This is a genomic window from Cellulomonas sp. Y8, from assembly GCF_008033115.1.
GTDB lineage: Bacteria > Actinomycetota > Actinomycetes > Actinomycetales > Cellulomonadaceae > Cellulomonas.
This window is the reverse complement of the sequence record NZ_CP041203.1, coordinates 287,089-402,431: the sequence shown is the minus strand read 5'-3', so window position 1 is coordinate 402,431 and position 115,343 is coordinate 287,089. Positions and strand designations below refer to the sequence as shown.

The window sequence follows — 115,343 nt, the reverse complement described above, 5'->3', positions numbered from 1 at the left end:
GCAGCGACTGGTCCAGGGACGCGAGCAGGTACTTCCGGGAGCCGAACTCGCCGTACGGGCCGGGCCACTGCCGGTAGCCGGCCTTGGTCGCGATGAGCAGCTCGTCGCGGTGCGGCGCCAGGTCGGTCGCCAGCAGCCGCCCGACGCTCTCCTCGGCGGCACCGGGCGGGGGCCCGTAGTTGTTCGCGAGGTCGAGGTGCACGACGCCGGCGTCGAACGCGGCCAGCACGAGCGCGCGCTGGTCGGCGTACGGCGTCGCGTCGCCGAAGTTCTGCCAGAGCCCCAGGGTCGCCGCGGGCAGGTCCAGGCCGGAGCGGCCGGCGCGGCGCAGGGGGAGTCGGTCGTGGCGGGCGTCGTCGGCGAGGTGCACGTGCCCGACGCTAGCGCGTGGGCCGGGCACCCCGCCGGGCGGCGGGTCGGGCGGTCAGTCGACGACGCGCAGCCGGATCGTCTCCGGGCGGGCGCGCAGCGCCGCGACCACCGCGGGCTCCACCGCGACGGCGTCGGTCACCACGTAGCCGACCTCGCCGCGGGTGGCGAGGAGCTGGCCCTCGATGTTCGCGCCGTGCTCCGCCAGCGTGTTGTTGACCGCGGCGAGCACGCCGGGGACGTTGCGGTGCAGGTAGGTGAGCCGGTGCACGCCCGGGCGGGCCTCCAGCGTGAGGTTCGGCAGGTTGACGCTGAGCATCGTCGTGCCGGTGTGCATGAAGTCGCGGAGCTTGTTCGACACGAACTGGCCGATCGCCTCCTGCGCCTCCTCGGTCGACCCGCCGGTGTGCGGGGTGAGGATGACGTTCGGCAGGCCGCGCAGCTCCGACTCGAACGGGTCGCCCTTGCGCTTCGGCTCGACGGGGAACACGTCGACGGCCGCGCCGGCCACGTGCCCGGCGAGCACCGCGTCGCGCAGCGCGGCGTAGTCGACGACGAAGCCCCTCGACAGGTTGAGGAAGATCGCGCCCTCGCGCATCCGCGCGAACTGCTTGGCGCCGAACAGGCCGGCGTTGCCGCTGCGGCCGTCGACGTGCAGCGTGACGATGTCCGCGACGTCCAGCAGCTCGTCGAGCGTCTCGGCGCGGCGCGCGTTGCCCAGCGCGAGCTTCTCGGCGGTGTCGTAGAAGACGACCGACATCCCGAGGTTCTCCGCGAGCACCGACAGCTGGGTGCCGATGTTGCCGTAGCCGACGATGCCGAGCGTGCGGCCGCGGACCTCGTGCGAGCCGTCGGCCGACTTGTTCCAGACGCCTTCGTGCATCGACTTGTCGAGCACCGTGAGCCGGCGGGTCAGCGCGATGATGTCGGCCAGCGCGATCTCGACCACCGAGCGGGTGTTCGAGAACGGGGCGTTGAACACCGCGACGCCGCGGGAGGCCGCCGCGTGCAGGTCGATCTGGTTGGTGCCGATGCAGTAGGCGCCGACCGCGACCAGGTCGGGCGCGGCGTCGAGCACGGCCTCGGTGACGTTGGTCTTGGACCGGATGCCCAGCAGGTGCACGCCCTGCAGCGCCTCGATCAGCTCGGACTCGTCGAGCGCGCCGGAGCGCGTGACGACCTCGTAGCCGGCCGCTTCCATGATGGTGCGGGCCTGAGGGTGCAGGTTCTCGAGGAGCAGGGCGCGTAGCACGGGCCTATGGTGCGCCTCCCGCGTCGCGGTTCCAAGCCGGTCCCGGTCCTCGGACACCCGTGCCCCGCGGTCAGCCCGCGTCCGGCTGCTCCCAGCCCGCGGGCAGCGGCCGGCTGTGCACGACCCGCAGCGCCTGCGTCGGCCGGGTCATCGCGACGTACAGGTCGCCCGCCCCGCCCTTGAGCACGTCCGCCGGCTCGACCAGGACGACCGCGTCGAACTCCAGGCCCTTGCTCTGCGTCGGGGTCATCAGCGTCAGCGGGGCGTCCAGGTCGGGCGACCCGGCGCGCGTGGACCCCGCCTCCGGCAGCACCCGCGCCAGCGCGGGCAGCGCCTCGGGCGCCGCGATGACCGCCACCCGCCCGGCGCCGCTGGCGTCGCGGACCGCGTCGAGCGCGGCCGCGGCGTGCCGGGCGACCGCGTCGGGGACCGCGGCCGCGTCGACCAGGTCGGTGCGCAGCGCGTCGTCGACGTCGCGGGCCGAGGTCGTCGGCGTGAGCGGCAGCCCGGCCGCGCGGCCGACGCGCTCGGCGGCGCGGGCCACCGAGGCAGGCGTCCGGTAGTTGACGGTGAGCTCGGCGAGCCGCCAGCCGCCCGCGAGGATGCGGTCGAACGTCGCCGCCCAGTCCCGGGTGCCCGCGGCGGTCGACGTCTGCGCGACGTCGCCGACGACGGTGAGCGACCGGGTCGGCACCCGGCGGAGCACCATCCGCCACGCCATGGGGGAGAGCTCCTGCGCCTCGTCGACCACGACGTGCCCGTACGTCCAGGTGCGGTCGGCGGCGGCGCGCTCCGCGGTGGTGAGCGCCGGGCCGGTCGCGGCGAACCGGTCCGCGAGCAGCTCGGCCGACACGAGCCCGGTGCCGGACTGCTCCAGCACCTGGCGGGCGTAGTCGAGCTCCTGGGCGCGCTGCGCGGCGTCGTGCTTCGCCTGCGCGCGAGCGGCCTGGTCGTCCTCGCCCAGCAGCTCCGCCGCCTCGTCGAGCAGCGGGACGTCCGCCTCGGTCCACGGGGCGTCGGCGTCCCGGAGCAGGGCGGCGCGCTCGTGCGCGGACAGCTCCGGCGCCGCGGCGTCCAGGCGGGCGGGCTTCGACAGCAGTCCCGAGATCAGGCCCTGCGGGGTGAGCGGCATCCACGCGAGGTTGAGCGCGATCCGGATCTCCCGGGTCGTGCGCAGCTCCTCGAGGATCTCGCCGCGCTCGTCCGGCGCGACCGACCAGCCGAGCTGGCTGACGTACTGCTCCGCGAGCCGGCCCAGCATGTCGCGCACGAACGTCACCCGCGCCTGGTTGTGCGGCCGGTGCCCGCGGCGGGCGTGGTTGATCGCACCCCGCACGTCGGACGGCTTCACGACGATCCGGTGGCCGTCGATCGTCACCACCGTGGGCTGCTGCGGGGCGCGCTGCCGCTGCCGCACGGCGCGCTCGACGATCTTCCGCCACACCGGGCGGCCCTTGATCTCGGCGACGACGTCGTCCTCGGTGCCCGTCGCGACGATCCCGGGGAACAGCTCGCCGACCGTGGTCGACACGACGCCGGTCTCACCGAGGGAGGGGAGCACCTGGTCGATGTACCGCAGAAAGGTCCGGCTGGGCCCGAGCAGCAGCACGCCCGAGCGCTCCAGCACGCGGCGGTGCGCGTAGAGCAGGTAGGCGGCGCGGTGCAGGGCCACGGCCGTCTTGCCGGTGCCCGGGCCGCCCTGGACGACGAGCGCGCCCGCGAGGTCGGCGCGGATGATCGCGTCCTGCTCCGCCTGGATCGTCGCGACGATGTCGCCCATCCGGCCGGTGCGCCGCGCGGCCAGCGCCGCCAGCAGCGCGCCCTCGCCGGACAGCGCGCCCAGCCGGGCCGCGGCCTCCTCGTCGGCGAGCACGTCGAGGTCGATGACCTCGTCCTCCAGGCCGGTGACGCGGCGGCCGCGGGTCACCAGGTGCCGGCGCTGCACGACGCCGTCGGGGTTCGCCGAGGTCGCCCGGTAGAACGACTGCGCCGCGGGCGCGCGCCAGTCCGTGAGGATCGACGCGTGCTCGTCGTCGTTCAGGCCGATGCGGCCGATGTACCGGCGGCCGCCGTCGGACAGGTCCAGCCGGCCGAACGCCAGCCGGTCCTCGACGGCCTCCAGGCGCGCGAGGCGGTCCTCGTAGAGCGTCGCGAACGCGTCCCGCTCGGAGCGGTTCTGCGGCGAGCCCGACGGGCCGACGCGGCGGACCTCCGCCAGCCGCTCGCGGGTGGCCGCCCGCAGCTCGTCCAGCCGCGCGTACAGGCCGTCGACGACCTCCTGCTCGGCCGCCAGCTGCGCCTCGATCCCGGTCACGCGTGCTCCCGTCGGTCGTCCCCGTGGCGCCCGGACCCCCGGGTGGCGCCACCGTCCTGCGCCGCGCCCGGCCGGCGTCGACACGGGGTCGGGCGGCCGGAGCGGCCGTCCATTCTCCACCATTCCGGGTGGGTCGTGTGACGGCCGACCGGGTGGCGGTCGCGGGGGGCCCTGCCAGCGCGAAGATCGTCCGGCCGGTCGGGAAGAGGCGGGGCGCCCGCGGTGTTGTGACCCTCAGGACGCCGCCCCCCGGGCGGCGCACGGACTGACCCCCAGGGAGGACCCCATGCTGGACCCGAGCGAGATCTACGCCGTCGACCCGGCGGTCGCCGCCGAGGTCGAGGCGCGGACCGCGGGCGGCAGCGGGCCGGTGCTCGTGCACGCCGTGCGCGGCTTCGTGGACGCCGGCGGCGCCGGGCGGCTGTCGGCCGAGCACCTGACCGAGCAGCTCCCGACGGAGCGCCTGGCGACCTTCGACGTCGACCAGCTCCTCGACTACCGCTCGCGCCGCCCCACCGCGACGTTCGAGGGCGACCACTGGGGCGAGTACGACGAGCCCGAGCTCGCCGTCGACCTGGTGAAGGACGCCTCCGGGGTGCCGTTCTTGCTGCTGCACGGCGTCGAGCCGGACGTGCAGTGGGAGCGGTTCGCCGCCGCGGTGCGCCAGATCGTCGAGCGGTTCGACGTGCCGCTGACCGTGGGCCTGCACGGCATCCCCATGGGCATCCCGCACACCCGGCCCCTGTCGGTGACGGCGCACGCCAACCGGCCCGAGCTGGTCGCGGACTACACGTCGTGGTTCGGCACGGTGCAGGTCCCCGCCTCCGCGGGCACGCTGCTGGAGATCCGGCTCGGCCAGTCCGGGCACGACGCCATGGGCTTCGCGGTGCACGTCCCGCACTACCTCGCGCAGTCGCCGTTCCCGCAGGCGTCGATCACGGGCCTGGAGCACGTGCAGCGCGCCGCCGGCCTCGAGCTCGATCTCGGGGCGCTGACCGAGGCCGCGTCCGAGACGATGCTGGAGGTCGAGCGCCAGGTCGAGGACCAGCCCGAGGTGCAGACCGTGGTGCACGCGCTCGAGCAGCAGTACGACGCGTTCGCCCGCAACATCGGGCGGCCGAGCCTGCTCGCGGAGACCGCGGAGCTGCCGACCGCCGACGAGCTGGGCGCGGAGTTCGAGCGGTTCCTCGCGCAGCAGGGCGACGAGAAGGGGCCGAACCCGGGGTACTGATCCCCGGGGGCCGGTCCCCGGGTGCGACCGGCGACTCGTCGGGGTCGCACGCACCGGACCGGCAGAATGGCTCCACGTGACCTCCGACCGCCGCGCCCTGCTCGTCTGGTCCGTCGCGGTCGGCGCGTACGTCGTCGCGATCATGAACCGGTCGTCGCTGGGCGTCGCCACGCTCGAGGTGACCGACCTGTTCGGCGTCTCGTCCGCCCTGCTGGCGACGATGGCCGTCGCGCAGCTGGTCGTCTACGCGCTGCTGCAGGTGCCGGTCGGCGTCCTGCTCGACCGGTACGGGCCGCGGGTGCTGGTCGCGTCGGGCGCGGCCGGGATGGCGCTCGGGCAGACGGTGCTGGCGCTCGCGCCCTCGGCGGGCTGGGTGCTGGCCGGGCGGCGGGTGCTCGTCGGCGCGGGTGACGCGCTGACGTTCGTCTCGGTGGTGCGGCTCGTGCCCGCGTGGTTCGCCGCCCGGCGCGTGCCCGTGATGACGCAGCTCACCGGGAGCCTCGGGCAGCTGGGGCAGGTGCTGTCGGCGGTGCCCGTCGTCGCGCTGCTGCACGCCGAGGGCTGGCGGACGACCTTCCTGTCCGTCGCGGCCGTGGGCGTGGTGGCGACGATCGCGGTGGTGGCGGTCGTGCGGGACGCGCCCGGCGGAGGCCGACGTGCCCGCCGCGGCGCTCGCGGGCCCGGACGCTCCCGCGGGGGAGACGGCGGAGCCGGACGTCGCGGCGGGCCTCGCCGCGGGCGCCGCGCTGGCGCCCTCGCCGTGGTGGCGGGTCGGCCTGCTGCGCCGGCGGTGGCGGCCCGCGCGGGCCCGGGCGCCGCGGGAGCCCGGTGCGCTGCGCGCGGTGCTGCGCGACCCCGGAGCACGGCTGGCGTTCTGGATGCACTTCTCGGGCCAGTTCAGCAACCACGTGGTCGTGCTGCTGTGGGGGTTCGCGTTCTTCGTCGAGGGGCAGGGGCGCGCCCCGGGCGAGGCGAGCGCGCTGCTGACGCTCAACGTGGTCGCCGCGGTGGTCGCCGGACCGGTGATCGGCGTCGTCGTGGGCCGGCACCCGCGCGCGCGGATGCCCCTGGCGCTCGGCACGTCGGCGGCGATCGGCCTGGCGTGGCTGTCGGTCACCCTGCCGACCGCGCCCGTCCCCTACGCGGTGCTGTGCGTGTTCGTGGTCGTCGTGGCGGTCGGCGGTCCGACATCCCTGGTCGCGTTCGACGTGGCGCGGTCCTGCACCCCGCCGCGGCGGCTGGGCACCGCCACCGGGTTCGTCAACACCGGCGGGTTCGTCGGGGCGCTCGCGACGATGCTGGTCGTGGGCATCGTGCTGGACGCGGCGTCGGGGGGCGCCGACGCCGGCGCGCGGGACCTCGACGCGTTCCGGTCGGCGTTCGCGTGGGTGGCGGTGCCGTGGGTGCTGGGCGTCGCCGCGATGCTCCTCGGCCGGCGGGGTGCGCGCCGCGCGCACCCCGGGCTCGCGGTCTGAACCCCTCCCGACCGGTCGGTCGGGGTGGTCGTCCTGTGATCGGCTCGTGACCGGATCGTTGTGATCCACGCCCCATCGGGCCTTGAAGAACCGTGGCGTCGCGATGACCTGCGTGAGAGGATCGCCGTGTTGCAGTGACGTACTGACGCTTGACCGGCGCCGGTCGGGCCCCCTGTCGGGGACGCCCGCGCGGCACCTTCCAGCCATCCGGCTGGTCCACCCGGTGCAGGACGCGGGATAGGCATTGCGGCACGGTCCGGGGAGTTCCCGGCACCGTCACCGGATGGACAGAAGGACAAGAACATGGCACAGGGTGCTGTCAAGTGGTTCAACGCCGAGAAGGGCTACGGCTTCATCGCCCAGGACGGCGGCGGCGCCGACGTCTTCGTGCACTACTCGGCCATCGACTCCCAGGGCTACCGCTCGCTCGAGGAGGGCCAGCGCGTCGAGTTCGAGATCACCCAGGGCCCGAAGGGCCCGCAGGCGGAGAAGGTCCGCCCGCTCTGATCTGACTCCGGCCGCCCCCCGCGGGCAGTCCGCACGACCGAGGCCGCATCCCCTCCGGGGGGTGCGGCCTCGGTCGCGTCCGGGGTCAGGCGCCCGGGTCGGGCTCCGCGAGGTCCGGCTCCAGCTCGGGCGCGGCGTCGCGCAGCGGAGCGGCGCGCCCGACGAAGGCCGCGAGCTCCTCGTCGACCAGCAGCCGCGCGGGCACCGGCAGCGACCGCAGGTCCCGCGCCAGCGCGGCGTCCGCGAGCAGCGCGGGGTCGTCCGTGCCGACGAGCACGAGGTTCCCGTACCGCCGGCCCCGCAGCACCGCGGGCTCGGCGACGACCCCGACGTGCCGGAACACCGCGCGGAGCGTCGCCGCTTCCGCGCGGGCCAGCGCGAGCGGCGGGCGGTCGGCGCAGTTCGCCAGGTAGACGCCGCCGGGGCGCAGCACCCGCGCGACGTCCCGCGCGAACTCCTCGGTCGTCACGTGCGCCGGCGTGCGGTCACCGGCGAACACGTCCCGCACCACCGCGTCCGCGCTAGCGCCGGCGAGCGTGCCGAGCTCCGCGCGCGCCTCGCCGGCCCGCAGGCGCAGGGCGGGGGACCGGGGCAGGTCGAACCAGTCGCGGACCAGGGCCACGAGGACCGGGTCGAGGTCGACCGCGACCTGCCGGGCGCCGGGGAACCGCGCGTGCGCCCACCGCGCCATCGCGCAGCCGGCGGCGCCGAGGTGCACGGCGCGGAACGGGCCGCCCGCCGTCGGGAGGTGGTCCAGGACCGCCGCCATCTGCTGCATGTACTCGAAGTCGAGGCGCTCCGGGTCGGCCAGGTCGAGGTGCGAGCTCGGCACGCCGTTCACCAGGAGGGTCACGGCGTCCGGGTCGTCGGGGGAGCGCTGCACCTCGGCGGTGCCGGTGGCGATGGGGACCGGGCCGTCGGGCCACGGCTGCCCGGGTGCGGCGGAGCCGCCGCGCCCGCCGCGTGTCGGTGGTCGGTGGGACTCTGGGTCCGGCCGAGAGGCTCTGGTGGCCCTGTCCGACCTGCTGGATCGGCCGGACCGGCCACGGGACGCCATCCGCCCACCGTACGGGTTGACGCGTTCGAACAGGTGTTCGATACTGGGGTTGTCGAGAGAGGGAGGTGCGCGATGCCGGTCAAGACCCTTCGTGCCCTGCGGAGTGCCGCGCCCGGGCTGTCGGGCCGCACGGCAGAGCTGCTGCAGCGCGCGGACGCGGAGCTCGTCGCCGCGCAGTTCTCCTCGGAGCCCTGGGAGCAGTTCACGCACGCGCACCTCGCCGCCCTCCGGGCCGGCGCCGCGGTGCTCGCCGAGCGGCAGCCGCTGTCGGCGCGCCGCGGGCCGCGCACGGTGTGGGAGCTGCTCGACCGGGTCGCCCCGGAGATGGGGCGCTGGTCCGCCTACTTCGCCGCGGGCGCGGGCCTGCGTGCAGCCGTCGACGCCGGACGGTTCGACGCGGTGTCCGCGGATCGCGCCGAGCAGGTGCTCTGCCACGCGGAGGACTTCCTGGACCTGGTCCGGGCCGAGCTGGAGAGCGCTGCGGTCGAGGTCGAGGCGGCGCGCGCCGGATGAGCCGGGGCCCGCGGTCGCAGGACGCGAAGCGCGACTGGGGCACCGAGGAGGACGGGTGCTCGATCCTGCACGTCGACATGGACGCGTTCTTCGCCTCCGTGGAGCTCGCGCGGCGGCCGCACCTGCGGGGCAAGCCGGTGATCGTCGGCGGCTCCGAGCGGTCGGTCGTGCTCGCCGCGACGTACGAGGCGCGCGCGTTCGGGGTGCACTCGGCGATGCCGATGGCGGTGGCCCTGCGCCGGTGCCCGCAGGCGATCGTCGTCCCGCCGGACCACGCCGCCTACACCGAGGTGTCGCGCAGCGTCATGCAGGTGCTGCACGACGTGACCTCGATCGTCGAGCAGGTCAGCGTCGACGAGGCGTTCCTGGACGTGAGCGGGGCGCGCCGCCGGCTCGGCAGCCCGACCCGGATCGCCGCGCTCATCCGCGAGCGGGTGCAGGCGCGGCACGGCATCACGTGCTCCGTCGGCATCGGGGCCACCAAGTTCGTGGCCAAGCTCGCGTCCGGGCACGCCAAGCCGGACGGCGTGCTGCTCGTGCCCAAGGCCGCGACCGTCGACTTCCTGCGGGTGCTGCCGGTCGGCGCGCTGTGGGGCGTGGGCGAGCGGACGGCCGCGGCGCTCGAGCGCTGGGGCATCCGCACCGTGGCCGAGCTCGCCGACAGCGACGTGGCCGTGGTGCAGCGCGCGGTCGGCAAGGTCGCCGGCGCGCACCTGCACGACCTCTCCTGGGGGCGGGACCCCCGCCCCGTGACCCCGGGCCGCGAGGAGAAGAGCATCGGCGCGGAGGAGACGTTCGCCGTCGACGTCCGGGACATGCGGGTCGTGGAGAGCAAGGCGCTCGAGCTCGCCGACCGGTGCGCGGGGCGGCTGCGGGCGCAGCGGCTCGTCGCCCGGACCGTCGCCGTGAAGATCCGCACCTCGGACTTCCGGACGCTCAGCCGGTCCCGGACGCTGGCCCAGCCGACCGACGTGGGGCGCGAGCTCTACCTCGTGGCGCGCGACCTCCTCGCCGCCGCGGACCTCGGCGGGCTCCCGGTGCGGCTGGTCGGCGTCCGCGCGGAGGGCCTGATGCCGGCCGCGGACGTCATCCGGCAGCCCACGCTCGACGAGGTGACCGGGTCCGACCCGGACGCCCGGCGCGAGGCCGAGCGGGTGATGGACCTCGTGCGTGCCCGGTTCGGACGGGCCGCGATCGGCGCCGGGACGCCCACCGTGGGGCGGTCCGCGCGCGAGGTGTCGGCAGGGTCACCCGCCGCGGGGGAGCGCTCGACTTCCGACTTCGCCACCGGCCATCTATCCTGAGGTGAAGAAGTCCCGACGGCGGAGCACGGGGGTTGGAATGCCTCTCTCCGAGTACGAACAACGTGTACTGGAGCAGATGGAGCGTCAGCTCACGTCTGATGATCCCCGGCTCGCGAACACGCTGACATCGCGTGGGCGAAAGCCGGTCCTGCGGTACGTCCTGGGCGGCATCGGTGCCGTCGTAGGGCTGCTGCTCCTGGTGGTGGGCGCTGCGGCGTCCGAGGTGTGGCTCGGCGTGCTGGGCTTCGTCGTCATGTTCGCCTCCGTCGCGATCGCGTTCACGCGCCCGCGTCGCGGTGGCGGGCCGGTCGGCGTCGTCCGGGCCGACGGCAGCACCGCACCGCGCCCTGCGGCCCCCAAGGCCAAGAAGGGCTTCATGTCCCGGATGGAGGACCGCTGGGACAAGCGGCGCGACCAGGGTCGATGACGACCCCGTTCACGTCCGCCTGACCCACCGGCGTCGACGCACCCGGGCCCGCTCCGCGAGGGGCGGGCCCGCGGCGCGCCGCCACACGCGGTCCGCTCGTGCACGGTCCGCTCGTGGGCGGTTTTCTCGCGCGCGGTCCGCTCGTGGGCGGTTTTCTCGCGCGCGGTCTTCTCGCGCGCGGTCCGCTCGTGGGCGGTTTTCTCGCGCGCGATCCGCTCGTGGGCGGTTCTCTCGCGCGCGATCCGCTCGCGCGCGGGAGCGCCCGCGTCGTCTCCGCCGCGCTCCGGGCGCTCACGGCAGCCACCGAACGCGCCGCCGGGTGCACGTCGCGCGCCGCTCCCGACGCTCAGGACGCGCTCGCCCGCGACGCCGTCGGCCGCGAGATCGGTGCTCCGGCCCGAGATCGGTGCGTTGAACCACCGATCTCGCGGCAAACCGCCGATCTCGGCGGGGCGGGCGGGCCGATCTCGGCGGGGCGGGCCGGTCTCGGGCGTTGGCGCGGCCGGCTCGGACGCGGCACGGGAGCGCCGGAGGCGCGGGGCGGGTGGAGGTGCGGGCCAGGCGCGGCGCGGGTGTGCGGATGTCGGCGCGGCGCGGGCCTGGAGCGGCGCGGGTGTGCGGATGTCGGCGCGGCGCGGGCCTGGAGCGGCGCGGGTGCGCGGGTGGCGGCGCGGGGCGCGAGGGCGGGTGCTCGCTCGCCTCAGGCCTCGGCCGGGCGCGTGCCCGCGGCGGGTCGGTCGCCCGCAGCGCGGGTGCTCACGTCGGTCAGCACGGCCGCGACCCACGCCTGGAGCTCCTCCGGGTCGTCGTCCACCGGGTCGGGGGCGTAGCGCTCGCGCTCCAGCGCGGCCGCCAGCGCCACCAGCGCGCGGTCGGCCTCCGGGCCGAGCGGGCGGCTGCGGCGCGCCTGGACCTGGGACCGGATCGCCGCGACCGCCTGCCGCGGCGTGCGGGAGTCGGACCACGTGATGCCCGCGCGCCGGAGCCGGTCGCGGAGCCGGCGCCAGGCGACCTCGGGCGCGAGTCGGAGCGCGGGCCGGCGACGTCGGCGCACCGCCAGCACGGCGGCGAGGGCGGTCGCCACGACCAGCAGGGCGACCACCGCGATCAGCGGACCCCGGGTGCGCGGGTTCGCGACCACGCCCGGCAGCCCGCCCTGGTCCTGCGGGGCGGCGGTGGTGGCGGCGGCGCTCGGGGTGCTCGTGGTCTGCGGGGCGCCGGCGGTGGGGGCGGTCGTCGGGGCGGCGGCGCTGAACGGGTTGCTCCAGGACGGCGGCGGGCCGGTCTGCACCGCGGGGGTCGGCTCGAACCGGACCCAGCCCGTGCCGGGGAAGTACAGCTCGGGCCAGGCGTGCGCGTCCGCGCCGGTGACCCGGTAGGTGCGGTCGGTGCCGAGCTCGCCGGGCAGGAAGCCGACCCCGAGCCGCGCCGGGATGCCGAGGGTGCGCGCGAGGACCGTCATCGAGGTCGCGAACTGGACGCAGTACCCGCGGCGGCTCTGCAGGAAGTCCCACACGGCGTCGTCGCTGTCGCCCGGCTCGATCGAGGTGTCGTACCGGAACTGGGTGCCGTCCCGGAAGTAGGTCTGCAGGGCGAGCGCCTGGTCGTAGGGGGTGGCCGCGTCGTCGGTGAGCTCGACGGCGAGGGCGCGCAGGTCGTCGCCGTGCTCGGTCTCGGGGACCTCGAGGTAGGTCTGGACGTCCTCCGGTACGTCGCCGGTCGCGGCGCGCAGCAGGTCCGGGCTGAGGTCGGGGACCTCGACGAGCATCTCGTAGCCGCTGCCCGCCTCGGTGCGGCTCCGGCTGACCACCTCGTCCCGGGCGGCGTCGTAGGTCCACGGCCCGTCGATCTGCACCGTGCGCGGGAACGTGCTGACGGGCAGGCGCTGCTCGCGGAGGGCGCCGATCCGGACCTGGACGTCGGTGAGGGTGCCGCGGCCGCCGTCCGGAGCCGCGCCGACCAGCGACGGGTCGGAGGCGAGCAGCCCGTCGGGGTCCCACTCGGCCAGGTCGTCGGCGGGCTCGCGCTGCCAGGACCGGCCGTCGAAGTCGCGCAGGGTGAACGACCGCAGCGGCCCGACCAGCGACGCGGTGGCGGCAGGCCCCTCGGCCTCGTCGTCGACGCGCTCGACGGTGTAGCTGAGCACGACCTGCGACGACTGGTCGCGGAGGCTCTCGCGCAGGTCGAGGTCGTCGGCGAGCCGGACCGGGCCGACCGCGCCGGTCCCGACGTCCGGCAGGTCGACCCACGACCACGCGGGCACGGCGGACACCGCCGGGCCGGCGGCGAGCGTCACGGCGACGAGCCCCGCGGCGCCGGCCAGCACGACGCCGGCGCGCCGTCCGGTGCGGTCGCGCGACACCGGCGGCTGCGCGAGCGCCAGCAGCAGCAGGTAGCAGAACCCGGTCGCGGCGAGCGCCCAGGTGCTGCCGGGGAAGCCGAGGACGACGGCCGGGGTCCACATGGCGACGTAGGCGATGCCGGTGAGCGCGGGCATGCCGCACCCGACGGCGAGCAGGTCGGCCGCGAGGAAGACCAGGACCGCCGCGGCGACGAGGATGAGCTCGACGGGCGGCCACACCGCCATCGGCACGACCGAGGTCTCGATGAGCTGGGCCGCCTGCTGCAGGAGCTGGCCGGTGTGCTGGATCGTGCCGGGCCCGACCAGGAGCGGGTTGCCGCCCGGGGGCGTGGCGTAGAAGGCCAGCAGCGCGTACGCGGCGACCACGAGCCCGACGAGCGACGGCAGCCAGGTGGAGCGGGTGAGGCTTCGGGTGCCGCCCACGACGAGCGCGGCGCCGGCGACGGCGAGCACCGCGTGCAGCACCCAGGTGCCGCCGGCGAGCAGCCCGGACAGCGAACCGAGCGCGGTGCAGGTCGCGACGGCGGTCAGCGCGGTGGCGGCGGGGGAGCGCCACCCGCGACGCAGGGCCGCGCCGCCGCTCACGCCGCACCGCCCGTGAGCCGCCACCAGGTGGCCTCGAGGTCGGCTCCGGGCTCGGCCTGCACGACGCGCCACCCGGCGCGGCGCAGCTGGCGGGCCGTCGCGGTCGCCCTCTCGTCGTCGTCCGCCCCGCGGACGAGCGCCCAGCCCGGGCGGGTCTGGCTCACCCCGGCGAGCGCGGCGCGGCCGGCGGGGCCCTGCGGGCCGAGCACGGCGATCACCAGCCCGGAGCCGCCGTCCGCGTCGTCGAGCCCGCGGATCTCCGCGAGCAGCGCGGCCTCCGCGGCTGCGGCGTCGGGCTGCCCGGTCAGGTCGACGGTCGAGTCCAGCAGCTGCTGGCGGCCGGGCGCCTCGAGCCGGGCGGCGTGCGGGTCGTCGGCGGCGGTGCCGGTCAGCAGGTGGGTGGGGTGGCCGGCGGCGTGGGTCGCGAGCGCGACCGAGGCGGCCAGGGAGATGCACCACTCGAGAGCCTCGCCGGGCGCGGGCTGGTCGAGCAGCACGGTGACCGGGCGCATGCCGGCCCGCTCGTCGGACCGGACGACCAGCTCGCCGCGGCGGGCGCTGCTCGGCCAGTGCACGCGCCGCAGGTCGTCGCCGACCCGGTAGTCGCGGAGCGCGGCGTCGTCGGGGGCCGGCGACCGGGCGCCGACGACGGACCGCTCGGGCTCCGCGACCAGCAGCTCCCGCGGGACCGGCAGGTCGACGACCGAGGGCCACACGGTGACGGTCTCGCGCGCGCCGAGGGTGGCGCGGACCCGGGCGACGCCGAACGGGTCGGTGCGGGTCACGACGAGCGGGCCGAGCGCCCACCGGCCGCGGCGGGTCGCCTGCACGGGGTAGCGCAGCCGGACGGCGCGGGGCTCGCGCGCGACCGTGGCGCGCAGCGGCCGGCCGCCGGACAGCTCGACGGCGGCCTGCTCGCGCAGCTGGAGGTCGGTGAGCCGCGCCCGGGACGCGCCGCGCGCGAGCCCCACCTCCACCTGCACGTCGGCGGTGCGGCCGACGTGCACCGGGTCGGGCTGGACGGTGCGCCGGGTGCGCAGGCCCTGGCCGCGGCCGGGGTCGACGACGCCGACCGCGAGCATCCCGAGCACCACCAGCAGCACCGGGAGCGTGCCGATCGTCAGCAGGTCCGTCGACCCGAAGGCGGTGCCGGTCGCGCCCACGGCCAGGCCGAGGACCACGAGGCCCACGCCGCGTCGGGTCGGGCGCAGGCGCATCAGCCCGCCGCGGTCCGGTCGCGCACCGCGGTGCGGGCCGGCGCGGGGACGGCCACGCGGGCGACGAGGTCGCCGATCACGTCCTGGCCGCTGCGCCCGGACAGCCGGGACTCGGCGCTGAGGATGACGCGGTGCGCCAGCACCGGCTCGGCGAGCTGCTGCACGTCGTCGGGGAGCACGTGGTCCCGGCCGTCGACCGCGGCGAGGCCCTTGGCCGCGCGGAGCAGCTGGATCGCCGCGCGCGGGGAGGCGCCGAGCCGCAGGGCCGGGTCGTCGCGGGTGCCGGAGACGAGGTCGACCACGTACTGCTTCACCGCGGGCGAGGCGTACAGGTGCCGGGTGGCGTCGATGAGGCGGGTGACCTGGTCGGCGTCGGTGACCGGCGTGACGTGCGCCAGCGGGTCCGAGGTCTCCTGGGTGTCGAGCATGGCGAGCTCGGCCTCGGCGCTCGGGTAGCCGACGGTGAGCCGGGCCATGAACCGGTCGCGCTGCGCCTCGGGCAGCGGGTAGGTGCCCTCCATCTCGACCGGGTTCTGCGTCGCGACGACGAGGAACGGCCGGGGGAGCGGGTACGAGGTGCCGTCGACGGTGACCTGCGCCTCCTGCATGGACTCCAGCAGCGCCGACTGGGTCTTGGGCGAGGCGCGGTTGATCTCGTCGCCGATCACGATGTTCGAGAACACCGGGCCGGGCCGGAACTCGAACTCCTGGGTCGCGGCGCGGTAGATCGTGACGCCGGTCAGGTCGCTCGGCAGCAGGTCGGGCGTGAACTGCACGCGGCCGACGGTGCAGTCGATCGTGCGGGCCAGCGCCTTGGCCAGCGTCGTCTTGCCGACGCCGGGGACGTCCTCGAGCAGCAGGTGCCCCTCGGCGAGCAGGACCGCGACGGCGGTGCGGACCAGCTCCGGGCGGCCGGTGACGACGCGGGCGATGCTCCCGCGCATCCGGTCCGTCACGGTGATGAGCTCGTCCATCGCGGACGCGCCGGGCACTGCTACGGGCATGGGGACCCCCTCGGTCGACTGGGGGAAGCCTAAGCGGCGCCGACCCCGGGCGGGAGGTGAACGTGCACCCGGACTCCCCACTTCCCCCCACCCGGACCACCCCGGGGCCCTCCACCTTCCTCCCCGGACCGGGGTGCCTGTCGCGTCCCGCCGGTCGTACACGCTCGCTGACCTGCGAAGACGGCACACCCGGGCCAGCGAGGCCGCGCTCGCCGGGACGGCCGGCGCGACCCGCCGGGGCCCGCCCCGCCCCCTCGACCCTCCACCTCGCTCCACCTGCGCTGACCTGCGGCGACGCAAGAACTTCACCCGCCTGCCGCGAACTCCTCCCGAGCGGGTGGAGCGAAGTGGAGTACCGTGGAGCCATCGGGTGCCGAGGGGTGCCTGTGCGCGCGGTCCGGGGGAGGTGGACGACGTGGGGTTCGAGCAGGCGCTGGCCGGGCTCGGCTCTTCCGTGCCCTTCCTCGGGACGCACACCCCGAAGCTGGACGAGAAGGGGCGGCTGATCCTCCCGGCCAAGTTCCGCCCCCAGCTCGCCCAGGGTCTGGTCATGACCCGGGGCCAGGACCGCTGCCTGTTCCTGCTGCCGCTCGACGAGTTCGCGCGGATGCACGACAAGCTGCGCCAGGCCCCCGTGACCAGCAAGCAGGCCCGCGACTACCTCCGCGTGTTCCTGTCGGGCGCCTCGGACGAGACGCCCGACAAGCAGGGACGCATCTCGATCCCCCCGATGCTGCGCTCCTACGCGGGGCTCGACCGGGACGTCGCCGTGATCGGCGCCGGCACCCGGGTCGAGGTCTGGGACCTGCAGGCGTGGGAGACGTACCTGGCGGAGCAGGAGGCCGGGTACGCCGAGACGGCGGAGGAGGTCTTCCCCGGCGCCTTCTGACCCGCACGACGCCGCACCACCCAGCACCACCCGCACCACCCAGCACCACCGCCCGGCGAGACCTCCCCCCGGCAGCTCTGACGCACTTCCCCGGCGTCAGAGGGCCGGTGGGGGATCTGGTCGGACGGCGGAGGGGCCGCCCGACCACCCCCGTGCCCCACGAAGCACCACCCGCACCACCCACCCGCACCACCCACCCGCACCACGCAGCCGCACCACCCGGAGGAAGGAGACCCCCGTGCCCGACGCGCCCGAGCTGCCCGACCAGCCCGCCCGCCCGGAGCGCGACGCCGCCTCCCGCCACCTCCCGGTGCTGCTGCAGCGCTGCATCGACCTGCTCGCCCCCGCCCTGGCGGAGCCCGGCTCGGTCCTGGTCGACGCGACGCTCGGCATGGGCGGCCACACCGAGGGCGTGCTGTCCGCGCTGCCGCACGTGCGGGTGGTCGGCATCGACCGCGACCCGCAGGCGCTGCGGCTGGCCTCGGCGCGGCTCGCGCCGTTCGGCGACCGGTTCACCCCGGTGCACGCGGTCTACGACGAGATCCCCGAGGTCGTCGAGCGCCTGGGCCTGCCCGGCGTGCAGGGCGTGCTGATGGACCTCGGCGTGTCCTCGCTGCAGCTCGACGAGGCCGAGCGCGGCTTCGCGTACGCGCAGGACGCGCCGCTGGACATGCGGATGGACCCGACGCGCGGCCGCACGGCCGCCGAGGTACTCAACACCTACGACGAGGCCGACCTCGTCCGGGTGCTGCGCGAGTACGGCGAGGAGCGGTTCGCCGGCCGGATCGCCCGCCGCATCGTGCAGGCTCGGGAGAAGGCCCCGCTGGAGCGGACCGCCGAGCTGGTCGACCTGGTCCGGGCGGGCATCCCCGCCGCGGCCCGGCAGACCGGCGGCAACCCGGCCAAGCGCACCTTCCAGGCGCTGCGGATCGAGGTGAACGACGAGCTGGCGGTGCTGGCCCGCGCGATCCCGGCGGCCGTCGAGTCGCTGGTGGTCGGCGGCCGGATCGTCGTGGAGGCGTATCAGTCGCTCGAGGACCGCCTGGTCAAGCGCGCGTTCGCCGCCGGTGCCGAGATCAGCGCCCCGCCCGGGCTCCCGGTGGTCCCGGACACGCACGCGCCGTACCTGCGGCTGCTCACCCGCGGCGCGGAGGAGGCGGACGCCGCCGAGCTCGCCCGCAACCCGCGCTCGCAGTCCGTGCGGCTGCGCGCCGCCGAGCGGCTGCGCCCCACCCCCGAGCACCTGCGCCCCACCCCGGGCGACGCCGGCAGTACCGGCGGTCCGGGCGCCCGCCGCCCGGACCGCAGCCGCAGCCCCCGCACGCCCCGCACCCCGAACGGACCGAGGAGAACCGCATGAGCGCCGAGCAGGTCGTCCGCGCACCGCGCGTCCGCCCCCGCCCGTCCGACGCGCCCCGGTCCGCCCCGGAGCGGCCGCGGCTCCGGCTGGTCCGGCCCCCGGCGCAGGCGCGCACGCACGTGCCGTTCGTCGTCACCTGCATGGCGATCCTGGCCGGCGCGCTGCTCGCGGCGCTGCTGCTGAACACGCAGCTCGCCGCCGGTGCGTACGAGCAGCGCTCGATGGACGTCGAGCTCGCCCAGCTGGCGCGCGACGAGCAGTCGCTGTCCGCCGAGCTGGACGCGAACAAGGCACCCGCGAAGCTCGCCGAGGCCGCCACCGGCCTCGGCATGGTGCCGGCCGGGTCGACCGGCTGGCTGCGGCTGGCGGACGGGACGGTGCAGGGCGACGTCGGGGCCGGGCAGTGAGCACGCCCACCACCCGGCGCACCGCCGCGCCCGCCCGCCCGGTCCGGACCCCCGCCCGGCGCCCGGCGACCGGGGTCCCGACCCAGCGCGGCCCCCGCGGCCCGTGGACGCCCCGCCCGGGCGGCCCGAGCGTCGCGATGCTCGACCGCCGCCGCACGGTGCTGGTCGTGGTCGTCGCGCTGCTGCTCACCGTGTTCTCCGGTCGGCTGCTCTGGCTGCAGGGCGTCGGCGGCGACGCGATCGCGGCGGAGGCGCTGACCAGCCGGCTGACCACGGCCCAGCTCGTGGCGGCGCGCGGCACGATCACCGACAGCGAGGGCGAGGTGCTCGCCACCTCGGTCGACCGCTACGACATCGTGGTCAACCAGCGCCTCGTGAAGACCTGGTCGACGACGGAGGACGGCACCACCTACTCGGGCGCGGCCGGCGCCGCGCAGCTGATGGCCCCGATCCTCGGCGTGAACGCGGCCGAGCTGGGCGCGACGCTGGACGGCGACGCCGGCTACAAGTACGTCGCGAAGAACGTGCTGCCCGAGGTGTGGCAGGCGGTCCGCGAGCTGCGGATCAACGGCATCACGTCCGAGCAGGTGGCCGAGCGCGTCTACCCGAACGGCAACCTGGCGGGCAACCTGCTGGGCTGGGTCAACTCCGAGGGGAGCGGCGCCCAGGGCCTGGAGGCGACGCTCGACGCCGACCTGTCGGGCACGCCCGGGGAGACGACGTACGAGCGGGGCCGCGGAGGCCAGCAGATCCCGGGCGGGTTCGAGGAGTCGACCGCCGCGACCGACGGCCGCAGCGTGCAGCTGACGATCAACTCGGACATCCAGTGGAAGGCCCAGCAGGCGATCGAGCAGCAGGTCGCGAAGACCGGCTCGGACTCCGGCACGATCGTGATGAGCGCGATCAAGACCGGCGAGGTGCTCGCGATGGCCGAGTCCCGCACGGTCGACCCGAACGACCCCGGCGCGGACGACACGCTGTGGGGCGGGTCGAGCGCGGTGTCCGACGTGTTCGAGCCCGGCTCGACCGCGAAGATCATCACGATGGCCGCGGCGATCGAGACCGGCATCACCGACCCGCTCGAGCAGTACACGGTCCCGTACAACTACACGACGGCCAACGGGCAGACGTTCAAGGACTCGCACGAGCACGCCGGGATGCAGCTGACGACGACCGGCATCCTCGCCGAGTCCTCGAACACCGGCACCGTGATGATCGGGCAGGACCTGCCCGAGCAGGTGCGCCACGACTACCTGGCGAAGTTCGGCTTCGGCCAGAAGACGGGCATCGAGCTGCCGGCCGAGCAGGCGGGCCGGCTGTGGGACGCGGACAAGTGGGACGGCCGCACCAAGTACGCCGTCCTGTTCGGCCAGGGCCTGTCGGTGACCGCGCTGCAGGCGACGGACGTGTTCGCGACGATCGCCAACGGCGGCGTCCGGGTCACCCCGCACCTGGTCAAGGGCTGGACCGAGCCCGACGGCACGTTCACCCCGTCGCAGGCCGCCGAGACGACCCAGGTGGTCTCGCCCGAGACCGCCCAGACGGTGCTCACCATGATGGAGAGCGCGGTCGACGAGGGCACGGGCTCGGCGGCGGCGATCCCGGGCTACCGGGTGGCCGGCAAGACCGGCACCGCCCAGGCCTGGGCCGCCGACGGCACCCAGGGCATCACCGCGTCGTTCATCGGCGTCGCCCCCGCGGACGACCCGGCGATCGCCGTCAGCGTGATCCTGCACAACCCGCGGACGTCCGAGTGGGGCGGCACCGTCGCCGCGCCCGTGTTCTCCGACGTGGCCGGCTACGCGCTGACCGAGCTCGGCATCGCCCCCAGCGGGACGCAGCCGCAGCTCTTCCCGACCACGTGGTGAGCACCGTGCGCGCCACCAGCACCGTCGCGCCCGCGCCCGCCCGCCCGGCCGGCCCGGTCGCGGGCGTCCGCGGCCCGCGCGGTAGATTCTCCCTATGACGTCCCCGCAGGGCCGGCTGCGGCCGGAGCACCCCCACAGCCGCCGGGTCGCCGACCTCGCCGACGCGTTCGGGCTCGTCAGGGCCGGTGCCGCGCTGCCGGCGGAGCTCGCGACATCGGGGGTCACCGTGGCGAGCGGCGACGCCCTCCCGGGCGACCTGTTCGTCGCCGTGCCCGGCGCGCACACCCACGGCGCGACCCACGCGGCGCAGGCCGCGGCCGCCGGCGCCGTGGCGGTCGTCACGGACCGGGCCGGTGCCGAGGTGCTGGCCGCGTCCGCGGACGACGCCGTGCGCGCGCTGCCGGTGCTGGTGACCGACGACCCGCGCGCGATCGCCGGCGTCCTGGCCGCCGAGCTGCACGACCACCCGGGCCGCCGCCTGACCACCGTCGGCGTCACGGGCACCAACGGCAAGACCACGACCATGTACTTCGTCGAGGCCGCGCTGCGCCGGCAGCACGAGCGGACGATCGTCATGGGCACGGTCGAGCTGAAGATCGGCGACGAGGCCGTCGAGAGCCCCCGCACCACGGTCGAGGCGCCGGTCGTGCAGTCGATCCTGTCCCGCGGTCTGGAGCTCGGCGCGACCGCCGCCGCCATGGAGGTGTCCTCGCACGCGCTCGCGCTCGGCCGGATGAACGGCCTGGAGCTCGACGTCGCGGGGTTCACGAACCTGCAGCGCGACCACCTGGACTTCCACGGCGACATGGAGGGCTACTTCCGCGCGAAGGCGCAGCTGTTCCGCGCCGGACACGCGCGCCGCGGCGTCGTGGTGGTCGACGACGAGTGGGGCCGCCGGCTGGCCGACCAGGCCGAGATCCCCGTCGACACCGTCGCGACGCACGTCGGCGCCCCGGAGGGGGAGACGGCCGACTGGGCCGTGACCGAGGCCGACGTCGGCCTGGACGGCGTGGGCTCGACCTTCACGCTGCGCGGCCCGGACGGCGCGGGGCACCGCGCCGCGAGCCCGCTGCCGGGGCTGGTCAACGTGTCGAACGCCGCGCTGGCGATCGTGCTCGCGCACCGCGCCGGCGTGCCGCTGGACGTCGCGATCGACGCCGTCGGCACCGCCTCGGGCGTGCCCGGCCGGATGGAGCGCGTGATCGAGCGCCGCGGCGGCGCGAGCCCGCGTCCGCTGTGCCTGGTCGACTACGCGCACACCCCGGACGCGCTGGTCCTGGCGCTGGAGGCCGTGCGGCCGATCACGCCCGGACGGCTCGTCATCGTCTTCGGGTCGGACGGCGACCGCGACCGCGGCAAGCGGGCCCCTCATGGGGCGGATCGCCGCCCGCCTCGCGGACGTGCTGGTCGTGACCGACGAGAACCCGCGCTCGGAGGACCCCGCGTCCATCCGGGCCGCCATCCTGGACGGGGTGCGCGAGGAGCGCCCCGCGCTGGCCGACGTGCACGAGGCCGTCAGCCGCACCCAGGCCATCCACGACGCCCTCGACCTCGCGACGGAGCTGGACACCATCATCATCACGGGCAAGGGACACGAGCCGACCCAGGAGATCGCCGGGGTCTTCCACCGGTACAACGACCGCGACGTGCTGCGGGCGGCGGACGCCGCCCTGACGGCGCGCGAGGCGCAGGAGCAGACCGCGTGATCGCGATGACGGCGGCCGAGGTGGCCGCAGCGACCGGGCGGGCGCCTGCACCCCGAGGACCTGGACCCGGCCACGGTCGTGACCGGCCCGGTCGTGGTCGACTCCCGCCAGGTCGAGCCCGGCTCGCTGTTCGTGGCGCTGCCCGGCGAGCACGCGGACGGCCACGACTTCGCGGCCGCCGCGGTGCGCTCGGGCGCGACCCTGGTGCTCGGCTCCCGCCCGGTGACGCAGGACGGCCCCGACGACGGCGGCCCGACGGCGCTGCCGGTGGTCGTGGTCGACGACGTCGAGAAGGCGCTCGGCGACCTGGCCCGCGTGGTGCTCGAGCGGCTGCGCGAGGCGGCGGTCGAGCCCGGCGGCACGGACCTGCGGGTCATCGGCGTCACCGGCTCGGTCGGCAAGACCACCACCAAGGACCTGCTGGCGCAGCTGTGCGCCGCGGCGGGCCCGACGGTCGCCCCGGAGAAGTCGTTCAACAACGAGATCGGCCTGCCGCTCACGGTGCTGCGCGCCGACGAGCGGACCCGGTTCCTCGTGCTCGAGATGGGCGCCTCCGGGATCGGGCACCTGACCTACCTGACGGACATCGCGCCGCCCGACGTCGCGGTGGTGCTGGTCGTCGGCCACGCGCACCTCGAGGGCTTCGGCGGGATCGAGGCCGTGGCGCGCGCCAAGGCCGAGCTCGTCGCCGGGCTGGCCCCGGACGGCGTCGCGGTGCTGAACGCGGACGACCCGCGGGTGCTCGCGATGGCGAGCCAGGCGCCGGCGGCCGTCGCCACCTTCGGCACGACCACGGGCGCCGACGTGCGCGCGGTGGGCCTGCGGGTGGACCGCGCCGGGCGCGCCGGCTTCACGCTGGACGCCGGGCGGGTGCCGCCGGTCGAGGGCGACGGCTCGCGGGAGACCGCCGAGGTCACCCTGCGGCTGGTGGGGGAGCACCACGTGCACAACGCGCTGGGCGCGGCGGCGGCCGCGCTGGCCGTCGGGCTGCCGCTCGCGGACGTCGCGGCCGGCCTGTCCGCCGCGGACGCGATCAGCCCGCACCGGATGCACGTGGTCGACCGCCCCGACGGGATCACGGTCATCGACGACTCCTACAACGCCAACCCCGACTCGATGCGGGCCGCCCTGCGCGCGCTCGCCGTCGTCGCGGGGCGCGAGCGCCGGTCGGTGGCCGTGCTCGGCGAGATGATGGAGCTCGGCGAGGACGCGCGCCGCGAGCACGAGGCGATCGGCCTCCAGGTGGTCCGGCTGAACGTCGGCCTGACCGTCGTGGTCGGGTCCGGCGCGCTCGGCATCTTCGCCGGGGCGCAGCGCGAGGGCTCCTGGGGCGACGAGGTGGTCATGGTCGACGACGTCGAGGCGGCGACCGCGTTCCTCGAGCGCGAGCTGCGCGCGGGTGACGTGGTGCTGCTCAAGGCGTCGAACGGCGCCGGTCTGTGGCGCCTGGGAGACCTGCTGACGGACACGGGGGTGCGGGCATGATCTCCGTCCTCGTCGCCGGCGGCGTCGCGATGGTCGTCGCGCTGCTCGCCACCCCGCTGTTCATCAACTTCCTGGTCACCAAGCAGTACGGCCAGTTCATCCGCCAGGACGGCCCGACCGCGCACTACACCAAGCGCGGCACGCCGACGATGGGCGGCGTGGTCATCATCGGGGCCACGCTGATCGGCTTCGGCGTCGCGGCCCTGGTCACCGGGAACCTGCCGAGCGCGTCCGCGCTGCTCGTGCTGTTCCTCATGACCGGCCTGGGGGTCGTCGGCTTCCTCGACGACTACATCAAGATCTCCCGGCAGCGCAGCCTCGGGCTGTCCGCCCGGTGGAAGATCGTCGGCCAGGGCTTCGTCGGCATCACGTTCGCGGTGCTGGCGCTTCAGTTCCCCGACGCCACGCTGCGCACGCCGGCGTCCACCAGCATCTCGTTCATCCGGGACACCGGCCTGGACCTGGCGTTCGCCGGGGCCACGATCGGCGCGATCCTGTTCGTGATCTGGGCGAACTTCCTCATCACCGCCTGGTCGAACGCCGTGAACCTCACGGACGGGCTCGACGGACTGGCCACCGGGTCGTCGCTGATCGTGTTCGGCGCGTACGTCATCGTGTGCGTCTGGCAGTTCAACCAGCGCTGCGGGCTCGCGGAGAATCTCAAGTGCTACGCCACCCGCGACCCGCTGGACATGGCCGTGGTCGCCGCGGCCGTCACGGGCGCGTGCTTCGGCTTCCTGTGGTGGAACGCCAGCCCGGCCAAGATCTTCATGGGCGACACCGGGTCGCTCGCCCTCGGCGGCGCGCTCGCCGGCATCTCGATCGTGACCCGCACCGAGGTGCTGGCCGCGATCATCGGCGGCCTGTTCGTCATCATCGTGCTGTCGGACGTCATCCAGATCGGCTTCTTCAAGATGACCGGCAAGCGGGTGTTCAAGATGGCCCCGCTGCACCACCACTTCGAGCTGTCGGGGTGGGGCGAGGTCACGATCGTCATCCGGTTCTGGTTGATCGCCGGGCTGTTCGTCTCGCTGGGCATCGGGATCTTCTACGCGGAGTGGGTGACGGGCTGACCGTGGCTGCCGACCTGAGTGGGGCCGAGGGTCTGGGCCGGGCGCGGGTCGTCGTCGCGGGGCTCGGCGTGTCCGGGCGCGCCGCGCGCGACGTGCTCGCCGGCCTCGGCGCGCGGGTGACGACCGTCGACGACCGGGCGGAGGACGCCGACGTCCGCGACGTCGCCGCGTTCCTCGCGGGCGACGGGCTCGCGGGGGTCGACGTGGTCGTCGCCTCGCCCGGCTGGCCGCCGGCGCACCCGCTGCTCGCCGCCGCCCGCGCGGCCGGCGTGCCGGTGTGGAGCGAGGTCGAGCTGGCCTGGCGGCTGCGCGTCGACCGGGACACCGGTGACGGCCCGGCGCCCTGGCTGGCCGTCACGGGCACGAACGGCAAGACCACGACGGTCGAGATGCTCGCGTCCGTCCTGCAGGCGGCGGGGCGGCGCACCGCCGCGGTCGGCAACGTCGGCACCCCCGTGGTCCTGGCGGCGACCGACCCGGCTCTGGACGTGCTGGCGGTCGAGCTGTCGTCGTTTCAGCTGCACCACACCGAGTCGATGGCCGCGCAGGCGGCCGCGGTGCTCAACGTCGCCGCCGACCACCTCGACTGGCACGGCTCCCTGGACGCGTACGCGGCGGACAAGGGCCGGATCTACTCCGGCGTCGAGGTCGCCTGCGTGTACAACGCGGCCGACCGCACGACCGAGGACCTCGTGCGCGAGGCCGAGGTCGCCGACGGCGCGGTGGCCGTCGGGTTCACGCTCGGCTCGCCCGGGGTCGGGCAGGTCGGGCTGGTCGACCGGATGCTCGTCGACCGCGGGTTCGCGACGCTGCGCCACACGCACGCGGCCGAGCTCGCGACGTTCGACGACCTGGCGCACCTGGCGGGCCCGGACGGGCTGGCGCCGCACGTGGTGCAGAACGCCCTGGCCGCCGCGGCGCTGGCGCTCGCGCACGGCGTGCCGCCCGAGGCCGTCGGCGCGGGCCTGCGCGCCTACGCGCCCGGGGCACACCGCATCGCCACCGTCGCCGAGGTCGACGGGGTCCGGTACGTCGACGACTCCAAGGCCACCAACGCGCACGCCGCGGCCGCCTCGCTCGCCTCGTTCGCCGAGGGCAGCGTCGTGTGGGTCGCCGGCGGCCTCGCCAAGGGCGCGACGTTCGACGAGCTCGTCGCCCGCCGCGCCGACCGGCTGCACGCCGTCGTGCTCATCGGGGTGGACGCCGCCCCGCTCGCCGACGCGCTCGCCCGACACGCGCCGCAGGTCCCCGTCGTCCGCGTGGATCCCGGTGACACTGGGTCCGTGATGTCCCGCGCCGTGACCGAGGCCCGCCGCCTGGCGGAGACCCGGGCCGCGGCCGGCACCACGGTCCTGCTCGCACCCGCGTCCGCCTCGATGGACCAGTTCGCCTCGTACGCCGCCCGCGGCGAGGCGTTCGCCGCCGAGGTGCGCGCCCTGCACCCGAGGGGGTGACCCCGGCGCCGATGGCACAGACGACGGACGCCCCGGCCCCGCGCGCCGCCGAGCGGCGCCCCTCCCGCCTCGGGCAGTGGAACAGCGCGGTGACGAGCTACTACCTGCTCGTCGGCGCCAGCCTGCTGCTGCTCGTCCTCGGGCTGGTCATGGTGCTGTCGTCGTCGTCCGTGGACTCGCTGGCGTCGGGCAAGTCCCCGTACACCGTGTTCCTCGGGCAGGCGCAGTACGCGATGATCGGTCTGCCGCTCATGTGGCTCGCCTCGCGCATCCGGCCCGCCACGTACAAGAGGCTCGCGTGGCCGCTGCTCGGCCTGGGTGTCGTCGCCCAGCTGCTGGTCTTCTCCCCGCTGGGCCGGAGCAAGGGCGGCAACCAGGGCTGGATCTACCTGCCGGGGTTCTCGGCCCAGCCGTCCGAGGCGCTCAAGCTCGCCCTGGTGGTGTGGCTCGGGATGATCCTCGTCCGGAAGCAGCCGATGTTCGACGACTGGAAGCACGCCGCGGTCCCGGCGATCCCGATCGCCGGCGGTGCGATCGGCCTGGTGCTGCTCGGGCACGACCTCGGCACGGCGATGATCATGATCCTGCTCGTGGCGGGTGCGCTGTTCGTCGCCGGTGTGCCGATGCGGATCTTCGCCGGCGCCGGCGTGCTCGCGGGCGCCGTGGTCGCGGCCCTGGCGATCGGCAGCACGAACCGGGTCGGCCGCATCCTCAACTTCTTCAGCGGCACGTGCGACGTCACCGCCGGCTGCTACCAGACCAAGCACGGCCTGCAGGCGCTCGCCACCGGCGGCTGGTTCGGGCTCGGCCTGGGCCAGAGCCGGGAGAAGTGGTCGTACCTGCCCGAGGCGCACAACGACTTCATCTTCGCGATCATCGGCGAGGAGCTGGGCCTGATCGGCACGCTCCTGGTGCTCGCGCTGTTCGGCGTGCTGGCGTTCGCGATGTTCCGGGTGATCGCCCGGCACCGCGACCCGTTCGCCCAGATCGTCACCGGCGGTGTCGCGGCGTGGATCATCGGCCAGGCGCTGGTGAACATGGGCGTGGTCGTCGGCCTGCTGCCGGTCATCGGCGTGCCGCTGCCGCTGGTGTCCGCGGGCGGCTCGGCCCTGATCACCACGCTGGTCGCGCTCGGCGTCGTCATCTCGTTCGCCCGCACCGAGCCGGGCGCCGCGGAGGCGCTCGCCGCGCGGCCCAGCGTGGTCCGCCGGTCGCTCGCCGTGATCGGCCGGACCCGTGCCTGACCGCCGCCGCGCCGCCGGGACCCGGCACCGCGCGCGCCCCACCCCGACCTGAGCGGCCACCGCCGCGCCCGACCCGCCTGCCCGTGACCCCGGAGGACACCGTGACCGCACCCGACGCCCCCACCGGCCCGGCGGAGGGCGCCGAGCCCCGTCCGCGCGCGGTCCTGCTCGCCGGCGGGGGCACGGCCGGGCACGTGAACCCGCTGCTCGCCGTGGCGGAGGAGCTGCGCGCCCGCGACCCCGAGCTGCGGGTCGCCGCCCTGGGCACCGCCGAGGGGCTCGAGGCGCGGCTGGTGCCGGAGCGCGGGCTCGAGATGTTCGTGGTCCCGAAGGTGCCGCTGCCGCGGCGGCCCACCGTCGACTGGGTGCGGCTGCCCCGGCTGCTGCGCGAGGCGGTGGACGCCGCGGGCGCCGCGATCGACGAGCTCGGCGCGGGCGCCGTCGTCGGCTTCGGTGGCTACGTGTCCACGCCCGCCTACCTCGCCGCCCGGTCGCGGGGCGTGCCGGTCGTCGTGCACGAGCAGAACGCCCGCGCGGGGCTCGCCAACCGGCTGGGCGCCCGGCGCGCCGTCGCCGTCGCCGTGACGTTCCCGGGGACCCGGCTGCCGCGCGCCCGGGTCACCGGCCTGCCGCTGCGCCCGGAGATCGTGGACCTGCTGGCGGAGCGCGCGGCGGACGCGGGTGCGACCCGGCGGCGCGCGGCGGCGGAGCTGGGCTTCGACCCCGAGCGGGTCACGCTGCTGGTCACGGGCGGCTCGCTGGGCGCGCTGTCGGTGAACCGCGCGGTCGCCGCGCAGGCCCGCGCGATCCTCGCCACCGGCGCGGAGGTGCTGCACCTCACCGGGGCGGGCAAGGCCGAGGACGTCCGCTCCGCGGTCCGCGGGGTCCCCGGCGCCGAGCGGTACCACGTGCGCGAGTACCTGGCCGAGATGGAGCAGGCGCTGGCGGTCGCCGACCTGGTGGTCTGCCGGTCCGGCGCCGGCACGGTGAGCGAGCTCGCCGCGCTCGGCATCCCCGCGGTGTACGTACCGCTCCCGGTCGGCAACGGCGAGCAGCGGCTCAACGCCCAGCCGGTCGTCGCCGAGGGCGGCGGCGTGCTGGTGGCGGACGAGGCGCTGACGGGGGAGTGGATCGCCGCGCACCTGCTGCCGCTGCTCGCGCCCGAGGCCGCCGGCCGGCGCCGCGAGATGGGCGAGGCGGCCGCGCGGGTCGGCGTGCCGGACGCGGCCGGGCGGGTGGCCGACCTCGTCGAGGACGCGCTGGCCGAGGGCGAGCGGCTCGCGGCGGAGCGGGCCGAGGCGGAGCGCGCGGCGGCCGAGCGGGCCGCGGCGCAGGAGACCGAGCGGGCCGAGCGCGCGGAGCAGGACCGGCTCGCCGCCGAGCGGGCCGAGGCCGAGCGGGTCGCGGCGGAGGCGGCCGGTGCGGAGGCGGACGGGGCGGCCCTCGACGTGCCCGGAGACGACGACGTGGCCGGGCGTGCCGGCGCGGTGCCCGCGTCGCCGCCGCTGACGGTGGCGACCCCGGTCGTCGCGGCGGCGGGCTCCGGCGACCCCCCCGCGCGGGACGCCGCCGCGCCCGTCGGCGCGCTGGCGGACCTCGGCCGGGTGCACCTGGTCGGCGTCGGCGGCGCCGGCATGTCCGCGGTCGCCGGCCTGCTGGCCGCGCGCGGCCTGACCGTGTCGGGCTCCGACGCGAAGGAGGGGCCCGCGCTGGACGGCCTGCGCGCCGCGGGCGTCACCGTGCACGTCGGCCACGACGCCGCGCACGTCGAGGACGTCGACTCGGTCGTCCTGTCGAGCGCCATCCGCGAGACCAACCCGGAGCTGGCCCGGGCGCGGGAGCGCGGCCTGCCGGTGCTGCACCGCTCCGAGGCGCTGGCCGCGCTCATGGCCGGCCGCATCGGCATCGCGGTCGCCGGCGCGCACGGCAAGACGACGACGTCCGCGATGGTCGCCACGGCGCTGACCGCGGCGGGGCGCGCGGACGAGGTGCTCGACCCGTCGTACGCGATCGGCGGGACCGTGCTGACCCCCGAGGGCGCGACCCCGGGCTACCGCACCGGCGCCGGCGAGGCGTTCGTGGCCGAGGCCGACGAGTCGGACGGCTCGTTCCTGGCCTACGCGCCCGCGGTCGCGATCGTGACCAACGTCGAGCCCGACCACCTGGACCACTACGGCACCACCGAGGCGTTCGAGGCCGCGTTCGCGGCGTTCGCCGACCGGGTGCTCGACGGCGGCGCGCTGGTCGCGTGCCTCGACGACCCGGGCGCGGCGCGCCTGGTGGCCGAGGTCGGCGAGCGGCTGACCCGGCGCGGCGTCCGCGTGCTCACCTACGGCACGGACGCCTCGATCGGGGAGCTCGGGCCGGACCTCGTCGTCGGCCCCGTCGTCGCCGCGGGCGGCACCTGGCGCACGACGCTGACCTCGCGGACGGCCGAGGTGCCCGGCGCCGACCTCGCGCTCGCCGTCCCCGGCGAGCACAACGCCGCCAACGCCGCCGCCGCCTACCTCGCGGCCTGGGCCGTGGGCGCCGACCCCGCCGCCGTCGCCGCGGGGCTGGGGGAGTTCCGCGGCACGGGCCGCCGGTTCGAGGACCGGGGCACCGCCGCGGGCGTGCGGGTCGTCGACGACTACGCCCACCACCCGACGGAGGTCGCGGCGCTGCTGCGGACCGCGCGGGGCGTCGCCGGCGACGGCGCGGTGCACGTGCTGTTCCAGCCGCACCTGTACTCGCGCACCCGGACGTTCGCGACCGAGTTCGGCGCGGCGCTCGACCTCGCGGACACCGTCGTCGTGACCGACGTCTACGCGGCCCGCGAGGACCCGGACCCCGAGGTGTCGGGCGACACGATCGTGCAGCGGGTGCCCACGCCCGGACGCGCGCGGTTCGTCGCCGACCGGCACGAGGCCGCACGGGCCGTGGCCGCGGCGGCCGCGCCCGGCGACCTGGTGCTGACCGTGGGCGCCGGCGACGTGACCGAGCTGGGCCCGGTCGTGCTGGCGGCGCTGGCGGGCGCGGGCACCGGCGAGTCCGACGCCGCCCCGGCCGGCGACGACGCCGAGGCCGGCGCGGTCGGCGACGGCACCCCCGGCACCGCCCCGGAGGCGGAGCAGGCGTGACGCCCCCGCAGCGCCCGCGTCCGCCGCATCCGCCGCGCCCCGCGGCGCCGCGGCCGGCCCCGGCACGCCGTCCTGCGCCCCGGACCACCCCGGACGACCGCGACGGGACCGCCCCCACGGCGGCGGTCCCGGCGGCCGGGCGCCCGGCGACCCCGCGCACGGACGGCCGCCCGGCGGTGCCGCGCGCGACCGGCGCCCGGACCAGCACCCCCGGTGCCGGAACCCCCGGTGCCGGCACCCCCCGGACGGCGGAGACGCCGGCGGCCGCTGCGGCTCCCGGCGGCGGGCGCACCTCCGGCTCCGCCGCGCTCGCCCCGCGCACCGGCGCGTTCCCCGTGCGCCCCCCGGTGGTGAGCCAGGGGTCGGCCGCACGCTTCGCCGAGCGCGCCCGTGCCCGGCGCCGGCTGGCCTGGCGGCAGATCCTCATCGCCGCGGGCTCGGTCGTCGTGGTCGGTGCCCTCGCCTGGCTGCTCCTGCTGTCCCCGGCGCTCGCCCTCGACGCCGAGCAGGTGCGGGTCACCGGCGCGGGGACCGTGGTCGCCGTCGACCAGGTGCGCGACGTCGTGGACGACGAGGCGGGCACCCCGCTGACCCGGCTCGACACCGCCGCGCTGCGCCAGCGGCTGCTCGACGTGCCCGGCGTCCGGGACGCGGCCGTCACCCGGGACTGGCCCCACGGCCTGGCGGTGCAGCTGGAGTCCCGCGAGCCGGTCGCCGCCGTGCCGGAGGCGTCCGACGTCGCCCAGCACGCCGACGGCGACGACGCGACGGGGCCCGGCTACGCCCTGGTCGACCAGGACGGCGTGAAGGTCGGCCGGTCCGACGTGCCGCCGGAGGGCCTGCCGGTCGTCGAGGTCCCGGTGGGCGAGGCCCGGATCCTGTCGGCGGCGCTCGGCGTGCTCGAGGCGCTGCCCGAGGACCTGCTCGGGGCCATCGGCCAGGTGTCGGCGGGCACCCGGGACACCGTGCGGTTCACGCTGCGCGACGGCGCGACCGTCGAGTGGGGGAGCGCGCAGGACTCGGCGCTCAAGGTGGCGGTCCTGCAGGCCCTGCGCGCGGCGCCCGAGACGGCGGGCTCGGCGCGGTACGACGTGTCCGCCCCGACGATGCCGGTCGTCGGGTGATCCCGGCCCGACACGCGCGCACCGGTCGTTGAACGACCCGGGCGCGCCACATACCGTCACACCTAGACAGAACTGACATAACTATAACCCTCTAGTTGAGGGTGAAGGTTCGTCGACATCGCAACGAGAGGCACCCACCGTGGCAGCTCCGCAGAACTACCTGGCGGTCATCAAGGTCGTCGGCATCGGTGGCGGCGGCGTCAACGCCGTGAACCGCATGATCGAGGTCGGCCTCAAGGGTGTCGAGTTCATCGCCATCAACACCGACGCCCAGGCCCTGCTCATGTCCGACGCGGACGTCAAGCTCGACGTCGGCCGGGAGCTGACCCGCGGCCTCGGCGCCGGCGCCGACCCGGAGGTCGGCAAGAAGGCCGCCGAAGACCACGCGGAGGAGATCGAGGACGTCCTGCGCGGCGCCGACATGGTCTTCGTGACCGCGGGCGAGGGCGGCGGCACCGGCACCGGCGGCGCGCCCGTCGTGGCCCGGATCGCCCGCTCGCTCGGCGCGCTGACCATCGGCGTCGTGACGCGCCCGTTCACCTTCGAGGGCCGCCGCCGCACCGTGCAGGCGGACTCGGGCATCGAGGCGCTGCGCGCCGAGGTCGACACCCTCATCGTCATCCCGAACGACCGCCTGCTGTCGATCTCCGACCGCTCGGTGTCGGTGCTCGACGCGTTCCGCTCGGCCGACCAGGTGCTGCTCTCCGGTGTGCAGGGCATCACCGACCTCATCACCACGCCGGGCCTGATCAACCTCGACTTCGCGGACGTGAAGTCCGTGATGCAGGGGGCGGGGTCGGCCCTCATGGGCATCGGCTCGGCCCGCGGGGAGGACCGCGCGGTCCAGGCGGCCGAGCTCGCGATCTCCTCGCCGCTGCTCGAGGCCAGCATCGACGGCGCCCACGGCGTGCTGCTGTCCATCCAGGGTGGCTCGGACCTCGGCCTGTTCGAGATCAACGAGGCCGCCCGCCTCGTGCAGGAGGCCGCGCACCCCGAGGCCAACATCATCTTCGGCGCCGTCATCGACGACGCCCTCGGCGACGAGGTGCGCGTGACCGTCATCGCGGCCGGCTTCGACGGCGGTGCCCCGGTGGTCCGCCGCGACGGCCGCGGGCTCGGCCAGGTCTCCGCCGGCGGCGGCCAGGCCGCGCAGCAGGCGCCCGCGTCGATCCCGCCGGCCGCGGCCGTGCCGACGACGACCGCGGCGCACGCCGCGGTCCCGCCGCGCCCGGTCGGCCCGGACGAGGAGCGGCGCCAGGCCGCCGAGGTCCCGGCGTTCCTCACCCCGGACCAGGCCGGCACCAGCCAGCTCGAGGTCCCGCGGATCTTCGAGGAGGAGGTCGCCCGCCGCAAGGAGGACGACCTGGACGTCCCCGACTTCCTCAAGTAGCGGCGTGGCGCTGCCGGTCCTCGGGGTCGACCTCGGCCCGGGCGTCCGCGCGGGGTTCACCACCCGCGCGGGCGGGGTCAGCGCGCCCCCGTGGGCGGAGCTCGACCTCGGGCTGCTGGTCGGCGACGACCCCGCGCACGTGCGGGAGAACCGCGCGCGCGTCGCGGCGTGGGCCGGCGCGCCCGTGGCCTGGGCCACCCAGGTGCACGGCGCGGACGTGCACGTGGTCGGCGGCCCGGCCGACGCCGCGGGCGACACGGTGGGGGAGGTCGACGCGCTCGTGTCGGCCGTCCCCGGCACCGCGGTCGGCGTGCTGGTCGCGGACTGCGTCCCGGTGCTGCTGGCCGACGCGGGGGCGCGGGTGGTCGGCGCGGCGCACGCCGGGCGGCGCGGCCTGGTCGCCGGTGTCGTCCAGACGACCCTCGCGGCCATGGTCGCGAGGGGCGCCGACCCGGGGCGGGTGCGCGCCGTCGTCGGCCCGGCGATCAGCGGCGCGCGGTACGAGGTGCCCGCCGCGATGCGGGACGAGGTCGACGCGCTGGTCCCGGGAACCGCCTGCACGACCGACGCGGGCACGCCCGGCCTCGACCTCCCGGCCGGCGTGGCCGCGGTGCTGCGGTCGGCCGGGGTCGGCGACGTGCGCCTCCCGGGCTGGTGCACCGACGCCGACCACCGGTTCTACTCGCACCGGCGCGCCCAGCGCGCCGGGACCACCACCGGGCGGTTCGCCGGGGTGGTCGCGCTCGCCGAAATGCCGGGTGAGTGATATGTCCGGAAATTGCTCCGAGGACACGCCGACACGCCGCGTGTCGCAGCGCGGTCGCATCCCGGCGCATTGCTAGCGTGACGGCGCAGGAGATGTGAGCAATTCGGGGATGGAGTGATCGCGATGGCCGGAGCGCTGCGCAAGACCATGCTGTACCTCGGGCTTGCCGACGACCGGGGCGAGCACGACCAGTACGTCGACGAGTACGACGAGCCGGAGGCGACGGTGGGACAGGACTACGAGGCCGAGGTCACGCCGCTGCGCCGCGAGCCGGCGCCGGAGCGACCCGTCGCCGCCGCGGCCCCCGCGCCGCGCCACGACGGCGAGGTGCGGCGGATCACCACGATCCACCCGCGCTCGTACAACGACGCGCGCAAGATCGGCGAGGCGTTCCGCGAGAACACGCCGGTCATCATGAACCTCTCCGACATGGACGACGCCGACGCCAAGCGGCTCGTCGACTTCGCCGCGGGCCTCATCTTCGGCCTGCACGGCGCGATCGAGCGGGTGACCAACAAGGTCTTCCTGCTGTCGCCGCAGTCGGTGGAGATCACCGGCGACGGGCGTGCCCCCGAGGGCTCCCGCGCCGGCTTCTTCAACCAGAGCTGACGAGGATCGGGGAGACTGGGACGCGTGACCCTCGTCCTCGGCCTGCTGCAGATCGTCGTCCTGGCCTTCATCCTGGTCCTGCTCGTGCGCCTCGTCCTCGACTGGGTGCAGTACTTCGCCCGGGACTGGCGGCCGCGCGGTGCCGCGCTCGTGGTCGCGGAGATCACCTACTCGGTGACCGACCCGCCGCTGCGGGCGCTGCGCCGGGTGATCCCGCCCCTGACCCTGGGCTCCGTGCGCCTGGACCTGGCGTTCCTGGTCCTCATGCTCGGCTGCTCCTTCCTGCTCTCGCTGCTGGGCGCGCTCGCCGCATGACGCGGCCCCGCGCGCAGCACGCCGGCCCGGTGGCCGGCACCCGCGCACGCCCCGCCGACCGGGTCGCGTGCACAAACCGGAATGTCCGCTACGGTGGCTCGAGGTGGTCGGCGGACTGCCACCGGCTCGACCCAGTACGACCGAAGAGGTGACGACGATGGCACTGCTCACAGCAGACGACGTCCTGAACAAGAAGTTCCAGGCGACGAAGTTCCGCGAGGGGTACGACCAGGACGAGGTCGACGACTTCCTCGACGAGGTCGTGAACACCCTCCGGGAGACCCAGAGCGAGAACGAGGACCTCAAGTCCAAGCTCGCCGCGGCCGAGCGCCGGATCGCCGAGCTGAGCCGCCAGGGGGCGCAGGCCGCCCAGGCGCCGAAGCCCGAGGCCGAGAAGCCCGCGCCCGCCCCGGTGCCCGCCGCCGCCCCGGCGCCGGCCCCCGTCGCCACCGCTCCGGTCGCGCCGCAGCGGCAGAGCGAGCCCGAGTCGGCCACCGGCATGCTCGCCCTGGCGCAGAAGCTGCACGACGACTACGTGCGCAGCGGCCAGGAGGAGGGCGACCGCATCGTGAACGAGGCGAAGGGCCAGGCCCAGCGCATCGTCCGCGAGGCGGAGGAGACCTCGGCCCGCACGCTGTCCGAGCTGGAGCAGGAGCGGTCGATCCTCGAGCGGAAGATCGACGAGCTCCGCGTCTTCGAGCGCGACTACCGCACGCGCCTGAAGAGCTACCTCGAGAACCTGCTGGGCGACCTCGACAACCGGGCCAGCGCGCTGCCGCAGCGCGGTGCCCAGGGTGCCACCCCGTCCGTCTGACGGATCGCACGCTCGTCACCCACGACACACCACGCCCGGCCTCGGGCGTGGTGTGTTGTGCGTCCGGGCGACGGGCGACTAGTCTCTGCGGACTCATCTGAGGAAAGAGGACCCGACGTGGCCATCAACGACTCGCTCGACGCGACCGCTGCCCGCCCGCTGCCCGACCTGACGGACGCGGCCACGCGGTTCCCCGTCCGCGCGGGCGAGGACCCCTGGACCGAGGAGGAGGTGCGCGAGGTCGCCACGGAGCTGATCAGCGAGATCGACCGCCTGACCTCCGAGCTCGCCGCCGCCGACGAGGAGCTGTCGAACCTGCTCCGCAACTCCGGGGACGGCGCGGGTGACGACCAGGCGGACTCCGGCTCCAGCGCCCTCGAGCGCGAGCACGAGCTGACCCTGGTCAACAACACCCGGGACATGCTCGAGCAGACCACCCGCGCCCTGGCCCGCATCGACGCCGGCACCTTCGGCCGCTGCGACTCCTGCGGCGAGGCGATCGGCAAGGCGCGCGTGCAGGCGTTCCCGCGCGCCACGCTCTGCGTGTCCTGCAAGCAGCGCGAGGAGCGCCGCTGACCGCTCGCGGACGACCGCGTGACGACGGCCCCCGGCGCGACGCCGGGGGCCGTCGTGCGTCCGGGGCCGCGCGCGCCCGTAGACTCCTGCGCGATGTCCGCCACCCCCGGCCCCGCGGCCGACGACGCGCGCCGCGACGCCGCGTCCGCCGCGCCCGTGCCGCCCGCGTCCGAGCCCGCCGCGTCCGGGGCCGGTGCGCCCGCCGCCGACCCCGAGGCCGTCGCGCCGGCGCGCCGCCGGCGCCTCGTCGCGACCCTGGTCGCCCTCGCGGCGGTCACGCTCGTGCTCGACCAGGCGACGAAGGCCTGGGCGCTCGCCGGCCTGGACGAGGGCGTGCGGCACCCCGTGCTGGGCGACCTGCTCGGCCTGCAGCTCCTGTTCAACCCGGGCGCCGCGCTGGGCCTGGCCACGGGCACGACGTGGCTGCTGACGATCGTCGCGATCACCGTCGTCGTGGTCATCATCCGGGTGTCCCGGCGGCTCGGGTCGACGGGCTGGACGATCGCGCTGGGCCTGCTGCTCGGCGGCGCGCTGGGCAACCTCGTCGACCGGCTGATCCGCGACCCGGGCGTCTTCATGGGGCACGTCGTGGACTTCATCGCGTACGGCGACCTGTTCGTCGGCAACGTCGCCGACATCGCGATCGTGGCCGCGGCCGGCCTGCTCATGCTGCTGTCGCTCATGGGTGTGCGGCTGGACGGGACGCGCGAGCGCCGTGAGGACGCGGCGGAGCCGAGTGACGGCGCGGCGGGCGCGACGCCGGCCACGACGCCGGAGGACGGCCGCCGCGATGGCTGACGTCCGCACCCTGCCCGTGCCCGACGCCCTCGCGGGCGAGCGGGTGGACGCCGCGCTGTCCCGGATGCTCGGCCTGTCCCGCACCCGCGCCGCGGAGCTGGCCGAGGGCGGGTTCGTCCGGGTCGACGGCGTCGAGGTCGGGAAGTCCGCCCGGCTGCCCGCCGACGCGTGGCTCGAGGTCGAGATGCCGTCGGTGGCGCCGGTGTCGACCGTGCCGACCGAGGACGACGTGCCCGCGCTGCGCGTGGCCTACGAGGACGACGACGTCGTGGTCGTCGACAAGCCGGTGGGCGTCGCCGCGCACCCGTCGCCGGGCTGGACCGGCCCGACCGTCGTCGGCGTGCTCGCCGCGCGCGGCTACCGGATCTCCACGTCGGGCGCAGCGGAGCGCCAGGGCGTCGTGCACCGGCTCGACGTCGGAACCTCGGGCCTCATGGTCGTGGCGAAGAGCGAGCACGCGTACTCGGTGCTCAAGAGGGCCTTCAAGGAGCGCACGGTCGAGAAGGTCTACCACGCGCTCGCGCAGGGCCACCCGGAGCCCACCACGGGCACCATCGACGCCCCCATCGGCCGGCACCCCAGCCAGGACTGGAAGTTCGCGGTCACGGCGGAGGGCAAGCCCTCGGTGACCCACTACGAGGTGCTGGAGATGCTGCCCGCCGCGTCGCTGTGCGAGGTGCACCTGGAGACCGGGCGCACGCACCAGATCCGGGTGCACTTCCAGGCGCTGCGGCACCCGCTGGTCGGCGACCTGACCTACGGCGCCGACCCGGCGCTGGCGGAGCGGGTCGGGCTGACCCGGCAGTGGCTGCACGCGATGCGGCTCGGCTTCGCGCACCCCGCGGACGGCCGGTGGCTCGAGGTCACCAGCGAGTACCCCGCGGACCTGGCGCACGCCCTGGAGACCCTGCGCGACGGGTACCGCTGACGCGGAGCGGTGTGACGTCTGCCCCGGGGGCGGCGGGGCGGCGCGGGGCTGTCAGAGCCTCGACCTAGGATGGCTCGCATGGCATCAGGTGGCAGCAACGGGTCCGACTTCGTCCACCTGCACGTCCACTCCGAGTACTCGATGCTGGACGGCGCGGCGCGGGTCGGGGAGATGCTCGCGGAGGCCCAGCGCCTGGGTCAGACCGCGATGGCGATCACCGACCACGGGTACCTGTTCGGGGCGTTCGACTTCTACTCCCAGGCCAAGAAGCTCGGCATCAAGCCGATCATCGGCGTCGAGGCGTACGTCACGCCCGGCACCAGCCGGTTCGACCAGACGCGCGTGCGCTGGGGCGAGGCGCACCAGGCCGCCGACGACGTCTCCGCCCGCGGCGCCTACACGCACATGACGCTGCTGTCCCGCACGACGGCGGGCATGCACAACCTGTTCCGGATGGGGTCGCTGGCGTCTCTCGACGGGCAGATGGGCAAGTGGCCCCGCATGGACCGGGAGCTGCTGCAGACCTACAGCGACGGCCTCATCGCGACGTCCGGCTGCCCGTCCAGCGAGGTGCAGACCCGGCTGCGGCTGGGCCACTGGGACGAGGCCGTGCGCGCGGCGGGCGAGCTGCAGGACATCTTCGGCAAGGAGAACTTCTTCGTCGAGGTGATGGACCACGGGCTCGAGATCGAGCGCCGGACCGTCAAGGACCTCATCCGGCTCGCCGAGCAGATCGGCGCGCCGCTCGTCGCGACCAACGACCTGCACTACACGACCAAGGACGACGCGCACGCGCACGAGGTGCTGCTCGCGGTGCAGTCCGGGTCGACCCTCGACGAGCCGACGTACGACCAGGGCGGCTCGCGGTTCGCGTTCGGCGGCGACGGCTACTACGTGAAGTCCGCCGAGGAGATGCGCCGCACCTGGGCCGAGCTGCCCGAGGCGGTCGACAACACGCTGCTCATCGCCGAGCGGTGCGACGTCGAGTTCCCGACCGGCGCCAACTACATGCCGCGGTTCCCGGTGCCCGCGGGCGAGGACGAGAACTCCTGGTTCGTGAAGGAGGTCGAGGCCGGCCTCCAGCGGCGGTACAGGGGCAACGTCCCGGACGACGTGCGCAAGCAGGCCGAGTACGAGACCGGCGTCATCGTCCAGCTCGGGTTCTCCGGCTACTTCCTCGTCGTCGCCGACTTCATCCAGTGGGCCAAGGACCAGGGCATCCGCGTCGGGCCGGGCCGTGGTTCCGCCGCCGGCTCGATGGCGTCGTACGCCATGGGCATCACCGAGCTCGACCCGCTGCGGCACGGGCTGATCTTCGAGCGGTTCCTCAACCCCGAGCGCGTCTCCTGGCCCGACGTCGACGTCGACTTCGACGAGCGCCGGCGCGGCGAGGTCATCCGGTACGTCACCGAGAAGTACGGCGACGACCGGGTCGCGCAGATCGTCACCTACGGCACGATCAAGGCCAAGCAGGCGCTCAAGGACTCCTCCCGCGTGCTCGGCATGCCGTTCGCGATGGGGGAGAAGCTCACCAAGGCGATGCCGCCCGCGGTGATGGGCAAGGACATCCCGCTGTCGGGCATGTACGACCCCGAGCACCCCCGGTACGCCGAGGCCGAGGAGTTCCGCCAGGTCGTCGCCGCCGACCCCGAGGCGCAGCGCGTCCTCGAGACCGCGCGCGGCCTGGAGAACCTCAAGCGGCAGTGGGGCGTCCACGCCGCCGGCGTCATCATGTCCAGCGAGCCGCTGATCGACATCATCCCGATCATGAAGCGGCCGCAGGACGGCGCGGTCATCACGCAGTTCGACTACCCGACGTCCGAGGGCCTCGGCCTGATCAAGATGGACTTCCTCGGGCTGCGGAACCTGACGATCCTCGACGACGCCCTGCGCAACATCGTCATGAACGGCAAGCCGCAGATCGAGCTCGACGACATCGAGCTCGACGACCGCGCCACCTACGAGCTGCTCGGCCGGGGCGACACCCTCGGCGTGTTCCAGCTCGACGGCGGCCCCATGCGGTCCCTGCTGCGCCAGATGCGCCCCGACAACTTCGAGGACATCTCCGCGGTCATCGCCCTGTACCGGCCGGGTCCGATGGGCATGAACTCGCACACGAACTACGCGCTGCGCAAGAACGGCCTGCAGCCGAACACGCCCATCCACCCGGAGCTCGAGGAGCCCCTGGCGGAGGTGCTCGACGGCACCTACGGCCTCATCGTGTACCAGGAGCAGGTGCAGAAGGCCGCGCAGGTGCTCGCCGGCTACTCGCTCGGGCAGGCCGACCTGCTCCGCCGCGCGATGGGCAAGAAGAAGAAGGAGATCCTCGACAAGGAGTTCGTGCCCTTCGAGGCGGGCATGAAGGAGCGGGGCTACTCCACCGCGGCCATCAAGGCCGTGTGGGACGTGCTCGTCCCGTTCGCCGGGTACGCGTTCAACAAGGCGCACTCCGCCGGGTACGGCGTCGTCTCGTACTGGACGGCGTTCCTCAAGGCGAACTACCCGACCGAGTACATGGCGGGCCTGCTGACCTCGGTCGGCGACGACAAGGACAAGTCCGCGCTGTACCTCGGCGAGTGCCGCCGCATGGGCATCACGGTGCTGCCGCCGGACGTCAACTCCTCGTCCGCGCTGTTCACCGCGGTGGGCGACGACATCCGGTTCGGCCTCACCGCCGTCCGCAACGTCGGCGCCAACGTGGTCGAGGCGATCGTCCGCACCCGCGAGGAGAAGGGCGACTTCACGTCGTTCACCGACTTCCTCGACAAGGTGCCCGCGGTCGTCTGCAACAAGCGGACCATCGAGTCGCTCATCAAGGCCGGGGCGTTCGACTCGCTCGGGCACGCCCGCCGCGCGCTGCTGCTCGTGCACGAGCAGGCCGTCGAGTCCGTCATCGGCGTCAAGCGCAAGGAGGCGGAGGGGCAGTTCGACCTGTTCGCCGACCTGGGCACCGACGACGGCCCCGGGTTCTCCGTGCAGGTGCCCGACGTCCCGGACTGGGACAAGAAGCAGCGCCTGCAGTTCGAGCGGGAGATGCTCGGCCTGTACGTCTCCGACCACCCGCTGTCGGGCCTGGAGCACGTGCTGTCCGCCGCCGCCGACGTGTCGATCGCGACCCTCAACGCCGACGAGGCGCGCCCGGACGGGTCGACCGTCGTCGTCGCGGGCCTGGTCACGTCGCTGCAGCGGAAGATGTCCAAGCAGGGCAACCCGTGGGCCGCCGTCACGCTGGAGGACATGGAGGGCTCCGTCGAGATCATGTTCTTCGGCGAGACCTACCTCGCCTACTCGACCGTGCTCGCCGAGGACGCCGTCATCGTCGTCCGCGGGCGGGTGCGCCGCCGGGACGACGCCATGCAGCTGCAGGCGATGGAGGTGTCGCTGCCCGACCTGTCGGCCGTCGCGGACGCGCCCGTCGTCGTGACGCTGTCCGAGGCGCGGCTGACCCCGCCCGTGGTCGACCGGCTGCTCGAGGTGATGAAGACCCACCCCGGCATGACCGAGCTGCACCTCCGGGTGGCGAAGGCCAACGGGCGGCGGGCGCTGGTCGTCCCGAGCGACGGCTGGCGGGTCGAGCGGTCGCCCGCGCTGTACGGCGACCTCAAGGCCCTCCTGGGTCCGGGCTGCCTGCAGACGGCCACCCCGGTCCCGGTCTGACGGACCCGCCTCCGCACGACCTCGCCGAGCCTCCGTCCCCGGCCTGCCCACCGCCCCGGCGTGCAGGCTGGGAACGGAGGCTCGGTGTTATTGACCGTTGCGTTATATAACGCAGGATGGAAACATGGCGCGGGTGCAGGTGATGGACGCGTTGGGGGACCCGGTGCGGCGACGGCTCGTGGAGCTGCTCGCCGACGGGTCGCGCCCGGCCGGGGAGCTCGCGGCCGCAGTCGGTGCCGAGTTCGGCATCAGCCAGCCCGCGACCTCCCGGCACCTGCGAGTGCTGCGCGAGGTGGGCCTGCTCACCGCCGAGGCCGACGGCACGCGGCGGCTGTACGCCGTCCGGCCCGAGGCGCTCGACGAGGTGCAGGCCTGGGTCGGCGGCGTCCGGCGGTTCTGGGACCAGCGGCTCGACGCCCTGGGCACGGAGGTCGCGCGCGGGCGCCGGGAGCGCGGCGGTGCTGATCCGGCGACCGCCGGGCGGCGCGAAGGCGACGGCGAGGAGCGGGCGCGATGACGGGCACGGACGGGACGACGGGCGGGACAGCGGGCACGTTCGGGACGACGGGCCGAGCGGCGGGCGGCGACGCGTCTCCGCGCACGGGCGGGCCAGCGGGTGCGACAGCGCCGACGGGGGTCGACGACCCGCTCGGGGCGCTGCGGCTCGGCGGCGAGGCGTCGGTGACGTTCCGTCGCGGGTACCCCACGGACGCGGCGGACCTGTGGGACGCGGTGACGACGCCGGAGCGCCTGGCGCGCTCGCTCGGGCCGGTGCACGGCGAGCTGGCACCGGGCGGGACGTACGAGCTCCGGATGGGCGCCGACGAGGCGGGCTCCGACCAGAACGCCACGGGCGTCGTGCGATCGTGCGACCCGCCGCGGTCGTTCGCCGTCCAGTGGTGCTTCCCGGGTGAGCGGCCGAGCGAGGTCGAGGTCCGGGTCGAGCCGGACGCGGCAGGGGAGGGCGCGGTCCTCGTGCTCGTCCACACCCGGCTCGAGGATGCGCAGGCGATCGGCTACGGCGCGGGCTGGCACACGTCCCTGGACCAGCTCGCGGACCACCTGGCGGGTGCGGAGGTCCGCGACTGGGACGCCCGCTTCACGGAGCTGCTCCCGACCTACCGCGCCGCCGCCGGGCGCTGACCCCGCACGTCCGCCCGTCGAGATGGCAACTCTCGGCTGTGCGCGGCGGGCCCGAGACAGCCGAGAGTTGCCATCTCGGCGACGGGGGCCAGGGGTGCGGCTCGGGTCAGCCGACCTCGGCCGAGTTGGCGCCGCGGGGGTCGTCGACCTCGACCACGTCGCCCTTGCGCAGCTGGCGGCCGCGGCGGGACTCGGGCTCGCCGTTGACCTTGACCTCGCCCTCGTCCAGCAGCGTGCGCGCGTCGGCGCCCGAGTCGGCCAGGCCGGCCAGCTTGAGGAACTGGCCGAGGCGGATGGAGTCGTCGGAGATCGGCACGATGGTCACGCGTCCATCCTGCCAGGGCCGGACCGGCGCGCTGCGCGTCGGCGCCCGCGAATAGACTCGGGTCGTGATCTCCCGCATCGACCTGCGTGGTCGCACCCTGTCCCGCCGCGAGCTGCTCGAGACGCTGCCGCGCCCCGAGCTGGACGTCGAGTCCGCCGCCGCGGCCGTCGAGCCGATCCTCGCCGACGTCCGCGCCCGCGGCGCCGCCGCGCTGCGCGAGCTGGCCGAGAGGTTCGACGGCGTGCGCCCCGAGCACCTCCGCGTGCCCGCCGACGCGATCGCGGCCTCCGTGTCCGTGCTGGACCCGGCCGTGCGCGCGGCCCTGGAGGAGACGATCCTGCGGGTGCGCCAGGTGCACGCCGCGCAGCGCCCCGCCCACCACACCGTGCAGGTCGCGCCCGGCGCGCAGGTCCGGCAGCGGTGGATCCCGGTGCGCCGGGTCGGCCTCTACGTGCCGGGCGGCCTGGCCGTCTACCCCTCGTCGGTCATCATGAACGTGGTCGCGGCGCAGGAGGCCGGCGTGGGCTCGCTGGCCGTGACCTCGCCGCCCCAGCGCGACAACGGCGGCCTGCCGGACCCGGTGGTGCTCGCCACCTGCGCCCTGCTCGGCGTCGACGAGGTGTACGCCGTCGGCGGCGCGCAGGCCATCGGCATGCTCGCCTACGGCGCGACGGGCTCGGAGCCGGCCGACGGGGACACGCTGTGCGAGCCGGTCGACGTCATCACCGGCCCCGGCAACGTCTACGTCGCGGCGGCCAAGCGCCTCGTGCGCGGGGCGGTCGGCATCGACGCCGAGGCCGGCCCGACCGAGATCGCGGTGCTCGCCGACGGCACGGCGGACGCCGACCACGTCGCCGCGGACCTCGTCTCCCAGGCCGAGCACGACCCGCTGGCGGCGTCCGTGCTGGTCACGACGTCGATCGAGCTGGCCGGGGCCGTCGAGTCCAAGCTCGTGGTCCGGGTCCAGGCGACCCGGCACGCCGAGCGGGTGGCCCAGGCGCTCACCGGGCCGCAGTCGGCGATCGTGCTGGTCGACGACCTCGACGCCGGCCTCGCGGTCGTCAACGCCTACGGCGCGGAGCACCTGGAGATCCAGACCGCGGACGCCGCCGCGGTCGCGGAGCGCGTGACCAGCGCGGGCGCGATCTTCGTCGGGGCGTACTCGCCGGTGTCGCTCGGCGACTACATGGCCGGGTCGAACCACGTGCTGCCCACGGGCGGCTGCGCGCACTTCTCGTCCGGCCTCGGCGTGCACTCGTTCGTGCGCGCGGTGCAGGTCGTCGAGTACGACGCGGACGCGCTGCGCGAGGTCGCGGACCGGATCGTCGCGCTGGCCGACGCCGAGGGGCTGCCCGCCCACGGCGAGGCGGTCCGCGCGCGGTTCTGACCGAGGGGCCTGCCGACCGACGTCACCCCGGGATCGTCCGCGCGACCGACGTGGTCCCGGCTACCGTCGGCGCGTGCGCACGCGAACCCGTCCGGCCGTCCTCCTGGTGGCGTTGCTCCTCGTCGGCGCCGTGACCGGCTGCGACGACGTGGGCGGCGCTGCGTCGGGCGACGGCACGCGCGGGCCGACGACGACCGCCGGGGCGACGGCGCCGGGCGACGACCGGGGAGGCGCGGACCCCTCGGTGGACGCGGCACCGTCGACCGCCGCGAGCCCCGATGCGGGTGCCGCCCCCGCCGACGACCCCACCCCGGGCCAGCCCTGCGAGCCGGGGTCGCACCCCGACTGCTCGGACGCCACCGGCACCGAGGGCGCGCCGTACCGGATCATCGCGGGCTACGCGGACTGCCTCGCGCTGCACGGCCCCGACGAGGCGTACGGGCTCTGCACCGACCTGGACGGCGACGACCACGCGGGCTACGCGGACGCCGGCTGACCCGCTCGACCCGCGGACCGGCGCCGAGCGGCCTCCGGCTCAGCCCACGCCGAGCACGAACGGCAGCACCGCGGCCGCCCCGGCCTGCCGGAGCAGCCGCGCCGCGACCGTGAGCGTCCAGCCCGAGTCGGTGCGGTCGTCCACCAGCAGCACCGCGCGCCCCGGCAGCCCGGCCGCGGCCGCCGGCGCGAGGTCGAGCTCCAGCCGGCGCGCCACGGCCGCCAGCCGGTGCGCCGAGTTCACGTCGTGCCGGGTCGGCGGGCTGTCCGGCCGGGGTACGACCGCGCCGACCAGCGGCACGCCCAGGTGCCGGGCCACGCCCGCGGCGAGGTGCTCGACCAGCGCGGGGCGGGTCGTCGACCGGACCAGCACGACACCCTCGGGTCGGTGCTCCGGGTGCCACGCGTCGAGGGTCGCGAGCACGGGGTCCCGCAGCGCGACCGGCAGCCCGGCCTCGGGGTCGGCGTCGCCGCCGAACAGGTCACGGAGCAGGCCGCCCCAGCCGACCGAGTCGAGCCGGGCGACGGCGCGTCCGGGTCCGGCGTTCTCCTCCGCCGGGATGCGCCCGCGCAGGTCGAGGCCGAGCGTCGCCATGCCGGTCGGCCACTGCCGCCGCGGGTCGACCGCCACGCCCGCCGTGGTCAGCAGCGCCTGCGCGCCCGCGACGTGCTCGGCGTCCGGCGCGACGCCGACGGCGGTGCCCGTGCACCGGTCGCACCGGCCGCACCGCCAGGCCTCGCCGGCGGGTCCGGCGAGCTCCGGGTCGTCGAGCGCCCGCCGCAGGTGCGCCATCCGGCAGCCCTCGGTGGTGACGTAGTCGACCATGAGCTGCTGCTCGGCCTTGCGGGTCGCGGTGACGCGGTCGTACCGCTCGGCGTCGTAGGACCACGGCTCGCCGGTGCCCTCCCAGCCGCCGCGCACCCGGCGGACCGCGCCGTCGACGTCGAGCACCTTGAGCATCTGCTCCAGCCGGGACCGGCGCAGGGACACGTGCGTCTCCAGCGCGGCGGTCGACAGCGTGCCGCCCTCGCGCAGCGCCCGGAGCGCGGCCCGCACGTCGTCCTCCGGCGGGAACGCGGTCGAGGCGAACCACTCCCAGATCGCGCGGTCCTCGCGGCCGGGCAGCAGGACCGCGGTCGCGCGGCCGCCGACGGCCTCCGCGGCGCGGCCGGCGCGGCCGACCTGCTGGTAGTAGGCGATCGGGGAGGACGGTGCCCCGACGTGGATGACGTAGCCGAGGTCCGGCTTGTCGAAGCCCATGCCCAGCGCCGACGTCGCCACGAGCGCCTTGACCCGGTTCGCGAGCAGGTCCGCCTCGGCCACCTCGCGCTCCGCCGGGTCGGTCTGGCCGGTGTACGTCCGGACGTCGAGCCCGGCGGCGCGCAGGTGCTCGGTGACCTGCTGGGCCGCGGCGATCGTCAGGCAGTAGATGATCCCGGAGCCCTCGAACGCCGGCAGGTTCTGCGCCAGCCACGCGAGCTGGGCGGCGGTGTCGGGCAGGCGCACCACGGAGAGGTCCAGGCTGGACCGGTCGAGCGGGCCGCGCAGGACCAGGACGTCGTCCCGCACCGCGGTGCCGAGCTGCTCGGCCACATCGGCGGTGACCCGGGCGTTCGCGGTCGCCGTCGTCGCGAGCACCGGGATGCCGTCGGGCAGCTCGCCCAGCAGGGTGCGGATCCGTCGGTAGTCGGGGCGGAAGTCGTGGCCCCAGTCCGAGATGCAGTGCGCCTCGTCGATCACGACCAGGCCCGCGTCGGCCGCGAGCCGCGGCAGCACCTCGTCCCGGAACTGCGGGTGGGTCAGCCGCTCGGGGGAGACGAGCAGCACGTCGACCTCGCCCGCGGCGATCTGCGCGTGCACCTCGTCCCACTCGGTGACGTTGGCGGAGTTCAGCGTGGCGGCCTTGACGCCCGCTCGCTGCGCGGAGGCCACTTGGTTGCGCATGAGCGCGAGCAGCGGGGACACCAGCACCGTCGGCCCGGCCCCGCGCGCCCGCAGCAGGGCGGTCGCGACGAAGTACACGGCCGACTTGCCCCACCCGGTGCGCTGCACGACGAGCGCGCGCCGGTGGTCGCTCACCAGCGCGTCGATCGCCCGCCACTGGTCGTCCCGCAGCCGTGCGTCCTCCCGGCCGACGAGCCGGCGCAGCACGGCCTCCGCCTCCTCGCGCAGGGCGGCGCGCTCGGCCGCGTCGGGTCCGGTCGGGGCGTTCTGGTCCACGGAAGTCATCGCCCCCGACCCTAGCCACCGCCGCCGACACCCCGCCGCCCCGCGGGCGCCGCCTGTGGACGACCGGCGTCCCGGGGCCGCAGCGCGGATACGATCGCCCGGTGACCGCACCCGACACCGCCCCCCAGGCCGCGCGGCCCGTGCTGCCGGTGCGCCCCGAGCTGGCCGGCGAGGTGCCCTACGGCGCCCCGCAGCTCGACGTGCCGGTGCTGCTCAACGTCAACGAGAACCCCTACCCACCGTCGCCGCAGGTCGTCGCGGACATCGCCGCCGCCGTGGCGGAGGCGGCGCACGGGCTGAACCGGTACCCCGACCGCGAGTTCCTCGGCCTGCGCGGCGACCTGGCCGACTACCTCGCGGTCGAGTCGGGGGTCCGCGTCGCGCCCGAGCAGGTGTGGGCGGCCAACGGGTCGAACGAGGTCATGCTGCACCTGCTGCAGGCGTTCGGCGGCCCCGGCCGCACGGCGCTCTCGTTCGCGCCGACGTACTCGATGTACCCGGAGTACGCGCGCGACACGCACACCCGCTGGGTCGCGGGCCGGCGCACCGAGCAGTTCGACGTCGACCCGGTGGAGGCCCGCGCGCTCATCGCCCGCGAGACGCCGTCCGTCGTGCTGCTCACCAGCCCGAACAACCCGACCGGCACCGCGCTGGAGCTCGACACGGTGCGCGAGGTGCTCGCGGCCGCGGCCGAGGTGCCGGGCGGCTGCGTGGTCGTCGTCGACGAGGCCTACGGGGAGTTCCGCCGGGAGGGCGTCGAGTCGGCGCTGACCCTGCTCGCGGACCACCCGCACCTGGCGGTCAGCCGCACGATGTCGAAGGCGTTCGGCCTGGCCGGCGCGCGCGTCGGCTACCTGGCCGCGTCGCGGGAGCTGGTGGACGCGCTGCGCGTGGTCCGGCTGCCGTACCACCTGTCCGCGGTGACCCAGGCGACCGCTCGCGCCGCGCTGCGGCACGCGCCGGAGCTCATGGCCCAGGTCGGCTCGCTGCGGGCCGAGCGGGACCAGCTCGTGCTCGACCTGCGCGACCGCGGGCTGCGCGTCGCGGAGTCCGACGCGAACTTCGTGCTGTTCCAGGTCGGCGAGAACCGGCACGAGGTCTGGCAGGGTCTGCTGGACCGGGGCGTGCTGATCCGCGAGGTCGGCCCGGAAGGATGGCTGCGGGTGTCGGTCGGCACCCCGGAGGAGACCGCGGCGTTCACCGCCGCGCTGTGGGAGGTGCTGGGGATTTGAGCACGACGGACGGCGGGCGCACCGCCCGGGTCGAGCGCACGACGAGCGAGTCCAGCGTCGTCGTCGAGGTCGACCTGGACGGCACGGGGCGCACGGAGATCAGCACCACGGTGCCGTTCTACGACCACATGCTCACCGCGCTGGGCAAGCACTCGCTCATCGACCTGACCGTCCGGGCGACCGGCGACACGCACATCGACGCGCACCACACCGTCGAGGACGTCGCGATCTGCCTGGGCGAGGCGCTGCGCGCCGCGCTCGGCGACAAGCGGGGCATCGCGCGGTTCGGCGACGCCACCGTGCCGCTGGACGAGGCGCTGGCGCAGGCCGTCGTCGACGTGTCCGGCCGCCCGTACCTCGTGCACTCCGGCGAGCCCGAGGGCCAGGAGTACCACCTGATCGGCGGGCACTTCACCGGCTCGCTGACCCGGCACGTGCTGGAGTCGATCGCGCACCACGCCGCATTCGGCATGCACGTCCGCGTGCTGGCCGGCCGCGACCCGCACCACATCGTGGAGGCGCAGTTCAAGGCGCTGGCGCGTGCGCTCCGGTTCGCGGTCGCGCTGGACCCGCGGGTCGACGGCATCCCGAGCACGAAGGGCGCCCTGTGACCGCGGGGACGCCGGACGGGCCCGGACGCCCGGAGGACGACGACCTCGGCTTCGAGATCCCCGACGACCTGTCGGGGCTCGACGGCCTGGACCCGGCGCCCGCGGAGCCGGCGGGGCCCGCCGCGCAGGCCGACGACGCGTCGACGGTCGAGGTCCCCGACGACCTCGCGGGGCTGGAGGCCGCGGCCGCCGAGCCCGACGAGCCGGTCGTCGCGATCGTCGTCACCCAGGTCGCGGGCGCGAAGCCGCTGGCCGCCGCGTGCTCGCTCGCGGGGGTCGACGTCGACGCCGTGCCGTCGCCCGTGGGGGCGCTCGCGGTCCTGCGGCACACGGCGGACGCCGCCGGGACCGCCGAGGCCGCGGCCGCGATCTCCCGGATGCTGCGCACGTCGCCGGTGATCCTGCTGGACCGCCGCGCGGGCCGCATCGCCGCCAGCCGCTGGTCGGCGGGGGAGAAGGAGGACGACCTCGCCGCCGGCCTCGTGCTCTCCGGCGCGCCCGACCTGCTCGACGACCTGCTGGTCGGCGGGAAGCCGGTCGGTGAGGTCCCGGGCGTGGAGACGAGCGTGGGCATGTCGCGGTGGGCCGCGATGCGCGCGCTGTCCGCCGGCGGACGTCGCCGCAGGGACTGACGCCCACGTCACGTCCCGCGCACCGGACGCGGGACGGCCGGTCCGGCGCGCGCCCGGTAGCCTGGGAGGCGTGCCCAGCCAGCCTCGTGTCGTCGTCCTGGACTACGGATTCGGGAACGTCCGCTCGGCCGTGCGCGCCCTCGAGCGGGTCGGCGCCCAGGTCGAGCTGACGTCCGACGCGCAGCACGCCGGGGAGGCCGACGGGCTCGTCGTCCCGGGCGTCGGTGCGTTCGCGGCCGTGATGGCGGGGCTGCGCGGGGTGCGCGGCGAGCAGATCGTGGACCGGCGGCTCGCCGGCGGCCGGCCCGTGCTCGGCATCTGCGTCGGCATGCAGGTCATGTTCGACCGCGGCGACGAGCACGGCGTCGAGACCGAGGGCCTCGGCGAGTGGCCCGGCACCGTCGACCGGCTCGAGGCCGAGGTCGTCCCGCACATGGGCTGGTCCACGGTCGACGCGCCCGAGGGGACCCGGCTGTTCGCCGGCATCGAGGACGAGCGGTTCTACTTCGTGCACTCGTACGCCGCCCGCAGCTTCCCGCTGTCCGAGCAGGTCGACACCGACCGGCTGACCCCGCCGCTGGTGACGTGGTCCGAGCACGGCGGGCGGTTCGTCGCCGCTGTCGAGAACGGCCCGCTCGCCGCCACCCAGTTCCACCCGGAGAAGTCCGGGGACGCCGGCGCCCAGCTGCTCGAGAACTGGGTCGGCTCGCTCGACTGACCGGCCGCGCCGCCACCGGCGCGCCGCCCGCACCCCCGCACGCCCCCGAACGAGGAGACCCATGTCCGACCGTCTGCAGCTCCTGCCCGCCGTCGACGTCGCCGACGGCCAGGCCGTCCGCCTCGTCCAGGGCGAGGCCGGCTCGGAGACCTCCTACGGCGACCCGCTCGCCGCGGCGCTCGACTGGCAGGCCGGCGGCGCGGAGTGGATCCACCTCGTCGACCTGGACGCCGCGTTCGGCCGGGGGTCGAACGCCGCGCTGCTCGCCGACGTCGCGCAGGTGCTGTCGGGCAAGGGCGTCAAGGTCGAGCTGTCGGGCGGCATCCGCGACGACGCCTCGCTGGAGCGCGCGCTCGCGACCGGCGCCGCCCGGGTCAACCTCGGCACCGCCGCGCTGGAGGACCCGGACTGGACCGCCGACGCCATCGCGCGGCACGGCGACGCCATCGCGGTCGGCCTGGACGTGCGCGGCACCACGCTCGCCGCCCGCGGCTGGACCCGCGAGGGCGGCGACCTCTGGGAGGTCCTTGCCCGCCTCGACGCGGTCGGCTGCTCCCGGTACGTCGTCACCGACGTGACCAAGGACGGCACGCTGCGCGGCCCCAACGTCGACCTGCTCCGCGAGGTGTGCGCGCGCACCGACGCGCCGGTCGTCGCGTCCGGCGGCATCTCGTCGCTCGACGACCTGCGGGTGCTGCGCGAGCTGGTCCCGGTGGGTGTCGAGGGCGCCATCGTCGGCAAGGCCCTGTACGCGGGCGCGTTCACGCTGCCCGAGGCCCTGGACGTCGCCGGCCGCCCGTGACCGGGCGCGAGCTGCCGCCGACCTCGGCGTTCGCCGGGGACGACGGCAGCGCCGACCCCACGGTCGCGGCGGCGCTGACCGCGCTGGGGGACGGCAGCGGGTCGCTCGCGGCCGTCGTGGAGGCTCTGGCGGGCACCCGGGTGCTGGTACCGGTGCTGGCCGAGCTCGAGGCGGCCGAGACCGTCCAGGTCGGCGGGCACGCGCACACCGTCGACAAGGAGGCGTCCGCCGGCATCGTGGCGCTGCAGGCCCCCGACGGCCGGACGGCGCTGCCGGTGTTCTCGTCCGTCGCGACGATGGCGGCCTGGCGGCGCGAGGCGCGGCCGGTGCCGACCGACGTGGTCCGCGCGGCGTTGTCCGTGGTGAGCGAGGGCTGGGAGCTCGTGGTGCTCGACCCGGGCGGCCCGGTCACGGCGCTGCTGCCGCGGCCGGCCGTGTGGGCGCTGGCGCAGCAGCAGCCGTGGCGACCGGCGGTGCTGGCGGGCGACGGCGGCGAGGCCGCGGGCGGCGGGATCGGGGACCAGGTCGGCGCGGCCACCGGGGGAGCGGGCGACGTCGGCACCCGCGTCGTCGACCCCGAGGTGCGTGCGGCAGTCCGCGCCGCCGTTCTGGGCGCGGTGCCGTCGGGTCCCGCGTCCGACCCGGGCGGGGAGCGTGGCTCCGCGTCCGACGCGCCGGGCGGGCGGTCGTGGTTCCGGCGCCGCCGTCCCGAGCGGGCCGCGGCCCCGGCACCCGCTCCCGCCGCGAACCCCGTGGTCGACGTGGACGCGGTCCCGGGCGCCAGGGCCGAGGTGGCCGTCGTGCTCACGCTCGTCCCGGGCCTCGACCGCCCGACCCTGGACGGCGTGCTGCGCCGGGTCGGCGAGGCGCTGGCCGCGGACGACACGGTCACCCAGCGGGTCGACTCCCTCGAGGTCCGCCTCCGCTGACGGCCCGCCCCGCGTGCCGAGGGGGTAGCCGACGCGTCGAGCGGGTAGTCGGCGGGTACTCGCTCGACGCGTCGGTTGCTCGCTCGCGGCCGGACACCCTGCCGGTCAGTGCCAGAGGCGCCGGCGGCGGCGGAGGGACCAGGCCAGCGCGACCGTCGCGACCGCGCCGACGACCTGGCCGCCCAGGATGATGCGGTTCAGGTCGAGCGCCGGCTGCCAGTGCGCGCCGTCGTCGTCGACCACGAACACCCCGAGCGGCTTGACCCGCGTGGCGTAGCCGCCCGCGTCGGCCGCGCCGACGCCGCGACCCCCGGGCCGCCCGGTGCCGAACGGCCACAGCGGCCCGCGCAGGAACGGCAGCCGACCGCCGTGGCCGGGACCGCCGTGCCAGCCCTCGCGACCCGGTCCGTGCGGCCAGCCGCCCCCACGGCCCGCCCACGCGACGGGCCCACCGGGTCCGTCGGCGCCGCCGCCCGCGCTCCCGACCGCCCCGGCCGGCGCGCCCGGGTCGGACCGCGTCCACGGCCCGTCCTCGGGGGCCGGGGCCTCGGCGTGCGCGCCGCGCCCGGTGCCCTCCGCGGCGTCCGTCCCGGTCCCGCCGCCCGCCGCCCCGGGTCCCCCGTCGCCGCCGTGCGAACGGGGCCCGCCCGGCTCCTCGGGGCCGTCGCCGTCCGCCGGTGCGTCGCCGCCCTCGCCCGGACCCGGCGTCCCGGCGCCGGGACCGCCCGGCCCGCCGTGACCGCCGCGGATCCCGACCCGCGCGTCCGCGTGCGCGCCCGCGACGCCGTGCCAGCCCATCACCTTCGCCACCGGCACGACGAGGGTGCTGCCGTGCTCGTACGGCTCCCCGAACACGCGCCGCACGGAGATGATGTCGCTCGCCGCCCGGGTGAGGCCGGGCAGGTCGGGGTGGGTCTCGTCGGTCATCGTCGTCCTCCTCGGTGGGTGTCCGTGCGACCCACCGTGGCACGGCGGGTCGCACGCCCACCAGGGGTCGCGCGAGGTCAGCCCGAGGTGCAGGAGGCGCTGGCGGTGAACGCCGCCTCGTCGTCGAGGAGCTGGCGCAGGGTGCTGACCGGGACCACGAAGCTCTGCCCGGTCGAGTTCTTCGCGTACACGACGCCGACCACGCGGCCCGCGGCGTCGAGCACCGCGGAGCCGGAGCTGCCGGGCTCGACCTCGGCGTTGGTGACGAGCACCTGGCCGAGGTTCTCGTTGAGCGGGTCGGTGGTCGCGCCGATGACCTGCCCGCTCGTCACGGTGAGCTGGCCGCCCTGCGGGTAGCCCACGACCGTGACCTCGTCGCCGGGGTCCGGGTCGGCGTCGGCCAGGCCGGGCGCGGACGGCAGCGGGTCGGCGGTGCGGACGACCGCGAGGTCCGCCAGCGCCGCGGTCGAGGACGCGGTCACCGCGACGTCCCGGCCGTCGTACGTGCTGAGCTGGAGGTCGGCGGAGTCGGCGACCACGTGCCGGTTCGTGATGAGGGTGGTCTCGTCGATCGCGAAGCCCGACCCGGTCGACAGCGAGTTGCACCCGACGTTCCGGATCCGTACCGCCATCCGCTGCGCGGCGTCGAAGCCGTCGGGGGACAGGTTGCCGGACGACGACGGCGTGGGCACCGGCGCGCTCGACGGCACCAGGTCGGTCGGCACCGGGCCGGGCATCGACGGCAGCACCCCGCATCCGGCGAGCAGGAGGACGGCCGCGGCGCCGACGACGGCGCGGCGGGCGGTCGGGCGGATCACCCGGTCGCCCCGGCGGCGAGCTGGCGCTGCAGCTCGGTGTTGGCGACGGTCGCCGCGTTGCACACGCCCTGGACGTCGCTCTTGAACCGCTGCAGGTCCGCCGGGTCGTACGCGGCCGCGTCCTCGAGGTAGGTGATGAGCTGGTTCTGCGCGTCGATGCAGGTCGACAGCGCGGACGCGACGTTCGCCGCGGCCTGCGAGATGCGCTCCTGGTAGTCGACGAGCTGACGCTGGACCTCGCGGTCGTCGCCGACCTGGGCCTTCTCGTCGGCGAGCTGGGTGATCCGGCTCTGCGCGGTGGTCAGCTGCTCGTTCACCGCGGCGAGCTCCGCGAGCGTCCCGTCGTGCTGGGTGCGGAGCGTGGCGAGCTCGGTACCGATGGTGCGACCCTGCGCCTCGATCCCGGCGGCGTACTCCTCGTACCGGACGGTCCGCACCCAGAGGTAGGACGCCAGCGCGGTGACGAGGACCAGCAGCACCGACAGGATCACGACGGCCCACGGCCGGCGGCGGTGCCGGGGCTCGGGCGGCGGCGCCAGGTGGCTGTGCTCGGGGTGCCGCCCGGCCGGGCGGTCGTCGGGGTGCGTCGCGGGGTGCTCGACCGGCGTCGCGTCGTCGGGACGGGTGGCGGTGTCCGGCCACGACGAGGGCCCGGCCGGCCGCGGCGGGCCGATCGGGTCGTGCGGCCCGGTGGCAGACGTCACGTCACCACCTTACGGGGAGTCGGCGTCGGCCGGATCCGACGTGGGACGGAACGGGGTGGTGGACGTCACGCCGTCGCGCGCGCCCGGACGGCCGAATCCTGTCGTCCGACAGGCGGGCGGCGGGCGACAATCCTGAGCGTGTCCCTCGCCCCCTACGGCCGCCTGCTGCGGCTGCCCGGTGTCCTGCCCCTGGTCCTCGTCTCGTTCGTGGCGCGCATCCCGCACGCGATGACCGGCGTGGTGCTCACGCTGCACGTCGTCGGCCCCCTCGGCCTCGGCTACGCGCGGGCCGGGCTGGTGGCCGCCGCGATGACCGTGGGCGTGGCGATCGGCTCGCCGTGGCGCGGCCGCCGGGTCGACCGGCTGGGCCTGCGCCGGGCGCTGCTGCCGTCGGTGGTCGTGGAGTCGGCTGTGTGGCTGGTCGCGCCGCGGCTGGGCTACGAGGCGCTGCTCGTCGCCGCCGTGGTCGCGGGCGTGTTCCTGGTGCCGGTGTTCTCCGTCGTGCGCCAGTCGCTGGCCGTGCTCGTGCCGCCGGAGCAGCAGCGCACGGCCTACGCCCTCGACTCCGTGGGCACCGAGATGACCTTCATGCTCGCGCCGACGCTCGGCGTGCTCGTGGCGACCCAGGTGTCGACGACCGCCGCGCTCACCCTCGTCGGGGTCGCGACGGTCGCGGCCGGCCTGCTGCTCATGTGGTTCGACCCGCCGACCCGGTCGCCCGAGGGCACGGTGCCCGACGCGGTCGCGGACGGGGGTCGCCGGCCGCGGCTGCTGACGCCCGGCCTGCTCGTGGTCCTGGCCGCGGCGTCCGCCGCCGCGCTCATCCTCAACGGGACGGACGTCGGCATCGTCGCCGCGCTCGAGGGCTGGGAGCGGGAGACCGCCGTCGGCTGGATGATCGCGCTGTGGTGCGTCGGCTCCGTCGTCGGCGGCCTGGTCTACGGCGCGCAGAAGCGGGAGCTGCACCCGCTCGCCCTCGTCGCGCTGCTCGGCGCCGCCACCGTGCCCGCCGCGTTCGCGCAGACGCAGTGGCAGCTCGCGCTCGCCGTCGTCGTGGCGGGCCTGCCGTGCGCGGCGAGCCTGTCGGCGATCAACGCGTCGCTGGTCCGGATGGTCCCGGAGCACCGGCGCGGCGAGATCATGGGCTGGAGCGGCACCGCGAACACCGTCGGCGCGGCGCTGGGCGCCCCGGTCGTCGGCGCGGTGATCGACTCGACGGGCCCGGGCGGCGGGTTCGCGGCCGCGGGCGGGGTGGGGCTGCTGCTGTCGGTGCTCGGGCTGGCCGTGCTGACGGTCGTGCGCCGGCGGAACGCGGGTCGGCGGGCGGCCGTCGCGGCCGGGCTCGGCGGGGCGCCCGCGGGGGTCGTCTCGGCGCCGTCGCCCGAGCCGGCACCGGCGTCCGAGCCGGCGTCGCGGACCGAACCCACGGCGTCGTCACCCGCGGAGCGGGTCGTCCCGACGCCCGCGCCCGGAGGCGCCGACGACGTGCCGGTGCGCCCGTCGCCGGTCGACCCGGCCCCGGAGCCGACGCCGCGCTGACCCGCCACGAACGACGACGCCGAGCCTCCGTCTCGTGCCTGTCCCGCGAGGGCGGGCGACAGGCGCGGACCGGAGACCCGGCGGGTCGGCGCGGGGGCGTCAGGACACGTAGCCCGTGAACTTCTCGCCCGGGCCCTCGCCCGGGGCGTCCGGGAACGGGCTGGCCTCGCGGAACGCCAGCTGGAGCGACCGGAGCCCGTCGCGCAGCGAGCGGGCGTGCTGGTTGCCGATGTCCGGCGCCGAGGCCGTCACCAGCGCGGCGAGCGCGGTGATCAGCTTCCGGGCCTCGTCGAGGTCCAGGTAGTCGCGGCCGGCGTGCTCGTCGGTGTCGGGGGACAGGCCGCACTTGACGGCGGCGGCGCTCATCAGGTGCACGGCGGCGGTGGTGATGACCTCGACCGCCGCCACGTCGGCGATGTCGCGGGTGGCGGTCGTGGGGTCCGGGGTCTCGCTCATGGCGCCGATCCTCTCATCGTGCGGGTCGTCCGCCGGGTCGACCGCCGGGTCGACCGTCGGGACGACCGCCGGGACGACGACGGGCGCGGCCGGAGCGAGTGCCGGCCGCGCCCGTCGTGGGGTGCTGCGGGGCGGCCGGCTGGGGGACCGGCCGCCCCGCGGGGGGTCAGGCGACGGGCGTGCTCGCGGTGGCGGGCTCGCCGTTCTCGACCGGCGCCGTGCCCTGGAGCGCGGCGGCCAGCGCGGCGCCGAGGCCGGCGTCGACGTTCGTCCAGTACTGGATCGCGCGGGCGCGGATGACGTCGCTCTTCACCGCGCCGACGTGGCCGGTGATGGTCTCCAGGAACCGGGCGCGCGCGGCGTCGTCGAACACCTCGCGGTACAGCGTGCCGGCCTGGCCCCAGTCGTCGTCCTCGGGGTGCAGGGTCGCGGCGCTGCGCACGAGCTCGCCGTCCGCCTCCCAGCCGGCCGACTCCGCGGCGCGGGCCGGGTCGGCCGCCGGGCCGCCGACCGAGTTCGGCGCGTAGACCGGGACCTCGGGCGCGTCGAAGTGGTAGCGCGCCGCGCCGTCCTTCGAGTACGAGTGCACCTCGGACTTCGGCGCGTTCACCGGGAGCTGCGCGTGGTTGGTGCCGACGCGGTACCGGTGGGCGTCCGCGTAGGAGAAGATCCGCGCGAGCAGCATCTTGTCGGGGCTGGTCGCGATGCCCGGGACGAAGTTGCTCGGCGCGAACGTCGCCTGCTCGATCTGCGCGAAGTAGTTCTCCGGGTTGCGGTTGAGCTCCATCACGCCGACCTCGATCAGCGGGTAGTCCGCGTGCGGCCAGACCTTCGTGAGGTCGAACGGGTTGAACCGGTAGGCCTTGGCGTCCTCGTACGGCATGACCTGCACCGACAGGGTCCAGCGCGGGAACTCGCCCTCGGCGATGTGCTCGAACAGGTCGCGGATGTGGTGGTCGGCGTCCGAGCCGGCGAGCTGCGCGGCCTCGTCGGCGGTCAGGTTGTCGATGCCCTGCTGGGACGTGAAGTGGTACTTGACCCAGAACCGCTCGCCGGCCGCGTTGATCCACTGGTAGGTGTGCGAGCCGAAGCCGTCCATCGTCCGCCAGGAGCGCGGCAGGCCGCGGTCGCCCATCAGCCAGGTGACCTGGTGCGCCGACTCGGGGGACAGCGACCAGAAGTCCCACTGCATGTCGTTGTCGCGCAGGTTCGAGCCGGGCAGGCGCTTCTGCGAGCGGATGAAGTCGGGGAACTTGATCCCGTCGCGCAGGAAGAACACCGGGGTGTTGTTGCCGACGAGGTCGTAGTTGCCCTCGGACGTGTAGAACTTCAGCGCGAAGCCGCGGGGGTCGCGCCAGGTGTCGGGGGAGCCGTGCTCGCCGGCGACGGAGGAGAACCGCGCCAGCATCTCGGTCTCGACGCCCGGCTGGAACAGCGCCGCGCGGGTGTACCGGCTGACGTCGCCCGTGGTGGTGAACGTGCCGAAGGCGCCGCCGCCCTTGGCGTGCACCACGCGCTCCGGGACCCGCTCGCGGTTGAACTGCGCCAGCTTCTCGACCAGGTAGTGGTCGTGCAGGACGATCGGGCCGTCGGCGCCGACGGACTGCGAGTGCGCGTCGGACGCCACGGGGGCGCCGGAGTTGGTGGTCGTCGGGTGGACCTGGGTCACGGGGGTGTCCTTCCGGGTCGTCGGCAGGCCGGTCGAGGGCGTGCCGGGGGCCGGTCGGGCGGGGTCGCCCGACCGGGAGTCGTGGGGTGGTCGGTGGTGCGAGGAGGTCGGGCCGGGGCGGCGGCTCGCCGGCGGGGCTGCGGTCAGTCGGTCGCGCGGCTGCGGCAGTCGGGGCACAGGCCCCAGAAGGTGACCTCGGCCGTCTCGACGGTGAAGCCGGACGTCGAGCTGGGGACGAGGCAGGGCGCCTCGCCGATGACGCAGTCGACGTCGTCGACCGCGCCGCACGAGCGGCACACCACGTGGTGGTGGTTGTCGCCCACCCGGCGCTCGTACCGGGCCGGGTGCCCGGCCGGCTCGATGCGCCGCAGGATGCCCACGTCGGTCAGCGCGTGCAGGACGTCGTAGACCGCCTGCACGGAGACCGTCGGGAGCGCCTCCCGGGCGCGCCGGAGCACGGCCTCCGCGTCCGCGTGCGGCAGGTCGGCGACGGCACCGAGCACGGCGAGCCGGGGAGCCGTCACACGCAGGCCGCGGGCGCGGAGCAGCTCGGCCGGGTCGGTCGCGTGGTCGGCGGTGCGGCCCGCTTCGTGCGGGTGACCGGCGGTCGACGCGACGCCGGGTGCGGCGGGTGCGTGCTGGTCGACGGGCATGGCGCCACCCTGACACGTTTTCTGGAACTGTTCAAGCAGGGATCTGACGGAATGTCACGTCGGGGTGGGTCGCCGGGGTGACGCGGGGAACAGGCAGGGGTGGCCTGGTGTTCTGGTAGAGTCATTCACGACTGGCCTGGGTCGACGTGTGTCACCGCTTCACCGCGGGGGCGTCCGGCGGCCCGGGTGCACAAGTGGAGGCCACTCCCACCTGAGTCCCGACCGCCCGGTCCGCCGGCAGCAGGGTCCAGGTTCCCGGTCCAGGTCACGATCCCCTCGCGGGGGACGTGGCCCGACGGCGCACCGTCCCGACGGGTGCCGTGGATCGTGTCGGCCCTCCACCTGTGCTCAGGTGCGAGGGCCTTCCTCGTTCCTGGAGGTCACCCACTTCGACTTCGAGGAGCACCACATCAGCGAGCCCCGCATCAACGATCGGATCCGCGTCGCCGAGGTCCGCCTGGTCGGCCCGAACGGCGAGCAGGTCGGCATCGTCCGCGTGGAGGACGCGCTGCGCCTGGCCCAGGACGCCGACCTCGACCTCGTGGAGGTCGCGCCGGACGCCCGCCCGCCCGTCTGCAAGATCATGGACTACGGCAAGTTCAAGTACGAAGCAGACATGAAGGCCCGCGAGGCCCGGCGGAACCAGAGCAACACGGTTCTCAAGGAGATCCGCTTCCGGCTCAAGATCGACCCGCACGACTACGGCACCAAGAAGGGCCACGTCGAGCGGTTCCTGTCGGCCGGCGACAAGGTCAAGGTCATGATCATGTTCCGCGGTCGCGAGCAGTCGCGCCCGGAGATGGGTGTGCGCCTGCTGCAGCGCCTCGCTGCGGACGTCGAGGAGCTCGGCTTCATCGAGAGCATGCCGAAGCAGGACGGCCGCAACATGATCATGGTGCTCGGCCCGACCAAGAAGAAGGCCGAGCAGAAGAACGAGCAGCGCCGGGCCCGTGCCCAGCGCGAGCCGCTTCCCGAGGCCCCCGAGGTCGAGGAGACGGAGACGGACGCTGCCGTGGAGACGGCCGCGCCGGCCGCCGCCGCGCCCGCTGCCGCCCCGGCTCCGGCCGCTGCCCCGGCTCCGGCCGCCGAGCCCGCCCCGGCGGCTGCTCCGGCTCCCGCCGCTGCTCCGGCTCCGGCCGCCGCGCCGCGTCCGCAGACCGCGCCGAAGCCGGCGTCGGCCCCGCGTCCGTCGGCCGCTCCCCGGCCGGCCGCCGCGCCGAAGCCCGCCACCGCCCCGAAGCCGGCCTCGCGGCCGACCTCGACCCCCCGCCCGACCCCCGGCTCCTCGGCCGGGTCGACGGCGGCGCCGGCCGCGCGGCCCACCCCGCGCCCGGCACCGACCCCGCGCCCGTCGGCGCGACCGGCCCCCCGCGGCCAGTCGTCCGGCGGCACCGGGAACGCCTGACCTGCACCGACACGCTCGGACCCCACCGGGACCGGACGGACGAGTCGCGCCCCGGCGCGATGCGACGACAAGGAGAGACGGCAGCCATGCCGAAGAACAAGACGCACTCCGGTGCGAAGAAGCGCTTCCGGATCACCGGGAGCGGCAAGGTCATGCGCGAGCAGGCCAACGCGCGTCACCTGTTCGAGCACAAGTCGAGCCGTCGCACGCGTCGCCTCGCCTCGGACCAGGTCGTCTCCGCGGCCGACGCCCCCAAGATCAAGAAGCTGCTCGGCAAGTGACCCGTCGGCGCGCGAGCGCCGCGGTCCGCAGCCGACCCGATAACGAAGCAAGGAGCATCACGTGGCACGCGTGAAGCGGGCGGTCAACGCCCAGAAGAAGCGCCGGGCGACCCTCGAGCGGGCCTCCGGCTACCGCGGTCAGCGGTCGCGCCTGTACCGCAAGGCCAAGGAGCAGGTCACCCACTCCCTGGTCTACGCCTACCGCGACCGCAAGGCGCGCAAGGGCGACTTCCGCAAGCTGTGGATCCAGCGGATCAACGCGGCTGCGCGCGAGCAGGGCCTGACCTACAACCGCCTCATCCAGGGCCTCAAGGCCGCTGGGGTCGAGGTCGACCGTCGCGTGCTGGCCGACCTGGCCGTCACCGACGTCGCGGCGTTCAACGCCCTGGTGCAGGTCGCCAAGGACGCGCTGCCGGCCGACGTGAACGCGCCGAAGGCCGCCGCCTGACGCTCGTCGTCACCGCGACGCGCGCGGCCTGACCGCGCGCACGCACTCCTCAGGACCCCCGGGAGCCGACAGGCCCCGGGGGTCCTGCGCGTCCGGGGGCCCGGCGGCGGGCGCGGCGGCGGCCGGGCCGACCCGTCCTGCACCCAGCGGGCAGCCGACACGTCGAGCGAGCAGTCGGCGACTGCTCGCTCGACGTGTCCACTGCTCGCTCGGTGCGCGTGAGGTCGCCGCTCGGTGCGCGTGAGGTCGCCGCTCGGTGCGCGTGAGGTCGCCGCTCGGTGCGCGTGAGGTCGCCGCGCAGGGGCCCGCGCCCAGCGCTGCCGTCACCGGCGCGCCGGCGCCCGCTCGGGCGCGCCGCGGCCACGCCGCCGCGTGCGGGAGGATGGAGCCGTGTCCCGCACCGCACCCGACGGCCCCGCCGCCGCACGCCCCCCGATGACCAACCCGCACGCCGACCGCGTCAAGGCCGTGCGGGCGCTCGGCACCCGGTCCGGGCGTCGCCGCGCCGGGCGGTACGCCGTCGAGGGCCCCCAGGCCGTGCGCGAGGTGGTGCGCTGGGCGCCGCGCACCGTCCGGGACGTGTACCTCACCGCGGAGGCCGCGGACCGGTACGCCGAGATCGTCGCCGACGCGGAGGCTGTCGGCCTGCACGTGCACCTCGGGGACGCGGCCGTGCTCGACGCGATGTCGCCGGACGCGCAGGGCGTCCTCGCCGTCGCCGACCTGCCCGAGGCCGCCCGTGCCGCCGCGCGGGACGGGGTGCCCGTCGGGCCGCTGGGTGCCGACGCGCTCGCCGCCGTGCTCGCCGCGCGGCCCCGGCTGGTGGCGGTGCTGGCGCAGGTGCGCGACCCCGGGAACGCGGGCACGGTCATCCGGGTCGCGGACGCGGCGGGCGCGGACGCGGTCGTCGTGGCGGGGGACAGCGTCGAGACGACGAACCCGAAGGTCGTGCGCTCGACGGCCGGCTCGCTGTTCCACCTGCCGGTCGTGTCGGGGGTGTCGGTCGCGGACGCGGTCGACGCGCTGCGGGCGGCGGGTCTCGCGGTGCTGGCGGCGGACGGCACGGGCGACCTCGACCTGGACGACCTGCAGGACGCCGCCGCGGTGGCGGGCGCCGCGGCCGAGCCGTCCCCCGGGGCCGACGACGCCGGTCCCGCCGACCTGCGCGCCGCGACGGCGTGGCTGTTCGGCAACGAGGCCTGGGGCCTGCCGCCGGCGGACCGCGACCGCGCGGACGCCGTCGTGCGGGTGCCGCTGCGCGGGCGCGCCGAGTCCCTCAACCTCGGCACCGCCGCGGCGGTCTGCCTCTACGCCTCGTCCCGCGCCCACCGCTGACCGGGCGCCGCGTGTGCCGCGCGCGCCACGTGCACCCGGGAGCGGAAGGTCTGGCCGGAGACACCCCCGGCGTGTCCGGCCAGACCTTCCACCCGGCCGATCGGCCCACCTACCCGCCCACCCACCCGGCCCCGCCGCACGGCATGCTGGACCGATGCGCGTCTTCGCCGCCCTCTGGCCCACCCCCGAGGTGCGCCGGCACCTGGCCGCCTCGCTCGTCACCGCCGTCGGCGTCGACGCGGAGACCGCCCCTGGCCGGTCGCCCGACGGCGTGCGCTGGACGCCCGCCGAGAACTGGCACGTGACGCTGGCGTTCTACGGCGAGGTCGGCGAGGGGCGCGCGGAGCTGCTCGCGGAGCACCTCGCCGGGGTGGCGGCGGACGGGCTGCCGTTCGACCTGGAGCTCACCGGCGCCGGCGTGTTCGCGCACCGCACCCTCTGGGCCGGCGTGGGCGGGGACGTTGCGGCGGTGCAGGGCCTGGTCGCCGGCTGCCGGGAGGCGGGCGACGCGGTCGGCGCGCGCCAGGACGACCGCGTCCGGTCCCGCCCGCACGTCACGCTCGGCCGGGTGGCCCCGCCGCGCGGCGGGACCCGGCGCCGGGACCGCGCGTCGCGGGCCCCGGACCCGGGCGACCTCCTGGTGCACGCGCTCGCCGTCTACCGCGGGCCGCGGTGGCCGGTGACGGAGCTGGTCCTGGCGGAGTCGCTCCCCGGGGAGGGCCGCGCCGGCGGGCCGCTGTACCGGCCGCTCGGCGCCTGGCCCCTGGGCGGGACCGCGCGCCCGGCGTCCTGAGCCGCGACCGCCGCGCGCCCCCGAGCGCCGCGCCCCCGAGCGCCCCGCCCCGCCGGCGTCCCAGCGCCCCGGAAACCGCCCCGCAGCGCCCCGGCCCCTGTGGCACGATGGCGGGCATGACCTCCGCCCGCAGCCTCGGCCGCCGATTTCCCGGGCCCGTTCCCGGGCCGCGGCGCTGAGAGGCGCGGCACCAGGTCCCGTCCGGCGCCACGGCGCGGACGGTCCCGAGGCCCCGGAGCGGGCGCCACTAGACTCGCCCGTCGGCCGGCCCGTCGCGCGCGCCCCGCGCGCCTGACGCACGCCGACCCGCCGCTCCACCCGCAGAGAAGGCTCGGATGACCACGCCCGACACACCCCTGAACCCCCTGGACGCCGACGCCGTCGGCCGCGCCCTCGACGACGCCCTGGCGGCCGTCGCGGCGGCCGGCGACCTCGACGCCCTCAAGTCCGCGCGGCTCGCGCACACCGGCGAGCGCAGCCCGCTGGCGCTTGCGAACCGCGCGATCGGCGGCCTGGCCCCGGCGGACAAGGCCGTCGCCGGCAAGGCGCTCGGCCAGGCCCGCGGCCGGCTGAACGCCGCGATCGCGGCCCGCGAGGAGGTGCTCGCCGCGGAGCGCGACGCGCGCGTCCTCGTCGAGGAGGCCGTCGACGTCACGCTCCCGTCCGACCGCACCCCGCGCGGAGCCCGGCACCCGCTGGAGCTGCTCCAGGAGCGCATCGCCGACGTGTTCGTCGCGATGGGCTGGGAGATCGCGGAGGGCCCCGAGGTCGAGGCCGAGTGGTTCAACTTCGACGCCCTGAACTTCGGCCCGGACCACCCCGCGCGCCAGATGCAGGACACGTTCTACGTCGCGGCGCCCGAGGGTGAGCCGGACCCGCACCTGGTGCTGCGCACGCACACCTCGCCGGTGCAGGCCCGCAGCCTGCTGGAGCGGGGCGTGCCGCTGTACGTCGCGTGCCCGGGCCGGGTGTTCCGCACCGACGAGCTCGACGCGACGCACACCCCGGTGTTCCACCAGGTCGAGGGCATCGCGGTCGACAAGGGCCTGACGATGGCGCACCTCAAGGGCACGCTGGACCACTTCGCCAAGGCGATGTTCGGCCCGGACGCCCGCACCCGCCTGCGGCCGTCGTTCTTCCCGTTCACCGAGCCCTCCGCCGAGATGGACCTGTGGTTCCCGCAGAAGAAGGGCGGGCCCGGCTGGATCGAGTGGGGCGGGTGCGGGATGGTCAACCCCAACGTGCTGCGCGCGGCGGGCGTCGACCCCGAGGTGTACTCCGGCTTCGCGTTCGGGATGGGCATCGAGCGCACGCTCATGCTGCGTCACGAGATCGCGGACATGCACGACATGGTGGAGGGCGACGTCCGCTTCTCCACCCAGTTCCGGGCGGTGATCTGATGCCTCGCATCCCCCTGACGTGGCTCGCCGAGCACGTCGAGCTCCCCGAGGGCCTGTCGGCCGAGCAGCTGGCGGCGGACCTGGTCCGCGTCGGGCTCGAGGAGGAGGCCGTGCACCCGGCCGCCGTGTCCGGCCCGCTCGTGGTCGGCCGCGTCGTCGAGCGGGTGCCCGAGCCGCAGAAGAACGGCAAGACCATCAACTGGTGCCAGGTCGACGTGGGCGACCACAACGGCACGGCCGAGGACGGCACGCGCACCCCGCGCGGCATCGTGTGCGGGGCGCACAACTTCGACGTGGGCGACCACGTCGTCGTCGCGCTGCCCGGGACCGTGCTGCCCGGCCCGTTCGCGATCGCCAGCCGCAAGACCTACGGCCACGTGTCGGACGGCATGATCTGCTCGTCCCGGGAGCTCGGCCTCGGCGACGACCACGACGGCATCATCGTGCTGTCGGAGATGGGCATCGAGGCCGCCCCCGGGACCGACGCCCGCGCCCTGCTGGGGCTCGGCGAGGAGGTCCTGGAGATCAACGTGACGCCGGACCGCGGGTACTGCTTCGCGATGCGCGGCGTCGCCCGCGAGTACGCGCACTCGACCGGGGCGGCGTTCACCGACCGCGGCCTGCCCCGCGCCGGCGCGGACGAGGGCCTGGCCACCACGGGCGGCTTCGGCGTCGAGCTCCGCGACGAGGCGCCGATCCACGGCGTCGCCGGCGCGGACCGGTTCGTCGCGCGCGTCGTCCGGGGCGTCGCGGCCAGCAAGCCGTCGCCGACCTGGATGCAGCAGCGCCTGACCCAGGCCGGCATGCGGCCGATCTCGCTCGCCGTCGACGTCACGAACTACGTGATGCTCGACCTCGGGCAGCCGCTGCACGCCTACGACCTGGCGACGCTGGACGGCCCGATCGTCGTCCGGCGCGCCCGGGCGGGGGAGCGGCTCACGACGCTCGACGGCGCGGACCGGGCCCTCGACCCCGAGGACCTGCTCATCACCGACGGCCCCGACGCCGGCCGCGTGCTCGGGCTCGCGGGCGTCATGGGCGGCGCGGAGACCGAGGTGTCCGAGTCGACCACGGACCTGCTGATCGAGGCCGCGCACTTCGACCCGGTCTCGATCGCCCGCACCGCCCGGCGGCACAAGCTGCCGAGCGAGGCGAGCAAGCGGTTCGAGCGCGGCGTCGACCCGCAGCTGCCCCGCGTGGCCGCGGCCCGCGTGGTCGAGCTGCTGGTCGAGCACGGCGGCGGCACGGCCGACCCGGTGCTGACCGACGTCGACCTCACCACCCCGCCGCCGGTGCTGAACCTGCCCGTCGGGCTGCCGGCGCGGCTCATCGGCCTGGACCTCGACGTCGCCGCCGTCTCGCGCTACCTGCGGGAGATCGGCTGCACCGTCGGCGAGGTCGTCGGGGCGGGCGCCGACGCGGTCGTCTCCGTGACCGTGCCGACGTGGCGCCCGGACCTGACCGAGCCCGTCGACCTGGTCGAGGAGGTCGCGCGGCTGCACGGCTACGACGCGATCCCGTCGGTCGTCCCGCGCTCGCCGGTGGGCCTCGGGCTGACCGTCGCGCAGCGGCGCCGGCGCCGGGTGGCGCAGGTGCTCGCGGACGCGGGCTGGGTCGAGACGCTGTCGTACCCGTTCGTCGGGACGGCGCAGCTCGACGCGCTCGCGCTGCCCGCCGACGACGAGCGGCGCACGATGGTCCGGCTGGCGAACCCGCTGTCGGAGGAGCGACCGTCGATGCGCGCGTCGCTGCTGGTGACGCTCCTCGACACGGCACGCCGGAACGTGGCCCGCGGGACGACCGACCTCGCGGTGTTCGAGGTCGGCGCGGTCACGCTGCCCCGCCCGGGCGCGGCGTCGGCCCCGGTGCCGCCGATCGCGCAGCGGCCGTCGGACGACGTGCTCGACGCCGTCCGCGCGGCGGTGCCGCACCAGCCGCGGCACGTCGCCGGCGTGCTCACCGGCCTGCGGGAGCCCGCGGGCTGGTGGGGGCCCGGCCGCGCCGCCGACCACACCGACGCGATCGACGCCGTGCGGCTGCTCGCCGAGACCCTGGGCGTCGAGCTCGCGGTCGCGGCGGACGCCGAGCGGGCGCCGTGGCACCCGGGGCGCTGCGCGCGGTTCACCACCGCGGACGGCGCCCTGGTCGGCCACGCCGGCGAGCTGCACCCGAACGTGGTCGCGGCCCTCGGGCTGCCGGCGCGGGCGAGCGCGTTCGAGGTCGACCTCGACGTGCTGCTCGCCGCCGCCCCGCGCGAGGAGGTCGTCGCCCACGAGGTGTCGACGTTCCCGGTCGCCAAGGAGGACGTGGCCCTGGTGGTCCCGGCCGACGTGCCGGTGGCCGACGTGCTCGACGCGGTCCGCACCGGTGCCGCGGCCAGCGCGGCGGGCGACGTGCTGGAGAGCGCCCGGCTGTTCGACGTGTACACGGGCGAGCAGGTGGGCGAGGGCCAGCGGTCGCTCGCGTTCGCCCTGCGCCTGCGCGCGGCGGACCGCACGCTCACGGCGGACGAGACCGCGGCCGTGCGCGCCGCGGTCGTCGCGGAGGCCGAGCGCCGCTTCGGCGCCACCCTCCGCGCGTAGCCCGCACCGCTGACGGCCCCGTGCCGCGCCCCTCCGAGGGCGTGGCGCGGGGCCGTCGCCGTCCCGGCGCGCTGACGTCCCCGGTTTGGCTCCGTCCGGTGAGGTCGTCACATCCGCGTGAGGTCGGCGGAAACGAGTGACGACCTCGCGCGCTCGTGACGACCTCACCGGCCGCAAGCCCGCCCAACCCCGCCGCCCGACCTCGCCGCCCGACCCCGCCGCCCGACCCCGCCGCCTCGCCGCCCGCGCCGCCCGCGCCGCCGACCGCGCGCTTCCGCCCCGTCCGGAGCAGTCCCGGTGATCGGGCGTTCACCCGATCGCAACCTTCGTGTCCCCCCCGACGTGCTTGTGTATCCGGACATACCGCCCATACGTTGTCAGACGGCTGTGTGACGACTGTGATGCGGCCTGCTGACGAGGGCGCCGGAAGCGCCCCGGGGGATCGGAGAACATCGGTGAGCGCTGTACGCACACGCACCAGGTGGGCGGCGAGCCTCGCCGCCGTGGGGGCGATGGTCGGGGTACCCCTGACCGCGGTCCCCGCGGCTGCGGGAGGACACCCACACCATCGCGGAGGTCCAGGGCCCGGGCGACACGTCGCCGCTCGCGGGCCAGACGGTCACGACGTCCGGCGTCGTGACCGCGGTCTACGCGACCGGCGGCTACCGCGGCTACGTCATCCAGACGCCGGGCACGGGCGGGGACACCGACGTCTCGGCCCGCACCGCCTCGGACGCGGTCTTCGTGTTCTCGGGCGCCACGGCGGGCTCGGTCGCGATCGGCGACCACGTCCAGGTCACGGGCGCCGTGTCGGAGTACCAGGGCCTGACGGAGATCACGGTCGGCAGCGCCGCCGGCCTGGTCCAGCTCGGCGACGCGCCGGCCCCGGTCGAGCCGGTGACGGCCGCCTGGCCGGCCGACGACGCCGCCCGCGAGACCCTCGAGTCGATGCTCTACCTGCCGTCGGGCGACCTGACGGTGACCAACACCTACTCGACCAACCAGTACGGCGAGGTCGGCCTGGCGTCCGGGACGACGCCGCTGATCCAGCCGACCGAGGTCGCGCGCCCGGGCACCCCGGAGTACGACGCGGCCGTCGCGGACAACGCCGCCCGCGGGGTCGTGCTCGACGACGGTGCCAGCACCAACTTCCTGTCGGCCGCGAACTCCGGCCTGACCCCGCCGTACGTGTCGCTGGCGAACCCGGTGCGCGTCGGCGCGGCGGCCACGTTCACCGACCCGGTGGTCGTCGACTACCGGAACAGCGCGTGGAAGCTCAGCCCGACCCTGCCGCTCGACACGGCGAACCCGGGCGGCTACCCGGCCACGTTCGAGAACGACCGCACCGCGGCGCCCGAGGGCGTCGGCGAGGCCGACGTGACCGTCGCGTCGTTCAACGTGCTCAACTACTTCACCACCCTCGGCGCGGACACCGCGTCCTGCGTGCCGTACACCGACCGCGCGGGCACCCCGGTGACCGTCCGCGAGGGCTGCGCGCAGCGCGGGGCGTGGAACCCGGCCGACCTGCAGCGCCAGCAGGACAAGATCGTCGCCGCGATCAACGCGCTCGACGCGGACGTCGTCGGCCTCATGGAGATCGAGAACTCCGCGGCCGTCGACGGCGTCGCCGACGAGGCGCTGTCCACGCTGACCGCCGCGCTCAACGCGGCCGCGGGCGAGGGCACCTGGGCGTTCGTCCCGTCCTCGAAGGAGCTGCCGGACGCGTCCGGGCAGGACTCGATCACCAACGCGCTGATCTACCGCCCGGCCGCCGTCGAGACCGTGGGCGACGCCCGCGCGCTCGGCACGCAGTCCGGCGACGACCAGGCGTTCGGCAACGCGCGCGAGCCGATCGGCCAGGCCTTCGTGCCGACCGAGGGCGGCGAGCAGCTGTTCGTCGTCGTGAACCACCTCAAGTCGAAGGGCTCCGCCGGCCCGTGGCCGGGCGACGCCGACACCGGCGACGGCCAGGGCGCGTCCAACGAGTCCCGGGTCCGCCAGGCCGAGGCGCTGCGCGACTGGGTGCCGACGGTGCAGGGCGACGCCGAGGCGGTCGCGCTGCTCGGCGACTTCAACTCCTACACCCAGGAGGACCCGCTGCAGGTGCTGTACGCCGCGGGCTACACCGACGCGACGACGGCGCTCGACGCGGGAGAGTACTCCTACTCCTACCAGGGCCTGTCCGGCTCGCTGGACCACGTCCTGCTGAACGACGCGGCCCTGGGCCGGGCGACCGGCGCCGACGTCTGGAACATCAACGCGGGCGAGTCGGTGGCGCTGGAGTACAGCCGCTACAACGCGCACGGCAGCCTGTTCTACGCGCCGGACGCGTACCGGTCCTCGGACCACGACCCGGTGCTGGTCGGCCTGACCGCCGGCGACACCGGCACGACCCCGGACGGGCCGGTCGACCTCACGCTGCTCAACATCAACGACTTCCACGGCCGGATCGACGCCAACACCGTCGCCTTCGCCGGGACCGTCGAGCAGCAGCGCGCGGCGGCCGAGGCCGACGGCGGCGCGGCGGTCTTCCTGTCCGCCGGCGACAACATCGGCGCGTCCCTGTTCGCCTCCGCGGTGGCCGAGGACCAGCCGACGATCGACGTGCTCGACGCGCTCGACCTGGCGGCATCCGCGGTCGGCAACCACGAGTTCGACCGCGGCTACGCCGACCTGGTCGACCGCGTGATCGCCGACAGCTCCAACGCCGCGTGGCCGTACCTCGGCGCGAACGTGTACGACAAGGGCACCGAGAACCCGGCGCTCGACGAGTACACGGTCATCGACGTGGAGGGCGTGCGGGTCGGCGTCATCGGCGTCGTCACCCAGGAGACGCCGACCCTCGTCACGCCGGGCGGGATCGCCGACCTGGACTTCGGCGACCCGGTCGAGGCGGTCAACCGCGTCGCCGCGCAGCTGTCCGACGGCGACGACACCAACGGCGAGGCCGACGTGATCGTGGCCGAGTACCACGAGGGCGCCGGCGCGGGGACGCCGGACGGCGCGACGCTGGAGGAGGAGATCGCCGCGGGCGGCGCCTTCTCGGACATCGCCACGCTGACCTCGGGCGACGTGGATGTCATCTTCACGGGCCACACCCACAAGCAGTACGCCTGGTACGGGCCCGCTGAGCCCGAGGCCTCCGGCGAGTGGACCCGCCCGATCGTCCAGACCGGCTCGTACGGCGAGAACATCGGCAAGGTCACGCTGACGTACGACCCGGCCTCCGACGCGGTCTCCGCGCTCACCGGTGAGAACGTCAAGCGCGTCGCGCCGGCGGCGGGCCAGACCCAGGCCCAGCTCGACGCGGCCCTGGTGGCGCAGTACCCGCGCGTCGCCGAGGTCAAGACGATCGTCGACGCCGCGCTGGCCGAGGCGGCTGTGGTCGGCAACCAGCCCAAGGGCTCGGTGACCGCGGACATCACGACCGCCTACGCGGGCGGCTCGTACGCGAACGGGGTCTACACGGGCGGCACCCGCGACGACCGGTCCAAGGAGTCGACGCTGGGCAACCTGGTCGCCGACTCGCTGCTGGAGACGCTGTCCTCCGACGAGCGGGGCGGCGCGCAGATCGGCGTCGTGAACCCCGGCGGCCTGCGGGCGGAGCTGCTGTACGCGCCCGACGGCACCATCACCTACGCCGAGGCCAACGCGGTCCTGCCGTTCGTGAACAACCTCTGGACCACGACGCTGACGGGCGAGCAGGTCGTCACGATGCTCGAGCAGCAGTGGCAGACCAACGCGGACGGCACGATCCCGAGCCGCCCGTACCTGCAGCTCGGCCTGTCGGACAACGTCACGTACACCTACGACGAGTCGCAGCCCCTGGGGAGCCGGATCACCTCGGTGACGGTCGACGGCGAGGCGATCGACCCGGCGGCGGAGTACCGCATCGGGACGTTCTCCTTCCTGGCCCAGGGCGGCGACAACTTCCGGGTGTTCGCCGAGGGCTCCGGCACCACCGACTCGGGTCTGATCGACCGGGACGCGTGGATCGCCTACCTCGAGGCGCACCCGGGCCTGTCGCCCGAGTTCGACGAGCGGGCGGTCGGCGTGCCGGCGCTGCCCGACGAGGTCACCGCGGGCACCGAGCTGGCCTTCCCGGTCACGGGCCTCAACCTGACCAGCCTGGGCTCGCCGCTGAACACGGCGCTCGACGTGCAGCTCGACGGCGCCTCGATCGGCTCGGCGACGGTGACCGACGGCGCGGCGCAGGTCGCGGTGACGGTCCCGGCGGGGACGACGGCCGGCGAGCACGTGCTCACCCTGGTCGCCGCCCCGAGCGGCACCGTCGTGACGCTGCCCGTCACGGTGGCGGCCGCGCAGGAGCCGGAGCCGCAGCTCAAGGAGTCCTCGGTCACGCTGTCGGCGAGCCGCAGCAGCCAGTCCTACGGGACCTGGCTGCCGACGCTGCTGGTCTCGCAGGTCCGGGTCGAGGGCACCTGGTTCCCGTCCGGCACGGTCGAGTTCCGGGAGGGCGACCGCGTGATCGGCCGCTCGCCGGTGGTGCTCGGCCTCGCGCTCGGCTCCGTGCCGCGCACCGCCTCGGTGGGCGCCCACGAGTACACCGCGGTGTTCGTGCCCTCGCGGCCCGACGTGGTCGCCGGGAGCACCAGCGCGCCGGTGAAGGTCACCGTCAAGAAGTGACCTGAGCCCCGCACGACGCGGGCCCCCGACCGCCGGAGAGATCCGGTGGGCGGGGGCCCACGTCGTTCCCGGGTGGGATGCTGCGGGGGTGTACGCCGAGCGCCCGTCGACCCGAGTCCCGGGGGCGGTGCTGTGGTCGGTGACGGCGAGCGGCGCGGGCGGGTCGGGCGCACCCGCGGTGTCGACCCCACCGGGGGAGTCCACCCAGGACCCCGCCCAGGACGTGCTCCCCGACGGCTGCATGGACCTCGTCTGGTCCGCCGGGCGGCTGCTCGTCGCCGGCCCGGACACCCGGGCGCACCCGTCCGACCCGATGCCCGCGGGCGCCGCTGCGCTCGGGATCCGGCTGCCGCCCGGCGCGGCACCCGTCCTGCTCGGGGTCCCGGCGGACGCCCTGCGCGACGCGCGCCCGGAGCTCGCGGACGTGTGGGGCGCCCGGGCGGCGCGACCGTGGGCGGACGCGGTGGCGGAGGGCGGTTCCGCGGCCCTCGAGCACCGGGTGGCGGCGCTGCTGGCGGAGCGCGGTGGCCGGCCGCGGGAGGCCGCGGTGGTCACCGGGCTGGCCGCCCGCGCCTCGTCGGCCGCCGACATCGCCGACCGGCTCGGCGTCACCCCGCGCACCCTGCACCGCCGGTCACTCGCGGCGTTCGGCTACGGACCGCGGACGCTCGGACGCGTGCTGCGGCTGCAGCGGGTGCTGCCGCTGCTGGACGCGGGCGTCCCGCTGGCGGAGATCGCGCAGCGGGCGGGCTACGCGGACCAGCCGCACCTGTCCCGCGAGGTGCGCGCGCTGACGGGCCGGTCGCCCGCGGCGCTCGCGGCCGGGCGCGCCGGGGCCGCGGCCTCCGCCTGACCCACGGTCTCCGGCCCCGCCCCCGCCGATCGGCGTGGGCCGCGCCGGAGACCGTGGGCCGCGCGCCCGGGCCGGGCCCGAGGGCGCGCCCGGGTCAGGCCGCGTCGGCGAACAGGTCGACCGCCGTGCCGTCCGGGTCGTGCAGCACCGCGTACCGCTGACCCCAGACCGCGTCCCACGGCGCGAGGTGCCCGGTGAACCCGGCATCGACCATGCGCGCGTACGTGGCGTCCACCTCGGCGGCGTCCGCGCACCGGAAGGCCAGCGCCGCCCGGTGACCGCCCGACGGCGGCGCCCAGCCCGGGTCGAACGACCGGACCACGTCCACGGTGTCCCAGGCGAGCCGGAGCCCGCCGGGCAGGGTGACCTCCACGTGCGGCTCGGCGTCGGCCGCGGCCGGCAGGTCGAGCCCGAGGGCGCGGTAGAAGGCGAGGGTGCGGGGCAGGTCGCTCGCGACCAGCCCGATCATGTCCAGCTGCGGTGTCATGCGACGACCGTAGGCGCCGCGGCGGGCGCGGGTCGTGGACGTTTCGGACACCCGGTCCGGTCCGCCGACCCGCGCCGCTCGCGCGTCGGGCCTCAGCAGCCGTCCGGCCCGCACGCCTCCGCGTCGGCCGCGCCCGCGATCGTCGGGATCGCCAGCGGCGGGTTCGCGTCGGCCCACGCCTGGGACAGCAGCTGCGCGAACACCTCGACCGGGTGCGCGCCGGACAGCCCGAGCCGGCGGTCGGCGACGAAGAACGGCACCCCCTGGATGCCCAGGGCGGCGGCCTCGGCCTCGTCGGCGCGCACGGCGCCCGCCCCGGCGTCCGTCGCCAGCGCGGTGCGCACGGCGTCGCCGTCCAGCCCGGCCTCGGCCGCGATCTCCACCAGCACGTCGAGGTCGTCCACGACCCGCCCGTGCTCGAAGTGCGCGCTCATCAGCCGCTCGACGACCTCGGCCGCGGCGGGATCGCCGCCCAGCGAGGCGGCGACGTGCACCAGCCGGTGCGCGTCGAAGGTGTCGGCGGGCACCACGGTGTCGAAGTCGTACGCCAGGCCGACCGAGGCGGCGACGGCGGTCACCTGGTCGAACATCTGCCGCACCTGGTCGACCGGCATGCCCTTGCGCTCGGACAGCATCTGCGCCTCGGTGAGCCCCGGGTGGGCCGTCGACGGCTCGGCGTCCGGCTGCAGCTCGAACGAGCGCCACGTCACGTGGACGTGGTCGCGGTGCTCGAAGTCGGCGAGCGCGGCGGCGAACCGGCGCTTGCCGATGTAGCACCAGGGGCAGGCGATGTCGGACCAGATCTCGACGTGCAGGTCTCTCATGCGGTCAGGAGCACCTTTCCGGTGGTGGCCCGGCCCTCGAGCGCGCGGTGCGCCTCGGCGGCCTCGGCCAGGGGGTAGGTCGCGCCGACCCGGACGTCGAGGGTGCCGGCGGCGACGGCCGCGAACAGCTCGTCGGCCCGCCGGGTCAGCTCGTCCCGGGTGGCGGTGTAGTGGCCCAGGGTGGGCCGGGTGAGGAACAGGGACCCGGCGGCGTTGAGCCGCTGCGGGTCGAACGGCGGCACCGGGCCCGAGGAGGCGCCGAACAGCGCCAGCCCGCCCCGGGGCCGCAGCGAGGCGAGCGAGGCCTCGAAGGTCGTGGCGCCGACGCCGTCGAACACCGTGTGCACGCCGCGGCCGCCGGTCAGGTCGCGCACGAGCGCGGGCAGCTCCGCCGTCAGGTCGTCGAGCTCGGAGTACCGGACGACCTCGGACGCCCCCGCGCCGCGGGACAGCGCCTCCTTCTCGGCGGTGCCGACCGTGGTGATGACCCGCGCGCCGCGCGCGACGGCGAGCTGGGTGAGCAGCAGCCCGACGCCGCCGGCCCCGGCGTGCACCAGCACGTCCTGGCCCTCGAGCACGGGGAAGGTCGACGTGACGAGGTAGTGCGCGGTGAGGCCCTGCAGGGGGAGGGCGGCCGCGACCTCGTCGGCGACGCCGTCCGGCACCCGCAGCGCGACGGCCTCCGGCACGACGACGAGCTCCGCGTAGGAGGAGGGCGCCGACGCCCACGCCACCAGGTCCCCGACGGCGAAGTCGCGCACCTCGCGACCCACGGCCTCGACGACGCCCGCGCCCTCGGACCCGGGCACGTGCGGGAACGGCATCGCGTACACGCCGCTGCGCCGGTAGGTGTCGATGAAGTTCACGCCCGCGGCGCTGAGCCGCACCAGGAGGTCGCGCGGGCCCGGCAGCGGGTCGGGGATCTCGTCGGGCTCGAGGACGTCGGGTCCACCCGGCTCGGTGGCGAGGATCGCGTGCATACGAGCAGCAACGACCGGCCCGGCCCGGGCATTCCGGCCGTGTCAGGGTCCGGGCGGGCGCGGGGTCCGCGCGCTCGCGCCCCGGTCCCCGCCCGATTCTCGCGTGACCACCCGCTTCATCGGGTGGCGGCGCGAGAATCGGGTGGGGACCACGGGCCGGCCCACCCGCGCCGGCCCCCGCGCCACGCCGCGGACGCCCCGATGAATCACTGTGCACTCGGGTGTATGGTCATGCACATGTCCTTCTCCGTCGCCGTCGCGGGCGCCTCCGGGTACGCCGGCGGCGAGACCCTGCGGCTCCTGCTCGGCCACCCCGAGGCCGAGATCGGCGCGCTCACCGCCCACTCCAACGCCGGCACCCGGCTCGGCGCGCACCAGCCGCACCTGCGCGCCCTCGCGGACCGCGTGCTGACCCCGACCTCGGTCGACGAGCTCACCGGCCACGACGTCGTGGTGCTGGCGCTGCCGCACGGCGCCTCCGGCGAGATCGCCGCGGCGCTCGCGGACCGCGGCGACGGCGCGCTGGTCGTGGACCTCGGCGCGGACCACCGGCTGACGGACCCCGAGGCGTGGCGCCGGTTCTACGGCACCGAGCACGCGGGCACCTGGCCCTACGGCATGCCGGAGCTGCTGCACGCGGGGGAGACCGCGGCCACGGCCCAGCGCGCGGCGCTCGCGGACGCCCGCCGCATCGCCGTCCCCGGCTGCAACGTCACCGCCGTGACCCTGGCCCTCCAGCCGGGCGTCGCGGCGGGCGTCGTCGACCCGGCCGACGTGGTCGCGGTCCTGGCCGTCGGGTACTCCGGCGCGGGGAAGTCGCTCAAGACCCACCTGCTCGCGGCGGAGGCGCTCGGCTCCGCGCAGCCGTACGCCGTCGGGGGCACCCACCGGCACATCCCGGAGATCCAGCAGAACCTCGGCGTCGCCGGGGCCGCGGCGGTCGGGCTGTCGTTCACCCCGGTGCTGGTCCCGATGTCCCGCGGCATCCTCGCCACGGTCACCGCCCCGCTCGCGCCCGGCGCCGACGCCGGGTCGGTCCGCGCCGCCTGGGAGACCGCCTACGCCGCCGAGCCGTTCGTCGAGCTGCTGCCCGAGGGGGAGTGGCCGACGACGGGCGTCACCACCGGCGCGAACACCGCGCTCGTCCAGGTGACCGTCGACGAGGCGGCCGGCAAGGTCGTCGCGCTCTGCGCGCTGGACAACCTGGTCAAGGGCACCGCGGGCGCCGCGGTGCAGTCGCTGAACCTCGCGCTCGACCTGCCCGAGCGCACCGGCCTCACCACCGAGGGAGTCGCCCCGTGACCGCCGCCATCGAGACCGCGGGCGTGACCGCGCCGGCCGGCTTCCGCGCCGCCGGGGTCACCGCCGGCCTCAAGCCGTCCGGGAAGCCGGACGTCGCCCTCGTCGTCAACGACGGCCCGCTGCAGGTCGCCGCAGGCGTGTTCACCTCCAACCGCGTCGTCGCGGCGCCGGTCGTCTGGTCCCGGCAGGCGGTGGCCGACGGCGTCGCCACCGCGGTCGTGCTGAACTCCGGCGGCGCCAACGCGTGCACCGGCCCCGAGGGCTTCCTCGACACCCACCGCACCGCCGAGCACGTCGCGGAGGTGCTCGGCACGTCCGCCGGGGACGTCCTGGTGTGCTCGACCGGCCTGATCGGCGAGCGGCTGCCGATGGACCTGCTGCTCCCCGGCGCCGACGCCGCAGCCGCGGCCCTCAGCGCCGGAGGCGGCCCCGACGCCGCCACCGCCATCATGACCACCGACACCGTGAGCAAGACCGCCGCGGTCGCCGGCGACGGCTGGACGGTCGGCGGCATGGCCAAGGGCGCGGGCATGCTGGCGCCGGGCCTCGCGACGATGCTGGTCGTGCTCACCACCGACGCCGTCGTCACCGCCGAGCAGGCCGACGCCGCGCTGCGCGCCGCCACCCGGACCACGTTCGACCGGGTCGACTCCGACGGCTGCATGTCGACCAACGACACCGTGCTGCTCCTCGCCTCCGGCGCGAGCGGCGTGACCCCGGACCCCGAGGCGTTCGCCGCCGCTGTGGCCGCGGCCTCCGCCGACCTGGCGCGGCAACTGGTCGCCGACGCCGAGGGCGCCTCGCACGACATCGCGGTCACGGTCGCCGGTGCGACCTCCGAGGAGGCGGCCGTCGCCGTCGCCCGCGCGGTCACCCGGTCCAACCTGTTCAAGGCCGCCGTGTTCGGCAACGACCCGAACTGGGGCCGCGTGCTCGCGGCCGTCGGCACGGTGCCGGAGGACGTCGCCCCCTACGACGCCGCCCTGCTGGACGTCTCGATCAACGGCGTCCAGGTGTGCCGCGCCGGCGGGGTCGGCGAGCCGCGCGACCTGGTCGACCTGGCCGCCGCCCGCGAGGTCCGCGTCGACGTCGACCTGCACGCCGGCGACGCCACCGCCACCATCTGGACCAACGACCTCACGCACGACTACGTCCACGAGAACAGCGCGTACTCCACATGAGCCTCGACGCCCCGCCCCCGCACGACGACGCGTTCGACACGCGGACCGACCTGCGCCCCGACCAGAAGGCCGAGGTGCTGATCCAGGCGCTGCCCTGGCTGCAGCGGTTCGCCGGCGCGCTCGTCGTGGTCAAGTACGGCGGCAACGCGATGGTCGACGAGGACCTCAAGCGCGCGTTCGCCGAGGACATGGTGTTCCTGCGCCAGGTCGGCCTGCGCCCGGTCGTCGTGCACGGCGGCGGCCCGCAGATCAACGCGATGCTCGACCGGCTCGGCATCGAGTCGGAGTTCCGCGGCGGCCTGCGCGTCACCACGCCCGAGGCGATGGACGTCGTCCGCATGGTGCTGACCGGCCAGGTGTCCCGCGAGCTCGTCGGCCTGCTGAACGCGCACGGCCCGTACGCGGTCGGCCTGTCCGGCGAGGACGGCGGCCTGCTGCAGGCCCGGCGGCGCACCGCCACGGTCGACGGCCAGCAGGTGGACGTGGGCCAGGTCGGCGACGTCGTCGAGGTGAACCCGGGCGCCGTGCACGACCTGCTCGACGCCGGGCGGATCCCCGTCGTCTCGACGGTCGCGCCCGACATCGACGACCCGACGCAGGTGCTCAACGTCAACGCGGACACCGCGGCGGCGGCGCTGGCGGTGGCGCTCGGCGCGCGCAAGCTCATCGTCCTCACCGACGTCGAGGGCCTGTACACGTCCTGGCCCGACCGGTCCTCGCTCGCGCGGCGGATCCGGGCCGGCGCGCTCGCCGACCTGCTGCCGTCCCTCGACGCCGGCATGCGCCCCAAGATGGAGGCCTGCTGGCGGGCGGTCACGGGCGGCGTCGGGCGCGCGCACGTCATCGACGGCCGCCAGGCGCACTCGATCCTGGTCGAGGTCTTCACGTCCGACGGCATCGGCACGATGGTGCTGCCCGACGACGAGCCCAGCCCCTCGCCCTTCACGTCCCCGATCCCGCGGGTCGCACCGACCGTCCCCCACGTCCCCGAGGTGAGCTGAGTGACCGAGCAGCACCTGGAGCCGCAGGACCCCGCCGCGCTGGCCGGGGCCGACTCCGTGGCCCACTGGACCGAGCGCTACGGCCACGCGCTCATGGACACGTTCGGCGCCCCGCAGCGCGTGCTGGTCCGCGGCGAGGGCCCGTACGTGTGGGACGCCGACGGGTTCCGCTACCTCGACCTGCTCGGCGGCATCGCGGTGAACTCGCTCGGCCACGCGCACCCGACGCTGACCGCGGCGATCTCCGCGCAGCTCGGCACGCTGGGCCACATCTCGAACTTCTTCGCGAGCCCGACGCAGATCGCGCTGGCCGAGCGGCTGCTCGCCGTCGCCGACGCGCCCGAGGGCTCCCGGGTGTTCCTCACGAACTCCGGCACCGAGGCCAACGAGGCGGCGTTCAAGATGGCCCGTCGGAACAGCGAGGGCCCCGGCGGCGTCCGGCGCACCCGGGTCCTGGCGCTCGAGGGTGCGTTCCACGGCCGGTCGATGGGCGCGCTCGCGCTCACCTCCAAGGCCGCGTACCGCGAGCCGTTCGAGCCGCTGCCCGGCGGGGTCGAGTTCCTGCCGTTCGGCGACACCGCCGCGCTGGAGGCCGCGTTCGCGGACGGCGGGGGCGACACGGTGGCCGCGGTGTTCCTCGAGCCGATCCAGGGCGAGGCCGGCGTGCTGCCGCTGCCGCCCGGCTACCTGGCCCGCGCCCGCGAGCTCACCGAGGCGCACGGCGCCCTGCTCATCCTCGACGAGGTGCAGACCGGCATGGGCCGCACCGGCACCTGGCTCGCGCACCAGCACCCGCACCTCGGCGGCGGCACCCGCCCCGACGTCGTCACGCTGGCCAAGGGCCTCGGCGGCGGCTTCCCGGTCGGGGCGGTCGTCGCGTACGGCGAGCGGGCGGCGACGCTGCTCGGCCGCGGCCAGCACGGCACGACGTTCGGCGGCAACCCGGTCGCCTCGGCCGCGGCGCTGGCGACCATCGGCGTGATCGAGCGCGACGGGCTGCTGGCGCACGTGACGGACCTGGGCGCCTGGTGGCGGTCGGAGATCGCCGCGCTCGGGCACCCGCTGGTCGCCGAGGTGCGCGGCGAGGGCCTGCTGATCGCGGTGCAGCTCAGCGCGCCGGTCGCGGCCGAGGTCGCGTCCCGCGCCCTGGCCGCCGGGTTCATCGTCAACCCGTGCACCCCGCAGACCATCCGGCTCGCGCCGCCGTACGTGCTCACCCGCGAGCAGGCCGCGACGTTCACCGAGTTCCTCGCGGCGCTGCCGCAGGACCTGGGGGCGGCGTCGTGAGGCACTTCCTGCGCGACGACGACCTGTCGCCCGCCGAGCAGGCCGAGGTCCTGGAGCTCGGGCTGGCGCTCCGGGCGGACCGGTTCGCCCGCCGCCCGCTCGACGGCCCGCGCGCCGTCGCGATCATCTTCGACAAGCCGACGCTGCGCACCCAGGTGTCGTTCACCACCGGCGTCGCCGAGCTCGGCGGGTACCCGCTGCTGGTCGACGGCAACCTGGCCCGGATCGGTGTCCGGGAGTCGATCGCCGACACCGCGCGGGTGCTCGGCCCGCAGGTCGCGGCGGTCGTCTGGCGCACGCACGCGCAGACCCGGATCGAGGAGATGGCCGCGTACGCGGGCGTCCCGGTCGTGAACGCGCTGACCGACGACTTCCACCCGTGCCAGATCCTCGCGGACCTGCTGACGATCGCCCAGCACCGCGGCGGCGTCGCGGCGCTGCGCGGGCGCACGCTCGCCTACACCGGCGACGGCTCGAACAACATGGCGCAGTCGTACCTGCTGGGCGGCGCGACCGCCGGGATGCACGTGCGGATCGCGACGCCGGCGGCGTACCTGCCGGCGGCCGAGGTGGTGTCGGCGGCGGCCGCGATCGCCGCGGGGACGGGCGGCTCCGTCGAGGTGACCGACGACCTCGCCGCGGCCGTCACCGGCGCGGACGCCGTCGCCACCGACACGTGGGTGTCGATGGGTCAGGAGGCCGAGGCCGCCGAGCGCGAGCGGCCGTTCGTGCCGTACCGGCTCGACGCCGCGACGCTCGCCCTCGCGGTCCCGGACGCGCTCGTCCTGCACTGCCTCCCCGCGTACCGGGGCAAGGAGATCACCGCCGAGGTGCTCGACGGCCCGCAGTCGGTGGTCTGGGACGAGGCGGAGAACCGGCTGCACGCGCAGAAGGCGCTGCTGGCCTGGCTGCTGGAGCGTGCCGCGTGACGGCGTCCGCCCGGGCCGACGAGCCCGCCGCCACCACCGGCCGGGTGCCGTCGACCAAGGCCGCGCGGCACGCCCTGATCCGCGACGTGCTGTCCCGGCAGTCGGTGCACTCGCAGTCCGAGCTCGCCGACCTGCTGGCGCACCAGGGCGTCACCGTCACCCAGGCCACGCTGTCCCGGGACCTCGTCGAGCTGCGCGCGGTGAAGATCCGCACGCCCACGGGGTCGCTCGCGTACGCGGTGCCGGGGGAGGGCGGCGACCGGTCGCCGGCCCCCGTGGTCGACGCCGAGGCGCTGGCCGCCCGGCTCGCGCGGCTGTGCTCCGAGCTGCTCGTCACCGCCGAGGCGTCCGGCAGCCTCGTCGTCCTGCGGACCCCGCCCGGGGCCGCCCAGTTCCTCGCCTCCGCGATCGACCACTCGGTGCTCCCGGGCGTGCTCGGCACCATCGCGGGGGACGACACCGTCCTCGTCATCGCCCGCGAGGGCGCCGACGGTCCCGAGGGCACCGCGCTCGCCGCGCGGTTCCTCGAGCTGGCGACGACCGGCTGACCCGCCGGTCCGCCCCCTCCCGCTCCGCACCACTCACGACACCGAAAGAGAAGAACATGACTGAGCGCGTCGTCCTCGCCTACTCGGGCGGCCTGGACACCTCCGTGGGCATCGGCTGGATCGCCGAGGCGACCGGCGCCGAGGTGATCGCCGTGGCGGTCGACGTCGGCCAGGGCGGCGAGGACCTCGAGGTCATCCGCCAGCGCGCCCTCGACTGCGGCGCCGTCGAGGCGTACGTCGCCGACGCCCGCGACGAGTTCGCCGCCGAGTACTGCATGCCCGCGCTGCGCGCGAACGGCATGTACCTCGACCGGTACCCGCTGGTCTCCGCGCTGTCGCGCCCGGTCATCGTCAAGCACCTGGTGCGCGCGGCCCGCCAGTTCGGCGCCACCACCGTCGCGCACGGCTGCACCGGCAAGGGCAACGACCAGGTGCGGTTCGAGGTCGGCATCACCTCGCTGGCCCCCGACCTCAAGTGCCTCGCGCCGGTGCGCGACCTGGCGCTGACCCGCGACAAGGCGATCGAGTTCGCCGAGCGGAAGAAGCTGCCGATCGCGACCACCAAGCACAACCCGTTCTCGATCGACCAGAACGTGTGGGGCCGCGCCGTCGAGACCGGCTTCCTCGAGGACATCTGGAACGAGCCGACCAAGGACGTCTACACCTACACCGACGACCCGACGTTCCCGCCGGTCGCCGACGAGGTCGTCATCACGTTCGCCCAGGGCGTCCCGGTGGCGCTCGACGGCGTGCCGGTCACCCCGCTGCAGGCCATCCAGGAGATGAACCGCCGCGCGGGCGCCCAGGGCGTCGGCCGGATCGACATCGTCGAGGACCGCCTCGTGGGCATCAAGTCCCGCGAGGTCTACGAGGCGCCCGGCGCCATCGCGCTGATCGCCGCGCACCAGGAGCTCGAGAACGTCACCGTCGAGCGCGAGCAGGCCCGGTTCAAGCGGCAGGTCGAGCAGCGCTGGACCGAGCTGGTCTACGACGGCCAGTGGTTCTCCCCGCTGAAGAAGTCGCTCGACACCTTCATCGACGACACCCAGCGCTACGTCTCCGGCGAGGTGCGCATGGTGCTGCACGGCGGCCGCGCGACGGTCACCGGCCGCCGCTCCGAGACCTCGCTGTACGACTTCAACCTGGCGACCTACGACTCGGGCGACACGTTCGACCAGTCGGCGGCGCGCGGGTTCATCGAGATCTACGGCCTGTCGTCCAAGCTCGCCGCCGCGCGCGACGTGAAGTTCGGCAACGCGGAGGACCTCGGCACGCAGGGCGGGATCGACGGTGCCTGAGCAGGCCGGCGCGCTGTGGGGCGGCCGGTTCGCCGGCGGCCCCGCCGACGCCCTGGCCGCCCTGTCGAAGTCGACGCACTTCGACTGGCGGCTGGCGCCGCAGGACATCGCCGGTTCGCAGGCGCACGCGCGGGTGCTGCACGCGGCGGGGCTGCTGGACGACGCGGCGCTGGCCGGGATGCTCGACGCGCTCGACCGCCTCGCGGCCGACGTGGCGTCCGGGGCGTTCGTCGCCGCCGAGTCCGACGAGGACGTGCACGGCGCCCTGGAGCGCGGGCTGATCGAGCGCGCCGGGGCCGACCTCGGCGGGCGGCTGCGCGCCGGGCGGTCGCGGAACGACCAGATCGCGACGCTGGTGCGGATGTACCTGCGGGACGCGGCGCGGGACATCGTCGGGCTGACCCTCGACGTCGTCGACGCGCTGGTCGCACAGGCCGAGGCAGCGGGCGACGCGATCATGCCCGGGCGGACGCACCTGCAGCACGCGCAGCCGGTCCTCCTCGCGCACCACCTGCTGGCGCACGCGTGGCCGCTGCTGCGCGACGTCGAGCGGTACGCCGACTGGGACCGCCGCGCGGCGGTGTCCCCGTACGGCTCGGGCGCGCTGGCCGGGTCCTCGCTGGGCCTGGACCCGGCGGCCGTGGCGGCCGACCTCGGCTTCGACGGGCCGGTGGAGAACTCGATCGACGGCACCGCCTCGCGCGACGTCGTCGCCGAGTTCGCCTGGGTGTCGGCGATGCTCGGGGTCGACCTGTCCCGGCTGGCCGAGGAGGTCATCCTCTGGTCGACGGTCGAGTTCGGGTTCGTCCGGCTGGACGACGCCTACTCGACCGGGTCGAGCATCATGCCGCAGAAGAAGAACCCCGACGTCGCCGAGCTCGCGCGCGGCAAGGCCGGGCGGCTGGTCGGCGACCTCACGGGGCTGCTGACCACGCTCAAGGGGCTGCCGCTCGCGTACAACCGCGACCTGCAGGAGGACAAGGAGCCGGTGTTCGACCAGGTCGACACCCTCACCGTCCTGCTGCCGGCGTTCGCGGGCATGGTCGCGACGCTGCGGTTCGACACCGAGCGGATGGCGTCGCTCGCGCCGCAGGGCTTCTCGCTCGCCACCGACATCGCCGAGTGGCTGGTCCGCGAGGGCGTGCCGTTCCGGGTGGCGCACGAGGTCGCGGGCGCGTGCGTCCGGGCCTGCGAGCAGCACGAGCCGGCGGTGGAGCTGTGGGAGCTGACCGACGACGAGCTCGCCGCGATCCACCCGGCGCTCACCCCCGAGGTGCGGTCGGTCCTGAGCGTCGAGGGGTCGGTCGCGTCGCGCTCGGCGCACGGCGGGACGGCGCCGGTGCGGGTCGCGGAGCAGCTGGACCGGGCACGCGCGCGGGCCGCCGAGCTGCGGGCGTCGGTGGCGTGAGGCGGCGCGGCGGCGCCGCGGGGTCTGGCACGATCGCCGCGTGGACCTGACGCGCGCGCAGCAGGGGCACGAGGACGCCGCGGGCGTGCTCGTGCCCCTGCTGCTGTCGCGGCCACCGCGGCTGGGCCCCGTGCGGGCGGTCGCGGTCGACGGGCCCGCCGGCTCCGGGAAGACCACGCTGGCCGGGGGGATCGCACGCCGGTGCACCGAGGCCGGGGTGCGCGCGCACGTGGTGCACATGGACGACCTGTACGCCGGCTGGTCCGGGCTCGAGGGCGACCTGTGGCCGCGGCTCGCCGCCCAGGTGCTCGAGCCGCTGCGCCGCGGGCTGCCCGGGCGGTTCCAGCGGTACGACTGGCACGCCGGGCGGTTCGACGGCTGGGTCGACGTGCCGGTGCCCGACGTGCTGGTGCTGGAGGGCTGCGGCTCGGGCAGGCTCGCGGGGGCCCCCGATCTGTCGTTGCTCGTGTGGGTCGAGGCCGACGACGCCACCCGGCTGGCGCGCGGGCTGGAGCGGGACGGGGCGGACGCGCTGCCGCACTGGCGGACGTGGATGCGGGACGAGGCGGCGCACTACGCCCGCGAGGGCACGCGCGGACGCGCCGACGTGCGGGTCGACGCATGGGGCAGGATGGCCCGGTGAGCCAGGCGGTCGAGGGGAGCGGGGCGGGCGACGCGCGCGCCGTCCCGCCCGCGGCGACGGCCGGCGACCCCGGCGTGCCCGTGCCCGCCGCGTCGCTGCCGGGTCCCGGGCCCGAGCTGCCGGGCGGCGTCCCCGGTGTCGTGCCCGCGCGGACCTGGTTCGGGCGCCCGGTGCTCGCCGTCGCGCCGGACCTGCTCGGCGCCTACGTGACCGTCCGCTCCGAGGAGGGCGACGTCACCCTGCGGATCACCGAGGTGGAGGCGTACGCCGGCGAGGTGGACCCCGGTTCGCACGCCTTCCGCGGCCGCACCGCGCGCAACGCCGTGATGTTCGGCGAGCCCGGCCGGCTCTACGTGTACCGGCACCTCGGCCTGCACCACTGCGTCAACGTCGTGACCGGCCCCGCCGGCGCCGCCTCCGCGGTGCTGCTGCGTGCGGGTGAGGTCGTCGACGGCGTGGAGCTCGCCCGCGACCGGCGGCTGCGCTCGGGCGTCGTCGACTCGGACCGGCAGATCGCGCGGGGGCCGGCGCGGCTCGCGGTGGCGCTCGGCCTGGACCTGTCGGACTACGGCGCCGACCTCACGGAGCCCGGGGGACGGATCGTGGTGCACCGGGACCCCGACGCGGTCGTGGGCGCGCACGCCACCGGCCCGCGGGTCGGCGTCGCGGGGCCCGGCGGCGACGCCGCCCGGTACCCCTGGCGGTTCTGGCTCGCGGGCGAGCCCACGGTGTCCGCCTTCCGGCCCGCGTATCGCCGGCCGGCGTCGGGAAGCAGCCCGCAGCGCGGGACGACGCCGGCATGACCTCTTCCGCCGACGGTGCGGCCCCGCGGCCGCGCGATGCAAGGAGCACGACGTGACCCACCTCCTGGACGAGCTCGCCTGGCGCGGCCTCGTCGCCCAGACCACCGACCTCGACGCCCTGCGCGAGGCGTTCGATGCCGGACCCGTGACCTTCTACGCCGGGTTCGACCCGACCGCGCCCTCGCTGCACCACGGGCACCTCGTGCAGCTGGTGCTCATGCGGCACCTGCAGCTCGCCGGCCACCACCCGCTCGCCCTCGTCGGCGGGGCCACCGGCCTCATCGGCGACCCGCGGATGTCGGGGGAGCGGGTGCTCAACACCAAGGACACCGTCGCCGAGTGGGTGCAGCGCCTGCAGACCCAGATCAGCCGGTTCCTCGACTTCGACGGGGACAACCCCGCGCGCATGGTGAACAACCTCGACTGGACGGGCGAGCTCACCGCGATCGACTTCCTGCGCGAGGTCGGCAAGCACTACCGCCTCGGCACGATGCTCGCCAAGGACACCGTCGCCCGGCGGCTCGCGTCCGACGAGGGCATCTCGTTCACCGAGTTCAGCTACCAGATCCTGCAGGGCATGGACTACCTGGAGCTGCACCGCCGGCACGGGTGCACGCTGCAGACCGGTGGCAACGACCAGTGGGGCAACCTGCTGTCCGGCGTCGAGCTGATCCGCAAGTCCGAGCACACCTCGGTGCACGCGCTCACCACGCCGCTCATCACCAAGGCCGACGGGACCAAGTTCGGCAAGTCCGAGGGCGGCGCCATCTGGCTCGACCCCGAGATGATGAGCCCCTACGCCTTCTACCAGTTCTGGCTCAACCAGGACGACGCCGAGGTGATCGGCTACCTCAAGGTGTTCACGTTCCGCACCCGCGAGCAGATCGCGGAGCTCGAGGACGCCGTGGCCGCCCGGCCGGCGGCGCGCGAGGCGCAGCGGGCGCTCGCCTACGACGTCACGTCCCTCGTGCACGGGGTGGACGCGACGGAGAAGGTCATCGCGGCGAGCCGGGCGCTGTTCGGTGGCGGGGACCTGGGCGAGCTCGACGCCGCGACGCTGTCCGCCGCGGTGGCGGAGCTGCCGTCGGCGGACGTCGCGGTCGGCGACCCGCTGGTCGACGTGCTCGCGGCGAGCGGGCTGGTCGCGAGCAAGGGCGCGGCCCGGCGGGCGATCGCCGAGGGCGGGGCGAACGTCAACAACCGGAAGGTCACCGACGAGGCCGCGGTCGTCGAGGCCGGCGACCTGCTGCACGGGGAGTACCTGGTGCTGCGGCGCGGGAAGCGGACGCTCGCCGTGGCGCGGGTGGCCGGGGCCTGATCGGCGTGCGCGGTGCCGGGCACCGCGCGGGCGCAGGTCGGCGGATGCCGACGACGGGAGGGGCGGTCCGTGGAGGCGGGGCGCCCCTCCTGCACGTGCGGTGCCGCCGCACGGGCGAGGTCGTCCCCCGCCGAGGCGATCCGGTGGGCGTCGGCGTGCGTGGCGGTTGCGCGGTCCGGGGCAGTGGGTCAGGGTGGGACGAGCGCGAGGGTGCTGGGACCGAGGTCCCGGTGCTCCCGACGGGGGTCACCCTGGCCGCCGCGGGGCGAAAGCCCAGGTGGGACGAGGTGCGGGGAGCGCCCGCGCCGCCGGTTTGACGAGGGTCGGACGGCGTGCGTAAGGTATCTCCTCGTCGCCCGGCAGGGAGGAACGGACACCGAGGGTCACCTCGATGGCTGGTCCCGCGGACGACGAACCCCCGGTACGACCTCCAGGTGCTTCGGCGCCTCCTCGGTCGCGCCGGACCGGGACTCCTGGCTCTGCTCCGCGAAATGCCGCGGACAAAGCGGGTCGGAAAGCCTGGTAGGGTTTCGGAACGTCGGAAACGCCCGGTAAACGGGTGGTGAAGACGGGAGAGAAGCTCTGGTAGAGTTCAGGAACGCGAAGAAACGCCGGAAGGCGCGGAAAGCGGGCCAGGAACTCTGGTAGATTGGAACCGAGCCTCCGGCCGGACGCCCTGCAGAGGGTGGACGGGGGATGCGCGTCTGTTCTTTGAGAACTCAACAGTGTGCCTAGTAGTTGATGCCAAGATGGTTCATCGGCTCGGGTGGCCGCCCCGTTCGGGGTTGGTTGTTCGGCGTCGGTGGGTCTTGGTTGATACGGAAGTCGTTCCCGACCCCGTCGGGCGGCTTCTTTAGCAGCCGAATTGACTGATCTCCGCTCGCCAGCGGGTGGGGGTCGTTTCGTGTGTCGGTGGATCGCCGCCTTCGGGTGGTGGTTGCCAATGAGACATCTACGGAGAGTTTGATTCTGGCTCAGGACGAACGCTGGCGGCGTGCTTAACACATGCAAGTCGAACGGTGAAGCCCAGCTTGCTGGGTGGATCAGTGGCGAACGGGTGAGTAACACGTGAGTAACCTGCCCCTGACTCTGGGATAAGCCTTGGAAACGAGGTCTAATACCGGATACGTGACGCTCAGGCATCTGATGCGTCTGGAAAGATTTATCGGTCAGGGATGGACTCGCGGCCTATCAGCTTGTTGGTGGGGTAACGGCCTACCAAGGCGACGACGGGTAGCCGGCCTGAGAGGGCGACCGGCCACACTGGGACTGAGACACGGCCCAGACTCCTACGGGAGGCAGCAGTGGGGAATATTGCACAATGGGCGCAAGCCTGATGCAGCGACGCCGCGTGAGGGATGAAGGCCTTCGGGTTGTAAACCTCTTTCAGCAGGGAAGAAGCGCAAGTGACGGTACCTGCAGAAGAAGCGCCGGCTAACTACGTGCCAGCAGCCGCGGTAATACGTAGGGCGCAAGCGTTGTCCGGAATTATTGGGCGTAAAGAGCTCGTAGGCGGTTTGTCGCGTCTGCTGTGAAAACTCGAGGCTCAACCTCGGGCTTGCAGTGGGTACGGGCAGACTAGAGTGCGGTAGGGGAGACTGGAATTCCTGGTGTAGCGGTGGAATGCGCAGATATCAGGAGGAACACCGATGGCGAAGGAGGTCTCTGGGCCGCAACTGACGCTGAGGAGCGAAGCATGGGGAGCGAACAGGATTAGATACCCTGGTAGTCCATGCCGTAAACGTTGGGCACTAGGTGTGGGGCTCATTCCACGAGTTCCGTGCCGCAGCAAACGCATTAAGTGCCCCGCCTGGGGAGTACGGCCGCAAGGCTAAAACTCAAAGAAATTGACGGGGGCCCGCACAAGCGGCGGAGCATGCGGATTAATTCGATGCAACGCGAAGAACCTTACCAAGGCTTGACATACACCGGAAACTTCCAGAGATGGTTGCCCCGCAAGGTCGGTGTACAGGTGGTGCATGGTTGTCGTCAGCTCGTGTCGTGAGATGTTGGGTTAAGTCCCGCAACGAGCGCAACCCTCGTCCTATGTTGCCAGCGGGTCATGCCGGGGACTCATAGGAGACTGCCGGGGTCAACTCGGAGGAAGGTGGGGATGACGTCAAATCATCATGCCCCTTATGTCTTGGGCTTCACGCATGCTACAATGGCCGGTACAAAGGGCTGCGATACCGCGAGGTGGAGCGAATCCCAAAAAGCCGGTCTCAGTTCGGATTGGGGTCTGCAACTCGACCCCATGAAGTCGGAGTCGCTAGTAATCGCAGATCAGCAACGCTGCGGTGAATACGTTCCCGGGCCTTGTACACACCGCCCGTCAAGTCACGAAAGTCGGTAACACCCGAAGCCGGTGGCCCAACTGTTCGCAGGGGGAGCCGTCGAAGGTGGGACTGGCGATTGGGACTAAGTCGTAACAAGGTAGCCGTACCGGAAGGTGCGGCTGGATCACCTCCTTTCTAAGGAGCTTCTGACGCGCCCACCTGAGGTGGGTGTGTGCAGAGACCAGGCCCGAGCCGTACGCGTTCGGGGTGGTGCTCAAGGGTGGAACATCAACTACGGCGGCCATCATCGGTCGGCATCGCGCCAGTACACCTCGACTTGTCGGGGACGGAACGCGCACAGCCGGCAGACGGTGGTCGCCTAGGCACGCTGTTGGGTCCTGAGGGAACAGCCCGCAAGGGAGGTTGCTTCATGACGGGCCCGGTCGGTCGGACGAACCGCTGACTCCTCTTGCAGGAGCTGGTAGGCGCCGGCGTACGCGACTCGGGGATCGTTCGTTGTTTGAGAACTGCACAGTGGACGCGAGCATCTTTAAAGTATGTCTTTGTGGTCAAGTTTTTAAGGGCACAGGGTGGATGCCTTGGCACTAGGAGCCGAAGAAGGACGTGGTAGCCTGCGATAAGCCTCGGGGAGTTGGCAAACGAACCGTGATCCGAGGATGTCCGAATGGGGAAACCCCGCGCGAGTCATGTCGCGTGACCCGCACCTGAATATATAGGGTGTGTGGAGGGAACGCCGGGAAGTGAAACATCTCAGTACCGGCAGGAAGAGATATTCCGTGAGTAGTGGCGAGCGAAAGCGGATCAGGCCAAACCGTGTGCGTGTGATAGCCGGCAGGCGTTGCGCATGCGGGGTTGTGGGACCCTTCAGCTGGTTCTGCCGAACCAGCAGGGAGTCAGAAAGTCTCGTGATAGTCGAAGGGCATTGAAAGGCCCGGCACAGAGGGTGGTACCCCCGTAGACGAAATCACGTGGCCTCCCGAGGGGGATCCCAAGTAGCACGGGGCCCGAGAAATCCCGTGTGAATCTGGCAAGACCACTTGCTAAGCCTAAATACTACCTAGTGACCGATAGCGGACAAGTACCGTGAGGGAAAGGTGAAAAGTACCCCGGGAGGGGAGTGAAATAGTACCTGAAACCGTGTGCCTACAATCCGTCGGAGCCTCCCTAGCAGGGGTGACGGCGTGCCTTTTGAAGAATGAGCCTGCGAGTTAGTGGTACGTGGCGAGGTTAACCCGTGTGGGGAAGCCGTAGCGAAAGCGAGTCCGAATAGGGCGACCGTAGTCGCGTGCTCTAGACCCGAAGCGAAGTGATCTAGCCATGGGCAGGTTGAAGCGCGGGTAAGACCGCGTGGAGGACCGAACCCACCTGGGTTGAAAACCGGGGGGATGACCTGTGGTTAGGGGTGAAAGGCCAATCAAACTTCGTGATAGCTGGTTCTCCCCGAAATGCATTTAGGTGCAGCCTCGCGTGTTTCTTGCCGGAGGTAGAGCTACTGGATAGCCGATGGGCCCCACAAGGTTACTGACGTTAGCCAAACTCCGAATGCCGGTAAGTGAGAGCGCGGGAGTGAGACTGCGGGGGATAAGCTCCGTAGTCGAGAGGGAAACAGCCCAGACCACCAGCTAAGGCCCCTAAGCGTATGCTAAGTGGGAAAGGATGTGGAGTTGCACAGACAACCAGGAGGTTGGCTTAGAAGCAGCCACCCTTGAAAGAGTGCGTAATAGCTCACTGGTCAAGTGATTCCGCGCCGACAATGTAGCGGGGCTCAAGTATACCGCCGAAGCTGTGGCATTCACACATTGCGCTAAGCCTTCGTGGTTCAGGCGTGTGGATGGGTAGGGGAGCGTCGTGTGGCGGGTGAAGCTGCGGGGTGACCCAGTGGTGGACGCTACACGAGTGAGAATGCAGGCATGAGTAGCGAATGACGGGTGAGAAACCCGTCCGCCGAATGACCAAGGGTTCCAGGGCCAGGCTAATCCGCCCTGGGTAAGTCGGGACCTAAGGCGAGGCCGACAGGCGTAGTCGATGGACAACGGGTTGATATTCCCGTACCGGCGAAGAACCGCCCATACCGAGCCCGGTGATGCTAAACGTCCGAAGTGCGCGACACCGACTCCTTCGGGAGTCACCGCCGCATGGAGCACGTGACCCGAACCGGTAGTAGGTAAGCGTATTAACAGGAGTGACGCAGGAAGGTAGCCCGGCGTGGCGATGGTAGTCCACGTCCAAGGTCGTAGGGCGAGTGGTAGGCAAATCCGCCACTCACATAGCCTGAGAGCCGATGGTGACAGCGTATGCTGGAAGAGGGTGATCCTATGCTGCCAAGAAAAGCTTCGACGCGAGGTTCTAGCCGCCCGTACCCTAAACCGACTCAGGTGGTCAGGTAGAGAATACCAAGGCGATCGAGATAATCGTGGTTAAGGAACTCGGCAAAATGCCCCCGTAACTTCGGGAGAAGGGGGGCCTGAAGCGTGTACCGGCTTGCCCGGGAAGCGTGGAGGGCCGCAGAGACCAGGGAGAAGCGACTGTTTACTAAAAACACAGGTCCGTGCGAAGTCGCAAGACGATGTATACGGACTGACGCCTGCCCGGTGCTGGAAGGTTAAGAGGACGGGTCAGCCGCAAGGCGAAGCTCAGAATTTAAGCCCCAGTAAACGGCGGTGGTAACTATAACCATCCTAAGGTAGCGAAATTCCTTGTCGGGTAAGTTCCGACCTGCACGAATGGCGTAACGACTTCTCCGCTGTCTCAACCGCGAACTCGGCGAAATTGCACTACGAGTAAAGATGCTCGTTACGCGCAGCAGGACGGAAAGACCCCGGGACCTTTACTATAGCTTGGTATTGGTGTTCGGTGCGGCTTGTGTAGGATAGGTGGGAGACTGTGAAGCCGGCACGCCAGTGTCGGTGGAGTCAACGTTGAAATACCACTCTGGTCGCTCTGGACATCTAACCTCGGTCCGTGATCCGGATCAGGGACAGTGCCTGGTGGGTAGTTTAACTGGGGCGGTTGCCTCCTAAAATGTAACGGAGGCGCTCAAAGGTTCCCTCAGCCTGGTTGGCAATCAGGTGGCGAGTGCAAGTGCACAAGGGAGCTTGACTGTGAGACTGACAGGTCGAGCAGGGACGAAAGTCGGAACTAGTGATCCGGCGGTGGCTTGTGGAAGCGCCGTCGCTCAACGGATAAAAGGTACCCCGGGGATAACAGGCTGATCTTGCCCAAGAGTCCATATCGACGGCATGGTTTGGCACCTCGATGTCGGCTCGTCGCATCCTGGGGCTGGAGTAGGTCCCAAGGGTTGGGCTGTTCGCCCATTAAAGCGGTACGCGAGCTGGGTTTAGAACGTCGTGAGACAGTTCGGTCCCTATCCGCTGCGCGCGCAGGAAACTTGAGAAGGGCTGTCCCTAGTACGAGAGGACCGGGACGGACGAACCTCTGGTGTGCCAGTTGTTCCGCCAGGAGCACGGCTGGTTGGCTACGTTCGGAAGGGATAACCGCTGAAAGCATCTAAGCGGGAAGCCTGCTTCAAGATGAGGTTTCCACGGGGCTTGCCCCGAGAGGCTCCCGGCTAGACCACCGGGTAGATAGGCCGGATGTGGAAGAGGGGACTCAAGACCCTCGCAGCTGACCGGTACTAATAAGCCGACAACTTCACCACTCATACTTTTGCTACGCGTCCACTGTGCGGTTCCCGAACCACGAACACGCACCCCTCGAGATCTGAGGGGTGTCCTGTCTCGCTTGTTCGACCGAGTTACGGCGGTCATAGCGAAGGGGAAACGCCCGGTCCCATTCCGAACCCGGAAGCTAAGCCCTTCAGCGCCGATGGTACTGCACTCGCCAGGGTGTGGGAGAGTAGGACGCCGCCGGAGATCATTTCAGAAAGAGCCATCCCTTCGGGGGTGGCTCTTTCTGTTTCCCCGGAAGTGCCCGGGACGCCCGTGCAGGGGGCTGGTCGCGCCGGGAGCGGTCGCCGCACGCCGTCCTCGCACCGTTGCGGGGCCCGGGGAGCGCGCACCATCAGCGGGACGTACCGGCTGCGGGGGCGCCCACCCACGGGACGTACCGCTCCGGCCGCGCACCGCCACCCCGCACCGTGCGCGATCCGGCCCCTGCGCCGAGTGGGCAGTTGATGCTGCCTCCCACGCGTCGGAGGGAGCATCTAGTGCCCGCTCGGCTGTCCGTTCGGACGGCAGCACGGGTGTGGGCGGTCCCGCCGAGATGGCAACTCTCGGCTGTGTCCGTACGCGAACGAACAGCCGAGGGTTGCCATCTCGGCGCGCGCCGCGTGCCCGTGGAGCGCGTTCTTGGTCACACCTCACGCCTCGCGCGCGCACCGGGCGGGCAGGTGCCGTCCTCTGAGCAGCGTCGTACGCAGCATCCACGGGGGCGCTCGGCGCCGTCGCCGCGTCGGTGATCGCGGAGCTCTCGGGGAGTGTGACTCTCGGCTGCGACGCACTCCGTCGTCGGTGTGTGTGCCTCCGGGCGTCGGCGAGCGCGGAGTTGGCCCGGACGTTGCTCTGCGCCGAGTCTCCGCCTGCGGACTGTGAGCATCGCCACCGCCGGAGGCGCCGTCCGGAGGCTCGGCGGTCGGCGCGCCGCTCGGGCCTTGCCGTCGGGACTTGCCGCCGGGCCGATGCGGGGTCTGCGGGTCGCGGATGAGACGATGGTCGGCGGTCGAACTTGAGGAGCAGCGGGACATGAGCAGCGACGAGCGCGGGACGCGTTCGGCGGACGAGGGCGGGCGCCGCAGCGGCGGCGTCGGCCGGTACGGCAACCGGGGCGCCGCGCGCTCCACGGACGGCGAGCGCCCGCAGCGCGCCCCGCGGGTCGCGGGCCAGCGGCGCAGCGGCGGCGACGAGCGCGGGTGGCGGTCGGCGGTCGAGCAGAGCGGTACCGCCGGCGCGCGGGGGAGCTCCTCGCGAGCCGGCGAGCGTGACGCCCGCACGGACCGCCGGGACGAGGGCGCACGCGGCTACGGCGGCGACCGCCGGTCCGCCGGCGATCGTCCGCGGTCCGAGGGCGGCCAGCGACCCCAGGGTGGCGCGCGCGACAGCCGCTCGGCCGCGGACCGGCGTCCGTCCGGTCGCGGCGAGGGCGAGCGCTCGGGCGGGTACCGCTCGGACCGTGGCCCCGCCCGCGACGGCGGCCGGTCCGGAGGCGACGGGTCCGATCGTGGCGACCGTTCCGGCGGCTACCGTTCCGACCGTGGCGGTCGTTCCGGCGGCTACGGCTCGGACCGCGGCGACCGCGAGGGCGGGGCACGCCCCGCCCGCTCGGGTGGGTACGGCGCCGACCGGGGTGGCGCCCGCGCGGAGCGGGGCGGTCCGCGTCCCGAGCGTTCCGGCGGGTACTCCGGGGACCGCAGCGGCGGCTTCCGGTCCGACCGCGGTCCCGCGCGGGACGGCGAGCGCGGCGGGTACCGCAGCGAGCGACGCGAGGGTGGCTACGGCCGCGGCCAGCAGGGCGACCAGCGCTCCGGCGGGTACGACCGCTCCGCCCCGCGCGCGGGCGGCTACCGACGCGACGCCGAGGGCGGCGAGCGGACGGGCGGCTACCGCTCCGACCGCGGTGCCTCGCGTCCCGGCGGCGCCGCACGCGGCGACCGTCCCGCCGGCGAGCGCGGCAGGTACCGCGGCGATCGTCCGGCCGGGTCGGACCGCGGTGGCTACCAGCGTGACGACCGTGGGGGTCACCGCGGCGGTCGCGACTCCGGCTCGGGTGCGCCCGGCGGGGAGCGCGGCGGCTACCGCCGGGACGACCGCGACGGGCGCCAGCGTGAGGACCGCGGCGGCTACCGCGGCGGGCGCGACGGCGGCGCGGGCCCGACCGGCGACCGGGGCGGCTACCGCTCGGACCGCGGCGCCCAGCAGGGCGGCGGCTACCGGGGCGGCCGGGACGGCGCGCCGTCGGCGTCCGGCGACCGTGGCGGCTACCGGCGCGACGACCGTGGCGGGTCGCAGGGTCAGGATCGTGGCGGCTACCGCCGGGACGACCGGGGTGACCGAGGCGGCTACCAGCGCGACGACCGCGGGGGCTACCGCGGCGGGCGCGACGCGGGCCAGGGTGCCTCCGGCGGCCACCGACGGGACGACCGCGGCGACCGGGGCGGCTACCAGCGCGACGACCGCGGCGGGTACCGCGGCGCACGCGACGGCCAGGACCGCGGCGATCGCGGCGGTGTCCGGGGCGATCGCGACGGCGGCCGCGGGTTCGACCGCGGTGACCGCGGCCCGCGGCACGACGGCGACGACCGCCGCCCGAGCCGTCCGCCGCAGGCGGTGCGCGAGTACGGCCCGGAGATCCCCGAGGACGTCGAGTTCAGCATGCTCGACCGCGAGGTCCGGGCCCGGCTGCGCACGCTGAGCAAGGACAACGCGTGGGCGGTGGGCCGGCACCTGGTGATGGCCGGACGGCTCATCGACCAGGATCCCGAGCTCGCCTACGAGCACGCCCAGGCCGCGGTGCGGCACGGCGGCCGGGTGGACGTGGTGCGCGAGGCCGCCGGCCTGGCGGCGTACCGGACCGGTCGGTTCGCGGAGGCGCTGCGCGAGCTGCGCACGGTGCGGCGGCTGAACGGCTCGTCGGAGCACCTGGCCGTGATGGCGGACTGCGAGCGCGGCCTCGGCCGCCCGGAGCGCGCGATCGCGCTGGCGGCGTCGCCCGAGGCCGAGGACCTGGACACGACGACGCGGGTCGAGCTGGCCATGGTGGTGAGCGGGGCGCGCCTCGACATGGGCGACCCGGACGCGGCGATCGCCGCGCTGGCCGGCGTCGGCTCGGGTCCGGTGCGGACGCTGCTCGCGGCGCGCGTGGTGCAGGCCCGGGCGGACGCGCTGCGCGCCGCCGGTCGCGGCGCCGAGGCCGACGAGGCCGAGGCGACGGTGCCCGCCGCCCTGCTCGCGCAGGTGCAGGGCACGGACGAGGACGACGACGTCGTGGTGTTCGACCTCGACGAGGACGGGGACGAGGGCCGTCTCGAGGACGACGCCGAGGACGACACGGAGGTGGCGGACGACGAGTCCGACGACCTCGAGGAGTCCGACGCGGCGGATCTCGACGCGGCCGCCCCCGACGCCGGGACCGCCGACGCCGACCTGCCCGACGCCGACGCGCCCGCCGAGGAGTCCCCGGCCGACGCCGACGGCACCACCCCGGCCGACACCCCCGACGCCGCCCCCGCGGGCGACGAGGACACGGAGGACGAGTGACCCACGCACGGCTCCTCGGCAGCGCCACCCCGCTCGCCGAGGCCTACGACCTGGCCCTGGTCGACCTGGACGGCGTCGCGTACCGCGGCCACGAGCCCATCGACGGCGCCGCCGCCGGGCTCGCGGGCGCCCGCGCGGCCGGCATGCGCCTGGTGTTCGTGACCAACAACGCCTCCCGCGAGCCGGAGTCGGTCGCGGACCAGCTCACCTCGCTGGACATCCCGACGCAGGCGGGTGATGTGCTGACCGCCGCGCAGGCCTGCGCGGCCCTGCTGGCGACCCGCCTGCAGCCGGGCGCCAAGGTGCTCGTGGTCGGCGGCGCGGGCCTGGTCACCGCGGTGCGCGAGGCGGGCTTCGAGGTGGTCACGTCCGCGGACGAGCACCCGGAGGCCGTCGCCCAGGGCTTCGCCCCGGAGCTCGGCTGGGCGCAGCTCGCCGAGGCCGCGTACGCGGTGGCGGGCGGCGCGTGGTTCGTCGCGAGCAACCTCGACAAGAGCCTGCCGACCGCCCGGGGCTTCGCGCCGGGCAACGGCGCGCTCGTGGGCGCGGTGCAGGCGGCGACGGGCGTGGTCCCGGACAGCGCGGGCAAGCCGGCGTCGACGATGTACGAGATCGCGGTCGAGCGGCACGGCGCCCGCGCGGCGCTGGTCGTGGGCGACCGCCTGGACACCGACCTGGCGGGCGCCCGCACGGGCGGGTTCGCGGGGCTGCACGTGCTGACCGGCGTGAGCACCGCACGCGACGACGTGCTCGCGCCCGCGGGCCTGCGCCCGCACTACATCGCGGCGGACCTCGGCGGCCTGCTGGTGCCGCACCCCGAGCCGGTCCGGGCGGCCGAGGGCTGGTGGACCTGCGGGGCCGCCGCGGCCCGGGTCGCCGGGGGCCGGCTGGAGCTCGGCCGGGACCTGCCCGCGGGGGTCGACCTGGTGCGCGCGGCCTGTGCCGCCGCGTGGGCCGCCGTGGACGCGGGTGAGCACCTGGACGAGTCGACGGTTCCCGACCTGCGTGTCACCCCGGAGGACGCCGCGGGCGTGGGCGCCGGCCGGTAACCTGGCCGGCAGCGCAGGGGAGCAGCAGGACCAGGACACGTGGAGAACCAGCCAGGGGGACGCGACGGGGCCGGCAGGCCGGTCCGTCGCGGGCGGACTGCCGCCGCGGGCGGAGTGGGGAGTGGAGCCGTGGAGCCGACGGGCGACCAGGCGGTGGACCAAGCGGTCGTGCGCCTGACCGAGGTCACCGAGCTCACCTTGCGTGAGCAGCTCGCCGTGTTCGACGCCGTGCACACGGCCCTGCAGGACCGGCTCGCCGACGCGGAGGGCTGAGGCGGGTGCCGACGCGCGTCGACGCCGCCCTGGTCCGTGACGGGCTCGCCCGGTCGCGGAAGCACGCGGCCGAGCTGATCGCGGCCGGCCGGGTGACGGTCGACGGCGCCCCCGTGCGCCGTCCGGCGGCGCCGCTCGGCGACGACCAGCGCGCCCGGGTCGAGCCGGACCCCGCCGGCGCGCCCGCCGACGACTGGGCGTCCCGCGGCGCCCACAAGCTGCTGGGTGCGCTCGAGGCGTTCGCCGACGTCGTGGTCGAGGGCCGCGACTGCCTGGACGCGGGCGCGAGCACGGGCGGGTTCACCGACGTGCTGCTGCGCCGCGGCGCCCGACGGGTGCTGGCGCTGGACGTCGGGCACGACCAGCTCGTCGACCGGCTGCGCGCCGACGCCCGGGTCGAGGCCCGCGAGGGCGTCAACGTCCGGTACCTGACATCGGCGGACGTCGACCCCGCGCCGGGGCTGGTCGTGGCGGACCTGTCCTTCATCTCGCTGACGCTGGTGCTGCCCGCGCTCGCCGCCGTCGCGGCGCCCGGCGCGGACCTGCTGCTCATGGTGAAGCCGCAGTTCGAGGTCGGCCGCGAGCGGCTGGGCTCCGGCGGGGTGGTGCGCAGCGCCGAGCAGCGGACGGAGGCGGTGCTGGCGGTCGCCGCGGCCGCGGAGCAGCAGGGCCTCGCCGTCGCCGGCGTGGCGCGCAGCCCGCTCCCGGGGCCGAGCGGCAACGTGGAGTACTTCCTGCGGCTGCGCCGCGGGGACGGCGCGGCCGCGGACGCACCCGGCACGCACGACACCGGCGCCGCCCTCACCGGCGACGCCCTCGCGGCCCGGGTCCGGGCCGTCGTCACCGAGCAGGAGGAGGGCGCATGACCAGCAGGCGGGTCCTGGTCGTCACGCACAGCGGCCGGGCGGAGGCCGTCACGGCCACCGAGGAGGCCGCCGCCGCGCTGGAGGCCGCCGGCTTCACGCCCGTGCTCGCGGGCGAGGACGTCCCCGGCATGGCGTTCCACGACATCGAGCTGGCCATGATCCTCGGCGGCGACGGCACGATCCTGCGCGCCGCGGAGCTCGCGCGCGGCGGCGGCGTCCCGCTGCTCGGCATCAACTTGGGCCACGTCGGGTTCCTCGCGGAGAGCGAGCGGGACGACATCAAGGAGGCGGTGCGCCGGATCGCGGCGGGGGACTACACCGTCGAGGAGCGCACGACGCTGCAGGTGCAGGTCCAGGTGCCCGGCCGCCGCGACCCGGTGACGGGCTGGGCGCTCAACGAGGCCGCGCTGGAGAAGGCGGAGCCGGCCCGCATGGTCGAGGTCGTGCTCGAGGTGGACGACCGCCCGCTGTCGAGTTTCGGCTGCGACGGCGTCGTGCTGGCGACGTCCACCGGCTCGACCGCGCACGCGTTCTCGGCCGGGGGGCCCGTGGTCTGGCCGGAGGTCGACAGCCTGATCGTCGTGCCGCTGTCGGCGCACGCCCTGTTCGCGCGCCCGCTGGTCGTCGGCCCGCGCAGCGTGATCGCGGTCGAGGTGCTGACCCGGTCGCCGTCGCCGGCGGTGCTGGTGTGCGACGGCCGCCGACGGATCGAGGTGCCGGCGGGCTCCCGCGTCGAGGTGCGCCGGTCGCCGGTCCCGGTCAGGCTGGCCCGGCTGACGCCGGCGCCGTTCACGGACCGGCTGGTGAACAAGTTCGCGCTCCCCGTGGTCGGATGGCGGGGGCGCGCGACCGACACCCCGGCGCGCGACCGGACCGGCGCCACCCGCGCGCCGGCCGACGAGGACTGAGGAGCGGACGCGCGCGTGTTCGAGGAGATCACGATCAGCGACCTGGGCGTCATCACCGGCGCCCAGATCCGGCTGCACCCCGGGCTGACCGTCCTGACGGGCGAGACCGGCGCGGGCAAGACGATGGTGCTGACCGGGCTGAACCTGCTGCTCGGCGGCAAGGCCGACCCGGCGACGGTGCGCACCGGCGCGACCACGGCGGTCGTCGAGGGCCGCGTCGTCGTGCCGGACGGGTCGCCGGTGCTGGAGCGGGCCGAGGAGGCCGGGGCGGCGGTCGACGACGACGGCGGGCTGCTGCTGGTCCGCACGGTTCAGGCGGCGACCGACGGCGCTCCCGGCCGGTCCCGCGCGCACCTCGGCGGCCGGTCCGTCCCGCAGGCGGTGCTGGGCGAGCTCGCCGAGCAGCTCATCACGGTGCACGGCCAGCAGGACCAGGCCCGGCTGCGCTCGCCGCAGCACCAGCGGGAGGCGCTGGACGCGTTCGCGGGCGCGGCGCACGCCGCCCTGCTCGCCGAGTACCGGCAGGCGTGGGCGGAGCGCGCCCGGCTGCAGGCGACGATCGACGACCTGACCGCCCGGCGCCAGGACCTCGCCCGCGAGGCCGAGCTGCTGCGCCTGGGCCTCGCCGAGGTCGAGCGGATCGACCCGCAGCCGGGGGAGGACACCGACCTGGCCCGGGAGATCGTCCGCCTGGAGCACGCCGAGGACCTGCGCGCCGCCGCCACGGGGGCGCACGCCGCGCTGCTCGGCGACGAGGACGCGCCGGACGAGGGTGCGAACGCGGCGGGCCTCGTCGAGCACGCGCGCCGGCTGCTGGACGGCGCCGGCGGCCACGACGCCCGGCTCGCGGAGCTGCGCGACCGGGTGGCGGAGGCCGGCTACCTGCTGGCGGACGCCGCCACGGAGCTGTCGTCGTACCTGCAGGACCTGCAGGCCGACCCGCTGCGCCTCGACGCCGCCCAGACCCGCCGCGCCGAGCTCGCGTCGCTGACCCGGTCGTACGGCGAGGACGTGGCGGCCGTGCTCCGCTGGGCCGACGAGAGCGGCCGCCGGCTGCTCGACATCGGCGACGGCGACGAGAAGGTCGCGGAGCTCACGGCCGAGCGGGGCGCGCTGGACGCGACGCTCGCCGACCTCGCGTCCCGGATCGGCGCGGCCCGGCGCGAGGCCGCCGAGCGGCTCGCCGCGACCGTCTCGGCGGAGCTCGCCGGGCTCGCGATGGGCGGTGCCAGCCTCGAGGTCCGCGTCGAGCCTGCACCCGAGCTGGGCCCGCACGGTGGAGATGTCGTGGAGATGCTCCTGGTCCCGCACGCGGGCGCGCCGGCCCGGCCGCTCGGCAAGGGCGCCTCGGGCGGCGAGCTGTCGCGGGTGATGCTGGCCCTCGAGGTGGCGCTCGCCACGTCCCCGGACCGCGGGGAGCACACGCCCGGGACGTTCGTGTTCGACGAGGTCGACGCCGGCGTCGGCGGACGCGCCGCGACCGAGGTGGGGCGCCGTCTGGCCGCCCTGGCGCGGGGTTCGCAGGTCCTGGTGGTGACGCACCTGGCGCAGGTGGCCGCCTTCGCCGACCGGCACCTCGTCGTCACCAAGTCGCGGGACGGCGCGATCACGGCGTCGGGCGTGGGCGAGGTCACGGGGGAGGACCGGGTGCGCGAGCTGGCCCGGATGCTGTCCGGCCAGGAGGAATCCGGCACGGCGCGCGCACACGCGGCGGAGCTCCTGGAGCTGGCGGATCTGGCACGATGAACGGCGATGAAACTCCTGCCCTCGCGTAAGCGCTCCGCCGCGTCCCCCGGGGGCGAGCTCGTCGGCCCCGCCCGGGTCGACCCCCGCACCAAGTCGCTGACCAAGCGCCTGCGTCCGGGTGAGATCGCCGTGATCGACCACGTCGACATCGACCGGGTGTCGGCCGAGGCGCTCGCCGCCTGCAAGCCCGCCGCGGTGCTCAACGCCGCGCGCTCGACGTCGGGCCGCTACCCGAACCTCGGCCCGGACATCCTGGTGTCCGCCGGCATCCCGCTCGTCGACGACCTCGGACCCGACGTGATGACCCTCCGCGAGGGCCGCACGCTGCGCGTCGAGAACGGTGCCGTGTACGACGGCGACAAGCTGGTCGCCGAGGGCACGGTGCAGACCGAGCAGACGGTGGCCACCGACCAGGCGGCCGCGCGCGAGGGCCTGTCCGTCCAGCTCGAGTCGTTCGCCGCGAACACCATGGACTACCTGCGCCGGGAGCGCGACCTGCTGCTCGACGGCGTGGGCGTCCCGGACATCACGACGACGATCGAGGGCCGCCAGGTGCTCATCGTGGTCCGCGGGTACCACTACAAGGAGGACCTGGTCACGCTGCGGCCGTACATCCGCGAGTACCGCCCGGTGCTCGTCGGCGTGGACGGCGGCGCGGACGCGATCCTCGAGGCCGGCTGGACGCCCGACATGATCGTCGGCGACATGGACTCGGTGTCCGACCGCGCGCTGCGCTGCGGCGCGGAGATCGTCGTGCACGCCTACCGCGACGGCCGCGCGCCGGGCCTCGCCCGCGTCGACCAGCTCGGCGTGCCGCACATCGTGTTCCCGGCGACGGGCACGAGCGAGGACGTCGCGATGCTGCTGGCCGACGACAAGGGCGCCGAGCTCATCGTCGCGGTCGGCACGCACGCCACCCTCGTCGAGTTCCTGGACAAGGGCCGCTCCGGCATGGCCTCCACGTTCCTCACCCGGCTCCGGGTCGGCAGCAAGCTGGTCGACGCCAAGGGCGTGTCCCGGCTCTACCGGAACCGGATCTCCAACCTGCAGCTGACGCTGCTCGTCCTCGCGGGTCTGCTCGCGCTCGGCGTGGCCCTGGCCTCGACGACGGCGGGCCAGACCCTCATCGGGCTGACCGCGGCGCGCTGGGACGACTTCGTCTACTGGCTCGGGTCGCTGTTCGGCGGGTCGTCATGACGCCCGCCGGCACGCCCCGACTCGCCCCCTCCCGTGCCGCGCTCGCGTCGGCACCTGATCGAGAGCTCCCGCTGTGATCGACTTCCGGTACCACCTCGTCTCGCTGATCTCGGTGTTCCTCGCGCTGGCGGTGGGCATCGCCCTCGGCGCCGGCCCGCTCGAGGAGACGATCGGCAACACCCTCACGGGGCAGGTGGACCAGCTGCGGAGCGAGCGGGACCAGCTGCGCTCCGACCTCGACGACGCCGGGTCGGACCTGGCCGCGAGCGACGCCTTCGTCGAGGCCGCGGGCGCCGAGCTCGTCGCCGGCACGCTCGCGGACCGCCGCGTGGCCGTGGTCGCGCTCGGCACGGTCGACGGCGACGCGCTGACCGCGATCGAGGGCCAGCTGACCGACGCCGGCGCCACCGTCAGCGCGAACGTGGCGCTGAACGAGGCCTGGTCGTCCACCGACCTGCGGTCGTTCCGCCAGGCGCTGGTCGGGAACATCTCGAGCTACCTCGACCCGCAGCCCGCGGACGACGCCACCGCGGACACCTCGCTGTCCGAGGCGCTGGTCCAGGGCCTCACCGGCGCCGACGCCGCCAACCCCGACGCGCTGAGCGCGGACGCGGCGACGCTCCTGGAGTTCATGACGTCCGGCGACTCGCCGCTCGTGACCGTCGAGGGCGAGATCACCCAGCCGGCCGACGCGGTCGTGCTCGTCGCCCCGACCGTCGCGCCCGACGCCGTCGCCACCGACGCGACGCCGGACGCCGACGAGGCCGCCGCCGTGCTGCAGTCGCAGATCGCGCTCGCCCGGGTCGCGCAGACCCGCTCCGAGGGCGCGGTCGTCGTGGACGGCCCGGTCACGGACGGCACGCTGGTCGCCACGATCCTCGGCGACGACTCCGCCGCCGAGGCGCTCACCACCGTGAGCGACGGCGACACGTCCGCCGGGCAGGTGTCCGTGCCGCTCGCGCTGAACGCGCGGATCGGCGGCACGAACGGCCACTACGGCCGCGGGGGCGACCTGACGACGGTGCCCAGCGCGACGACGCTGACCCCGCCGGACCGCACGCCGGTCGCGACCGGGGACGCGGGCGCGGGTGACGCGGGCGCGGGCGACGCGGGCGCCGGCGACGCCGGTGCGGGCGACGCCGGGGCGCAGGGGTGAGCGTCGCGCGCCGGATCGCCGCCGCCGTCGCGGCGCGCGTGAGCACGACCGTCGTCCGCGGGCTGCTGGACGACGAGCCGCCGGGCGGCGCGCGCCTCTGGGAGCGCACCAACCACCGCGGCGAGCCGGTGAGCCTGCTCGGCGGCCCCGCGGTCGCGGCGGGCGTGCTCGTCGGCGGCCTGGTCGGCGCCCCGTCCGCCCGGGACGGCGCGGCGCTGGCCGTGGCGACCACGAGCGCCACGGCGTTCGGCCTGGTCGACGACCTCACCGAGGACCGCGAGGGCGCCGTCCGCAAGGGCCTGCGCGGCCACCTCGGCGCGCTGGCCCGCGGCGAGGTCACGACCGGCGGCCTCAAGGTGCTCGGCATCGGGGCGGGCGCGCTGCTCGCCGCCGCGCTGAGCCGGCCGCACGACCGGCTGCCCGGGGGGCGCGGCGCAGCCGCTGCCGTCCGGCTCGCGGACGTCGCGGTCGACGGCGCGCTGATCGCGGCCAGCGCCAACCTGGTCAACCTGCTCGACCTGCGCCCGGGGCGCGCCCTCAAGGCCGCCGCGATCGCCGCAGCGCCGGCCGGCGTGCTCGGCGGGCGCGGCGGTGGCCCGGCCGCCGCGGTGCTGGGCGCCGCCGCCGCCGAGCTGCCCGACGACCTGGCCGAGCGGGACATGCTCGGCGACTCCGGCGCGAACGCGGTCGGCGCGGTCCTCGGCACCGTCGCGGTGCAGGGCTGCTCGCGGCCGGTGCGGCTCGCGCTGCTCGCGGGCGTCGTGGCGCTCACGGTGGTCTCGGAGAAGGTGTCGTTCACGCAGGTGATCGCCCGCACCCCGGTGCTGCGCGAGCTCGACGCGTGGGGCCGGCGACCGGCGCACGTGCCGGGGGCTGCGGGGACGGACGCGCCGGGCTCGCCCGGCGGGTCGCCGGGCGACGGCGCCCCCTCGGGCGAGGTGCCCGGGCGGTGAGCCGCCGGGCCGTCCTGTCCGGTCTGGCGGGCGCCGCGGCCCTGATCTCGGCCGTGACGGTCGTCAGCCGGCTGCTGGGCTTCGCGCGGACGCTGGTCTTCAACAACGCGGTCGGCCTCACCGACGTCGGCGACGCCTACAACTGGGCGAACACACTGCCGAACGTGCTGTTCGAGGTGGCCGCGGGCGGGGCTCTCGCGGGCGCGCTCATCCCGGTCATCGCCGGTCCGCTGGCGCGCGGGATGCGGGACGACGTGTCCCGGATCGCGTCGGGGATGCTCGGTTGGACGCTCGGGGGCCTGGTGCTCATCGGCGCCGTCCTCGCCGTGGCCGCCGAGCCGCTGTCCGCGCTCTCGAAGGTCGACACCGCGGTCGAGCGGGACCTCGTCACGTTCTTCATCCGGGTGTTCGCGGTCCAGCTCCCGCTGTACGGGCTCGCCGTGGTGCTGTCCGGCGTGCTGCAGGCGCAGCGGAAGTTCTTCTGGCCGGCGTTCGCGCCGGTGCTGTCGAGCCTCGTCGTGATCGGCGCGTACGCCGGGTACGGCTGGCTGCTCGCCGACGCGGGGGTGCCGCGCGGGGCCGAGGAGGCGGCGGTGCTGCCCGACGGGGCCGCGGCGCTGCTCGCCTGGGGGACGACCGCGGGCGTGGCCGCGATGGGCCTGTCCCAGCTCGTCCCGGTCTGGCGGTCCGGCGTGCGGCTGCGGCCGGCCCTGCGGTTCCCCGAGGGCGTGGCCGCCCGGGCGCGCGGGCTGGCGCTGGCGGGGATCGGCGCGCTGGTCGCCCAGCAGGCGGCCGTGCTCGTCACGATCACGCTCGCCCAGACCTACGGCGGGAAGGGCTCGCTCTCGGCGTGGCAGACGATGGTGCAGCCGACCTACCTGCTGCCGTACGCGGTGCTCGCGGTGCCGCTGGCGACCAGCACGTTCCCTCGGCTCGCCGCCGCGGCGCAGCGCCCGGGCCGGTCCGGCTACGCGCCGCTCGCGGCGGTGTCGACGCGGGGCGTGCTCGTCGCCGGCGCGGCCGGCGCGGCGATGCTGGCCGCGGTCGCCCCGGCGGCCACCGCGGTGTTCCGGGCGATCGGGCGCGGCAACACCGCCCTCATCGCCTCGGTGGCCGACGCGCTGACGCTGGTCGCGCCCGGGCTGCTGGGCTTCGCGCTGGTGTTCCACGTGTCCCGGGCGCTCTACGCGCTGGAGCGAGGGCGCCTCGCGGTGCTGGCCGCCAGCGCCGGCTGGGTCACCGTCGCGCTCGCGTCCTGGGTCGCGTGCCTGGTGCTGGTGCCGGGCGGCCGCGACGCCGCCGCGACTCTGCACGCGCTGTCGCTCGGCAACACGATCGGGATGGTCGTGGCCGGGGTGGCCCTGCTCGCCGTGCTGCGGGCGGCCGCGGGGGCGGAGGCCGTGGCGGGGCTGACGCGGACGCTTACGGTGCTGGTCGCCGCCGGAGCGGTCGCCGGCGTCGCCGGCCGGTGGGTCGTCGACGCGGTGCAGGCGCTCGCCGAGGGCGTGCCCGGCGCGGTGGCCGCTGCGGCGGGCGGGGCGGCCGTGGTCGTCGTCCTGGTCGTGGGCGCGGTCGCCGTGCTCGACCGGGCGACCCTGACCGGGCTGCTGCGGCGCGGGGCGGGCGCCGTCGGCGGCGGCGCGGTGGGCGACGGCCCGGCCGAGGGGCCCGCCGCGGACGCGCTCGTCCCCGGCACGGACCCGGGCGCGCCCGCCGGCGGCGTCGCCCGGCACGGCGGCATCCGCCGGCGGCCCTGCGTCCGCCGGCACCCACGCGGCCCCCGCGACGACCGCCACCCCCACGACCACCCCGGCGCCCGGCGCCGGACCCGCGGCCCCCGGGCCGGACGACCCCCGGGAGGCGGGCCGATGACCCGACGCGTGCTGCAGGTGCTGGGCTCGAGCGCGGGCGGTGTCGCCCGCCACGTCGCGCAGGTGTCGACCGCCCTGGCGGCGGCCGGCGACCGCGTCCTGGTCGCGGGCCCCTCGTCGCTGGCGCCGACCGTGGCCGCGGGCGAGGGCGTGGGCTTCGCGGCGGTCGAGATCGCCGACCGCCCGCACGCCTCCGACGCGCGGGCCGTCGCCCGGCTGGCCGAGCTGGCGCGGGACGCCGACGCGGTGCACGCCCACGGGCTGCGCGCGGGCGCGCTCGCGGTGCTGGCGGTCCGCGGGCGGCCGCACCCCGGCGGGTCGCGGCCGCGGGTGGTGGTCACGCTGCACAACCTGCCTGTCGGCGGCCGCGCGATCCGGACCGTGTCGGCGGTGCTCGGCCGGGTGGTCGCGCGCGGCGCCGACGTGGTGCTCGGCGTGTCCGGCGACCTCGTCGAGCTGGCGCGGGCGCAGGGCGCCCGCCGGGCCGAGCGCGCCCTGGTGCCGGCCCCCGCGCTCCGCGCCCCTTCGCGCGACCGGGACGCCGTCCGCGCGGGTCTCGGCGTCGCGCCGGGGGAGGACCTGGTCGTCACCGTGGCCCGGCTCGCCCCGCAGAAGGGCCTGGACACCCTCGTGGACGCCGCGGCCGCCGCGGGACGGACCCGGCCCGGGCTGCGCTGGGTCGTGGCGGGGGACGGCCCCCTGCTCGACGGGCTGCGCGCGCGGGCGGCCGAGGCGGAGGCGCCCGTCGACCTGCTGGGCCGTCGCGAGGACGTCGCCGACCTGCTCGCGGCCGCGGACGTGGTCGCCTCGACCGCCGTGTGGGAGGGCCAGCCGCTGGCCGTCCAGGAGGCGCTGGCGCTGGGCGCGGCGCTCGTCGTGACCGACGCGGGCGGCACCCGCGAGGTCACAGGGGACGCGGCGGTGCTCGTGCCCGTCGGGGACGCCGCGGCGTTCGCGGAGGCGCTGACCGCGGTGCTGGCCGACGACGCGCGCCGGGCGTCGCTCGGCGAGGCGGCCCGGGCCCGCGCGGCGACCCTCCCGGGGATCGCCGACGTCCTGACCCAGCTGGACGCGGCCTACACCTCCTGAGGCGCGGGGAACGACCGGGAGTGGAAGGTTCTGCCGGACACGCCGACGGCGTGTCCGGCAGAACCTTCCACCCGACTGCGGCCCGCCCGCGGGCCCGTGGCGCGGGTCACCGGCGTGGGACGCACAGGGGCCGCGCGTCTCGGGTACACTGGAATCCCGTGGCAGAGCGCGCAAATCGACTCTCCGGGCGGTCGGACTCCACGACCCGGCACATCTTCGTCACGGGAGGCGTCGCCTCCTCACTGGGCAAGGGCCTGACCGCCTCCAGCCTGGGACGACTTCTCCGCTCCCGCGGCCTGCGGGTCACGATGCAGAAGCTCGACCCCTACCTCAACGTCGACCCGGGAACGATGAACCCGTTCCAGCACGGCGAGGTCTTCGTCACCGAGGACGGGGCCGAGACGGACCTCGACGTCGGTCACTACGAGCGGTTCCTGGACGTCGACCTGGTCGGCTCCGCGAACGTGACGACCGGCCAGGTCTACTCGCACGTGATCGCGAAGGAGCGGCGCGGCGAGTACCTGGGCGACACGGTCCAGGTGATCCCGCACATCACCGACGAGATCAAGGCGCGGATGCGGTCCCAGGCCGCCGACGACGTCGACATCATCATCACCGAGATCGGCGGCACGGTCGGCGACATCGAGTCGCAGCCGTTCCTCGAGGCGGCCCGCCAGGTCCGCCACGAGCTCGGCCGGGACAACGTGTTCTTCCTGCACGTGTCGCTGGTGCCGTACATCGGCCCGTCGGGCGAGCTGAAGACCAAGCCGACGCAGCACTCGGTCGCCGCGCTGCGCAGCATCGGCATCCAGCCGGACGCGATCGTGCTGCGGTCCGACCGCGAGATCCCGCAGTCGATCAAGGCGAAGATCGCTCTGATGTGCGACGTCGACACCCAGGGCGTCATCTCCTGCGTGGACGCGCCGAGCATCTACGACATCCCGCGGGTCATCCACGCCGAGGGCCTGGACGCCTACGTCGTGCAGCGTCTCGGCATGCAGTTCCGCGACGTCGACTGGAGCGGCTGGGACGAGCTGCTGCAGCGGGTGCACCAGCCCGCGCACCACGTCGAGGTGGCGCTGGTCGGCAAGTACATCGACCTGCCGGACGCCTACCTGTCGGTGACCGAGGCGCTGCGCGCCGGCGGGTTCCACAACGACGCCAAGGTCAAGATCCGCTGGGTGCCGTCGGACGACTGCCAGACCCCCGAGGGCGCGCAGCGCGCGCTCGGCGGCGTGGACGCGGTGCTGGTCCCGGGCGGGTTCGGCGTGCGCGGCATCGAGGGCAAGCTCGGTGCGCTGCGATGGGCCCGCGAGAGCAGGGTGCCGACGCTCGGCATCTGCCTGGGCCTGCAGACGATGGTCATCGAGTACGCCCGCAACGTGCTCGGCCTGGCCGGCGCCTCGTCGTCCGAGTTCGACGCCGATCCGGCGCACCCGGTCGTGGCCACCATGGCGGAGCAGCTCGCGATCGTGGGTGGCGAGGGCGACCTCGGCGGCACGATGCGGCTCGGCTCCTACGAGGCCGTGCTGGCCGAGGGCTCGGTCGCGGCCGAGGCCTACGGCTCGACCCGGGTCACCGAGCGGCACCGGCACCGGTACGAGGTCAACAACGCGTACCGCGACAAGCTGGAGGAGGCCGGCCTGGTCATCTCCGGCGTCTCGCCGGACTCGTCGCTGGTCGAGTTCGTCGAGCTGCCGCGCGAGGTGCACCCGTACTACGTCTCGACCCAGGCGCACCCGGAGTTCAAGTCGCGGCCGACGCGGTCGCACCCGCTGTTCGCCGGCCTGATCCGCGCCGCGCTCGAGGCTCGCGGCGCGACCGTCTCGCCGAAGGCGAAGGCGCGCGCGTGACGACGCAGGACACGCACGGCGGGCCGGCCGACCGGCCCGCCGTGCGGCCCGTGCTGGAGCACACGGACCTGCACCACGGGAAGATCTGGGACCTCGTCTCGGAGACCGTGGACCTGGGCGACTCGCAGGTGGTCCGGGAGTTCGTCGACCACCCCGGCGCCGTCGCGGTGATCGCGCTCGACGACGACGACCGCGTGCTGCTGCTCCAGCAGTACCGGCACCCGGTGCGGGCCGAGCTCTGGGAGCCGCCGGCCGGGCTGCGCGACGTCGACGGCGAGCCGCCGCACGTCACCGCCGCCCGCGAGCTGGGGGAGGAGGCCGACCTCCGCGCGGACTCCTGGTCGCTGCTCGCGGAGTTCGCGAACTCCCCGGGCGGCTCGAACGAGCACATCCTCGTCTACCTCGCCCGCGGGCTGTCCGAGGTCCCCGAGGCCGACCGGTTCACCCGGGAGGACGAGGAGGCCGCGATGGTGCCCGTGTGGGTGCCCCTGGACGAGGCCGTCGAGGCGGTCCTCGCCGGCCGGCTGCGCAGCCCGAGCGCCGCGGTCGGCATCCTCGCGGCCGCCGCGTCGCGGGACCGCGGCTGGCGGACGCTGCGCCCGGTCGGCTGACGCGCGGGGCGGGCGGGGAGCGCCTCCGCCCGCCCGGCGCGGCGCCCGTTCGCCCGGACGGGTGGTCCGGCCGCCCACCGGTCAGGTGACACCGCCAGCGGCCGATGGGGTGGCCGTGCGCGCGCGGACCCGCCCCCCGAGAGACGGCGCACGCCTGTTCCTCGCGGCCTCGCACACCGCCGGCGCCCTGCTGCTCTGCGCGGTCCTCTGCCTGGTCAGCGCGGTCTGGCCGCCGTCGCGCCTGACCCTGGTCGAGGTCTGGTACGGCGGGTCGGCGGCGCTGGCGCTGCTGGCGGTCGCGGTGCTGCTGCTCCGTGACCGGCCGCGCGCCCCGCTCGCCGCACTCGTCGCCGCCGTGGGGATCGGCGGGGTGCTCGTCGCGAGCTGCCAGACCCTCGCGGGGGTCGTCACGACGAGCCTGGGCCTGGTCGTCGCGGGCCAGGCTGCGGCCCTCCTCGGCGAGCCCCGCACCGTGCGCCGGGTGCTCGGGCTGGTGGTCGTCGTGCTCGGCCTGGCGATGCTCGCGTCGCCCGTGCCGTTCGCGCTGACGACGTGGCTGGTGCTCGCGCTCACCACCGTCGTGATGAGCGGCCTGGTCACGTACCTGCTGCAGCGGCTGCGGCTGCTGGCCACGACCGACGACCTCACCGGCGCCCTGACCCGCGCCGCGTTCGACGAGCGCGCCGCCCTGGTGCTGCACGACGCCGCGCGGCGGGGTCGGCCCGCCGCCGTCGTCTGCCTGGACGTCGACGACTTCAAGGTCGTGAACGACACGCTCGGGCACGCGGCGGGCGACGAGGTGCTGGTGCGGCTGGTGGACGGCTGGCGGGCGGGCCTCGCCGACGACGACCTGATCGGCCGGGTCGGCGGCGACGAGTTCGCGGTGGTGCTCGCCGGCCGGGACGCGGCGGCCGCCGAGGACTGGGTGACGGCCGTCGGGCTGCGGCACGTCGCCGGCGACCCGACCTGGAGCCACGGCGTGGCGCAGGCCGACGGCGACGAGCCGGTGCGGGACGCGCTGGCCCGCGCCGACGAGGCGCTGTACGCGCGCAAGGGGCGGCGGGTCGGCGGGTCGGTCTGACGCCCTGTCGGGCCGCGGTCAGCGGCTGGTCGACACCCGGTACTGCGCGTTGGCGAGCGGCACGAACACCACCAGGAACAGCGCCGACCAGATGAGCGTGTACACCTCCGGGTGCTGCAGCGGCCACGCCGTCGGCTCGGGCACCCCGGGCGGGATGTTCCCGAACAGCTCCCGCGCCGCCTGGGTCACCGCCGACACCGGGTTCCACTCGGCGAACGTCTGCAACGGCGCCGGCAGCGTGTCGAGCGGGACGAAGGTGTTGGCGACGAACGTTAGCGGGAAGATCACGATGAACGACGCGTTGTTCACCACCTCGGGGCTCGGCACCAGCATCCCGATCCAGGCCATGATCCAGCTGATCGCGTAGGCGAACACCAGCAGCAGGCCGAACCCCGCCAGGGCGTCCAGCACGGACGACCGGATGCGCCAGCCGACCACCAGCCCGGTCAGGCCCATCACGATCAGCACGATCACGTTGTTCACGACGTCGGAGAACGTGCGCCCGGTCAGCACCGCCGACGGCGCCATCGGCAGCGACCGGAACCGGTCGAGGATGCCCTTCTTCAGGTCCTCCGCGAGGGCGGCCCCGGTGACCGTCGCGCCGAAGATGACGGTCTGGGCGAAGATCCCCGCGATGAGGAACTCCCGGTAGGCCTGTCCGCCGCCCTGCTGGTCGATCGCCCCGCCGAACACGTAGGAGAACAGCAGGACGAACATGATGGGGGACAGCGTGGTGAAGACCAGGAGGTCGGGCACCCGCTTGATCTTGATGATGTTCCGCTTGGCGACCACGGACGCGTCCGCGATCACGGGGGGCACCGGCATCACGCACCTGCCTTCGGGTCGGGGCTGCCGTCCTGCTCCGCGGTCTTGCCGGTCAGGGCGAGAAACACGTCGTCCAGGGTCGGGCGGCGCAGGCCGACGTCCTCCAGCCGGACCTGGCGCTCGTCGAGCCGCCGCAGCGCCTCGCTGAGCACCTCGGGCCCGCCGGACACCGGCATGACGAACGACCGCCGGCCGTCGTCGACGGTGGGCCGCCCGACGCCGAGCGGGGCGAGCACCTCCTCGACGCCGGCGAGGAGTGCGACGTCCGCGACGGTGAGCTCCAGGCGCTCGCCGCCGACCTGCCGCTTCAGCTGGTCCGCGGTGCCCTGGGCGATGATCCGGCCGTGGTCGATGACGACGATCTCGTCGGCGAGGACGTCGGCCTCCTCCAGGTACTGCGTGGTCAGCAGCAGCGTGGTGCCGCCGGCGACGAGCGTCTGGATGACGTCCCACATCTCGGTCCTGCCGCGGGGGTCCAGGCCCGTGGTCGGCTCGTCGAGGAAGATCACCGGGGGGTCGGCGACGAGCGCGCCCGCCAGGTCGAGCCGGCGCCGCATGCCGCCCGAGTAGGTCTTGGCCGGCCGGTCCGCGGCGTCCTCGAGCCGGAACGACGCCAGCAGCTCGCGCGCCCGGTCGCGGGACCGCCGCTTGCCGAGGTGGTAGAGCCGCCCGATCATCTCGAGGTTCTCGTAGCCGGACAGGTACTCGTCCACCGCCGCGTACTGGCCGGACAGCCCGATCCGCCGCCGGACCTCGGCGGGGCGGGCGAGCACGTCGACGCCCGTGACCCGCGCGCTGCCCGCGTCGGGGCGCAGCAGCGTGGACAGGACCCGGACGATGGTGGTCTTGCCGGCCCCGTTGGGGCCGAGCAGACCGAGCATGGTGCCGGACGCCACCGTGAGGTCGACGCCGTCGAGGGCGGTGACGCCCTTATAGCGCTTGACGAGCCCGCGGGCCTCGATCGCCTGTTCCATGGAGCGAGCGTAGATGTGACCTACGACACACCTGAAGGGGATTGCCCGGCGATCTCGGGCGCGCGGACGCGGGCGCAGGTCAGCGCGCCGCCGTCAGCGCAGGCCGGCCGCCTCGGCCCACGCCGCCGCCTCGGCGCGCGTCGACGCGCCGATCTTGCGGTAGATCGACCGCACCTGGGTCTTCACGGTGTTCCGCGAGACGAACAGCTTGCGGGCGATGTCCTCGAGGGTCACGTCCTCGGCGAGCTCGGCGAGGACGACGCGCTCCCGGGGGCTCAGGGGCTCGCCGAACAGGTCGGTCACGGCTCGGGGGGCGTCTGCGAGGGCGGTCATGGGGGGCTCCGATGCGACTGGGCGGGTCGCGCTCGCCGGTTGGCTGCAGCGGGCGCTCACCCGTTCATTCGGTACGGGGAACGATCCGGATGGGTAGATGAATCCTCAATCACCGGCCCCGCCGGAGCCGCGGCCGCGCGTCTCGGGGGTCCCGGTGCAGGTCATGCCGCTAGCAAGCGGCTTCCGGCGGACGCGGCAGGTCCACCCGGATGGAGCAACGCCCCCGGCGCCCGCAGGTGGGCGGCAGGGGCGGCGGGTGAGCGGCGCGACGGTGTGCGGGCCTGGGCTCAGGCGGCGACCGGGACGTCCTGCACGCGCCCGGCCCGGGCGGTGGGCGCGGTCGGCGTCCGGTGCGCCACGGGCGCGACGCCACGGGTCCAGCCGGCGGTGCGGATCTCGACCGCGGTGGTCGCCGCGTACGGCGCGAACGCGCGGCGCAGGGCGGTCGTGAACGGGGTGCGGGTGGAGGTCGTCGACATGGCGCCCAGTCTCGTGACGTGCGTGCCATGCGTCCAAGGACAAGAACGTCTCTGATCCATGCACTAGCGTCATGCGATATGGACGTGCAGGCGATGCGGTGGTTCCAGCAGGTGGCCGACGGCGCGACCGTCACCGAGGTCGCGGACGTCGAGCAGGTCAGCCAACCCGGCGTCTCCCGGGCGCTGGCCCGCCTGGAGCGCGAGGTCGGCGCCCCGCTGCTGCGGCGGTCGGGCCGGCACCTGCGGATGACGCACGCCGGCGCGGTGTTCAAGCGCCACCTCGACGGCGTGCTCCACCAGCTCGACGACGGCCTGGCCGCCGTCGACGCGGCGGTCCAGCCGGACACGGGCACCGTGACCCTCGGGTTCCAGACCACCCTCGGCTCGTGGTTGGTGCCCGAGCTGGTCCGGACGTTCCGCCGGCAGCACCCGCGCGTCCGGTTCGAGCTCACCCAGACGCCCGACCACCTCGCCGACGCGCTGCTCGACTCCGGACGCGTCGACCTGCTTATCTCCACCGTGCCGCCCTCGGGCCTCGCGGTGCACCACCGGGTGCTGCTCACCGAGTCGCTGCGGCTCGCCGTCCCTGCCGGGCACCGGCTCGCCGAGCGCGAGGCGGTGCGGCTGGCGGACGCCGCGGGGGAGCCCTTCCTGCTGCTCCGGCCGCCGTCGACGCTGCGGCGGCAGACCGAGCGGCTGTGCCAGGCGGCGGGGTTCCGGCCGACGCCGGCGTTCGAGGGCGAGGACGCGCCCACGCTGCACGGGTTCGTCGCGGCGGGGCTCGGGGTGGCGCTGCTGCCGGCGGGCTCCCCGGCGGCGGCCGGCGCCGCGGGTGGTGGTGCCGGAGACGGGTCGGCCGCCGACGCGGGACCGGTGCGGCACCTGCGCGTCCTCGACGAGGGCGCCACGCGGGACGTCGGCCTCAGCACGTTCGCGGAGGACGCCCTGCCGCCCGCGGCACGCCTGTTCCTCGACCACGTCCTGTCCCGCGCCCGCACCGGCGCCCTCCCGGGCGCCGACGCCTGACCGGCCCGCCGACGGGGTGGCCGACACGTCGAGGGGGTAGCCGGCGGCTACTCCCTCGACGTGTCGGTTGCCCCCTCGCGGCGCACTCCGGCCCGCCCGCCGGCGTCGAGTGCCTACCGGACGCGTCGAGTGCCTACCGGCGTGGACAGGCACTCGACGTGTCGGCTGCGCACTCGCGGAGACCGCGGTCGCCGGGAGGCGGTCAGTCGAGCGGGAGCGGGGCGGGCGCGACCGCCTCCGGCGCCGCGGCCTCCTCCTGCGCCGTCGCCGGGGCGCCGCGGCCCGCGGACCAGACCGCGCCCGCGCCGGCGAGGACGACCAGCGCGATCCCTCCCAGCGCCGCGACCGGCAGCCGGTCGCCGAGCGCGACCGCGCCGACGAGCGCCGCCATCGCCGGGTCGATCGCGAACAGCGTCCCGACCACCCGGGTGCCGGCGAGCCGGGCGGCCTGGAAGTCGAGCGAGAACGCCAGCGCCACCCCGATCAGCCCGGACAGCACCAGAGAGGGGCGACGTGCCCGCCCTCCAGCGCCGGGGCCTGCGCGACCTGGAACGGCGACAGCAGCAGGGCGCCGACCGCGACCGACAGCGCGAGGTCGCCGAGCCCGCCGGACCCGGAGCCGACGCGGCCCGCGAGCACGGTGTACCCGCCGAACGCCGCGGCCGCGCCGAGGCCCAGCGCGACGCCGACCGGGTCGAGCCCGCCGGTCGGGGTGCCGACGACCAGGACGACGCCGACGAGCGCGACGAACGGCAGCAGTCGCGCCCGCCCGGCGGACGCCACAGCGGCGACCGCCAGCGGGCCGCAGAACTCCAGGGTGACGGCGACCCCGAGCGGGATGCGGTCGAGCGCGGCGTAGAACAGCACGTTCATGGCGGCCATCGCGACGCCGTACAGCGCGATGCCGGCCCACTCCGACCGGCCGCGCCCGCGCAGCACGGGCCGGGTCAGCAGGAGCAGGACGAGGGCGGCGGCCGTCATGCGGTAGCCGGACACGGCGAGCGTGCCCAGCGAGCCGAAGGCGGACGACGCGAGCGCGGCCGAGATCTGCACGGACGCGGAGCCGACCAGCACGAAGGCGGCGGCGGTGAGGGCGCGCGGGCGCGCGCCGAGGGGGAACGAGAGCATGGGGAGTCCTCAGCGGGACGGCTCGCCGGTGCGGCGGGCGGTGGTCGGGGTGCCTGAGCGGCACGCCGACGCGGACGTCGGGCGTGCCGGGGTCAGGCCCCGGGCCCCCGGCGCGGGGCGCAGCCCCGGTTGCTCATCGGATCCATGGCGCGAGCGTACGTCCTGGTGGTGCGTGGTCCGCGCCCTGTCCGCATG

Annotated in this window: 94 protein-coding genes, 3 rRNA genes and 3 pseudogenes (1 of these 100 running past the window's edge); 76 read left to right on the top strand and 24 right to left on the bottom strand. The window is 75.2% G+C overall.

What is annotated here, in order from left to right; all coding sequences use genetic code 11:
* The 3 genes from FKM96_RS01840 to FKM96_RS01830 form a co-directional block, all read right to left on the bottom strand.
* On the bottom strand, positions 1-370 hold the beginning of the coding sequence (locus tag FKM96_RS01840) for an aldo/keto reductase (RefSeq protein ID WP_147793798.1). The gene continues 680 nt to the left of window position 1, outside the view; 370 of the gene's 1,050 nt are visible here — the first part of the coding sequence; its start codon is at positions 368-370; the stop codon falls past the left edge of the window.
* Positions 371-424: 54 nt separating this feature from the next.
* The gene (gene serA, locus FKM96_RS01835; RefSeq protein ID WP_147793797.1) at positions 425-1,621 is read right to left on the bottom strand and encodes a phosphoglycerate dehydrogenase; all 1,197 of its coding nucleotides are present in this window, start codon (positions 1,619-1,621) and stop codon (positions 425-427) included.
* A gap of 70 nt (positions 1,622-1,691) precedes the next feature.
* Positions 1,692-3,935 carry an AAA family ATPase gene (locus FKM96_RS01830; RefSeq protein ID WP_147793796.1) on the bottom strand — a complete coding sequence of 748 codons (2,244 nt, stop codon included), beginning with the start codon at positions 3,933-3,935 and terminating at the stop codon, positions 1,692-1,694.
* Positions 3,936-4,221: 286 nt separating this feature from the next.
* On the opposite strand from FKM96_RS01830, the gene FKM96_RS01825 reads away from it, so the two are divergent.
* From FKM96_RS01825 to FKM96_RS01815, 4 genes and pseudogenes are all read left to right on the top strand, one after another.
* Positions 4,222-5,166: a proteasome assembly chaperone family protein gene (locus FKM96_RS01825; RefSeq protein WP_147793795.1), complete on the top strand. Its 945-nt coding sequence runs from the start codon at positions 4,222-4,224 to the stop codon at positions 5,164-5,166.
* Positions 5,167-5,308: 142 nt separating this feature from the next.
* Positions 5,309-5,776, top strand: a pseudogene (locus FKM96_RS22040) (MFS transporter); the annotation flags it as partial.
* Between the two features lie 46 nt (positions 5,777-5,822).
* Positions 5,823-6,641, top strand: coding sequence for a hypothetical protein (locus FKM96_RS21210; RefSeq protein ID WP_246855144.1), 819 nt, complete (start codon positions 5,823-5,825; stop codon positions 6,639-6,641).
* 303 nt (positions 6,642-6,944) lie between these two features.
* Positions 6,945-7,148 carry a cold-shock protein gene (locus FKM96_RS01815; RefSeq protein ID WP_146833414.1) on the top strand — a complete coding sequence of 68 codons (204 nt, stop codon included), beginning with the start codon at positions 6,945-6,947 and terminating at the stop codon, positions 7,146-7,148.
* An 85-nt stretch (positions 7,149-7,233) separates the two neighbouring features.
* Here FKM96_RS01815 and FKM96_RS01810 read toward each other — a convergent pair whose 3' ends face one another.
* Positions 7,234-8,031: a spermidine synthase gene (locus FKM96_RS01810; RefSeq protein WP_246855143.1), complete on the bottom strand. Its 798-nt coding sequence runs from the start codon at positions 8,029-8,031 to the stop codon at positions 7,234-7,236.
* Positions 8,032-8,277: 246 nt separating this feature from the next.
* On the opposite strand from FKM96_RS01810, the gene FKM96_RS01805 reads away from it, so the two are divergent.
* From FKM96_RS01805 to FKM96_RS01795, 3 genes are read left to right on the top strand one after another with little or no spacing between them, the layout of a single operon-like run.
* Positions 8,278-8,718, top strand: a complete 441-nt coding sequence (locus FKM96_RS01805; protein WP_147793793.1) for an SAV_6107 family HEPN domain-containing protein — start codon at positions 8,278-8,280, stop codon at positions 8,716-8,718.
* Positions 8,715-10,022, top strand: coding sequence for a DNA polymerase IV (dinB, locus tag FKM96_RS01800; protein WP_147793792.1), 1,308 nt, complete (start codon positions 8,715-8,717; stop codon positions 10,020-10,022). Before FKM96_RS01805 ends, dinB begins: the two co-directional genes overlap by 4 nt.
* Positions 10,023-10,059: 37 nt before the next feature.
* A complete protein-coding gene (locus FKM96_RS01795; protein WP_147793791.1) occupies positions 10,060-10,449 on the top strand; it encodes a DUF3040 domain-containing protein in 390 nt (129 codons plus the stop codon).
* Positions 10,450-11,149: 700 nt separating this feature from the next.
* Here the strand turns inward: FKM96_RS01795 and FKM96_RS01790 are convergent.
* Genes FKM96_RS01790 through FKM96_RS01780 form a run of 3 tightly spaced genes read right to left on the bottom strand, consistent with a single transcriptional unit; the run spans position 11,150 to position 15,617 of the window.
* Positions 11,150-13,396 (bottom strand): DUF3488 and transglutaminase-like domain-containing protein, encoded by a 2,247-nt coding sequence (locus FKM96_RS01790; protein WP_147793790.1) that lies wholly within the window; start codon positions 13,394-13,396, stop codon positions 11,150-11,152.
* Positions 13,393-14,586: a DUF58 domain-containing protein gene (locus tag FKM96_RS01785; protein ID WP_246855142.1), complete on the bottom strand. Its 1,194-nt coding sequence runs from the start codon at positions 14,584-14,586 to the stop codon at positions 13,393-13,395. The genes FKM96_RS01790 and FKM96_RS01785 overlap by 4 nt, the downstream gene beginning before the upstream one ends.
* Positions 14,587-14,612: 26 nt before the next feature.
* Positions 14,613-15,617 (bottom strand): MoxR family ATPase, encoded by a 1,005-nt coding sequence (locus FKM96_RS01780; protein ID WP_147793788.1) that lies wholly within the window; start codon positions 15,615-15,617, stop codon positions 14,613-14,615.
* A 454-nt stretch (positions 15,618-16,071) separates the two neighbouring features.
* Between FKM96_RS01780 and mraZ the strand changes: the two genes are divergently transcribed.
* From mraZ to FKM96_RS01670, 23 genes and pseudogenes are all read left to right on the top strand, one after another.
* Positions 16,072-16,506 carry a division/cell wall cluster transcriptional repressor MraZ gene (gene mraZ, locus FKM96_RS01775; protein WP_147796856.1) on the top strand — a complete coding sequence of 145 codons (435 nt, stop codon included), beginning with the start codon at positions 16,072-16,074 and terminating at the stop codon, positions 16,504-16,506.
* Between the two features lie 238 nt (positions 16,507-16,744).
* On the top strand, positions 16,745-17,866 hold the full coding sequence (rsmH, locus tag FKM96_RS01770) for a 16S rRNA (cytosine(1402)-N(4))-methyltransferase RsmH (protein WP_246855141.1): 1,122 nt from the start codon (positions 16,745-16,747) through the stop codon (positions 17,864-17,866).
* Positions 17,863-18,273: a hypothetical protein gene (locus FKM96_RS01765; protein ID WP_210417347.1), complete on the top strand. Its 411-nt coding sequence runs from the start codon at positions 17,863-17,865 to the stop codon at positions 18,271-18,273. The genes rsmH and FKM96_RS01765 overlap by 4 nt, the downstream gene beginning before the upstream one ends.
* Positions 18,270-20,141 carry a penicillin-binding protein 2 gene (locus FKM96_RS01760; RefSeq protein WP_246855140.1) on the top strand — a complete coding sequence of 624 codons (1,872 nt, stop codon included), beginning with the start codon at positions 18,270-18,272 and terminating at the stop codon, positions 20,139-20,141. Before FKM96_RS01765 ends, FKM96_RS01760 begins: the two co-directional genes overlap by 4 nt.
* Before the next feature lie 94 nt (positions 20,142-20,235).
* A pseudogene (locus tag FKM96_RS01755) lies at positions 20,236-21,456 on the top strand (Mur ligase family protein); the annotation flags it as partial.
* A gap of 55 nt (positions 21,457-21,511) precedes the next feature.
* Positions 21,512-21,847: a glutamate ligase domain-containing protein gene (locus FKM96_RS21205; RefSeq protein ID WP_246855139.1), complete on the top strand. Its 336-nt coding sequence runs from the start codon at positions 21,512-21,514 to the stop codon at positions 21,845-21,847.
* Positions 21,844-23,332: pseudogene (murF, locus tag FKM96_RS01750) on the top strand (UDP-N-acetylmuramoyl-tripeptide--D-alanyl-D-alanine ligase). Before FKM96_RS21205 ends, murF begins: the two are co-directional and overlap by 4 nt.
* A complete protein-coding gene (gene mraY / locus FKM96_RS01745; protein WP_147793787.1) occupies positions 23,329-24,405 on the top strand; it encodes a phospho-N-acetylmuramoyl-pentapeptide-transferase in 1,077 nt (358 codons plus the stop codon). Before murF ends, mraY begins: the two are co-directional and overlap by 4 nt.
* A gap of 2 nt (positions 24,406-24,407) precedes the next feature.
* Entirely contained in the window at positions 24,408-25,859 is a 1,452-nt protein-coding gene (murD, locus tag FKM96_RS01740) for a UDP-N-acetylmuramoyl-L-alanine--D-glutamate ligase (RefSeq protein WP_246855137.1), read from the top strand.
* An 11-nt stretch (positions 25,860-25,870) separates the two neighbouring features.
* A complete protein-coding gene (gene ftsW / locus FKM96_RS01735) occupies positions 25,871-27,103 on the top strand; it encodes a putative lipid II flippase FtsW (protein ID WP_147793786.1) in 1,233 nt (410 codons plus the stop codon).
* Positions 27,104-27,204: 101 nt separating this feature from the next.
* The gene (murC, locus tag FKM96_RS22035) at positions 27,205-30,222 is read left to right on the top strand and encodes a UDP-N-acetylmuramate--L-alanine ligase (protein ID WP_147793785.1); all 3,018 of its coding nucleotides are present in this window, start codon (positions 27,205-27,207) and stop codon (positions 30,220-30,222) included.
* Between the two features lie 176 nt (positions 30,223-30,398).
* Entirely contained in the window at positions 30,399-31,346 is a 948-nt protein-coding gene (locus FKM96_RS01725; RefSeq protein ID WP_147793784.1) for a cell division protein FtsQ/DivIB, read from the top strand.
* A 139-nt stretch (positions 31,347-31,485) separates the two neighbouring features.
* Positions 31,486-32,736 (top strand): cell division protein FtsZ, encoded by a 1,251-nt coding sequence (gene ftsZ / locus FKM96_RS01720; protein ID WP_147793783.1) that lies wholly within the window; start codon positions 31,486-31,488, stop codon positions 32,734-32,736.
* Positions 32,737-32,740: 4 nt separating this feature from the next.
* Positions 32,741-33,502 (top strand): peptidoglycan editing factor PgeF, encoded by a 762-nt coding sequence (pgeF, locus tag FKM96_RS01715; RefSeq protein ID WP_147793782.1) that lies wholly within the window; start codon positions 32,741-32,743, stop codon positions 33,500-33,502.
* A gap of 123 nt (positions 33,503-33,625) precedes the next feature.
* Positions 33,626-34,111, top strand: a complete 486-nt coding sequence (locus FKM96_RS01710) for a cell division protein SepF (protein WP_147793781.1) — start codon at positions 33,626-33,628, stop codon at positions 34,109-34,111.
* A gap of 24 nt (positions 34,112-34,135) precedes the next feature.
* The gene (locus FKM96_RS01705) at positions 34,136-34,426 is read left to right on the top strand and encodes a YggT family protein (protein ID WP_147793780.1); all 291 of its coding nucleotides are present in this window, start codon (positions 34,136-34,138) and stop codon (positions 34,424-34,426) included.
* A gap of 157 nt (positions 34,427-34,583) precedes the next feature.
* Complete coding sequence (locus FKM96_RS01700; protein ID WP_147793779.1) at positions 34,584-35,240, top strand: DivIVA domain-containing protein; 657 nt, start codon at positions 34,584-34,586, stop codon at positions 35,238-35,240.
* 123 nt (positions 35,241-35,363) lie between these two features.
* On the top strand, positions 35,364-35,816 hold the full coding sequence (locus FKM96_RS01695; protein WP_371300520.1) for a TraR/DksA family transcriptional regulator: 453 nt from the start codon (positions 35,364-35,366) through the stop codon (positions 35,814-35,816).
* Between the two features lie 93 nt (positions 35,817-35,909).
* A complete protein-coding gene (locus tag FKM96_RS01690; protein ID WP_147793777.1) occupies positions 35,910-36,614 on the top strand; it encodes a signal peptidase II in 705 nt (234 codons plus the stop codon).
* Complete coding sequence (locus FKM96_RS01685) at positions 36,607-37,542, top strand: RluA family pseudouridine synthase (RefSeq protein WP_147793776.1); 936 nt, start codon at positions 36,607-36,609, stop codon at positions 37,540-37,542. Before FKM96_RS01690 ends, FKM96_RS01685 begins: the two co-directional genes overlap by 8 nt.
* 78 nt (positions 37,543-37,620) lie before the next feature.
* On the top strand, positions 37,621-41,199 hold the full coding sequence (dnaE, locus tag FKM96_RS01680) for a DNA polymerase III subunit alpha (RefSeq protein WP_147793775.1): 3,579 nt from the start codon (positions 37,621-37,623) through the stop codon (positions 41,197-41,199).
* Between the two features lie 124 nt (positions 41,200-41,323).
* A complete protein-coding gene (locus FKM96_RS01675; protein ID WP_246855136.1) occupies positions 41,324-41,716 on the top strand; it encodes a helix-turn-helix transcriptional regulator in 393 nt (130 codons plus the stop codon).
* Positions 41,713-42,342, top strand: coding sequence for an SRPBCC family protein (locus FKM96_RS01670; RefSeq protein WP_147793774.1), 630 nt, complete (start codon positions 41,713-41,715; stop codon positions 42,340-42,342). Before FKM96_RS01675 ends, FKM96_RS01670 begins: the two co-directional genes overlap by 4 nt.
* 106 nt (positions 42,343-42,448) lie before the next feature.
* Here the strand turns inward: FKM96_RS01670 and FKM96_RS01665 are convergent, their stop codons facing one another.
* Positions 42,449-42,667: an RNA-binding S4 domain-containing protein gene (locus FKM96_RS01665; protein ID WP_246855135.1), complete on the bottom strand. Its 219-nt coding sequence runs from the start codon at positions 42,665-42,667 to the stop codon at positions 42,449-42,451.
* Positions 42,668-42,731: 64 nt separating this feature from the next.
* Between FKM96_RS01665 and hisD the strand changes: the two genes are divergently transcribed.
* Both hisD and FKM96_RS01655 read left to right on the top strand, forming a co-directional pair.
* Entirely contained in the window at positions 42,732-44,054 is a 1,323-nt protein-coding gene (gene hisD, locus FKM96_RS01660; RefSeq protein ID WP_147793772.1) for a histidinol dehydrogenase, read from the top strand.
* A gap of 73 nt (positions 44,055-44,127) precedes the next feature.
* On the top strand, positions 44,128-44,550 hold the full coding sequence (locus FKM96_RS01655) for a hypothetical protein (protein ID WP_147793771.1): 423 nt from the start codon (positions 44,128-44,130) through the stop codon (positions 44,548-44,550).
* Between the two features lie 39 nt (positions 44,551-44,589).
* On the opposite strand, the gene FKM96_RS01650 is transcribed toward FKM96_RS01655, so the two are convergent.
* The gene (locus tag FKM96_RS01650; RefSeq protein WP_147793770.1) at positions 44,590-46,779 is read right to left on the bottom strand and encodes a RecQ family ATP-dependent DNA helicase; all 2,190 of its coding nucleotides are present in this window, start codon (positions 46,777-46,779) and stop codon (positions 44,590-44,592) included.
* Positions 46,780-46,880: 101 nt separating this feature from the next.
* Between FKM96_RS01650 and FKM96_RS01645 the strand changes: the two genes are divergently transcribed.
* The 6 genes from FKM96_RS01645 to FKM96_RS22030 all read left to right on the top strand — a co-directional run bounded on the left by FKM96_RS01645 (position 46,881) and on the right by FKM96_RS22030 (position 51,703).
* Positions 46,881-48,011, top strand: a complete 1,131-nt coding sequence (locus FKM96_RS01645; protein ID WP_147793769.1) for a histidinol-phosphate transaminase — start codon at positions 46,881-46,883, stop codon at positions 48,009-48,011.
* Positions 48,008-48,622 (top strand): imidazoleglycerol-phosphate dehydratase HisB, encoded by a 615-nt coding sequence (gene hisB / locus FKM96_RS01640; protein WP_147793768.1) that lies wholly within the window; start codon positions 48,008-48,010, stop codon positions 48,620-48,622. Before FKM96_RS01645 ends, hisB begins: the two co-directional genes overlap by 4 nt.
* Positions 48,619-49,254 carry a hypothetical protein gene (locus FKM96_RS01635; protein WP_246855134.1) on the top strand — a complete coding sequence of 212 codons (636 nt, stop codon included), beginning with the start codon at positions 48,619-48,621 and terminating at the stop codon, positions 49,252-49,254. The genes hisB and FKM96_RS01635 overlap by 4 nt, the downstream gene beginning before the upstream one ends.
* Positions 49,255-49,324: 70 nt before the next feature.
* Positions 49,325-49,972 carry an imidazole glycerol phosphate synthase subunit HisH gene (gene hisH, locus FKM96_RS01630; protein WP_147793767.1) on the top strand — a complete coding sequence of 216 codons (648 nt, stop codon included), beginning with the start codon at positions 49,325-49,327 and terminating at the stop codon, positions 49,970-49,972.
* A 61-nt stretch (positions 49,973-50,033) separates the two neighbouring features.
* Complete coding sequence (gene priA, locus FKM96_RS01625) at positions 50,034-50,774, top strand: bifunctional 1-(5-phosphoribosyl)-5-((5-phosphoribosylamino)methylideneamino)imidazole-4-carboxamide isomerase/phosphoribosylanthranilate isomerase PriA (protein ID WP_147793766.1); 741 nt, start codon at positions 50,034-50,036, stop codon at positions 50,772-50,774.
* Positions 50,771-51,703 (top strand): SseB family protein, encoded by a 933-nt coding sequence (locus FKM96_RS22030; RefSeq protein ID WP_371300471.1) that lies wholly within the window; start codon positions 50,771-50,773, stop codon positions 51,701-51,703. Before priA ends, FKM96_RS22030 begins: the two co-directional genes overlap by 4 nt.
* Positions 51,704-51,808: 105 nt before the next feature.
* Here FKM96_RS22030 and FKM96_RS01610 read toward each other — a convergent pair whose 3' ends face one another.
* The 3 genes from FKM96_RS01610 to FKM96_RS01600 all read right to left on the bottom strand — a co-directional run bounded on the left by FKM96_RS01610 (position 51,809) and on the right by FKM96_RS01600 (position 54,152).
* A complete protein-coding gene (locus FKM96_RS01610; protein WP_147793765.1) occupies positions 51,809-52,630 on the bottom strand; it encodes a hypothetical protein in 822 nt (273 codons plus the stop codon).
* Positions 52,631-52,707: 77 nt separating this feature from the next.
* Positions 52,708-53,445 (bottom strand): S1C family serine protease, encoded by a 738-nt coding sequence (locus FKM96_RS01605; protein WP_371300519.1) that lies wholly within the window; start codon positions 53,443-53,445, stop codon positions 52,708-52,710.
* Positions 53,445-54,152, bottom strand: a complete 708-nt coding sequence (locus FKM96_RS01600) for a hypothetical protein (protein ID WP_246855132.1) — start codon at positions 54,150-54,152, stop codon at positions 53,445-53,447. Before FKM96_RS01600 ends, FKM96_RS01605 begins: the two co-directional genes overlap by 1 nt.
* 138 nt (positions 54,153-54,290) lie before the next feature.
* On the opposite strand from FKM96_RS01600, the gene FKM96_RS01595 reads away from it, so the two are divergent.
* Positions 54,291-55,691, top strand: a complete 1,401-nt coding sequence (locus FKM96_RS01595; RefSeq protein WP_246855131.1) for an MFS transporter — start codon at positions 54,291-54,293, stop codon at positions 55,689-55,691.
* 99 nt (positions 55,692-55,790) lie between these two features.
* Here the strand turns inward: FKM96_RS01595 and FKM96_RS01590 are convergent, their stop codons facing one another.
* The 3 genes from FKM96_RS01590 to FKM96_RS01580 form a co-directional block, all read right to left on the bottom strand.
* Positions 55,791-56,147 carry a DUF1844 domain-containing protein gene (locus tag FKM96_RS01590; RefSeq protein ID WP_147793764.1) on the bottom strand — a complete coding sequence of 119 codons (357 nt, stop codon included), beginning with the start codon at positions 56,145-56,147 and terminating at the stop codon, positions 55,791-55,793.
* 166 nt (positions 56,148-56,313) lie between these two features.
* Positions 56,314-57,816 carry a catalase gene (locus tag FKM96_RS01585; RefSeq protein WP_147793763.1) on the bottom strand — a complete coding sequence of 501 codons (1,503 nt, stop codon included), beginning with the start codon at positions 57,814-57,816 and terminating at the stop codon, positions 56,314-56,316.
* A gap of 143 nt (positions 57,817-57,959) precedes the next feature.
* A complete protein-coding gene (locus FKM96_RS01580; RefSeq protein ID WP_147793762.1) occupies positions 57,960-58,469 on the bottom strand; it encodes a Fur family transcriptional regulator in 510 nt (169 codons plus the stop codon).
* 352 nt (positions 58,470-58,821) lie between these two features.
* Here FKM96_RS01580 and infC point away from each other — a divergent pair, with 352 nt between their 5' ends.
* The 9 genes from infC (at position 58,822) to FKM96_RS01535 (ending at position 72,213) form a co-directional block, all read left to right on the top strand.
* Complete coding sequence (gene infC, locus FKM96_RS01575; RefSeq protein ID WP_246855130.1) at positions 58,822-59,874, top strand: translation initiation factor IF-3; 1,053 nt, start codon at positions 58,822-58,824, stop codon at positions 59,872-59,874.
* Between the two features lie 86 nt (positions 59,875-59,960).
* Positions 59,961-60,155 carry a 50S ribosomal protein L35 gene (rpmI, locus tag FKM96_RS01570; RefSeq protein ID WP_147793761.1) on the top strand — a complete coding sequence of 65 codons (195 nt, stop codon included), beginning with the start codon at positions 59,961-59,963 and terminating at the stop codon, positions 60,153-60,155.
* A gap of 61 nt (positions 60,156-60,216) precedes the next feature.
* Positions 60,217-60,603 carry a 50S ribosomal protein L20 gene (rplT, locus tag FKM96_RS01565; protein ID WP_147793760.1) on the top strand — a complete coding sequence of 129 codons (387 nt, stop codon included), beginning with the start codon at positions 60,217-60,219 and terminating at the stop codon, positions 60,601-60,603.
* A gap of 435 nt (positions 60,604-61,038) precedes the next feature.
* Positions 61,039-61,938: an RNA methyltransferase gene (locus tag FKM96_RS01560; RefSeq protein WP_147796846.1), complete on the top strand. Its 900-nt coding sequence runs from the start codon at positions 61,039-61,041 to the stop codon at positions 61,936-61,938.
* Positions 61,939-62,092: 154 nt separating this feature from the next.
* Complete coding sequence (thpR, locus tag FKM96_RS01555; RefSeq protein ID WP_147793759.1) at positions 62,093-62,731, top strand: RNA 2',3'-cyclic phosphodiesterase; 639 nt, start codon at positions 62,093-62,095, stop codon at positions 62,729-62,731.
* A 335-nt stretch (positions 62,732-63,066) separates the two neighbouring features.
* The gene (gene pheS / locus FKM96_RS01550; RefSeq protein ID WP_147793758.1) at positions 63,067-64,131 is read left to right on the top strand and encodes a phenylalanine--tRNA ligase subunit alpha; all 1,065 of its coding nucleotides are present in this window, start codon (positions 63,067-63,069) and stop codon (positions 64,129-64,131) included.
* Entirely contained in the window at positions 64,131-66,713 is a 2,583-nt protein-coding gene (pheT, locus tag FKM96_RS01545; RefSeq protein WP_147793757.1) for a phenylalanine--tRNA ligase subunit beta, read from the top strand. The genes pheS and pheT overlap by 1 nt, the downstream gene beginning before the upstream one ends.
* Before the next feature lie 636 nt (positions 66,714-67,349).
* On the top strand, positions 67,350-71,360 hold the full coding sequence (locus FKM96_RS01540; protein ID WP_246855129.1) for an ExeM/NucH family extracellular endonuclease: 4,011 nt from the start codon (positions 67,350-67,352) through the stop codon (positions 71,358-71,360).
* Between the two features lie 88 nt (positions 71,361-71,448).
* Positions 71,449-72,213 carry a helix-turn-helix transcriptional regulator gene (locus FKM96_RS01535; RefSeq protein WP_147793755.1) on the top strand — a complete coding sequence of 255 codons (765 nt, stop codon included), beginning with the start codon at positions 71,449-71,451 and terminating at the stop codon, positions 72,211-72,213.
* 94 nt (positions 72,214-72,307) lie between these two features.
* Here FKM96_RS01535 and FKM96_RS01530 read toward each other — a convergent pair whose 3' ends face one another.
* The 3 genes from FKM96_RS01530 to FKM96_RS01520 form a co-directional block, all read right to left on the bottom strand.
* Positions 72,308-72,700, bottom strand: a complete 393-nt coding sequence (locus FKM96_RS01530) for a VOC family protein (protein ID WP_147793754.1) — start codon at positions 72,698-72,700, stop codon at positions 72,308-72,310.
* Positions 72,701-72,792: 92 nt separating this feature from the next.
* Positions 72,793-73,524: a DsbA family oxidoreductase gene (locus FKM96_RS01525; RefSeq protein ID WP_210417346.1), complete on the bottom strand. Its 732-nt coding sequence runs from the start codon at positions 73,522-73,524 to the stop codon at positions 72,793-72,795.
* Positions 73,521-74,504: a quinone oxidoreductase gene (locus FKM96_RS01520; protein ID WP_147793753.1), complete on the bottom strand. Its 984-nt coding sequence runs from the start codon at positions 74,502-74,504 to the stop codon at positions 73,521-73,523. Before FKM96_RS01520 ends, FKM96_RS01525 begins: the two co-directional genes overlap by 4 nt.
* Before the next feature lie 231 nt (positions 74,505-74,735).
* On the opposite strand from FKM96_RS01520, the gene argC reads away from it, so the two are divergent.
* The 27 genes from argC to FKM96_RS01390 all read left to right on the top strand — a co-directional run bounded on the left by argC (position 74,736) and on the right by FKM96_RS01390 (position 110,383).
* A complete protein-coding gene (gene argC, locus FKM96_RS01515) occupies positions 74,736-75,806 on the top strand; it encodes an N-acetyl-gamma-glutamyl-phosphate reductase (RefSeq protein ID WP_246855313.1) in 1,071 nt (356 codons plus the stop codon).
* Positions 75,803-76,987 carry a bifunctional glutamate N-acetyltransferase/amino-acid acetyltransferase ArgJ gene (gene argJ, locus FKM96_RS01510; RefSeq protein ID WP_246855128.1) on the top strand — a complete coding sequence of 395 codons (1,185 nt, stop codon included), beginning with the start codon at positions 75,803-75,805 and terminating at the stop codon, positions 76,985-76,987. The genes argC and argJ overlap by 4 nt, the downstream gene beginning before the upstream one ends.
* The gene (gene argB, locus FKM96_RS01505; RefSeq protein ID WP_147793751.1) at positions 76,984-77,988 is read left to right on the top strand and encodes an acetylglutamate kinase; all 1,005 of its coding nucleotides are present in this window, start codon (positions 76,984-76,986) and stop codon (positions 77,986-77,988) included. Before argJ ends, argB begins: the two co-directional genes overlap by 4 nt.
* Positions 77,989-79,275, top strand: a complete 1,287-nt coding sequence (locus FKM96_RS01500) for an acetylornithine transaminase (RefSeq protein WP_246855127.1) — start codon at positions 77,989-77,991, stop codon at positions 79,273-79,275.
* On the top strand, positions 79,272-80,204 hold the full coding sequence (argF, locus tag FKM96_RS01495; RefSeq protein ID WP_147793750.1) for an ornithine carbamoyltransferase: 933 nt from the start codon (positions 79,272-79,274) through the stop codon (positions 80,202-80,204). Before FKM96_RS01500 ends, argF begins: the two co-directional genes overlap by 4 nt.
* Positions 80,201-80,752 carry an arginine repressor gene (locus FKM96_RS01490; RefSeq protein ID WP_147793749.1) on the top strand — a complete coding sequence of 184 codons (552 nt, stop codon included), beginning with the start codon at positions 80,201-80,203 and terminating at the stop codon, positions 80,750-80,752. The genes argF and FKM96_RS01490 overlap by 4 nt, the downstream gene beginning before the upstream one ends.
* Before the next feature lie 56 nt (positions 80,753-80,808).
* Positions 80,809-82,050, top strand: a complete 1,242-nt coding sequence (locus tag FKM96_RS01485) for an argininosuccinate synthase (protein ID WP_147793748.1) — start codon at positions 80,809-80,811, stop codon at positions 82,048-82,050.
* Positions 82,043-83,458 carry an argininosuccinate lyase gene (gene argH / locus FKM96_RS01480; RefSeq protein ID WP_147793747.1) on the top strand — a complete coding sequence of 472 codons (1,416 nt, stop codon included), beginning with the start codon at positions 82,043-82,045 and terminating at the stop codon, positions 83,456-83,458. The genes FKM96_RS01485 and argH overlap by 8 nt, the downstream gene beginning before the upstream one ends.
* A gap of 40 nt (positions 83,459-83,498) precedes the next feature.
* Entirely contained in the window at positions 83,499-84,101 is a 603-nt protein-coding gene (locus FKM96_RS01475) for a uridine kinase (protein ID WP_246855126.1), read from the top strand.
* 80 nt (positions 84,102-84,181) lie between these two features.
* Positions 84,182-84,904 carry a DNA-3-methyladenine glycosylase gene (locus FKM96_RS01470; RefSeq protein ID WP_371300518.1) on the top strand — a complete coding sequence of 241 codons (723 nt, stop codon included), beginning with the start codon at positions 84,182-84,184 and terminating at the stop codon, positions 84,902-84,904.
* A gap of 52 nt (positions 84,905-84,956) precedes the next feature.
* The gene (tyrS, locus tag FKM96_RS01465; RefSeq protein WP_147793745.1) at positions 84,957-86,222 is read left to right on the top strand and encodes a tyrosine--tRNA ligase; all 1,266 of its coding nucleotides are present in this window, start codon (positions 84,957-84,959) and stop codon (positions 86,220-86,222) included.
* Positions 86,223-87,173: 951 nt separating this feature from the next.
* A 16S ribosomal RNA gene (locus FKM96_RS01460) occupies positions 87,174-88,693 on the top strand.
* Positions 88,694-89,065: 372 nt separating this feature from the next.
* Positions 89,066-92,177: ribosomal RNA gene (locus FKM96_RS01455) — 23S ribosomal RNA — on the top strand.
* Positions 92,178-92,274: 97 nt separating this feature from the next.
* Positions 92,275-92,391: ribosomal RNA gene (gene rrf, locus FKM96_RS01450) — 5S ribosomal RNA — on the top strand.
* The 16S, 23S and 5S rRNA genes sit together here, the layout of an rRNA operon.
* A gap of 828 nt (positions 92,392-93,219) precedes the next feature.
* Entirely contained in the window at positions 93,220-95,730 is a 2,511-nt protein-coding gene (locus FKM96_RS20950) for a hypothetical protein (protein WP_210417344.1), read from the top strand.
* On the top strand, positions 95,727-96,779 hold the full coding sequence (locus FKM96_RS01440) for an HAD-IIA family hydrolase (RefSeq protein ID WP_147793744.1): 1,053 nt from the start codon (positions 95,727-95,729) through the stop codon (positions 96,777-96,779). The genes FKM96_RS20950 and FKM96_RS01440 overlap by 4 nt, the downstream gene beginning before the upstream one ends.
* 129 nt (positions 96,780-96,908) lie before the next feature.
* Entirely contained in the window at positions 96,909-97,052 is a 144-nt protein-coding gene (locus FKM96_RS20475) for a hypothetical protein (RefSeq protein WP_168216818.1), read from the top strand.
* 5 nt (positions 97,053-97,057) lie between these two features.
* The gene (locus FKM96_RS01435) at positions 97,058-97,918 is read left to right on the top strand and encodes a TlyA family RNA methyltransferase (RefSeq protein WP_210417343.1); all 861 of its coding nucleotides are present in this window, start codon (positions 97,058-97,060) and stop codon (positions 97,916-97,918) included.
* Positions 97,915-98,826 (top strand): NAD kinase, encoded by a 912-nt coding sequence (locus FKM96_RS01430; RefSeq protein WP_147793742.1) that lies wholly within the window; start codon positions 97,915-97,917, stop codon positions 98,824-98,826. The genes FKM96_RS01435 and FKM96_RS01430 overlap by 4 nt, the downstream gene beginning before the upstream one ends.
* A 15-nt stretch (positions 98,827-98,841) precedes the next feature.
* Positions 98,842-100,572 carry a DNA repair protein RecN gene (gene recN / locus FKM96_RS01425; protein ID WP_147793741.1) on the top strand — a complete coding sequence of 577 codons (1,731 nt, stop codon included), beginning with the start codon at positions 98,842-98,844 and terminating at the stop codon, positions 100,570-100,572.
* Between the two features lie 6 nt (positions 100,573-100,578).
* Entirely contained in the window at positions 100,579-101,769 is a 1,191-nt protein-coding gene (steA, locus tag FKM96_RS01420; protein ID WP_147793740.1) for a putative cytokinetic ring protein SteA, read from the top strand.
* Between the two features lie 73 nt (positions 101,770-101,842).
* Positions 101,843-102,925: a copper transporter gene (locus tag FKM96_RS01415; protein ID WP_147793739.1), complete on the top strand. Its 1,083-nt coding sequence runs from the start codon at positions 101,843-101,845 to the stop codon at positions 102,923-102,925.
* Positions 102,922-103,878, top strand: a complete 957-nt coding sequence (locus FKM96_RS01410; RefSeq protein WP_147793738.1) for a hypothetical protein — start codon at positions 102,922-102,924, stop codon at positions 103,876-103,878. The genes FKM96_RS01415 and FKM96_RS01410 overlap by 4 nt, the downstream gene beginning before the upstream one ends.
* A complete protein-coding gene (locus tag FKM96_RS21190; RefSeq protein ID WP_147793737.1) occupies positions 103,875-106,838 on the top strand; it encodes a lipid II flippase MurJ in 2,964 nt (987 codons plus the stop codon). The genes FKM96_RS01410 and FKM96_RS21190 overlap by 4 nt, the downstream gene beginning before the upstream one ends.
* Positions 106,839-106,996: 158 nt before the next feature.
* Positions 106,997-108,691: a CTP synthase gene (locus FKM96_RS01400; RefSeq protein ID WP_147793736.1), complete on the top strand. Its 1,695-nt coding sequence runs from the start codon at positions 106,997-106,999 to the stop codon at positions 108,689-108,691.
* The gene (locus FKM96_RS01395) at positions 108,688-109,302 is read left to right on the top strand and encodes an NUDIX hydrolase (protein WP_147793735.1); all 615 of its coding nucleotides are present in this window, start codon (positions 108,688-108,690) and stop codon (positions 109,300-109,302) included. The genes FKM96_RS01400 and FKM96_RS01395 overlap by 4 nt, the downstream gene beginning before the upstream one ends.
* Before the next feature lie 115 nt (positions 109,303-109,417).
* Positions 109,418-110,383 (top strand): GGDEF domain-containing protein, encoded by a 966-nt coding sequence (locus FKM96_RS01390; protein WP_147793734.1) that lies wholly within the window; start codon positions 109,418-109,420, stop codon positions 110,381-110,383.
* Between the two features lie 18 nt (positions 110,384-110,401).
* Here FKM96_RS01390 and FKM96_RS01385 read toward each other — a convergent pair whose 3' ends face one another.
* The 4 genes from FKM96_RS01385 to FKM96_RS01370 all read right to left on the bottom strand — a co-directional run bounded on the left by FKM96_RS01385 (position 110,402) and on the right by FKM96_RS01370 (position 112,994).
* Positions 110,402-111,208 (bottom strand): ABC transporter permease, encoded by an 807-nt coding sequence (locus FKM96_RS01385; RefSeq protein WP_147793733.1) that lies wholly within the window; start codon positions 111,206-111,208, stop codon positions 110,402-110,404.
* Entirely contained in the window at positions 111,208-112,182 is a 975-nt protein-coding gene (locus FKM96_RS01380; RefSeq protein WP_147793732.1) for an ATP-binding cassette domain-containing protein, read from the bottom strand. The genes FKM96_RS01385 and FKM96_RS01380 overlap by 1 nt, the downstream gene beginning before the upstream one ends.
* 93 nt (positions 112,183-112,275) lie before the next feature.
* Positions 112,276-112,515 carry a helix-turn-helix transcriptional regulator gene (locus FKM96_RS01375; RefSeq protein ID WP_147793731.1) on the bottom strand — a complete coding sequence of 80 codons (240 nt, stop codon included), beginning with the start codon at positions 112,513-112,515 and terminating at the stop codon, positions 112,276-112,278.
* Between the two features lie 287 nt (positions 112,516-112,802).
* The gene (locus FKM96_RS01370) at positions 112,803-112,994 is read right to left on the bottom strand and encodes a hypothetical protein (RefSeq protein WP_147793730.1); all 192 of its coding nucleotides are present in this window, start codon (positions 112,992-112,994) and stop codon (positions 112,803-112,805) included.
* A 78-nt stretch (positions 112,995-113,072) separates the two neighbouring features.
* Between FKM96_RS01370 and FKM96_RS01365 the strand changes: the two genes are divergently transcribed.
* The gene (locus tag FKM96_RS01365) at positions 113,073-114,020 is read left to right on the top strand and encodes a LysR family transcriptional regulator (protein WP_147793729.1); all 948 of its coding nucleotides are present in this window, start codon (positions 113,073-113,075) and stop codon (positions 114,018-114,020) included.
* A gap of 202 nt (positions 114,021-114,222) precedes the next feature.
* Here the strand turns inward: FKM96_RS01365 and FKM96_RS20945 are convergent, their stop codons facing one another.
* Together FKM96_RS20945 and FKM96_RS01360 are read right to left on the bottom strand one after the other, a co-directional pair.
* On the bottom strand, positions 114,223-114,519 hold the full coding sequence (locus tag FKM96_RS20945; RefSeq protein ID WP_210417342.1) for a hypothetical protein: 297 nt from the start codon (positions 114,517-114,519) through the stop codon (positions 114,223-114,225).
* Positions 114,504-115,148 (bottom strand): DMT family transporter, encoded by a 645-nt coding sequence (locus FKM96_RS01360; protein ID WP_210417341.1) that lies wholly within the window; start codon positions 115,146-115,148, stop codon positions 114,504-114,506. The genes FKM96_RS20945 and FKM96_RS01360 overlap by 16 nt, the downstream gene beginning before the upstream one ends.
* Between the last annotated feature and the right edge of the window lie 195 nt (positions 115,149-115,343).

Coding starts and splice junctions, on each gene's coding strand:
- FKM96_RS01825 (WP_147793795.1), top strand. CDS start 4,222: ATGCTGGACCCGAGCGAGATCTACGCCGTCGACCCGGCGGTCGCCGCC.
- FKM96_RS01815 (WP_146833414.1), top strand. CDS start 6,945: ATGGCACAGGGTGCTGTCAAGTGGTTCAACGCCGAGAAGGGCTACGGC.
- FKM96_RS01805 (WP_147793793.1), top strand. CDS start 8,278: ATGCCGGTCAAGACCCTTCGTGCCCTGCGGAGTGCCGCGCCCGGGCTG.
- dinB (WP_147793792.1), top strand. CDS start 8,715: ATGAGCCGGGGCCCGCGGTCGCAGGACGCGAAGCGCGACTGGGGCACC.
- FKM96_RS01795 (WP_147793791.1), top strand. CDS start 10,060: ATGCCTCTCTCCGAGTACGAACAACGTGTACTGGAGCAGATGGAGCGT.
- FKM96_RS01780 (WP_147793788.1), bottom strand. CDS start 15,617: ATGCCCGTAGCAGTGCCCGGCGCGTCCGCGATGGACGAGCTCATCACC.
- FKM96_RS01765 (WP_210417347.1), top strand. CDS start 17,863: ATGAGCGCCGAGCAGGTCGTCCGCGCACCGCGCGTCCGCCCCCGCCCG.
- FKM96_RS21205 (WP_246855139.1), top strand. CDS start 21,512: ATGGGGCGGATCGCCGCCCGCCTCGCGGACGTGCTGGTCGTGACCGAC.
- mraY (WP_147793787.1), top strand. CDS start 23,329: ATGATCTCCGTCCTCGTCGCCGGCGGCGTCGCGATGGTCGTCGCGCTG.
- ftsW (WP_147793786.1), top strand. CDS start 25,871: ATGGCACAGACGACGGACGCCCCGGCCCCGCGCGCCGCCGAGCGGCGC.
- FKM96_RS01710 (WP_147793781.1), top strand. CDS start 33,626: ATGGCCGGAGCGCTGCGCAAGACCATGCTGTACCTCGGGCTTGCCGAC.
- FKM96_RS01700 (WP_147793779.1), top strand. CDS start 34,584: ATGGCACTGCTCACAGCAGACGACGTCCTGAACAAGAAGTTCCAGGCG.
- FKM96_RS01690 (WP_147793777.1), top strand. CDS start 35,910: ATGTCCGCCACCCCCGGCCCCGCGGCCGACGACGCGCGCCGCGACGCC.
- FKM96_RS01685 (WP_147793776.1), top strand. CDS start 36,607: ATGGCTGACGTCCGCACCCTGCCCGTGCCCGACGCCCTCGCGGGCGAG.
- dnaE (WP_147793775.1), top strand. CDS start 37,621: ATGGCATCAGGTGGCAGCAACGGGTCCGACTTCGTCCACCTGCACGTC.
- FKM96_RS01675 (WP_246855136.1), top strand. CDS start 41,324: ATGGCGCGGGTGCAGGTGATGGACGCGTTGGGGGACCCGGTGCGGCGA.
- FKM96_RS01670 (WP_147793774.1), top strand. CDS start 41,713: ATGACGGGCACGGACGGGACGACGGGCGGGACAGCGGGCACGTTCGGG.
- FKM96_RS01650 (WP_147793770.1), bottom strand. CDS start 46,779: ATGACTTCCGTGGACCAGAACGCCCCGACCGGACCCGACGCGGCCGAG.
- priA (WP_147793766.1), top strand. CDS start 50,034: ATGTCCGACCGTCTGCAGCTCCTGCCCGCCGTCGACGTCGCCGACGGC.
- FKM96_RS01610 (WP_147793765.1), bottom strand. CDS start 52,630: ATGACCGACGAGACCCACCCCGACCTGCCCGGCCTCACCCGGGCGGCG.
- FKM96_RS01590 (WP_147793764.1), bottom strand. CDS start 56,147: ATGAGCGAGACCCCGGACCCCACGACCGCCACCCGCGACATCGCCGAC.
- FKM96_RS01580 (WP_147793762.1), bottom strand. CDS start 58,469: ATGCCCGTCGACCAGCACGCACCCGCCGCACCCGGCGTCGCGTCGACC.
- rpmI (WP_147793761.1), top strand. CDS start 59,961: ATGCCGAAGAACAAGACGCACTCCGGTGCGAAGAAGCGCTTCCGGATC.
- FKM96_RS01560 (WP_147796846.1), top strand. CDS start 61,039: ATGACCAACCCGCACGCCGACCGCGTCAAGGCCGTGCGGGCGCTCGGC.
- thpR (WP_147793759.1), top strand. CDS start 62,093: ATGCGCGTCTTCGCCGCCCTCTGGCCCACCCCCGAGGTGCGCCGGCAC.
- pheS (WP_147793758.1), top strand. CDS start 63,067: ATGACCACGCCCGACACACCCCTGAACCCCCTGGACGCCGACGCCGTC.
- pheT (WP_147793757.1), top strand. CDS start 64,131: ATGCCTCGCATCCCCCTGACGTGGCTCGCCGAGCACGTCGAGCTCCCC.
- FKM96_RS01530 (WP_147793754.1), bottom strand. CDS start 72,700: ATGACACCGCAGCTGGACATGATCGGGCTGGTCGCGAGCGACCTGCCC.
- FKM96_RS01525 (WP_210417346.1), bottom strand. CDS start 73,524: ATGAGAGACCTGCACGTCGAGATCTGGTCCGACATCGCCTGCCCCTGG.
- FKM96_RS01520 (WP_147793753.1), bottom strand. CDS start 74,504: ATGCACGCGATCCTCGCCACCGAGCCGGGTGGACCCGACGTCCTCGAG.
- argC (WP_246855313.1), top strand. CDS start 74,736: ATGCACATGTCCTTCTCCGTCGCCGTCGCGGGCGCCTCCGGGTACGCC.
- argB (WP_147793751.1), top strand. CDS start 76,984: ATGAGCCTCGACGCCCCGCCCCCGCACGACGACGCGTTCGACACGCGG.
- FKM96_RS01485 (WP_147793748.1), top strand. CDS start 80,809: ATGACTGAGCGCGTCGTCCTCGCCTACTCGGGCGGCCTGGACACCTCC.
- FKM96_RS20950 (WP_210417344.1), top strand. CDS start 93,220: ATGAGCAGCGACGAGCGCGGGACGCGTTCGGCGGACGAGGGCGGGCGC.
- FKM96_RS01430 (WP_147793742.1), top strand. CDS start 97,915: ATGACCAGCAGGCGGGTCCTGGTCGTCACGCACAGCGGCCGGGCGGAG.
- steA (WP_147793740.1), top strand. CDS start 100,579: ATGAAACTCCTGCCCTCGCGTAAGCGCTCCGCCGCGTCCCCCGGGGGC.
- FKM96_RS01385 (WP_147793733.1), bottom strand. CDS start 111,208: ATGCCGGTGCCCCCCGTGATCGCGGACGCGTCCGTGGTCGCCAAGCGG.
- FKM96_RS01380 (WP_147793732.1), bottom strand. CDS start 112,182: ATGGAACAGGCGATCGAGGCCCGCGGGCTCGTCAAGCGCTATAAGGGC.
- FKM96_RS01375 (WP_147793731.1), bottom strand. CDS start 112,515: ATGACCGCCCTCGCAGACGCCCCCCGAGCCGTGACCGACCTGTTCGGC.
- FKM96_RS01370 (WP_147793730.1), bottom strand. CDS start 112,994: ATGTCGACGACCTCCACCCGCACCCCGTTCACGACCGCCCTGCGCCGC.
- FKM96_RS01365 (WP_147793729.1), top strand. CDS start 113,073: ATGGACGTGCAGGCGATGCGGTGGTTCCAGCAGGTGGCCGACGGCGCG.
- FKM96_RS01360 (WP_210417341.1), bottom strand. CDS start 115,148: ATGCTCTCGTTCCCCCTCGGCGCGCGCCCGCGCGCCCTCACCGCCGCC.